This window comes from Salinimicrobium aquimaris (assembly GCF_035607535.1).
Lineage (GTDB): Bacteria > Bacteroidota > Bacteroidia > Flavobacteriales > Flavobacteriaceae > Salinimicrobium.
Genome location: NZ_JAYDZX010000003.1, coordinates 1 through 115,343, shown reverse-complemented (window position 1 = coordinate 115,343; position 115,343 = coordinate 1). Strand labels below are relative to the sequence as shown.

The 115,343-nt window shown below is 41.7% G+C and carries 99 protein-coding genes and 2 tRNA genes; 54 read left to right on the top strand and 47 right to left on the bottom strand.

The window, feature by feature from the left end:
- The first annotated feature begins 48 nt into the window (after window positions 1-48).
- Window positions 49-405 (top strand): four helix bundle protein, encoded by a 357-nt coding sequence (locus tag VR862_RS06670; RefSeq protein ID WP_324720175.1) that lies wholly within the window; start codon window positions 49-51, stop codon window positions 403-405.
- 117 nt (window positions 406-522) lie between these two features.
- Here VR862_RS06670 and lepA read toward each other — a convergent pair whose 3' ends face one another.
- Window positions 523-2,319, bottom strand: coding sequence for a translation elongation factor 4 (gene lepA, locus VR862_RS06665; protein ID WP_324720174.1), 1,797 nt, complete (start codon window positions 2,317-2,319; stop codon window positions 523-525).
- Window positions 2,320-2,573: 254 nt separating this feature from the next.
- Between lepA and VR862_RS06660 the strand changes: the two genes are divergently transcribed.
- The 6 genes from VR862_RS06660 (at window position 2,574) to VR862_RS06635 (ending at window position 10,407) form a co-directional block, all read left to right on the top strand.
- Window positions 2,574-3,836, top strand: coding sequence for a sugar MFS transporter (locus tag VR862_RS06660; RefSeq protein WP_324720173.1), 1,263 nt, complete (start codon window positions 2,574-2,576; stop codon window positions 3,834-3,836).
- Between the two features lie 2 nt (window positions 3,837-3,838).
- On the top strand, window positions 3,839-4,663 hold the full coding sequence (gene murQ / locus VR862_RS06655; RefSeq protein ID WP_324720172.1) for an N-acetylmuramic acid 6-phosphate etherase: 825 nt from the start codon (window positions 3,839-3,841) through the stop codon (window positions 4,661-4,663).
- A gap of 73 nt (window positions 4,664-4,736) precedes the next feature.
- Complete coding sequence (locus tag VR862_RS06650) at window positions 4,737-6,389, top strand: glycoside hydrolase family 10-like protein (protein ID WP_324720171.1); 1,653 nt, start codon at window positions 4,737-4,739, stop codon at window positions 6,387-6,389.
- A 59-nt stretch (window positions 6,390-6,448) separates the two neighbouring features.
- The gene (locus VR862_RS06645; protein ID WP_324720170.1) at window positions 6,449-7,669 is read left to right on the top strand and encodes a C40 family peptidase; all 1,221 of its coding nucleotides are present in this window, start codon (window positions 6,449-6,451) and stop codon (window positions 7,667-7,669) included.
- Window positions 7,670-7,956: 287 nt separating this feature from the next.
- Complete coding sequence (locus tag VR862_RS06640; protein ID WP_324720169.1) at window positions 7,957-8,718, top strand: creatininase family protein; 762 nt, start codon at window positions 7,957-7,959, stop codon at window positions 8,716-8,718.
- A gap of 57 nt (window positions 8,719-8,775) precedes the next feature.
- Window positions 8,776-10,407 (top strand): beta-N-acetylhexosaminidase, encoded by a 1,632-nt coding sequence (locus VR862_RS06635; protein WP_324720168.1) that lies wholly within the window; start codon window positions 8,776-8,778, stop codon window positions 10,405-10,407.
- Window positions 10,408-10,541: 134 nt separating this feature from the next.
- Here the strand turns inward: VR862_RS06635 and nagB are convergent, their stop codons facing one another.
- On the bottom strand, window positions 10,542-12,470 hold the full coding sequence (gene nagB, locus VR862_RS06630) for a glucosamine-6-phosphate deaminase (RefSeq protein WP_324720167.1): 1,929 nt from the start codon (window positions 12,468-12,470) through the stop codon (window positions 10,542-10,544).
- Window positions 12,471-12,519: 49 nt separating this feature from the next.
- Window positions 12,520-13,779: an ROK family protein gene (locus tag VR862_RS06625; RefSeq protein WP_324720166.1), complete on the bottom strand. Its 1,260-nt coding sequence runs from the start codon at window positions 13,777-13,779 to the stop codon at window positions 12,520-12,522.
- Between the two features lie 201 nt (window positions 13,780-13,980).
- On the opposite strand from VR862_RS06625, the gene VR862_RS06620 reads away from it, so the two are divergent.
- From VR862_RS06620 to dusB, 4 genes are all read left to right on the top strand, one after another.
- A complete protein-coding gene (locus VR862_RS06620; protein ID WP_324720165.1) occupies window positions 13,981-15,150 on the top strand; it encodes an acyltransferase family protein in 1,170 nt (389 codons plus the stop codon).
- Between the two features lie 30 nt (window positions 15,151-15,180).
- Complete coding sequence (locus VR862_RS06615) at window positions 15,181-18,144, top strand: serine hydrolase domain-containing protein (RefSeq protein ID WP_324720164.1); 2,964 nt, start codon at window positions 15,181-15,183, stop codon at window positions 18,142-18,144.
- Window positions 18,145-18,251: 107 nt separating this feature from the next.
- Window positions 18,252-20,666 (top strand): outer membrane beta-barrel protein, encoded by a 2,415-nt coding sequence (locus VR862_RS06610; protein WP_324720163.1) that lies wholly within the window; start codon window positions 18,252-18,254, stop codon window positions 20,664-20,666.
- Window positions 20,667-21,068: 402 nt separating this feature from the next.
- Window positions 21,069-22,061, top strand: a complete 993-nt coding sequence (gene dusB, locus VR862_RS06605) for a tRNA dihydrouridine synthase DusB (protein ID WP_324720162.1) — start codon at window positions 21,069-21,071, stop codon at window positions 22,059-22,061.
- 155 nt (window positions 22,062-22,216) lie between these two features.
- Here dusB and VR862_RS06600 read toward each other — a convergent pair whose 3' ends face one another.
- Both VR862_RS06600 and rbfA read right to left on the bottom strand, forming a co-directional pair.
- On the bottom strand, window positions 22,217-23,413 hold the full coding sequence (locus VR862_RS06600; RefSeq protein ID WP_324720161.1) for an ABC transporter permease: 1,197 nt from the start codon (window positions 23,411-23,413) through the stop codon (window positions 22,217-22,219).
- A gap of 3 nt (window positions 23,414-23,416) precedes the next feature.
- Entirely contained in the window at window positions 23,417-23,812 is a 396-nt protein-coding gene (gene rbfA, locus VR862_RS06595; protein WP_324720160.1) for a 30S ribosome-binding factor RbfA, read from the bottom strand.
- A gap of 154 nt (window positions 23,813-23,966) precedes the next feature.
- On the opposite strand from rbfA, the gene mce reads away from it, so the two are divergent.
- From mce to VR862_RS06580, 3 genes are all read left to right on the top strand, one after another.
- Window positions 23,967-24,413, top strand: coding sequence for a methylmalonyl-CoA epimerase (gene mce / locus VR862_RS06590; protein WP_324720159.1), 447 nt, complete (start codon window positions 23,967-23,969; stop codon window positions 24,411-24,413).
- Window positions 24,414-24,499: 86 nt separating this feature from the next.
- A tRNA-Ile gene (locus VR862_RS06585) sits at window positions 24,500-24,573 on the top strand.
- A 298-nt stretch (window positions 24,574-24,871) separates the two neighbouring features.
- Window positions 24,872-25,201, top strand: a complete 330-nt coding sequence (locus VR862_RS06580) for a YegP family protein (protein ID WP_324720158.1) — start codon at window positions 24,872-24,874, stop codon at window positions 25,199-25,201.
- Window positions 25,202-25,444: 243 nt separating this feature from the next.
- Here VR862_RS06580 and VR862_RS06575 read toward each other — a convergent pair whose 3' ends face one another.
- From VR862_RS06575 to VR862_RS06500, 16 genes are all read right to left on the bottom strand, one after another.
- Window positions 25,445-26,599, bottom strand: coding sequence for a DUF6371 domain-containing protein (locus tag VR862_RS06575; protein ID WP_143544418.1), 1,155 nt, complete (start codon window positions 26,597-26,599; stop codon window positions 25,445-25,447).
- Window positions 26,583-28,169 carry a DNA primase family protein gene (locus VR862_RS06570; RefSeq protein WP_218839722.1) on the bottom strand — a complete coding sequence of 529 codons (1,587 nt, stop codon included), beginning with the start codon at window positions 28,167-28,169 and terminating at the stop codon, window positions 26,583-26,585. Before VR862_RS06570 ends, VR862_RS06575 begins: the two co-directional genes overlap by 17 nt.
- A 4-nt stretch (window positions 28,170-28,173) precedes the next feature.
- Window positions 28,174-28,455, bottom strand: a complete 282-nt coding sequence (locus VR862_RS06565; protein ID WP_097055097.1) for a helix-turn-helix domain-containing protein — start codon at window positions 28,453-28,455, stop codon at window positions 28,174-28,176.
- 97 nt (window positions 28,456-28,552) lie between these two features.
- Entirely contained in the window at window positions 28,553-29,230 is a 678-nt protein-coding gene (locus tag VR862_RS06560; RefSeq protein WP_143544416.1) for a hypothetical protein, read from the bottom strand.
- Between the two features lie 703 nt (window positions 29,231-29,933).
- Window positions 29,934-30,950 carry a sodium:calcium antiporter gene (locus VR862_RS06555; protein WP_097055095.1) on the bottom strand — a complete coding sequence of 339 codons (1,017 nt, stop codon included), beginning with the start codon at window positions 30,948-30,950 and terminating at the stop codon, window positions 29,934-29,936.
- Between the two features lie 12 nt (window positions 30,951-30,962).
- Complete coding sequence (locus VR862_RS06550; RefSeq protein ID WP_097055094.1) at window positions 30,963-31,700, bottom strand: ZIP family metal transporter; 738 nt, start codon at window positions 31,698-31,700, stop codon at window positions 30,963-30,965.
- A gap of 101 nt (window positions 31,701-31,801) precedes the next feature.
- Entirely contained in the window at window positions 31,802-32,593 is a 792-nt protein-coding gene (locus tag VR862_RS06545) for a cation efflux transmembrane domain-containing protein (RefSeq protein WP_097055093.1), read from the bottom strand.
- A 28-nt stretch (window positions 32,594-32,621) separates the two neighbouring features.
- Entirely contained in the window at window positions 32,622-33,509 is an 888-nt protein-coding gene (locus VR862_RS06540; protein WP_097055092.1) for a cation diffusion facilitator family transporter, read from the bottom strand.
- Between the two features lie 29 nt (window positions 33,510-33,538).
- Window positions 33,539-34,711 (bottom strand): efflux RND transporter periplasmic adaptor subunit, encoded by a 1,173-nt coding sequence (locus VR862_RS06535; RefSeq protein ID WP_097055091.1) that lies wholly within the window; start codon window positions 34,709-34,711, stop codon window positions 33,539-33,541.
- A 4-nt stretch (window positions 34,712-34,715) separates the two neighbouring features.
- Entirely contained in the window at window positions 34,716-39,062 is a 4,347-nt protein-coding gene (locus VR862_RS06530) for a CusA/CzcA family heavy metal efflux RND transporter (protein ID WP_097055090.1), read from the bottom strand.
- 80 nt (window positions 39,063-39,142) lie between these two features.
- Window positions 39,143-39,463 carry a DUF6660 family protein gene (locus VR862_RS06525; RefSeq protein ID WP_097055089.1) on the bottom strand — a complete coding sequence of 107 codons (321 nt, stop codon included), beginning with the start codon at window positions 39,461-39,463 and terminating at the stop codon, window positions 39,143-39,145.
- A gap of 61 nt (window positions 39,464-39,524) precedes the next feature.
- Window positions 39,525-39,737: a GDCCVxC domain-containing (seleno)protein gene (locus VR862_RS06520; protein WP_097055088.1), complete on the bottom strand. Its 213-nt coding sequence runs from the start codon at window positions 39,735-39,737 to the stop codon at window positions 39,525-39,527.
- Window positions 39,738-39,747: 10 nt separating this feature from the next.
- Window positions 39,748-41,094: a dihydrolipoyl dehydrogenase family protein gene (locus tag VR862_RS06515; RefSeq protein ID WP_097055781.1), complete on the bottom strand. Its 1,347-nt coding sequence runs from the start codon at window positions 41,092-41,094 to the stop codon at window positions 39,748-39,750.
- Window positions 41,094-41,687: a mercuric transport protein MerTP gene (gene merTP, locus VR862_RS06510; protein WP_097055087.1), complete on the bottom strand. Its 594-nt coding sequence runs from the start codon at window positions 41,685-41,687 to the stop codon at window positions 41,094-41,096. Before merTP ends, VR862_RS06515 begins: the two co-directional genes overlap by 1 nt.
- A complete protein-coding gene (locus VR862_RS06505; protein WP_097055086.1) occupies window positions 41,684-42,052 on the bottom strand; it encodes an ArsR/SmtB family transcription factor in 369 nt (122 codons plus the stop codon). The genes merTP and VR862_RS06505 overlap by 4 nt, the downstream gene beginning before the upstream one ends.
- A 173-nt stretch (window positions 42,053-42,225) precedes the next feature.
- Window positions 42,226-45,489 (bottom strand): type ISP restriction/modification enzyme, encoded by a 3,264-nt coding sequence (locus VR862_RS06500; RefSeq protein ID WP_097055085.1) that lies wholly within the window; start codon window positions 45,487-45,489, stop codon window positions 42,226-42,228.
- An 85-nt stretch (window positions 45,490-45,574) separates the two neighbouring features.
- Here VR862_RS06500 and VR862_RS06495 point away from each other — a divergent pair, with 85 nt between their 5' ends.
- Together VR862_RS06495 and VR862_RS15605 are read left to right on the top strand one after the other, a co-directional pair.
- Window positions 45,575-45,733: a hypothetical protein gene (locus VR862_RS06495; RefSeq protein ID WP_179670484.1), complete on the top strand. Its 159-nt coding sequence runs from the start codon at window positions 45,575-45,577 to the stop codon at window positions 45,731-45,733.
- Entirely contained in the window at window positions 45,700-45,876 is a 177-nt protein-coding gene (locus VR862_RS15605; RefSeq protein ID WP_097055084.1) for a helix-turn-helix domain-containing protein, read from the top strand. The genes VR862_RS06495 and VR862_RS15605 overlap by 34 nt, the downstream gene beginning before the upstream one ends.
- A gap of 496 nt (window positions 45,877-46,372) precedes the next feature.
- On the opposite strand, the gene VR862_RS06490 is transcribed toward VR862_RS15605, so the two are convergent.
- Window positions 46,373-47,500, bottom strand: coding sequence for an MBL fold metallo-hydrolase (locus tag VR862_RS06490; protein ID WP_097055083.1), 1,128 nt, complete (start codon window positions 47,498-47,500; stop codon window positions 46,373-46,375).
- Window positions 47,501-47,808: 308 nt separating this feature from the next.
- Between VR862_RS06490 and VR862_RS06485 the strand changes: the two genes are divergently transcribed.
- The 6 genes from VR862_RS06485 (at window position 47,809) to VR862_RS06460 (ending at window position 56,022) form a co-directional block, all read left to right on the top strand.
- Entirely contained in the window at window positions 47,809-48,633 is an 825-nt protein-coding gene (locus VR862_RS06485) for a universal stress protein (RefSeq protein ID WP_097055082.1), read from the top strand.
- Window positions 48,634-49,456: 823 nt separating this feature from the next.
- Complete coding sequence (locus VR862_RS06480) at window positions 49,457-50,797, top strand: TolC family protein (protein WP_097055780.1); 1,341 nt, start codon at window positions 49,457-49,459, stop codon at window positions 50,795-50,797.
- A gap of 1 nt (window position 50,798) precedes the next feature.
- Window positions 50,799-51,854 (top strand): efflux RND transporter periplasmic adaptor subunit, encoded by a 1,056-nt coding sequence (locus VR862_RS06475; protein WP_097055081.1) that lies wholly within the window; start codon window positions 50,799-50,801, stop codon window positions 51,852-51,854.
- A gap of 6 nt (window positions 51,855-51,860) precedes the next feature.
- Window positions 51,861-55,022: an efflux RND transporter permease subunit gene (locus VR862_RS06470; RefSeq protein WP_097055080.1), complete on the top strand. Its 3,162-nt coding sequence runs from the start codon at window positions 51,861-51,863 to the stop codon at window positions 55,020-55,022.
- 88 nt (window positions 55,023-55,110) lie between these two features.
- The gene (locus tag VR862_RS06465) at window positions 55,111-55,713 is read left to right on the top strand and encodes a TetR/AcrR family transcriptional regulator (protein WP_097055079.1); all 603 of its coding nucleotides are present in this window, start codon (window positions 55,111-55,113) and stop codon (window positions 55,711-55,713) included.
- Window positions 55,714-55,746: 33 nt separating this feature from the next.
- Window positions 55,747-56,022 (top strand): hypothetical protein, encoded by a 276-nt coding sequence (locus VR862_RS06460; RefSeq protein ID WP_097055078.1) that lies wholly within the window; start codon window positions 55,747-55,749, stop codon window positions 56,020-56,022.
- A gap of 124 nt (window positions 56,023-56,146) precedes the next feature.
- Here VR862_RS06460 and VR862_RS06455 read toward each other — a convergent pair whose 3' ends face one another.
- Window positions 56,147-57,439, bottom strand: coding sequence for a site-specific integrase (locus VR862_RS06455; protein ID WP_097055077.1), 1,293 nt, complete (start codon window positions 57,437-57,439; stop codon window positions 56,147-56,149).
- A 375-nt stretch (window positions 57,440-57,814) separates the two neighbouring features.
- Here VR862_RS06455 and VR862_RS06450 point away from each other — a divergent pair, with 375 nt between their 5' ends.
- Window positions 57,815-58,339: a hypothetical protein gene (locus VR862_RS06450; RefSeq protein ID WP_324720157.1), complete on the top strand. Its 525-nt coding sequence runs from the start codon at window positions 57,815-57,817 to the stop codon at window positions 58,337-58,339.
- A 75-nt stretch (window positions 58,340-58,414) separates the two neighbouring features.
- Complete coding sequence (locus tag VR862_RS06445; protein ID WP_324720156.1) at window positions 58,415-59,128, top strand: DUF2971 domain-containing protein; 714 nt, start codon at window positions 58,415-58,417, stop codon at window positions 59,126-59,128.
- 120 nt (window positions 59,129-59,248) lie between these two features.
- On the opposite strand, the gene VR862_RS06440 is transcribed toward VR862_RS06445, so the two are convergent.
- The 4 genes from VR862_RS06440 to VR862_RS06425 form a co-directional block, all read right to left on the bottom strand.
- Window positions 59,249-59,725: a rolling circle replication-associated protein gene (locus VR862_RS06440; protein ID WP_442777766.1), complete on the bottom strand. Its 477-nt coding sequence runs from the start codon at window positions 59,723-59,725 to the stop codon at window positions 59,249-59,251.
- 105 nt (window positions 59,726-59,830) lie between these two features.
- Complete coding sequence (locus VR862_RS06435; RefSeq protein ID WP_324720154.1) at window positions 59,831-60,454, bottom strand: thioredoxin family protein; 624 nt, start codon at window positions 60,452-60,454, stop codon at window positions 59,831-59,833.
- A 207-nt stretch (window positions 60,455-60,661) separates the two neighbouring features.
- Window positions 60,662-62,404 (bottom strand): alpha/beta hydrolase, encoded by a 1,743-nt coding sequence (locus tag VR862_RS06430; RefSeq protein WP_324720153.1) that lies wholly within the window; start codon window positions 62,402-62,404, stop codon window positions 60,662-60,664.
- Window positions 62,405-62,432: 28 nt separating this feature from the next.
- Window positions 62,433-63,560 (bottom strand): helix-turn-helix domain-containing protein, encoded by a 1,128-nt coding sequence (locus tag VR862_RS06425; RefSeq protein WP_324720152.1) that lies wholly within the window; start codon window positions 63,558-63,560, stop codon window positions 62,433-62,435.
- A 340-nt stretch (window positions 63,561-63,900) separates the two neighbouring features.
- On the opposite strand from VR862_RS06425, the gene VR862_RS06420 reads away from it, so the two are divergent.
- Window positions 63,901-64,314 carry a BLUF domain-containing protein gene (locus VR862_RS06420; protein ID WP_324720151.1) on the top strand — a complete coding sequence of 138 codons (414 nt, stop codon included), beginning with the start codon at window positions 63,901-63,903 and terminating at the stop codon, window positions 64,312-64,314.
- A gap of 10 nt (window positions 64,315-64,324) precedes the next feature.
- Entirely contained in the window at window positions 64,325-64,708 is a 384-nt protein-coding gene (locus VR862_RS06415; RefSeq protein ID WP_324720150.1) for a ribosomal maturation YjgA family protein, read from the top strand.
- A 64-nt stretch (window positions 64,709-64,772) separates the two neighbouring features.
- Here VR862_RS06415 and VR862_RS06410 read toward each other — a convergent pair whose 3' ends face one another.
- Together VR862_RS06410 and VR862_RS06405 are read right to left on the bottom strand one after the other, a co-directional pair.
- Window positions 64,773-67,649 carry a M16 family metallopeptidase gene (locus tag VR862_RS06410; RefSeq protein WP_324720149.1) on the bottom strand — a complete coding sequence of 959 codons (2,877 nt, stop codon included), beginning with the start codon at window positions 67,647-67,649 and terminating at the stop codon, window positions 64,773-64,775.
- Window positions 67,650-67,793: 144 nt separating this feature from the next.
- A complete protein-coding gene (locus tag VR862_RS06405; RefSeq protein ID WP_324720148.1) occupies window positions 67,794-68,855 on the bottom strand; it encodes a transporter substrate-binding domain-containing protein in 1,062 nt (353 codons plus the stop codon).
- Between the two features lie 253 nt (window positions 68,856-69,108).
- Between VR862_RS06405 and VR862_RS06400 the strand changes: the two genes are divergently transcribed.
- The gene (locus tag VR862_RS06400) at window positions 69,109-69,408 is read left to right on the top strand and encodes a hypothetical protein (RefSeq protein WP_324720147.1); all 300 of its coding nucleotides are present in this window, start codon (window positions 69,109-69,111) and stop codon (window positions 69,406-69,408) included.
- Window positions 69,409-69,765: 357 nt separating this feature from the next.
- On the opposite strand, the gene VR862_RS06395 is transcribed toward VR862_RS06400, so the two are convergent.
- Entirely contained in the window at window positions 69,766-70,353 is a 588-nt protein-coding gene (locus tag VR862_RS06395) for a riboflavin synthase (RefSeq protein WP_324720146.1), read from the bottom strand.
- Between the two features lie 58 nt (window positions 70,354-70,411).
- On the opposite strand from VR862_RS06395, the gene pdxA reads away from it, so the two are divergent.
- The 9 genes from pdxA to VR862_RS06350 all read left to right on the top strand — a co-directional run bounded on the left by pdxA (window position 70,412) and on the right by VR862_RS06350 (window position 77,753).
- Window positions 70,412-71,458, top strand: coding sequence for a 4-hydroxythreonine-4-phosphate dehydrogenase PdxA (gene pdxA / locus VR862_RS06390; RefSeq protein WP_324720386.1), 1,047 nt, complete (start codon window positions 70,412-70,414; stop codon window positions 71,456-71,458).
- 96 nt (window positions 71,459-71,554) lie between these two features.
- Complete coding sequence (locus tag VR862_RS06385) at window positions 71,555-72,091, top strand: YceD family protein (protein ID WP_324720145.1); 537 nt, start codon at window positions 71,555-71,557, stop codon at window positions 72,089-72,091.
- A gap of 9 nt (window positions 72,092-72,100) precedes the next feature.
- Window positions 72,101-72,298 carry a 50S ribosomal protein L32 gene (gene rpmF, locus VR862_RS06380; protein ID WP_324720144.1) on the top strand — a complete coding sequence of 66 codons (198 nt, stop codon included), beginning with the start codon at window positions 72,101-72,103 and terminating at the stop codon, window positions 72,296-72,298.
- 169 nt (window positions 72,299-72,467) lie between these two features.
- On the top strand, window positions 72,468-73,463 hold the full coding sequence (locus VR862_RS06375; protein ID WP_324720143.1) for a beta-ketoacyl-ACP synthase III: 996 nt from the start codon (window positions 72,468-72,470) through the stop codon (window positions 73,461-73,463).
- 20 nt (window positions 73,464-73,483) lie between these two features.
- Complete coding sequence (gene accB / locus VR862_RS06370) at window positions 73,484-73,981, top strand: acetyl-CoA carboxylase biotin carboxyl carrier protein (protein ID WP_324720142.1); 498 nt, start codon at window positions 73,484-73,486, stop codon at window positions 73,979-73,981.
- Window positions 73,982-74,022: 41 nt separating this feature from the next.
- On the top strand, window positions 74,023-75,369 hold the full coding sequence (gene accC, locus VR862_RS06365; RefSeq protein WP_324720141.1) for an acetyl-CoA carboxylase biotin carboxylase subunit: 1,347 nt from the start codon (window positions 74,023-74,025) through the stop codon (window positions 75,367-75,369).
- A 142-nt stretch (window positions 75,370-75,511) separates the two neighbouring features.
- Entirely contained in the window at window positions 75,512-76,627 is a 1,116-nt protein-coding gene (locus VR862_RS06360) for an NAD(P)/FAD-dependent oxidoreductase (protein WP_324720140.1), read from the top strand.
- Window positions 76,628-76,629: 2 nt separating this feature from the next.
- Complete coding sequence (mtgA, locus tag VR862_RS06355; protein WP_324720139.1) at window positions 76,630-77,298, top strand: monofunctional biosynthetic peptidoglycan transglycosylase; 669 nt, start codon at window positions 76,630-76,632, stop codon at window positions 77,296-77,298.
- Window positions 77,298-77,753, top strand: coding sequence for a hypothetical protein (locus VR862_RS06350; protein WP_324720138.1), 456 nt, complete (start codon window positions 77,298-77,300; stop codon window positions 77,751-77,753). Before mtgA ends, VR862_RS06350 begins: the two co-directional genes overlap by 1 nt.
- Before the next feature lies 1 nt (window position 77,754).
- On the opposite strand, the gene VR862_RS06345 is transcribed toward VR862_RS06350, so the two are convergent.
- The 7 genes from VR862_RS06345 to VR862_RS06315 all read right to left on the bottom strand — a co-directional run bounded on the left by VR862_RS06345 (window position 77,755) and on the right by VR862_RS06315 (window position 84,823).
- On the bottom strand, window positions 77,755-78,723 hold the full coding sequence (locus VR862_RS06345; protein ID WP_324720137.1) for an ABC transporter ATP-binding protein: 969 nt from the start codon (window positions 78,721-78,723) through the stop codon (window positions 77,755-77,757).
- Between the two features lie 92 nt (window positions 78,724-78,815).
- On the bottom strand, window positions 78,816-80,987 hold the full coding sequence (locus tag VR862_RS06340; protein ID WP_324720136.1) for a prolyl oligopeptidase family serine peptidase: 2,172 nt from the start codon (window positions 80,985-80,987) through the stop codon (window positions 78,816-78,818).
- A 119-nt stretch (window positions 80,988-81,106) separates the two neighbouring features.
- Window positions 81,107-82,096 carry an aspartate-semialdehyde dehydrogenase gene (locus tag VR862_RS06335; RefSeq protein WP_324720135.1) on the bottom strand — a complete coding sequence of 330 codons (990 nt, stop codon included), beginning with the start codon at window positions 82,094-82,096 and terminating at the stop codon, window positions 81,107-81,109.
- Window positions 82,097-82,369: 273 nt separating this feature from the next.
- A complete protein-coding gene (locus tag VR862_RS06330; protein ID WP_324720134.1) occupies window positions 82,370-82,615 on the bottom strand; it encodes a hypothetical protein in 246 nt (81 codons plus the stop codon).
- Window positions 82,612-83,040 carry a large conductance mechanosensitive channel protein MscL gene (gene mscL / locus VR862_RS06325; RefSeq protein WP_324720133.1) on the bottom strand — a complete coding sequence of 143 codons (429 nt, stop codon included), beginning with the start codon at window positions 83,038-83,040 and terminating at the stop codon, window positions 82,612-82,614. Before mscL ends, VR862_RS06330 begins: the two co-directional genes overlap by 4 nt.
- Before the next feature lie 33 nt (window positions 83,041-83,073).
- On the bottom strand, window positions 83,074-84,183 hold the full coding sequence (alr, locus tag VR862_RS06320; protein WP_324720132.1) for an alanine racemase: 1,110 nt from the start codon (window positions 84,181-84,183) through the stop codon (window positions 83,074-83,076).
- Window positions 84,155-84,823: a thymidine kinase gene (locus VR862_RS06315; RefSeq protein WP_324720131.1), complete on the bottom strand. Its 669-nt coding sequence runs from the start codon at window positions 84,821-84,823 to the stop codon at window positions 84,155-84,157. Before VR862_RS06315 ends, alr begins: the two co-directional genes overlap by 29 nt.
- Window positions 84,824-84,922: 99 nt before the next feature.
- On the opposite strand from VR862_RS06315, the gene VR862_RS06310 reads away from it, so the two are divergent.
- Window positions 84,923-85,714 (top strand): DUF8457 domain-containing protein, encoded by a 792-nt coding sequence (locus tag VR862_RS06310; RefSeq protein WP_324720130.1) that lies wholly within the window; start codon window positions 84,923-84,925, stop codon window positions 85,712-85,714.
- A 9-nt stretch (window positions 85,715-85,723) separates the two neighbouring features.
- A complete protein-coding gene (rsmI, locus tag VR862_RS06305; protein ID WP_324720129.1) occupies window positions 85,724-86,392 on the top strand; it encodes a 16S rRNA (cytidine(1402)-2'-O)-methyltransferase in 669 nt (222 codons plus the stop codon).
- Window positions 86,393-86,394: 2 nt separating this feature from the next.
- On the opposite strand, the gene VR862_RS06300 is transcribed toward rsmI, so the two are convergent.
- The gene (locus VR862_RS06300) at window positions 86,395-86,745 is read right to left on the bottom strand and encodes a hypothetical protein (RefSeq protein WP_324720128.1); all 351 of its coding nucleotides are present in this window, start codon (window positions 86,743-86,745) and stop codon (window positions 86,395-86,397) included.
- A 157-nt stretch (window positions 86,746-86,902) separates the two neighbouring features.
- On the opposite strand from VR862_RS06300, the gene recJ reads away from it, so the two are divergent.
- On the top strand, window positions 86,903-88,600 hold the full coding sequence (gene recJ / locus VR862_RS06295) for a single-stranded-DNA-specific exonuclease RecJ (protein WP_324720127.1): 1,698 nt from the start codon (window positions 86,903-86,905) through the stop codon (window positions 88,598-88,600).
- Window positions 88,601-88,876: 276 nt separating this feature from the next.
- Here recJ and VR862_RS06290 read toward each other — a convergent pair whose 3' ends face one another.
- The gene (locus VR862_RS06290; RefSeq protein ID WP_324720126.1) at window positions 88,877-89,485 is read right to left on the bottom strand and encodes a superoxide dismutase; all 609 of its coding nucleotides are present in this window, start codon (window positions 89,483-89,485) and stop codon (window positions 88,877-88,879) included.
- Window positions 89,486-89,715: 230 nt separating this feature from the next.
- Here VR862_RS06290 and VR862_RS06285 point away from each other — a divergent pair, with 230 nt between their 5' ends.
- From VR862_RS06285 to VR862_RS06265, 5 genes are all read left to right on the top strand, one after another.
- Complete coding sequence (locus VR862_RS06285) at window positions 89,716-92,856, top strand: UvrD-helicase domain-containing protein (protein WP_324720125.1); 3,141 nt, start codon at window positions 89,716-89,718, stop codon at window positions 92,854-92,856.
- Window positions 92,857-92,887: 31 nt separating this feature from the next.
- Window positions 92,888-94,084: a glycine C-acetyltransferase gene (gene kbl / locus VR862_RS06280; RefSeq protein ID WP_324720124.1), complete on the top strand. Its 1,197-nt coding sequence runs from the start codon at window positions 92,888-92,890 to the stop codon at window positions 94,082-94,084.
- Window positions 94,085-94,391: 307 nt separating this feature from the next.
- A complete protein-coding gene (locus VR862_RS06275; protein WP_324720123.1) occupies window positions 94,392-95,798 on the top strand; it encodes an OmpA family protein in 1,407 nt (468 codons plus the stop codon).
- A gap of 63 nt (window positions 95,799-95,861) precedes the next feature.
- Complete coding sequence (locus tag VR862_RS06270; protein WP_324720122.1) at window positions 95,862-98,621, top strand: PD-(D/E)XK nuclease family protein; 2,760 nt, start codon at window positions 95,862-95,864, stop codon at window positions 98,619-98,621.
- The gene (locus VR862_RS06265) at window positions 98,615-99,466 is read left to right on the top strand and encodes an alpha/beta hydrolase family protein (RefSeq protein ID WP_324720121.1); all 852 of its coding nucleotides are present in this window, start codon (window positions 98,615-98,617) and stop codon (window positions 99,464-99,466) included. The genes VR862_RS06270 and VR862_RS06265 overlap by 7 nt, the downstream gene beginning before the upstream one ends.
- A gap of 398 nt (window positions 99,467-99,864) precedes the next feature.
- Here VR862_RS06265 and VR862_RS06260 read toward each other — a convergent pair.
- Window positions 99,865-99,938 (bottom strand) — tRNA-Ala (locus tag VR862_RS06260).
- A 107-nt stretch (window positions 99,939-100,045) separates the two neighbouring features.
- On the opposite strand from VR862_RS06260, the gene VR862_RS06255 reads away from it, so the two are divergent.
- Window positions 100,046-100,552 carry a GNAT family N-acetyltransferase gene (locus VR862_RS06255; RefSeq protein WP_324720120.1) on the top strand — a complete coding sequence of 169 codons (507 nt, stop codon included), beginning with the start codon at window positions 100,046-100,048 and terminating at the stop codon, window positions 100,550-100,552.
- A gap of 171 nt (window positions 100,553-100,723) precedes the next feature.
- Here VR862_RS06255 and VR862_RS06250 read toward each other — a convergent pair whose 3' ends face one another.
- On the bottom strand, window positions 100,724-102,463 hold the full coding sequence (locus tag VR862_RS06250) for a M14 family metallopeptidase (RefSeq protein ID WP_324720119.1): 1,740 nt from the start codon (window positions 102,461-102,463) through the stop codon (window positions 100,724-100,726).
- Between the two features lie 12 nt (window positions 102,464-102,475).
- Window positions 102,476-104,101, bottom strand: coding sequence for a M14 family metallopeptidase (locus VR862_RS06245; RefSeq protein ID WP_324720118.1), 1,626 nt, complete (start codon window positions 104,099-104,101; stop codon window positions 102,476-102,478).
- 151 nt (window positions 104,102-104,252) lie between these two features.
- Here VR862_RS06245 and VR862_RS06240 point away from each other — a divergent pair, with 151 nt between their 5' ends.
- From VR862_RS06240 to VR862_RS06220, 5 genes are read left to right on the top strand one after another with little or no spacing between them, the layout of a single operon-like run.
- Window positions 104,253-105,581: an MATE family efflux transporter gene (locus VR862_RS06240; protein WP_324720117.1), complete on the top strand. Its 1,329-nt coding sequence runs from the start codon at window positions 104,253-104,255 to the stop codon at window positions 105,579-105,581.
- A 51-nt stretch (window positions 105,582-105,632) separates the two neighbouring features.
- Window positions 105,633-106,400, top strand: a complete 768-nt coding sequence (locus VR862_RS06235) for an enoyl-CoA hydratase/isomerase family protein (RefSeq protein WP_324720116.1) — start codon at window positions 105,633-105,635, stop codon at window positions 106,398-106,400.
- A 1-nt stretch (window position 106,401) separates the two neighbouring features.
- A complete protein-coding gene (locus tag VR862_RS06230) occupies window positions 106,402-106,584 on the top strand; it encodes a hypothetical protein (protein ID WP_324720115.1) in 183 nt (60 codons plus the stop codon).
- Window positions 106,585-106,618: 34 nt separating this feature from the next.
- On the top strand, window positions 106,619-106,795 hold the full coding sequence (locus VR862_RS06225; protein ID WP_324720114.1) for a hypothetical protein: 177 nt from the start codon (window positions 106,619-106,621) through the stop codon (window positions 106,793-106,795).
- Window positions 106,795-106,923, top strand: coding sequence for a hypothetical protein (locus VR862_RS06220; RefSeq protein ID WP_324720113.1), 129 nt, complete (start codon window positions 106,795-106,797; stop codon window positions 106,921-106,923). The genes VR862_RS06225 and VR862_RS06220 overlap by 1 nt, the downstream gene beginning before the upstream one ends.
- On the opposite strand, the gene VR862_RS06215 is transcribed toward VR862_RS06220, so the two are convergent.
- A complete protein-coding gene (locus VR862_RS06215; protein ID WP_324720112.1) occupies window positions 106,924-107,544 on the bottom strand; it encodes a 2OG-Fe(II) oxygenase in 621 nt (206 codons plus the stop codon).
- A 118-nt stretch (window positions 107,545-107,662) separates the two neighbouring features.
- On the opposite strand from VR862_RS06215, the gene VR862_RS06210 reads away from it, so the two are divergent.
- A complete protein-coding gene (locus VR862_RS06210) occupies window positions 107,663-108,115 on the top strand; it encodes a 6-pyruvoyl trahydropterin synthase family protein (RefSeq protein WP_324720111.1) in 453 nt (150 codons plus the stop codon).
- On the opposite strand, the gene VR862_RS06205 is transcribed toward VR862_RS06210, so the two are convergent.
- Together VR862_RS06205 and VR862_RS06200 are read right to left on the bottom strand one after the other, a co-directional pair.
- Window positions 108,112-108,759, bottom strand: a complete 648-nt coding sequence (locus VR862_RS06205; RefSeq protein WP_324720110.1) for an alpha/beta hydrolase — start codon at window positions 108,757-108,759, stop codon at window positions 108,112-108,114. The two genes, VR862_RS06210 and VR862_RS06205, sit on opposite strands and share 4 nt — an antisense overlap.
- Window positions 108,759-109,712, bottom strand: coding sequence for a ring-cleaving dioxygenase (locus VR862_RS06200; RefSeq protein ID WP_324720109.1), 954 nt, complete (start codon window positions 109,710-109,712; stop codon window positions 108,759-108,761). Before VR862_RS06200 ends, VR862_RS06205 begins: the two co-directional genes overlap by 1 nt.
- A 129-nt stretch (window positions 109,713-109,841) precedes the next feature.
- Here VR862_RS06200 and VR862_RS06195 point away from each other — a divergent pair, with 129 nt between their 5' ends.
- From VR862_RS06195 to pckA, 3 genes are all read left to right on the top strand, one after another.
- Complete coding sequence (locus VR862_RS06195) at window positions 109,842-110,594, top strand: UDP-2,3-diacylglucosamine diphosphatase (protein WP_324720108.1); 753 nt, start codon at window positions 109,842-109,844, stop codon at window positions 110,592-110,594.
- A 339-nt stretch (window positions 110,595-110,933) separates the two neighbouring features.
- Window positions 110,934-111,713, top strand: coding sequence for a universal stress protein (locus tag VR862_RS06190; protein WP_324720107.1), 780 nt, complete (start codon window positions 110,934-110,936; stop codon window positions 111,711-111,713).
- 104 nt (window positions 111,714-111,817) lie between these two features.
- Window positions 111,818-113,452 (top strand): phosphoenolpyruvate carboxykinase (ATP), encoded by a 1,635-nt coding sequence (gene pckA, locus VR862_RS06185; protein WP_324720106.1) that lies wholly within the window; start codon window positions 111,818-111,820, stop codon window positions 113,450-113,452.
- 211 nt (window positions 113,453-113,663) lie between these two features.
- Here the strand turns inward: pckA and VR862_RS06180 are convergent, their stop codons facing one another.
- On the bottom strand, window positions 113,664-114,941 hold the full coding sequence (locus tag VR862_RS06180; RefSeq protein WP_324720105.1) for an acetyl-CoA hydrolase/transferase family protein: 1,278 nt from the start codon (window positions 114,939-114,941) through the stop codon (window positions 113,664-113,666).
- 39 nt (window positions 114,942-114,980) lie between these two features.
- A partial coding sequence (locus VR862_RS06175) for a cobalamin-dependent protein (protein WP_324720104.1) occupies window positions 114,981-115,343 on the bottom strand: 363 nt, incomplete at its 5' end.

Sequence of the window (115,343 nt, the reverse complement as noted above, 5' to 3'; positions counted from 1 at the left end):
ATTTAATAATCAGTAATTTAAAAAGCTACTTTTGACACAAAATAGAAGATGAAATTCAACTTTGAAGATTTGCAGGTTTACCAGAAATCACTTGATCTGGTGGATATAGTTTATGAAGTTTCCAAACAATTTCCAAAAGAGGAAATTTATGGACTCACCTCTCAGTTCAGACGGGCTGCAGTGTCGATTTCTCTCAATATTGCTGAAGGCTCAGGAGGCACAAAAAAGGAATTCCTAAAGTTTCTTCGAACAGCTTCTAACTCTTTGAAAGAATGTATTGTCTGCATCACGGTGGCGCAACGACAGAATTTTATCTCTACTAAAGATCATGACGATCTAAGAAAAAAGTTAATCGAAATTTCGAAGATGATTTCCGGGTTAAGGAATTACCTATTGAAGGAGTAATTTTGAATTTATTATTACTCAAATGGGATTAGTGGAATTCTCCAAACTCTCAACTCAGCACTGAAATAAATTTCTCCAAACTCCGTACTCTCGACTATGAACTAAAGCTGAACGTCCCTAGTCGTTCAACTTCAAAACGGCCATAAAAGCTTCCTGCGGAATCTCTACGTTTCCTACCTGGCGCATTCTCTTCTTACCTTTTTTCTGCTTTTCAAGAAGTTTACGCTTTCGGGAGATATCTCCACCATAACATTTTGCAGTTACATCTTTTCGAAGAGCTTTTACGGTCTCACGAGCGATGATCTTGGCACCAATTGCTGCCTGGATTGGAATATCGAATTGCTGTCTGGGTATAAGTTCCTTCAGTTTTTCACACATTTTCTTTCCAATGTCATAGGCGTTGTCAACGTGCAGAAGTGCAGATAAAGCATCAACAGTACTTCCGTTAAGCAATACGTCAACTTTTACAAGTTTGGATTGGCGCATTCCAATAGGGGAGTAGTCAAAAGAAGCATAGCCTTTAGACACTGTTTTAAGCCTGTCGTAGAAGTCAAAGACAATTTCCGCTAATGGCATATCAAAGCTCAGCTCTACCCGTTCAGGAGTCAGGTAAGTTTGGTTGGTTATCTGTCCGCGTTTCTCGATACATAGAGACATAACAGGACCTACAAAATCAGCCTTTGTGATAATAGTAGCCTTAATATACGGTTCTTCAACCCTGTCGAGACTTGATGGCTCCGGAAGGTCGGAAGGGTTGTTGACCAGGATCACCTGGTCCTTGTTCTTGTGAGTATAGGCGTGATAGGAAACGTTGGGCACTGTTGTGATCACAGTCATATCGAATTCCCTTTCAAGGCGCTCCTGAATGATCTCCAGGTGCAGCATTCCTAAAAATCCACAGCGGAATCCAAATCCAAGTGCTGCCGAACTTTCAGGTGTAAAAACAAGAGAAGCATCGTTGAGCTGCAGTTTCTCCATGGAAGCTCGCAGATCTTCGTAATCTTCGGTATCTACGGGGTAGATTCCGGCGAAAACCATTGGTTTTACATCCTCGAATCCGGGAACAGCTTCGGTAGTTGGATTCTTAGCATCGGTAATGGTATCCCCAACTTTCACTTCCTTGGCTTCTTTGATCCCCGTGATGAGGTAACCCACATCTCCGGTCTTGATCTCCTGCCTTGGAAGTTGTTTCAGCTTTAAAGTTCCAACTTCATCGGCGTAATAATCCTTATCTGTCGCAACAAATTTTATATGCTGACCTTTTTTGATCGAGCCATTGATCACCCGAAAATAAGTTTCAACTCCCCGAAACGGATTGTAAACCGAGTCAAAGATAAGTGCTCTCAGCGGGGCATCCACTTTTCCCGTTGGAGGCGGAATCCTTTCAATGATTGCAGCCAGGATCTCATCAATTCCAATTCCTGTCTTTGCACTCGCAGGTATAACATCTGATGCATCACAACCTAAAAGATCTACAATGTCATCGGTCACTTCTTCAGGATTGGCACTTGGCAGATCCACTTTATTTAGTACTGGAATGATCTCCAGGTCATTTTCAAGGGCCAGATAAAGGTTGGATATGGTTTGTGCCTGTATACTTTGTGCAGCATCAACAACAAGTAAGGCTCCCTCACAGGCAGCAATAGAACGTGAAACCTCATAAGAAAAATCCACGTGTCCCGGAGTGTCAATAAGGTTGAGAATATACTGTTCCCCCTTATAGACATAATCCATCTGGATCGCATGGCTCTTGATGGTAATCCCTCTTTCTCTTTCCAGGTCCATGCTATCCAAAAGCTGCTCCTGCTTTTCGCGATCGGTCACAGATCCTGTGGAGTCCAATAAGCGATCGGCCAGAGTGCTTTTTCCGTGGTCTATATGGGCTATAATGCAAAAGTTGCGAATGTTCTTCATGTGTCAATTTCAGGATTAATTTTCCGCTGCGGGAAACCTCCGTTTAAAGCCTACAAATATAGTCTTTTTTAAAGCCCTTTAAAGAAAACTTCAATTTTCACTTTACCTCTCAAAAGTGGCTTTTAAAGGCTAAACTTCAGCACCTTCCATAAATTAATGAATGCTGAAATTATTCTTTCTCCATTTAAGCTTTATTTAAGAAATGCATATCTTGGTAGCATTAAATTTAACCCTTAATCCTATCCCCGGGACACATGGAAAAATCTTCTTCTACAAGTACCAATAAATCAATTGTCATCATTGGTGCATTGTTCTTCATTTTTGGATTCGTTACCTGGCTTAATTCTGTTTTAATCCCTTATCTCAAGATCGCCTGTGAACTCAACAACTTCCAGTCTTATTTTGTAGTGACTGCATTTTATATTTCCTACCTGGTAATGGCTTTGCCCTCAGCCTGGGTTTTACAGAGAACAGGATATAAAAAAGGAATGTCATTAGGATTGCTGGTCATGGCAGTAGGAGCGGTGATCTTTATTCCCGCAGCTTACGCCAGGGCCTATGAGCTGTTTTTGCTCGGCTTGTTCGTACAAGGTACTGGACTGGCTCTTTTGCAAACTGCGGCCAATCCTTATGTGGTAGTATTGGGTCCTGCGGAAAGTGCTGCAAAACGCATAAGCATCATGGGAATTTGTAATAAGGTCGCCGGAGTATTGGCGCCTATTGTGCTTGGGGCAATTCTTTTCAGTTCATCAGACAATCTTACTGAAACTGTTGAAACTTTAACCGGAGTGGAGAAAGCAGAGGCTCTTGATACTTTGGCCGAAAGAGTGATTAACCCTTACCTGGTGATGATGGGAATTCTTATCCTGCTAGCGGCATTGGTTTATTTCTCTTCCCTTCCTGAAGTTGACGCCGACGCCGAAGACGAAGAACTTGCTAAGTCTAATCTTTCCAAAAAGAGTATTTTTCAGTTCCCTCATGTTTTCCTTGGAACCTTAGCTCTGTTCCTTTATGTAGGTGTTGAGGTGATCGCAGGAGATACTATAATAAATTACGCCAATGAAGCTCACGGTATTCCGCTAACAGATGCAAAATTCTTTGCCAGTTTCACACTGGGAGCGATGATAGTGGGTTATGTCATCGGGATATTTACTATTCCGAAATATATAAGTCAGGAGAATGCTTTAAAAGTATCAGCTATTCTTGGGATCGTGTTTGGAGTGGTGGCCATCTTTAGTCCCGGGATTATTTCGGTTACTGCCATTGCTCTTCTTGGAATTGCCAATGCCCTTGTATGGCCGGCAATCTGGCCTATGGCGCTTGCAGGGCTGGGTCGTTTCACAAAAATCGGATCTTCATTTTTGATCATGGCCATCGCCGGGGGAGCGGTCATCCCGCCCATCTACGGTTTACTTGCCGATTCATGGGATCCACAGCAGGCATACTGGATCCTTATTCCTTGTTACCTTTACATCCTTTATTTTGCAACAAAAGGTTATAAAGTAAAATCTCTTTAGACATGAGCACCCGCACGACAGAACAGGCTTCCAATTACGATCATCTCGAAAAGATGTCTACGGAAGAAATTCTGAAAAACATAAACAATGAAGACAAAAAAGTGCCCCTGGCCGTTGAAAAAGCAATTCCGCAGATAGAAATTCTTGTGGATAAAGTGGTAGAGAAGATTGCCAATCACAACGGCCGACTCTTCTACATTGGTGCGGGAACCAGCGGGAGACTGGGTGTACTGGATGCATCAGAATGTCCGCCAACTTTCGGGGTTTCTCACAATGTGGTTATTGGGTTGATCGCCGGGGGAGACGGTGCGCTTCGAAAAGCAGTTGAAAATGCCGAAGATGACTCCGGGCTGGCTTGGAAAGACTTGCAGGAATTCAGCATTTCTAAAAATGATGTTCTGGTGGGGATAGCTGCTTCAGGCACTACACCTTATGTAATTGGTGGGATCAAAGAAGCCCGTGAGAATGGCCTTCTTACAGCATGTATTACTAATAACGCGGGTTCGCCTCTTAGTCAGGCGTCCGAGATTCCTATTGAAGTTGTGGTAGGGCCCGAATTTGTTACCGGTAGTACCCGCATGAAATCGGGTACAGCCCAAAAACTGGTGCTAAATATGCTTTCCACGGCTGTGATGATAAAGCTCGGACGGGTAAAAGGGAACAAAATGGTGGATATGCAGCTTTCAAATAAAAAACTTGTTAGCCGTGGAGAGCTTATGTTGATGGAGGAACTCAATATTTCCCAGCACCTGGCATCAACCTTACTCGAAGAATACAGGAGCGTACGAAAAGTGCTTGAAATTTTTAAGAATAAACCTGAAAAATAACATTTTCCAATACACTATTTTTACCGGCTTGAGGGTTATATAACCTGAATAACTTAACCTGCTTTAAAGATCTATGCTGAAGAAAAAGCTGTTCATTACCGGCCTGTTGGCCTTTACCCTTGGTCTTAACGGATGTTCTACCTCCAAACCTGTGGCTCGCTCGAAGAAACCTGCTTCGGAAAGAGTGGTAAAAAAACCTGCTGAAGTGACGGAAGAAATTCCCGTAGTCACTCGCGAAGAAGTGACCGAAGAATTACCGGTTACTCCCGAAACAGTCAAAGAAACACCTGCCGATAAGCCCTTTCGCAGCTCACCCTATGTGATGCGGGAATTCCGTGCGGCATGGATCGCGACTGTGGCCAATATTAACTGGCCCAGCAAATCTGGACTCTCTACTGCCGAGCAGCAGAGAGAAGCACTGGCTTTATTGGACTTTCTGAAAGATCATAATTATAACGCAGTTATATTCCAGGCGAGACCACAGGCTGATGCGCTTTATCCAAGTGAACTTGAACCTTGGTCTTTTTTCCTAACCGGAGTACAGGGGCAGGCACCTGAGCCTTATTACGATCCCCTTCAGTTCTGGCTGGATGCCGCACATGAACGCGGACTCGAATTCCACGTGTGGCTAAACCCCTATCGTGCACATCATTCTACCGGAGGTGAGGTAACTGCAGCTTCAGCAGTGAAAAAGTATCCCAGCTTTATGGTGAAGCTCAAGAACGGCATGTGGTGGATGGATCCTGCTAAAAAGGAAACCCAGGATCATACTTCTAAGGTCGTCATGGATATTGTGAAGCGTTATGATATTGACGGAGTGCATTTTGATGATTACTTCTATCCTTATGCTTCTTACAACAAAGGCGAAGATTTTCCCGATGCCGAGAACTATTCCGCCTACAAACAAAAAGGCGGCAGCCTCTCAAAAGCCGATTGGCGAAGGGAGAATGTAAACGAGTTTGTAAAGCGGATCTATAAAGAGATCAAAGCCGAAAAGCCAAAAGTGAAATTCGGGATAAGTCCCTTTGGGATTTACCGTCCCGGTTACCCAAAGACCATCACCGGAATGGATCAATACAGCGAACTCTATGCCGATGCCCGGCTGTGGCTTAATGAGGGCTGGATAGATTATTATTCGCCACAACTGTACTGGAAGATAAGTCAAACGGCGCAGAGTTTTCCCGTGCTGTTGGGCTGGTGGGAAAAAGAGAACCTTCAAAAAAGGCATTTATGGCCGGGGATCAACATTGATTTTGGGGGAGACGATCCAAACCTCATCGAAACTGTGAGCCAGATCATGATTACCCGCGGCATGTTGCCTGAAAGTAAGGGCAGCATTCACTGGAGTATCGGCCCACTATTGAAGTATCCTAATCTTTCCGCCGGAATATTAGAGAACGCCTACAAGAAAAAGGCCCTGGTGCCGGCTTCGCCCTGGTTAGATGGAGAAGCACCGGCCATGCCATCTGTAGAGGTAGTAAGTATTGGTAAGCAGGTGAGGGTAGAATGGGAACATCCTTCTCAAAATGATATTTTTCAATGGGTAGTTCACTATAAGTTTAATGGCGCCTGGGATTACAAGATCCTAAGCAAGAATGAAAGGTCATTGCTCTTGCCGCGTGAGGTCAACGGGCATCAGCTATCGCAGGTTGGGGTAACCGCAGTGGATAGAACAGGCAACCAAAGCGAATTTGTAGAGAAGAAAGTAATGGTTACTTTGCCTTAGTTATTTTGAATAATCAGTATTTTCCGAAGAAAGGAAGATGAAAAAATAAAGCCTTAAAAATGACATTTTTGAAACCTTATAGTTTAGCTCTTTTATTGGCGACACTTTTCGTTGCCTGTAATGACGCTAAGCAGGAACCAATTACTTCTGAAGAAAACCCAACAGATGCATATATCAAAGATGTGCAGACAGAATTTGTGCCCGACAGGCGTGTGGCGCGGTTTGATGTAACAGGGGAAGAATACGAAGGAAAATTTGTATTGCGAGGAGAAACTACAAACCCTGAAGCTTTGGCAAGGCTAAAGCAAAAGCTGGATTCTGCTGCCATTGAATATGTAGACAGCATACAGGTTTACCCTGCACAGGACTTGGAAGGAAAGACAAATGCGCTGGTGAGAATTTCAGTAGCAAATATCAGGTCTAATCCTAAACACTCTGCAGAACTGGCTACGCAGGCAACTTTGGGAACTCCGCTAAAGGTTCTGAAAAAAGAAGGGGAGTGGTATCTGGTGCAAACACCCGATAAATATCTTTCCTGGGTAGATCACGGCGGCGTCAGCCTTTATTCTGACCAAGAACTGGAAGAATGGAAAGCATCAGAAAAAGTGATTTTCATGCAACCTTTTGGTCAGGTCTATGAAACTGCTTCTGAAGACTCCGGAGTGGTTTCGGATGCTGTGGCAGGTAATATCTTTGAATTAAGAGGTGTCAAAAATGGCTTTTTTGAAGTAGAATATCCCGATGATCGCACTGGTTTCATCAAAACTTCTGAAGCAAAAAAATATTACGATTGGCTGGCAAACCTCGATGCTTCAGAAGAAAACCTGGTGGAAACTTCAAAAAAGCTGATGGGCCTTCCATATCTGTGGGGCGGCACATCGGCAAAAGGTGTGGATTGCAGTGGTTACACCAAAACCGTTTTTTTCATGAACGGAATGATCATTCCAAGGGATGCTTCTCAGCAGGTTCATGCAGGAAAATTGGTTGATGAAGACAAGAATTTCGGGAAACTACAAAAAGGAGATCTGCTTTTCTTTGGAACTCCTGCAACCGATACTACCAAAGAAAAGGTAGTGCACGTGGGCATGTGGATAGGTGATGATCAATTCATACACTCCTCGGGCCGGGTGCACGTGAGCAGCATGGATTCAACAGCTGCAAACTTTGACGAATTCAACTACAATCGATACCTGCGTACAAAAAGAATTTTAGGGCAGGAGGACCAGGCAATAGTCCACTTGAACAACAGTAAATTATTTTCTCAAGAACGATCGAATTAGGACAGGCAAAAAACTTTTCCAAACTATATAAATGGATCCAACAGAAACTTCTGTAAAAATTTCACAGAAGTAATTAAAGGATCCTGAAAAGTTCTTAACTTGTAGGAAGAATAAGAATACCTTTTAAGCCACTCTACAAGCTGTTCCTAACTCACTTTCACTTCTCCTTTTATTGAAGTAATCTTGAAGGGATCAGAGGAACTGTGGAATGGGTAGTAATCAGGGGAAAAAGGAAATTTCCTTTTAAAGACGAAAAAAGGTACCTCTTATAAGAATTCTCTCAAAGTATGAGGCCGTACATTCTTGCTGAAACTAATTGGAAAGATCTAAAGAACCGCGAGGTTGAATTGGCAGTTCTACCATGGGGCGCTACCGAAGCTCATAATTATCATTTGCCTTACGCTACAGATAATTATCAAATCGAGGCCATTACTGCAGAAGCAGGAAGATTGGCATGGGAGAAAAAAGCAAAGCTCGTGATACTGCCAAATATTCCATTTGGTGTTAATACGGGACAGGCGGATATTAAATTGAATATTAACCTTAATCCCAGCACACAGTTTCAAATCCTTTCTGATATTATTCAAGTTTTAAACCGTCAGGGAATTTTTAAGCTCATCTTGTTGAATGGACATGGCGGGAATGATTTCAAACCATTGCTAAGAGAATTGGGTTTAAAATATCCCGATATTCTTTTGGTGACTACAAACTTTTACAGCATTTTGGATAAAAGCCAATTCTTCCAAGAAGCAGGTGATCATGCCGACGAAATGGAGACCAGCCTTATGCTTTATTTAAGATCAGATCTGGTTATGCCTCTTGAAGAAGCCGGAAAAGGAGAAGAGAAAAAATCGAAAATAAAGGGAATAAGAGAAGGCTGGGTCTGGTCTGAAAGAAAATGGTCAATGGTCACCGCCGATACAGGAATAGGAAATCCTAAGAAAGCAACAGAGAAAAAAGGCAAAGAATTTTTTAATGCTGTTACCGCAAAAATTTCGGAATTATTTATAGACGTCGATAAAGTGGAAATAAACAACCGCTACGGATAATTAATTTAATCGTGACCCGGAAGCAAATCTTTATTTATTAAAACTAATTTTCCAAATATGAACTCAGGCTTAATTAAAACCTCCATTGGTTTACTGCTGGGATTTGCAGTATTTTCATCCTGTTCAGGACTAAAGTCCCCAGAAATCATTAGCGCTGAAGGTGCGCCACCCAGTATTGTTCCCATGCCACAGTCGGTAGAGTGGAAGGAAAACATGTACCTGATCCCAACTCAAAACAAGATCTGTTTTAGTGAAGGTGGTGAAAAAACAGCTCAATGGCTGCGGCATCTTTTAAAGGCGGCAAACATAGAAGCCGAAAGCACTTCAGGAAGATCCTGCGGAAACTGGAATATTGTTGTAGATACTGCTTTGGAAGAGGAATTAGGGGAAGAAGGCTATACTCTTGATATTAATGACGCGGGTGTTACTATCACAAGCGCAACAGAAGCTGGTTCTTTTTATGGGATTCAATCCTTACGACAATTTTTTCCACCTGAAATTGAGAAGGAACAGCTTAAAAATAAAGAGATTTTGTTGAGACAGGCATTTATTGAAGATAATCCCTCCTATAGCTGGCGGGGAACTATGGTGGATGTTGCCCGAAGTTTCTTTTGCCTGGAATATTTAAAGCAGCATGTTGACAGAATGGCCTTATATAAATTGAACCGCCTGCACCTGCATTTGACCGATGATCAGGGCTGGCGTATCGAAATAAAGAGCAAGCCTCTGTTAACAGAGATAAGTTCAAAGGGTTCTGTTGAAGGAGGACGTTCGGGATATTTAAGTCAGGAGGAATATATTGAACTTCAAAAATATGCAGCCGACAGGAATATAGTGGTGATTCCAGAAGTCGATATGCCCGGTCACATTTATTCTGCACTGGTAGCTTATCCGGAACTGAGTTGTTCTGAATATTCCAACATTGAACCAAAAAGAGCCACTCCTCCAGAACTTTATTCTGGTTATGAAGTGGGGTGGAGTAAATTTTGTCTTGAAAAGCCTGAGATCTATGATTTTGTTACCGATGTTATCGGGGAATTATCGTCCATAACTCGTGGTCCATGGATCCACATAGGAGGAGATGAGATCGAAGATCCAAGGTATGAAGAGTTTGTTGTAAAAGCTGATTCTATTGTGCAAAGCTTCGGAAAAACCACTGTAGGCTGGCAGGAGATTGCCAAGGCTAAGGTTAGCCCCAACGCGATTAGCCAAAAGTGGTGGGCGGGTGATAGCGAACCTGTGGTTAACCTGAGAACCATCCAATCTTTCTGTTCTCATTTTTACCTGGATCATGCAAATGTGCCGGGCCAGGAAAATACCCTTAACTGGTGTAAAGAAAGCGGAGTCTCTATTGAAGATGTTTATAGTTTTAGTTCAGACGATCCAATGGTTATAGGTGTGGAATCTCCGGTTTGGAGTGAGCATGTTCTAAGCGATGAAATGATGGATGACAGGTTCTGGCCGCGCGTTCTTGCTGTTGCTGAAGTAGGTTGGACGCCCGAACCTCAAAGAGATTTTCAGGATTTTCTTGAAAGGGTAGCAGCTCAGGGAGAACGTCTTGACGAAATGGGAATCCATTATTTTATAACTCCAAATGTAAAATGGCGCAAGAGAGGTAAAGCCCAAAGGCCGGGAAGCGTATTCTCCAATTTTGAGACAGGCAAGGAATTGACTCAAAAAGAACTTTAATTCTTTCTGCTGGAAATACAGGAGCCTTCCCTGGAATTTTGTCACTGAGCCATGAAGGAGCTATAGAAAACTGGAGCCGGGGAAAAAAGTACTAAAATTGGTACTGCCAAGTAGAAAGTTATTCGAGTGGCTTTTTAGACTGCTTCGAATTTCCATTTTACAAAAGCCTCCATAGCTTCATAATTGGCTAATCCCAATTTATCGTAGTTTATAGCTGTTTCACGATTGCGTTCTTGTGCACGCACCCAAAATTCCCTCTCATCATCGCCGGGAAATACCGGCCTGTCCTTTTGAGACTGGTGTTGAAAAATGGCATTTCTTTTTCTCGTTACTTCCTGCGGGGATAGAGGTACTGCCATTTCTATCTCATGGGTTTGGAATTCATGCCAGGCCCCCCGGTACATCCATAACCAGGTATTTTGTGCCCATTCTTCCATTTTTCGTAACTGTTCCATAGCTTTTATCACAATGTTGAAACAAACCAGGTGAGTACCATGTGGATCGGCAAAATCACCTGCTGCAAAAATTTGGTGGGGCCTAATCTTTTGAAGTAGATCTACAGTCATTTTCACATCTACATCTGTAACCGGATTTTTAACTGTTTTACCCGTTTCATAAAAAGGTAGGGCCATGAAGTGGATATTTTCATCAATGACGCCTGCATATCTTGCAGCCGCGTGGGCTTCTGTTTTTCTAATAAAGGCCTTTACATCTCTCACTTCAGGTATGTCAATTTCATTGGCCTGCTTTCTCTTTATAAAATCCCGCATTTTTTCATAGGTCTCTTCCAGTTTGTTTACATTTTCTCCCAGACTCTTATTAAAGTCTATTGCAAACTCAATATATCTAAGAACGTCTATGTCCCACACCGCCGTATTACCGGACGTTTGGTAGGCGACATGTACATCATGCCCCTGATCTACCAGCCTTATAAGCGTTCCTCCCATGGAAATTACATCATCATCCGGATGAGGTGAAAAGATAAGAGATCTCTTTTGTGCAGGCTTTGCACGTTCCGGTCGCTGAGAATCATCGGCATTGGGTTTGCCTCCCGGCCATCCGGTTATACTGTGTTGAAGCTGATTAAAGATCTTTATATTTATGTCGTAAGCCGGTCCTTTTTCGGTAACGAGCTGTGCCATACCGTGACTGTTATAGTCCTCTTCGGTCAACTTTAAGATAGGTTTGTTCACCTCTGTCGATAACCAGATGACTGCTTTTTTTATAAGATTATCATCCCACAGGCAATCTTTTACCAACCATGGGGTATCAAAACGAGTAAGTTCAGATGCCGCGTCATGGTCTAAAATAAACTCGGTATTATCCGATAATTGAAGGTAAGTAGCCGGAACATCTGCCGAAATTTCTCCCTCCACAGCCTTCTTTATAATAGAGGCTTTCTTGGTATGCCAGGCCATAAGGATGATCTCTCTGGCCTTGAAGATAGTTCCAATCCCCATGGTGATGGCTTTTGTTGGTACATTCTCTTTTCCTCCAAAATCCCTTGAGGCATCGCGCCTGGTAAGATCGTCTAATGTTACCAACCGGGTACCGGAATTGGGTGCAGAACCGGGTTCGTTAAATCCAATATGGCCGGTGCGGCCTATACCAAGTATCTGTAAGTCCAAACCTCCTAAAGCACCAATTTTGTTCTCATAGGCTATACAGTATTCTGCGATGTCTTCTTTTTTCAGTGTTCCGTCGGGTATATGTATGTTCTGCTCTAGAATATCGACATGATCAAAAAGGTGTTCATGCATGAACTTGACATAGCTTTGCTTGGAAGTAGGTTCCATAGGATAGTACTCATCCAGGTTAAATGTAACTACATTACGAAAGCTTAGGCCTTCCTCCTTATGATACCTTACGAGCTCGGCATAAACCTCAATAGGAGTAGCACCGGTAGCCAATCCCAGGACAGCTTTTTCGCCTTTTATTTGTTTTTTTTTAATGAGGTCCGCTATTCTTTTTGCTACTATTTTTGAAGCTATATGTTGATCCTTAACAACGGTAACAGGTACTTTTTCAAAACGGGTTTCTTCAAGTAAGTTTAATCTAGCCATGATATTAAAGTATTGTGGGTCCTATAAAAAGCAATGCTCATAAATTTCTTCAGTTACTCACCATCGCTATTTGTTCTTCAAAAATGCTTTCCATAACCTTCGCAACAGATCCGAGTAAAACCGAATCTTTTCCCAGGCTGGAAAGCTCTATTTTAGTTTTTTCCCGTAGCTGTGCCATGCAGTAGGTGTTCATCGATTGCTGTATGGGGGTGGTAATGAACTGTTTAGCATCGGCAAATTTCCCTTCTAGTATGATAAGCTCGGGGTTGAGCAACTGTATGAGAATAGCAATTCCCTTTCCCAGGTCAATTCCTACTTTAGAAAGGGTGTTTATAGCGAATTGATCGCCCTGGTTGGCAGCTTCAATGATGGTCTCCGGCTGTAGCCCCTCCAGTTCTTCCGGAGAAAGTTTATTCAGAATGGAGCTTTCACCTGCCCTTATTCCTTCCTGAACCATTCGGGTTAAAGCCATTCCGGAAGCTACAGTCTCCAGGCATCCGCGTTTTCCACAGTGACAAAGCCGACCATCGTCTACAAGCGGGATATGTCCAAATTCTCCTGCAAAGCCCGAGGTACCCTGGTGCATCTTACCATCTACAATAATTCCAAGACCTATTCCCCAATCCATGGAAATCACAAGAACATTTTTCCTGTTCTTCGCAAGCCCAAACTTTGATTCGGCTAAACAAGCACTTTTTGCATCATTTAAAAAATGTACAGGTTTCTCCAATCTTTCCTGAAGTACCCGCTGAAGGGATTCCGACTGTTCCTCTGAAGAGAAATAAGTGAAATTTTTACCTTCCTGTGAAGAAACCAATCCCGGCATGCTTACTCCAATTCCCATTAATTTGTCGGAAGGTAAATTTGATCCTTTGATCAAACTCTTGATTAATCTGTACAAGTGATCAACTACATTCTTTTCCTTCTCAATATTAAAAGGTGTTTCTTCTAATTCCAGGATCTTACTACTGTGGTTGTCAAAAATGGCAGTCCTTATTCTAAACCTGTTCAGCTGTACGCCTACAACATAAAAACTATTTTCTTCAAGATGGTAAAGGTCCGGTTTTCTTCCACCGACCGACTTACCTGTACCATCTTTCTTTACCCACCTTTCCTTTCTCAACTGATTGAGAATTTTAACTGAGGTAGGCGAGCTAATGTTGAAGTGGTCGCAGATCTGTGAATTGGTCTTAGCTCCTTCAAAATAAAAATATTGAAGGATCTTTAATTTTAGAAGATGTTTTTTACGCTCTACATTGCTGGAATCTTCTAAAGATTCAGCCCTACCTAAGATTTCAGGTTTAATCATGCTTTACAATATGGAACAGAAGTCTTGAGTGCGTCCTGAACTAAAATTAGAACAAACATTTTTCTTCTCCAAGACTTATATAAAAATTTTATTAAAGTATATTCATTTCCTGAAATTTTATATATTTAAATCAGTAGAAAGTAATACTTTAATTAATCATTTTCTTCAATGTTTTAAGCCTTCACCCATTAATCTTCAATCATGGAAAAAGCTCAATCCTTTCAGGTACACAGCGAAATAGCGCCTGCAGGGAAGTTAAAACAGCGATATCCGGCTCTTGATGTTTTAAGAGGAATGACCATTGCCCTAATGATCCTCGTAAACACACCTGGTAGTTGGAGTACAATTTATGCTCCTTTCAAGCATGCTGCCTGGCATGGATTTACCATTACCGATCTGGTTTTTCCAACTTTTCTTTTTGTAGTGGGAAATGCTATGAGTTTTAGCATGAAGAAGTTTAAGAACCAGACTGATGCTATTTTTCTGAAGAAGGTGCTTAAGAGGAGCTTCCTGATCTTTGTAATTGGTTTGTTTTTGAATGCTTTTCCATTTTTGCACTACTCAGAAGGTGAATATATCTGGAATGATCTCTCCTCTCTTCGTATCATGGGAGTATTGCAGCGTATTGCCATTTGCTACCTGCTTGCGTCTCTCATAGTGCGTTACCTCGGAATAAAGGGTTCAACTTATACAGGGGTGGTTATCCTATTAGCCTATTGGGGATTGATGTGGTTCTTTGGGGATCCTGGCAATCCCTATGGATTGGAAGGAAATGCCGCTTTGAAATTCGACCTGCTTCTTATACCGCCTGAAAACCTTTACCATGGCTTCGGAATTCCTTTTGATCCGGAAGGGTTATTGAGCACCTTACCGGCCATTGTAAGTGTATTGGCAGGATACCTCGCCGGAATTTTTATTCAAAGATCCGGAAATAGTTATCCCACCATTGTTAAACTTACTGTTACCGGAATCATTTTTCTGATCCTTGCGAACCTCTGGGATCTCACTTTTCCTATAAATAAACCCATTTGGACCAGCTCTTATGTGCTGCTGACCATTGGCTGGGATCTTGTTCTGATTGCAGGTCTCATTTGGATCATAGAAATTCTTAAGGTTAAAAAATGGACCTATTTTTTTGAAGCTTTTGGCAGAAATCCACTATTTATTTACGCTTTGTCGGGAATGATAATAGGTCTCATGAGCATTATATTTATAAATGGCAGCAGTGTCAAAGCATTCATCTATAAAAATTTCTTTCTAACCTGGCTCAATGACTACAATGCATCCCTACTGTTTGCCGTTAGTTATGTACTTCTGTTATGGGTAATAGGCTATTGGATGGATAAAAAGAAGATCTACATCAAAGTTTAATCTTATATTTCGGATTTCAATTTTTTTAAGATGCGACTTAACCCTATATGTTTCTTTATTTTAGTTACTCTTATAACTATAGGGTCCGCCCCGGCTCAAATCTCTTCTGAAGGTGCTCCACCATTTCTTGAGTACCAGAACAGCAAATGGGTAGACTCCACGCTCAACAGCCTTACTCTTGAAGAGAAAATTGGGCAGTTGATCATGGTAGCTGCTTATTCAAATCGTGGGGAAAAACACAAAAAGGACATCCTGAAGCTCATTGAGGAGCAGAAGATCGGGGGGCTTATTTTTTTTCAGGGAGATGCGGTGAGTCAGGTGGAACTAATGAACGACTACCAGGAGGTGTCAAAAGTGCCGTTATTAGGGGCTATTGATGCAGAATGGGGCCTGGGAATGCGCCTGGACAATACTATCAGCTATCCGTTTCAAATGGCACTTGGAGCGATTCAGGATGATGAATTGCTTTATGAGTTGGGGAGGGAGATGGCCCGGCAGATTAGACTGAGTGGTTTGCACGTCAATTTCGCCCCGGTAGTGGACGTAAATAATAATCCGGCTAATCCTGTGATCAACTTCAGGAGTTTTGGCGAGGACAAAATTAATGTGTCCGACAAATCTATCGCCTACATGAAGGGTATGCAGGACCACAAGCTGTTCACCACTGCAAAACATTTTCCCGGCCACGGGGACACAGATACAGATTCACATTATGCCCTGCCACAAATCAACCATCCGCTGGAAAGACTCGATTCCTTGGAGCTTTATCCCTTCCGCAGACTTATTGAAGCCGGTGTTGGGGGAGTAATGGTTGCCCATTTGAATATTCCGGCATTGGATGCTTCAGGTTTACCTTCCACTTTATCCCGTCCCATCATTACCGAACTCTTAAAGGAAAAGCTAAATTTCCAGGGGCTTATCGTGACCGATGCCATGAACATGAAAGGGGTGACCAAGGGTAACCTTCCCGGGGTGGTGGATAAAGATGCCATTCTAGCCGGAAATGACCTGCTGGAATTTACCGAAGATGTTCCAAAGACCATTGAGGAGGTGAAAAAAGCAGTTGACCTAGGGCTGATCACTGAAGCTGAGATCGAGGAGAAAGTTCGTAAGGTGCTTTCGGTCAAACAATGGGTTGGGCTGAACCAGTACGAACCGGTAAAGAAAAAAGGCCTTCAAAAAAAGCTGAACTCTCCTGCAGCAAAACTGCTACATGAACAATTGGTAGAGGCTTCACTTACAGTCCTCAAAAATGACAAAAGTCTCATGCCTTTACGGGAACTGGAAGTGTTCAAGATCGCTTCCGTGTCTATTGGTGCAAAAAAGAAAACTGAATTTCAAAAAGCTCTGCAACTGTATGCCGATGTGGAAGATTTTCAGCTTCCGGCAGATGCTGACGCTTCAGAAATAGCAGAACTTAAGGAGAAACTTCAGGAGTATAACCTGGTCATTCTGGGAATTCACGATGACAGCAGGTTTCCGCGCAATACCATGAAATTTTCTGATCCTGTCGTAGATCTTATTGCTGAAGCTTCAGGTAATGATAATACGATCATCAGCTTTTTTAAAAACCCTTATGTGATCGATAAGCTGAAGAATATCGAAAAAGCACCGGCGCTGCTGTTGACTTACCAGGATTCAGAAATGACACAAAAGAAAGCTGCAGAGGTCATTTTTGGAGGGATAGGAGCAACGGGAAAACTTCCTGTGAGTATCGGTGATAAATTTAGGGCAGGAGAGGGGCTTGATCTTCTGGAAAAGATCCGCTTGAGTTACTCCATGCCCGAAGCTGTGGGAATGAATTCGGATGTACTTGAAAGAGGAATTGATTCCCTTATGCAGCAGGCGATGCAAATGAAAGCCACTCCGGGTGGACAAGTGCTGGTGGCAAAGGACCAAAAAGTTGTCTTTTACAAAGCTTATGGGGAGCATAAATACTCTGACACAATTCCCGTGGAGAGGACTGATCTTTATGACCTGGCTTCGGTGACAAAAATAGCAGCCACCATGCCCGCCATCATGAAGCTATACGAGGAAGGGCAGTTTCAGCTCGACCAGACCCTTGCTGATCATCTGAGAGATTTTAGAAGATCCAACAAGAAAGATATTCCTTATCGTGATATCCTGGCGCACCAGGCTGGTTTTCAGCCATGGATCCCTTTCTGGAAAAAAATGTATCGCAAAAATGGCAGTTTTAGATGGTGGACTGTTCAGCAGGATTCTTCTAGGAGATATCCTATAAAAATTGCCGATGATATGTACCTGCACCGCAATTACCACAAGAAGATAAGGAAGGCAATAAGAAAATCAGAGATAAGCGATGAAAAGAAGTATGTCTATTCTGACTTCTTCTTTATTTTGGCTCCCTGGATCGTGCAGAACATTTCAGAAGAAGCTTTTGACAGGTATCTACGGGAGGAGTTCTATGATCCTCTTGGCGCCACAAGCCTCATGTTCAATCCTTCAGAATCATTTTCTCCCGCCGATATAGTGCCTACAGAAAATGATTTTTTTTTCAGGAAAAAATTGATCCACGGTGATGTTCATGATGAAGGTGCTATATTATTGGGTGGAATATCGGGTCATGCAGGTCTTTTTTCCAATGCCAATGATCTCGCCAAGCTCCTGCAAATGTATCTCAATGGCGGGGAATATGGTGGCCGGCGATATTTGCAGGAAGAGACCTTATCGGAATTCACCCGTAGCCAGTTTCCGCAAAACGACAACCGTAGAGCCCTGGGGTTTGACAAACCTAATCTTGAATACAGGGGAGTAAGTAACAATACGGCAAAGGATGCTTCTAAGGAAAGTTTTGGGCATACAGGTTTTACAGGCACAATGGCCTGGGTTGATCCAAAGCACAACCTCATATACATTTTTCTCTCCAACCGCGTTCTTCCAACGCGGGAAAATAATAGGCTGTCCCAGCTCAACACCCGCACACAAGTACAGCAGGTACTCTATGACGCTCTAAAAGCAGCTCCCGTAAAATAGGCTTGCGTCTTCTGCAGCAGGAGGGTTAAAATCTTTTGTTATCATACTATTAATGCTATATTTGTTTGATTTCGTTAACATTATCCAGCACTAACCAACCATTTTGCATGATTAAATATTACAGCCCCCCACTGTGCCTGCTTTTGTTTTTGTGTTCTTTTTCAGGTTTTAGCCAGCATTCGGTCGAAGGCCGTGTACTGGATCCATCCTGGCAGCCGATAGCTTTTGCCAATGTTATATTGCTGGATGCACAGGATTCCACAAGTGTTTATAAAGGAGCCGTTTCTTCAGAAAATGGCGAATTTGTTCTCAATGCAGTTGAGGAGAACGATTACCTGCTTAAGATAAGTTTTGTCGGATTCCAGGATCTACTTCGGAAAATAGAGGTTTCAAAAAAGCTGAATTTGGGAGATCTTGTTCTTCAAAATGATACTGCTACACTAAATGAGGTTTCCATCAACTACAAAAATCCTTCAGTAAAAAGAGAGGTAGACCGGCTTGTGTTTAACGTAGAGAACACCACCCTTTCTACAGGAAACTCTTGGGATATTCTCAAAAAGACTCCGGGAGTTATTCTTTCGGGAAATTCCCTGATGGTTCGAAACCAGGGAGTGCAGGTTTATATCAATGACCGCAAAGTGCAGCTTTCTGCTTCCGAATTACAGACCCTTCTTGAGAATTATTCCGCAGAAAATATTAAGTCCATTGAAGTGATAACCACACCACCGGCTCGCTATGATGCCGAAGGTGGTGCGATACTCAATATTGTAACGACCAAGGGCATAGCTCCCGGTTACAAAGGAAATATTAATGGAGCATGGACACAAGCTGTCTTTCCGAAGTACCAGCTTGGAACAAGTCATTACTACAAGACGAAAAAACTAAATCTCTTTACAAACTATAATTATTCCCCGCGAAAGGAATTTAAAGAGGATGACAGTTACATCAATTTCATGGATGGGAATGGTGATATTACTACACGATGGGAAACAGATTTTGAGCGCATTACCCGTTCCAATGCTCATAGTGCTAATGTGCTGCTCGATTATAATTTTGATGATAATAATATCCTGAACTTCTCTTCCAATTTTACAATTTCCCCAAATAAGACCTTCGATAATGATGTCTTCACAAGAGTCATCAACGGCGGGGTTGAATCTGCTAATCTCATTACCGATAGCGAACTGGAAGAAGATCTTTCTAACGTTGCCCTTGATCTTGAATACAAGCACCTTTTTAACAAGCCCGGTGCACAGATCTCAGCACGGGGACATTACACGAGATTTGATCAGGACAGGGGACAGCTGGTAGCCACTACTATTGACGAATTAACATTGCCAGACCAGGAGAGGCTTTTTTCTACCGATGCCCGGCAGGGAATAGATATTTACACAGGCCAGATCGATTATATGACCCCTCTTGGAAGTACCAGCTTTGAACTTGGTGCAAAAGCTTCTTTTATTGATTCTGAAAGCGGAATTGATTATTATCAAATTGATACCGCTACAGGGGAAAGATCCTACGATCAACAACAATCAGACAATTTTCTATACGATGAAACGATCTATGCCGCCTATTTTTCCCTCGCAAAGGATTGGGAGAAATGGAGTGTCAAGGGGGGATTAAGAGGTGAGTATACAGACCGGTGGGGTGATTCCCGCTCCCTGCAACAGATAGATTCACGGAATTATTTTGAACTATTTCCTACCTTTTATCTGCTCCACAGTTTCAATGATAATCACAGCCTTACCTTCGACTACAGCCGAAGGATACAACGACCGCGTTATGAAAGTCTGAATCCTTTCAGGTATTACCTTACCGAGTTTGATTTTAATGCCGGAAATCCTGCCTTGAGAGCGGCCATTGCTAATAGCTACTCTCTTAGTTACGCATTAAAAAATGAATATTTTATTGATCTTTTCTATACCGACAGCGGGAATACCCCTCAAAGCCTGAGTTTTCAGGATAATGAAGCCCGGATTATTAGGAGAGCTTATGTGAATTTAGAGGAGAGTACAACTTATGGGATCCAGTTTAGTCACGGTAGATCGCTATTTAGCTGGTGGTATTCATATTTGTATCTAAATGCCTTTAATGAAAAGAGAAGTTTCATAGCTCTTGAAAGCGGTGATGTGCCGGTAACATTAGAAATTGATGGGTTTTACGGAAGCTTCTATAACAACTTCACAATCTCAAAAGATGGAACCTTTACAGGAGAGACCAGTTTAACCTATGTCTCGAATTTCCTTAGCGGTTCTTATATTATGGATCCCTTTACTACCCTTTCGATAGGACTTCGAAAGACTTTGTGGAACAATCGCGCAGAGGTTAGTCTTAATGTTGAAGACGTACTTAACGAGACGAATACCTGGCTCAGATCGAACTATCTCAACCAGGACAATGGTTATTTTGCCCGGCCAGAAACCCGCTACGTTCGTGTGGGATTCAAGTACAATTTTGGTAATTTCAGGCTAAGCGATAACCAGAGGTCGATTGAAGCAGCTGAGAGGGAGAGACTGTAAGTTAGTAGGCAGTGCGCAGTTGGGAGTAGGCAGTTTAAGTGTTCAGTGATCAGTGATCAGTGATCAGAAATTTTTGTGCATCAAATTTCAGGTATCAAAAATTCCAAGCACCAAATTCCAAATTTCATTACATTGAAAAGCAGTTTGATAACTCTGCGCAGATCTGCGGGATCAGCGGGAAATTTTTAAAGGATTAAGGAATAAGGTTTACGGATTAATACACTCTTATACCACTGTCACCTCTGCGCTCTTTGCGCCTTCTTTGCGAACTTTGCGTGAAATAAAAAAGATGTCAACTTCCCTCGACCAGACAAAAAATAATTCGTGAATTCGTGGCAAAAAAACCACAGCATTTTGAACTGAATTAATTTCATTATTTTTGCAGCCTGAAAAACAGATAGTTTGGCAAAAATAGGAAACATAGATGTAGGAGAATTTCCGTTGTTGTTAGCACCAATGGAAGATGTAAGTGATCCGCCGTTCCGGGCTTTGTGTAAGGAGCAGGGTGCCGATGTGGTCTATACCGAATTCATTTCTTCAGAAGGACTTATTCGCGATGCGGCTAAGAGCGTGATGAAGCTGGATATCTACGAAAAAGAAAGACCTGTCGGAATTCAGATCTTTGGAGCCAATCTTGATTCCATGCTTCAGTCGGTCGAGATCGTGGAGAAGTCAGGCCCAGACATTATTGATATTAACTTTGGATGCCCCGTAAAGAAAGTGGTCTCCAAAGGAGCCGGTGCCGGGATCTTAAAAGATATTCCACTTATGGTTTCCCTTACCGAAGCCATGGTAAAACATACGAAACTTCCTGTTACAGTAAAGACCCGCCTGGGGTGGGACGCCGATTCAATTAAGATCGTTGAGGTAGCCGAAAGACTTCAGGACGTGGGCGCCAGTGCAATTTCAATTCACGGCCGCACAAGAGTGCAGATGTATAAGGGAGAAGCAAATTGGGCACCAATTGCCGAAGTTAAGAACAATCCACGAATGCATATCCCAATCTTTGGGAACGGCGACGTAGACACGCCCGAAAGAGCTATGGAGATGCGTGACAAATTCGGACTCGATGGTGCAATGATTGGAAGAGCCAGTATAGGTTATCCGTGGTTCTTTAAAGAAGTGAAGCATTATTTCAAGACCGGAGAACATCTTGCCCCTCCTACCATGGAAGAACGCCTTGACGCTGCCCGGCGTCACCTTCAAATGGCGATTGACTGGAAAGGGGAGAAGCTGGGAGTTTTTGAGACCCGAAGACATTATACCAACTACTTCAAGGGAATTCCGCACTTTAAGGAATACCGGCAAAAGATGGTCACCAGCGATGATGCAGTAGATGTGTTCGCGGCCTTTGATGAGGTGGAACGCGATTTCGCAGGATACCAATTTGCTTAAGACTCCCTGAGGCACAACCTTCCGAACATTCGGTTCCCCACGACTTGAAGCAAAGGAAAATTAAGATTTTTTAGGCAGCTTCCTTTGGAGCTATGAACATTCTTTATTCAGAAAAATATTCGAATTTCTAAAGTCTACTGTCTAAAGACTACCGACTAAACAATTGCTTTTTTACTTCGGCTTGCCGCGATATATGAGGCGATGGTGCCCAAAGCGGTTATGGTAATCAATACTATAGCGATATTCTGTCCTGTGATTGCAACAGGATAGGCTAAGGTTGGGGTGATCATCACCAGGTCGTACTGCAGCTGCAAAAAGACTACAAAAATAGAGAATAGCAGCCCTATACTACCTCCTAGCAGGGTCATAAAAACTCCCTGTGCAAAAAAGATATTTTTTATTTGTCCAGGCGTGGCTCCTAGGCTGTGAAGGGTCTTAATATTTTCCCTCTTATCGAGAATAACCATAATTATGGAACCTACTACGTTGAAGAGGGCAATGATCAATACCAGCGTGAAAATTAAATATACTGCAAGATTTTCGGTGTTGAGCATCTTGTAAAGCGCGTCATTCAACTGTGCTCTGTTCTTTATTTCTACCTCATTATTTAAAGCCGTATGTACTTCTTTTTTTACCCGTTCGTAGTCTGCACCGGGTTTGAGCTTTAATTCCAGGCCGGTGATCTCATTAGAATTGAGGTTTAGCAGGTCCCGGGCGAAGCCTATTGAAGTAAAGACAAATTTATCGTCAAGTTCTTCATTTATGCTGTAGATCCCTGAAACTACTGCTCTTTTTGAATTAAAAGCCCGTGTAGGATCCAAAATCTGCCCGGTTCCTGGCCGTGGCACGAGGATCTCCAAAAAGTTCATGTAGTTGAAGGTGCCAAGATTGAGTTCGTGGGAAATGGTATTTCCAATCACCACCTGAGCTTCTTCGGGATGGAACCAGCCGCCCATTCCTATGGCACTGTCCAGCTTATTGACCTTCAGGAAATTTTCATCGACACCTTTGATATAGGCTGTTTTGTTTTTAGACCTGAAATCCAGGAATACCCGCTCTTCTATTACCGCTGAAAAGGTCGAAATTCCCTCAATATTTTTGAGTTTTGTCTTCTCTTCCGAAGTAAAGCTGAAGGTTTTCCCCGTTGCCGGAAGCACCTTGAGATCGGGATCATATTCATTTGAAAAGGAAAGGCTGAAGTCTTTAAGGCCGGTAAAACCTGAAAGTACTATAAAAAGGGCGAAAGCCCCCGCGAAGACCCCAATAGCCGCAATAATAGTTATGATGTTGATGGCATTGTTGCTGCTTTTTGAGAACAAATACCTACGGGCTATGTAAAAGGGGAAATTCAAGGCTTAAGATTTTTTCCGCTTCGAAAGCAGATCGGGCTGTTCGATGGGATTGTCTTCACCTTTAATAGATTTTTCAATGTTTTCGATATAATCGAGAGAGTCGTCAATGAAAAATTCCAGATTGGGCATTCTCCGCAACTGGTTCCTGGTGCGCTGTGCCACTTCGTGTTTTATCTTCGGCTTAAGCTCGTTGAGTTCGGCAAGTATATCTTTTGCATTCTTGGCCGGGAAAATGCTCAGATAAGCCTTTGCCTGCGAAAGATCTGTTGTCACCTTCACTTTTGAAACAGAAATTAAAATTCCTGTTCTTCCTGCATCTCTCAAGTGGGACTGGAGGATATCGGCCAGATCCCGCTGTATAACCCCACCTATTTTTTTCTGTCTGTTCGTTTCTTCCATGCTACAAAAATAGAACATTTACAGCTCAAATCTTAAAATCTTAGTTAATAGCTTTCTCTTTTGCTTTCAAACCCGTCCGACTTTTTATCTTTAAACTAAAAAACCAGGTTACAGGGGAGATACTCATGCAACCAGCTGACCAAATCAATAACCAATGAGAAAGATCGAACATATTGGAATAGCCGTAGAGGACCTTGAAGCGGCGAATGAAATTTATTCAAAGCTTTTAAATACGCAGAGCTATAAGACTGAAAAGGTAAAAAGCGAGGGTGTAGATACTTCCTTTTTTAAAGTAGGGGAAAGCAAGATCGAACTACTTGCCGCGACGAATGAGGATAGTGCTATTGCAAAATTCATTGCCAAAAGGGGAGAAGGCATACATCATATCGCATTTGATGTTGAAGACATTGAAGCTGAAATGCAGCGCCTGCAGGAGGAAGGTTTTCAATTGATTAGCAAGAAACCTAAGAAGGGAGCCGATAACAAGCTGGTCGCCTTCCTGCACCCAAAATCTTCGAATGGGGTGCTGGTGGAGCTGTGCCAGGAGATCAAGAAAGAGCCCGAGCCTTTACCTGAAGGGGAAGAAGTGTGGGATTCCTAAAATGGAATTTGCGAAATATATTTTTGAAATGCTTGTTAGGTAATGCACAAATCTCTAAATTTGCGGCCTCTCAAGTAGATTGAGCCGGTCCTATAGCTCAGTTGGTTAGAGCACCTGACTCATAATCAGGTGGTCCCTGGTTCGAGCCCAGGTGGGACCACAGAAAGAAACCGTAATGCTGCTGATAATTAGTAGTTTACGGTTTTTTTGTTGCCTGTATTGTACGATAATTGTATGGTAAATATATTCTAAAGGACTTGTAGTAGGCTTAAATCTGCATTTTTTTTCCAAAGAAAAACGGATGACTATATCTAATAGGTTTTGCGAAATGAACTTTTTAGCTTTGAAAAACTCCTCATTGCTTTTAGGATTACCTATTACAACTGAATAGAGAAGTTTATCTACTTTTCCTCCTTTCCTACAATTTTCTTACATTTAAAGAAACAAATTCTAATACAATGGCAAAATTTGAAATTAAAAAAGATAAGTCTGGTCAGTTCATATTTAATCTTAAAGCACGTAATGGTCAAATTATTTTAAGTAGTGAAGCATACAAGACCAAAGCTTCATGTTTAAATGGTATTGCTTCTGTTCAAAAGAATTCTCAGGTTAATGAGAGATTCGAAATTAAAGAAGTTCCTTCTGGTCACAGGTTCAATTTAAAATCGACCAATGGACAAGTAGTAGGTTCAAGTGAGACTTACTCTTCTAAAGCTGCATTAGAAAAAGGTATTGCTTCTGTGAAGAAGAATTCTCCAGATGCTACCATAGATGATTTAAGTGATTAGTTTTTGGTTGTTACTGATGTGGAAAAGGAGACATAATGTCTCCTTTTTTTATTAAAATCCTACCAGAAAACTTAAACCATCCCATTTCGAATCTATAAAGAATATTTGATACGCCAGATAAAGAAGAATTACTACAACAAGAAAAAAGAAGAAATATAAAGGTAGTCGTTGAGAAATACTGGGAGATACAGATACTTCATTGCCATTGTAAAATTGCAATTCCTTTATCACAAATAATTTATATTAAGAATGTGCATTTCCTGCATTTCCTGCATTTTCCCGTAAGCTGGATATATAATAATCCACCAGATCCGCACCCGGTTTTAATGGCAATTCCTCAAGAAAATCGCTGACTTCGACCTTTAATCCGTTTTTCTTTATTACTTCAGCTTTGCTTCTCCAATTCTCATATTCACCCTTGTCTGGATATAGTACTATTTTTCGACCAGCCAATGGCTCCAGTAGTCGAGTCTTCAGATTTTGCTTGCTTCCGGTTGCCAACCAAAGAACATCGGGAACAATAATGCTCATGATTATAGCTGTTTTTTCGCTTTCTACAATGGCTATTGATTTACTGTAGTCTTCTTTGATCCTGTGTAGCCCAAACAGGCATTGATTTAGGTTGAAATCCGGTTCTTTTAGGGCTTTATGAACCCAATTGATGTGATTGTATGATTTCTTAATTCTCTTGCCGGTAGAAGAATCGTATAGCATTATTTTTCCTGCATGTACTTTTTCGTTCTGATCTATCTGCCAAAAAATAGTGGCTTTATTCCAAAACATGGTAGTGCCGGTTAAGAGATAGTTCTGCTTAGCTTTGAAAACCTGCTTTTCTGTAAATAGGGTGTTCAAATAAACCTCTAAGTTTTCCGTTACTGGTTCTTCGTTATACAACTGGTCCAATAGTTTCAAGCTATGAAAACTGGCCTTATCTGGTTCACTTAATGCAGTTGCACCCGCGGCAACGGGTGATGCGGTTGCTATCGTTGCAACCGCACTACCACCTACTTTATTAGATACAATATTCTTGCTCTGATGCCCCAGATAAGCAATACCATTAGTCTTTAGCCACCATTCTGTTATCCAGAAACTATTACCATTTTTGTCGAGAACTTGAGAGGTCGGAATAAAGTGCAAGTGGCCGTTGCTTTCGGTTGCTCGGTACGCTTTATCCGATATACTTTCTACGAATAGAAATGTTATCAAATAGTATTTATTCTCTTTTGGAGGAGCATGGTAATAGCCACATTTGCTCTCCCTGTCACAACGCCCAAAACTGTCCTTCAAATAATATCCGGTTTCAATATCAACATATTTCACAAATGTTTTTTTATTACAAGCAGGGCAAGGATATTTTTTGCTGCTATTATCGAGTGAATACTTAGAATTCGAGATCATCTTCCTCTGTATTTGATTTGATGTCAGCATAAACTATGTACCCTTCAGTAGCCTTTTTTACGTAAAAGCCGTGGTGGCTTAATCTTTTTCTGAAATTCAATTTTTTCAGGGGCTGGGCTCCTTCATCAATACAGAAAGAAACGTACTGTTGATATAGATTTTTGATTAGAGTGTAGGTTTCAGCACTTCGCTCATAGCCCATTTCGTCCATAAATAGTTTAGCACTGTCACTTTCATTTTTATATGTATGTATAGCTTCTTCTATTGCTTTACAACTAGTAAATCTTTTCTGACTCAGTAAGCGATCTAAGCCCTTCAGAATCCAATTAAAGACCCCGGACAGTTCATTTTGGATTATTCTGGTTGAGAGTTCCTTATCTTGTTTTTCTTCTGGTATGGTAACATCAAATTCTATAATTAAAAACCTTCTGAAGAAGGCCGCAGTATGCTCTACATCTTTAGGAAGTTCATTACAGTTAAAAATAAGCTTTGCATACTCGTGCAAAGTGAAAGGATCTCTGTGTGGTAATCGAGCTTCTAAAGGTTCACCAGAAGCCATTTGCTTAAATGTGGCAGATTCGAGTCTGCCGTTGATTTCACTGGCGTAATTTACCAGCTTGTCTCCTATCTTGGCCCTATAGTATCCGTTTTCATTGGTCAGGCTCTGGAGAGAATAGTTGCAGACATTCTCGGGTCCTAAAAGAGCACTGATTATTTCAAAAAATACACTTTTTCCGTTCGCGCCGGTTCCGAACAGAATCAGCATTTTTTCTAATTTAAGTATAGATGGTTTTACAAACAGATACCCTATATATTCAGCTAATACCTTCTGCTTATCTGGATCGGGTATTACCTCATTTAGGTAGTTCTCAAAAAGAGGTGCTGTAGCTTGTGGTATATATTCAAATGGCAATTGATGCGTTAAGAAATCTTTAGGGTCAAAATCTCTCAATTTCCTGCTCTTAGGGCTTATTTCAAAGGTGCCATTTTGCAGATTAATCAGAACCTTGCCACTTTTAGCTTGTGGAGTAGGTAGATACGCGTCTGACATGAATTGTTTGAAAAGCTCTTCTTTGAAGGTGTGTATCTTACCCCTAAATTTTTCCACTCCCAGTTTTAGTGCAACATCCCCTAAAAAGGATTCAAAACGCTCCTTTTCAATTTCCGTCCAGAAACAACCATTGTACAAATAAATAAAACCGTGTTTTTTGCACAACCCCCAATTATTTTTTTTCGCTATTTTAAGGAGTTGCTCTATGCACAAGATTAGGTAGTGGTTCTTGGTAAGTTTTAGGGCTTTCAGCTCTTTTAAAAGCTTTCGATACTCCTTTTCCTCCTGTTTTTTATCTTCATTTAAGATGCCATCGATATAGACTTCTGCCTCCAGTCTTTTTATTTCTTCTCTTAATTCAACTATTTTGGGAAATGCCAGCACCCAAAAATCTATTTTTTTGATATGCTCAATGAGGTTGTCTAAGATTTCATCTGGAGTAGACTGAGGAATAACCATTTTGCTGATTTGATAATCAAGATCAGCTGTTACGAGATTTTGGATTGTTGATGAATTCATAGCCTTACTTTTTAAGTACGGTTAAACATTCCATCAATTCACTCCTTTTGTAGTACCGGCGGTTAGCAATGCCATAGGCTTTTACTTTGCCTTTGTTGGTCCACGCCCACAGCGTCGAAGAGTTGATTTTTAGGAATTGACATGCTTCCTCCCGGGTAAGAAGCTCATCATTTGCCTGCTCGTTAGTTAATTCCTTTTTAAACGCTTCAAGTTGGCGCTTTACATCTTGAGAAATAAGGTCCACCAACTTATCTGTAGTGGTGCCCTGTAAAAAAATGTTTTCCATTTGACTTTTGATTTAATTGATAAGCCAAATGTGCTGCAGTAAGTTTGGTACTCATTGCCGTACCAGTACGGTTTCAGTACGGTTTATTGAAAGGGATTTAAATGGATTCGATTTGAGCTATAAAATCATGACATACTTCAATATTCTTTACCTGACAATAGGCGTATATGGTTTTAAGCTTATCCGGGCTGGAGTAGAGGTTCTTATTACCAATAGTACTGTTATTGATGGTCTCGGAAAAATAAGGACGATCAGTTTCTTTAAAACCTAATTTTATAGCCATTTTCGTGAAGTGACCTTTCTCCTGCTTGTATTTTTCATAAAGTTCCTGAGCTTGACCAGTGGCAAAAGTTATCCCTATTTTAAACCAGGTGGTACGGGTAATTTTTTCATCTAAATCGATCTCTGGTTTTGGCAAAGGCTTTGTTTCTCCCATTAAGATGTTCATTAATCTTTTTTGAAGGTACTGCCGGTAGAATTCCACTCTCTTCCTTCCGTCAAAGTCTACAGTTTCTAAAGGAATTCTATTTAACTTATAAATTTCCTGGTTAATAAAATCAATTTCTGTGATTTCTATTCCGTCTTTGGTCACTCCCGAATAATATAATTTACTGCTCCCTGAAGAATCCTCTATTTTGCTTCGCTCATGACTATAATTGTAAAGGTAATTCTCAAATCTTCGAGTAAAAAATTCCTCTACGTGATTGATATCTTTCCAGAATAAAAAATAGGAGTGAAAAATTATACCATTTGGGATATTAAGTTTTAAACTCATAGTAGTGGTTTTATTTACTGTTGCGGATGTATGGTCCTTTTTGATATACTCGCAGATGCTACTGCAGTTGCTTCGCCGTTGCAAAAAAAATTATCCTGAAGTAATTAGCAAACGAAACAGTTCATTATTAGCAAGATTAGTGCTGGTTAAGCCGTTGCTATAACAGTTGCTACTCTTTGGCAAAAATAGATATTCTGCGGAAAAAAGCAGCCTGGTAAGATTATATTCAAAAAGCCTTTCACATGATTGCTTTTCCTCATTCAGTTTCTGAATTTTCAGATAAATACCTGCCGTTGCAACCGCTGCAACCGGTGCGGTTGACTCACGGTTGCAACCGCTACCAATGTCACGGTTGATTTACGGTTGAATTTACGGTTGCTACGGGTGATTCGGCGGAGCTATGTTTTTATAAAGTACTGAAAATCAACAGTTGTATCTTTTTTCATTACCGTTGCAAGCGTTGTTTGATTGAAACTGCTTTTTTCCTTAAAATCGAAGGTCTTTTTTAAACAGGAGGGAAAAAGGAAGTGAAATAAATACATAGATCGCGAAAACGCTTCCTAAGGGTAAGTTTATATTGGATCCTAAACAACTATAGAATGCCAGGAACAGAACCATGTCCAACTACCTATATTCCTTCGGAACTCGAATTCAGGATCCGGTATTAAAGTGACGGTTCATGATGTGTGTATTGCATACATGATCAATTATTCATGATATTTAGTACCCCAAAAAGAACAACTGCTATGTAAACGAGCAACACACCTCCAAGGGTAACGACCTGCCACCGTTTAAAACCATGTCCGCTTTTCTTGCTGCCCATATGAATAAAAGCGGCATAAAGAATACCTACTAATCCTACAAAGCTCAAAACCGTCACAAATAAGGTAAAGTTGCTTACCGGCAGGCCCACCAAGGCCAGAGGAAAAAAGGCTACGGTAAGCGTAACGGCATGATCTCCTATGACGCTGGTGACACCCGAAGTTATCTGACCACTTTTAGCTACACTCCAGGTAGCAAAAACTTCGGGCAATGCAGCCATTGGAGCTGTAATAAATAAACCACCCACTATTTGTGCTAATCCAAAGGAGGAAACCAGGTTTTCTGTAGCACGAACTGTGAAAAAGGCGCCTAAACCTAAAGCAACCAGGCCTGCTACCGCTAACCAGATCTCCTTTTTCTTCCATTCCACTTTTTCCCTTTCTTTTTTTCCTCTAAGGAGAGCCTGAGCAAGAAAAGCGATATACATTCCCAACATTATCCAGCCATCCACGGGCTGTAATCCTCTCCAGGCAGAAGGAACAGTTAGTATAGCTACTACTGCTACAATTACCAAGTATGGTAAAGCCTGGACTGTTACGGCCGTGGGATCTACTTTTAGGAGGTGCTCCTTCTTGTGCTCCTGGTGTCCTTCATCTTTGTTCTTATTTTTTAGATGCCTGGTCGCAATGTAAGCGGTTATGACCATTAAAGGAATAGCAATAACATTAGAGCCAAACATGGTCCCCAGACCAATATCTCCCACGCCGGTTACTGCACTGGTGATATTAATTCCTATTTCAGGACTTGCTGCTGCCAAACCAATTAAGGCCCCGCCGGCAGCTACCGAAAAGCCCCATTGTTTTCTTAACTTTTTCAAAGGTTTTGACAAGTGCTCCGCACCCCAGTGCGCTGCCCAGACAGCTGCAATCAGAACTAAAGCCCATAACCAGATATTCATAGTCTATTTTTTTTAGCCTTCTAAATAAACCGTTAGCAATGCGAACAGGGAAAAACCTGAAGTCAAAAGAACAGAAGCATAGACAGGATCGGGTTTACCATGAGCTTCTGTTAAAATTTCTTCGATGGCGACGCTGAGCAGGATACCGGCAGTAAATGCCAGCAGACTGAATTTAACTAAATCACCACTGTTGCGCATTGTCCAAAAACCAATTGTAGCGCCGAGGAGAATAGGAATTGTAAAACCGGCTGCAAGTAAGTAGCGCATTTTCTTAGGTACTCCCTTGCTCTTGAAAGTGGCAATTGTGGCAAAACCTTCCGGGATATCTGCAGGTACCTGCCCCAGGGCGAGAAGGAGCCCCAGAGACACTGATACAGTAGATCCTGTACCTATCATGATGCCATCGCTAAAAAGATCAATGGCAACTCCCAAATAGATCCCCCAGGCAGATCCCGTTGCCTTGCCTTCACCTCCGAACCGGTCTTTAATGAAATGAACCGCTTTTTCCAGAAGAAGAAAAGTGAAGCCTCCTCCCATAAAAGCTGCAATGGGAATCCATGGTTGCTCTACTTCAAGTGCAGTAGGCATTAATTCTAAACCTACAACAGCGAGTATTATACCTGCAGCGAAGTGAAGCGCCAAATTCAAGGTTTTTTCGGAAACATTGATCCACTCTGCCAGCAAACCGCCTGAAAAATTCCCCACGGCAGGCATAGCGGCAAGTAATAAAACCATTAAGAATTCGCTCATTTCCGGTAAAAAAGAGGGTTTTGTACTCTAAATTAACCATTTACATCCTGCTCCTTCTTAAACTTCTGTTATAAAGTCGCGGCTTTCCAAGTCAACCCGCTCTACTTTGATAATTTCAAAATTCGAAGAGCGCCTCGCATGACAAATGAAAAAACAATGCCTCCAATAATTAAATCGGGCCACTTACTGTCGAGGAAATACACGAGAACTCCGGCCAGTATTACTCCACCGTTTACAATGATATCGTTGGAAGTGAAAATAGCACTGGCTTGCATGTGAGCCTCATCGCTTTTAGCTTTGTTAATGAGCCAAAGAGAGATCAGATTTCCGGCGAGGGCAAAAATGGAAACAAATATCATCCACTCGAACAGAGGCATATCGGTACTTGAAAAAAATCTTCTCAAGACCTCTGCAAATCCCACCAAAGCCAGTCCCATTTGTAGATAACCACTTATTCCTGCTATTCTCTTTTTTCTTCCTATAGATGTTCCCACAGCGAACAGACTTAGCGCATAAACAAAGGCGTCTGCAAGCATGTCCAGAGAATCGGCAATAAGACCCATTGAGTTTGAAATTAATCCGGTGGTCATTTCCAGAAGAAAGAACCCGAAGTTGATTCCGAGTACCCACCACAAAATTTTCTTTTGATGGGAATCATCTGAGGGCAAAGGCAAGACAGCTTCAGTTGTTTCCTCAAGTCTGTCATTTAAACCCAACTGGCTAATGGCGCGGTGGATTTCATTCCCATTCCCTGTATGATATACTTCGAGTTTTCTCCGATTAATATCGAATTCCAGATGCTTTACCTGGTCAACCGGTTCAAGTTTCATTCTTATCATCTGTTCCTCGGAAGGACAGTCCATCTTTTGGATAGTGAAAATGCTTTTATTCATACTTACGTCAAGCTTTAGTAAATTAGTTTTAGTGACTCTTCAGCATCGGGCATTTTTCCTTATCGAGTTCTAACTGAAACGTATGATGGCTAAAATCCCACTCTTCCACAGACTCTATAGCCTTCTGCCGCACGTCATCTATTTGATCGAAGTGGCTGATCTTTTCCAGGACCAGGTGAGCGGTTAGCACATGGTGTTCCCCATCCAGGGACCAAACATGCATGTGATGAATAGAATTGACGTGATCAACCTGCTGTAGCTGCTTTTTGACTTCCTGCATATCCAATCCTTCCGGAACCCCCTGCAGAAGCAGATGAAGGGTGTCTTTAAGTCTTCTGCCGACACCCCATAAGATGTAAAGCGTAATACCCAGCGAGAGGATTGGGTCCAGAATGTACCAGTCTTTAAACTGCAGAATAATAGCCACAATAAGAACAGCGACCCATCCCAATACATCTTCCAGGAGGTGCCAGCTTACAACCTTGTCATTTAAAGATTTTCCTCCACTTACCTTCCAGGCAGCATAACCGTTTGCCAACACTCCGAGGATAGCGAAACCGATCATGTACTTTGAGTCAACAGCCTCCGGATTCTGGAGTCGGGAAATTGCTTCGTAAATAATATAAATAGAACCCGCTACAAGAACAACAGAATTAATTAAAGCACCCAAAAGCCTGAAGCGGGCATACCCGAAGCTAAATTCGTCTGTAGCCCCCTTTTTATTAGCCTTACCCTCTATATACCACGCAAGCCCGAGTGACAAACTATCTCCCAGGTCATGCAAGGCATCAGAAATGATTGCGACGCTATTGGTAAGAAATCCTCCAATGATCTCGATAATGGTAAACCCAACATTTATGAAAAATGCCAGCTTAAGATTCTTTCCAGAACTTTCGTGAGAATGATCGTGACCCATATCTGTTGTTTTTTCTAAATTACTTAAAATTAATGGCTGTGTCCACCTTCTCCCTTTTGCATCTCCGCCATAAGATAGTAGGCATTGTTATAGGCAAATCTCATGTTCTCTGGAAGATCTTTTATTAGCTTTACTTCAACCCATTCACCTTCATCAGTCCCGGTAATAACTTCCACAGGTCGAAAGCTCCACGCATCTCCTTCCTCTTCTGCAGTAAAAGCATAAAATTTACCACCTTCTCTAACTATGGCAGATTCGGGTAAGGCTGTTGTTTGTTGATTGTCAACCGCAATTCGCCCTCTTACATACATTCCCGGAACAAGATTTTCAGGCCTGTCGATGATTTCCGCATGAACATGAACTGCTTTGGGATCCTGCTCAAAGTTCTTGCTTACAGAAATTATTTCCGCGGTCAATTCAGTTCCTGGTAATGATTCGATAGTGAAAAATACTTTCTGTCCTTTCTCCACTTTTGCCACATCTTTTTCAAAGACCATAAAGTCTACATGAACATCTTTCGTATTGATAAGCTCAAACATTTCAGACTGCGCCTGTACAAATTGGCCTGTTTTAATGTTAACCGATTGAACAGCTCCATCTATAGGGCTTCTAACCGCAATCCTCTGCTGGATATTTCCATTTTGGATAGTTTCAGGATTGATGTTCAATTGTTGCAACTGAGCCTTAAGCCCTGCCACCTGTCCCTTTAGGCTTTCCAGTTCTGCCTCGGCACGCTGAAAGATTTGCCCTGAACCCACTCCGGCTTCGTACAATTTCTTTTGCCTTTGGAACTCTTTTTCCTGATAATTCAGACTGTTTAAGGCATTCAAAAATTGCGTTTGTATCTCGATGATCTCCGGGTGCTCGATATAGGCTAATACATCTCCACGCTGAACTTCATCTCCTTCGATCACTGTTATTGATGATACATTACCTCCAATAACTGGAGTGACTGCAGCCTGGCTTTGAGGAGGGACTTCCAGCTCTCCATTTGCCTGTACATATCCGCTCATTAACCTGGTTGTAAGGCTGTCAATCTTCATGTCAAGCACATCGAACTGCTGTTGTGACAGCATAGCTTCCTTGACCGTTTCTGTTTTTGCAGGTTCAGCTTCTTTTTTCTGTGTCACCTCTTTTTCAGTATTTTCCCCGCAAGACAGTAGGAGGAGAAACGGAAGTATATATATTGTTTGAAATCTCATTTTTTTAGTTTTTTCCTGTTAGGTAAAATTGTAATTCTGCAAGGGCTATTTGATAATTTTCAAAAGCTTTGAGCGCCTTAATTTCTGACTCCATTGCATTGTCTAAATTCTGAATAAAAGCCACATATTCAATGGCACCTTCATTAAAGGCGAGTAATGATCCCTCCCGTTGTTCCTTCAGCAAGGGAAGGACTTCATCCCTGTAAAACAACCAGGAAGATTTCCATCGCTTATAGTTTCTCAAGGCAATTTCAAAATCAGATTTTATCTGGTCTTTCTTAAAACCGGCAGCTCTTTGTGCAATTTCCTTTTCTATTTTTGCCGTTTTAACTTCCCCGTGTGCAGCTCCTGAAAGGATTGGAATAGATATTCCGGCCTGATAGTTATAAAAACCGGTTGCTCCATTTACTTTTTGAAGTCCGTACTGAACACTGAAATCAGGTAGAAAATTAGCCTTTTCTGCAGCATAAGCAGCTTCTGCCACCGCAACCTTCTTTTCTGAAACTTCCAGAAGAGGGTGATCCTCAGGTAGATCTCCGTAAAGGAAAATTTCATCGTCCAAAATACCTTGAAAATCATCCGGGACATCAAAGACTTCTTCATCTCCCAACCATAGATTGAGCTTTTGCAAGGCTGTTAGGTAGTCCATTTCGGCCTGTTGCAAATCAACCGAAATTTGGCTGACTTTATTTTTGGCTGTCAGCATTTCTAATCTTGAGATGGCCTCTACATCGTACCGAAGATTTACGGCCTGTTCTAATTTTTGGTACAGGGAATCCAGTTCCTGAAATAACAGATACTGTTGTTTTGCCGAAAAGGTACGACTCCAGGCTATTTTCACCTCCTGTGCCACCTGAAGTTGAGACAGTTCATAGGCTTCTTCGGCAAGGGCAATTCTTTTGTTGTAAAGCTTAGTTTTAGAAGGTATCCCTAATAAATCAATCCCTTTCTGTTGAACGCCAATAGTCGTATATATTCCACCGGCATCTCCAAGCTCTTCTCCACCCGTAAATACTTCAGTTTCCCCAAAATCCCAGGCAGATTTTTTCAGAGCTTGCTCCTGGTCAATTTGGGACTTCTCATTTTTCAGAAGTGGATAATTCCGGAGGGCTAACGATACTGCTTGCTCCTGAGTAATCTCTTGAGACAATTCCATTGTTTGACCGCTTAAACCAGCAGGTAAAAGGAACAGGACAAGAATTAAAGCAAAAGATCCACCCATTGAAGGTTTAAATTTTAATTTGCCAGACCTTGATTCAACCCATCTATAAAGAATAGGCAAAATGAATAAAGTGAGCAGGGTAGAGGTAATTAAACCTCCTATAACCACAGTTGCCAGTGGCCGTTGCACTTCTGCTCCTGCCGAGCTCGAAATGGCCATAGGCAGGAACCCAAGCACATCGGTAAGAGCTGTTAGCAAAATGGGACGGATTCTGCTTCTTGTTCCAAGACTGATCCTTTCATTTAGATTTTTCACACCTTCTTCTTTTAATTCATTGAAACTGCTAATAAGTACAAGGCCGTTTAAAACCGCCACTCCAAACAATACAATAAAGCCAACCCCGGCAGAAATGCTAAAGGGCATGTCCCGCAGCCATAAGGAGAATATCCCGCCAATAGCTGCAAGTGGAATGGCTATGTAGATCATGGTGGTTTGCTTAAAGGATTTGAGAGCAAAAAAGATCAGGATGAAGATGAGGAGCAGGGCGATGGGAACTACAATTTGCAGTCTCTTGCTTGCTCTTTCAAAATTTTCAAAAGCCCCACCGTAGCGAATGTAATAGCCGGGCGGTAGTTCAAACTCAGCGTCCAGTTTGGTCTGTATATCTTCCACCACAGACTTCACATCACGATTCCTGATATTTACTCCCACGTATGTACGGCGGTTGGTATTATCCCTACTAATCTGCATCGGGCCGGGCTGATAACTTATTTCAGCCACTTCTTTCAGTGGTATCTGACTACCTGAAGGTAAGGTTACATACAAATTCCTGATATTCTCAATACTTGTTCTTTCTTCTTCCTGTAATCGCACTACCAGGTCAAATCGTCTTTCTCCTTCAAAAATAACTCCCGCATCTCCGCCTGCAAAAGCCGATTGGATAAGGGAATTTAACTCCTTGATCTGTAAACCGTATTGCGCAGTTTTATTCCTGTTATAGTTGACCGTGATCTGCGGTAATCCGGCCGTGGCCTCTACTTTCATATCGGCAACTCCTTCTACAGTAGAAATAATGTTGCCCATCTCCTGCGCCTTACTTGCCAGAACCTCCAGATCTTCACCATAAAGTTTGACTGCAACATCTTCCCTCACCCCGGTAAGAAGTTCGTTGAACCGCATTTCTACTGGCTGGGTAAATTCATAGCTAACGCCGGGAATAATACCGATGGTTTCTTTGATCTTTGCAATAAGTTCATCCTTAGAATCGGCAGAAGTCCATTCATCTTTATCCTTTAGAATGATAAAGCTGTCTCCAATATCCATAGGCATAGGATCTGTTGGGACATCAGAAACTCCAAAACGAGTGACGATCTGTTCTATTTCCGGAAACTCGTCCAGAAGAAGCTGTTCAATTCTTGTGGAGGTCGCGATTCCTTCGTCAAGAGAACTTCCCGGTTTAAGGATAATGTGGAAAGCGATGTCCCCTTCATCGAGCTGCGGAATAAATTCCCCTCCCATTTTGGTGAACATGAACGCTGCCAAAGCGAATAGAGTTATAGCGGAGCCGAGTACAATTTTCCCTCTTTTTAAAGATTTGTTTAATAAAGGCTCATATTTATTCTGAACCCAACCTACAAATTTATCGCCATAGGATCTCTTCCGTTTTTTACTTTCCTTGAGAAAGAGAGCAGAGATCATTGGAACGTATGTCAAACACAAGATCATGGCGCCCAGCATGGCGAAAATAAAGGTAAGTGCCATTGGCTTGAACATCTTGCCTTCAACCCCTTCCAGAGCAAGAATGGGAAGAAAAACGATGAGAATAATAAGCTGCCCAAAAAAGGCAGAATTCATCATCTTTTTGGCTGAAGATGCGGCTATATTATTTCTCTCAGCCTTGTTTAATTCGCCTCGTTTCTTCATGCGCTGATGAATTGTAAAAACAGTACTTTCTACAATGATCACCGCTCCATCAACTATAATCCCAAAGTCTATTGCCCCCAGACTCATCAGGTTTGCCCAGACGTCGAAAAGGTTCATAAGAATGAAAGCAAACAGGAGGGAGAGGGGAATTGTTGAGGCAACTATTAAACCTCCCCGCCAGTTCCCCAGGAGCAGCACCAGAACAAAAATGACGATTAATCCTCCTTCGAGCAGGTTTTTTGTAACTGTGGAAGTGGTGTCACTAATAAGTTCACTTCTATCCAAAAATGGCTTTATGGAAACACCTTCAGGAAGGGATTTCTGAATCTGTTCGATCCTGTCTTTTACATTGTCGATTACTTCATTGGAATTGGCTCCTTTCAGCATCATGACCATTCCACCAACGGCTTCTCCCTGTCCATTTTTTGTTAGTGCTCCATAACGTACGGCACTTCCTATTCGAACATCAGCAACATCTGCAACTGTTATAGGTACTCCTCCGGAAGTGGTGACGACAATCTTTTCCAGATCCTCCACACTTCGTGCAAGTCCTTCGCCCCGTATGAAGTTTGCCTGATGGTTCTTTTCGATATAAGCCCCACCGGTATTCTGATTGTTATTTTCAAGGGCGGTAAAAACATCAGAAATGGAAAGTCCAATAGCTTTTAGTTCGTCCGGATCTACAGCAACTTCATATTGCTTTATCATTCCGCCAACACCGTTCACTTCTACAACTCCCGGCACCATAGCCATTTGTCGGCGTACAATCCAATCCTGAATTGTTCTCAGCTCAGTGGGGGAGTAGTCATCCTTGAATTCTTCTTCTACTTCCAGGGTATATTGGTAAATTTCACCAAGTCCCGTAGAAATAGGTCCCATGGAAGGTTGTCCAAAACCTTCGGGAATTTCATCTTTTACGGCATTCAGTTTTTCACCTACTAATTGCCTGGGGAGATAAGTGCCCATGTCGTCTTCAAAGACAATGGTTACAACGGAGAGTCCGAACCTGGAAACTGAGCGAATCTCTGTTACACCCGGCAAATTACTCATAGCAATTTCAACGGGGTAGGTGACGAACTGCTCGATGTCTTCAGTTCCTAAATTGGGTGCCTGGGTAATCACCTGCACCTGATTATTTGTGATGTCTGGTTGGGCATCTACGGGAACCTGGAAAACGCTCCAGATCCCTGCACCAATTAACACCACTGTGAGTAGACCAATAATAAATTTATTATTGATCGAAAAATCAATGATCTTATTAATCATACATGATAATTTAATTCAGTTTGTAATAAATTCTCTGGCCGGGGCCAGTGACAAAAGGATATAGCTATCCTAAAACTGAATTAAATACGGGGAGGCTGGAAGTGAGAAAAGGCAATTTCCTTGCCTGCACTCTCTCCAAACAAGGGTGTCAAAAAGGGCATTTTTGGCTCAAATACTTCGAAGCTACTTGTTTCGAATCTCACCACATGCACATGGCAGCAGTGACATTGGCAAAAAGGAGGACAGTCATCTGAAGTACCATGCTGGTCGCCTTGCTGATCCTGGTCTACTTCCAAACTCACGAAGATAGTATCCTGACTTTCGGATACAGCTGTGTCATCACAGGGTATAAAGTTTAGCCCCAGGAAATAAACAGATAGTATGACTGCGATAAATTTCACAATGCAAAGGTAAAAAAAGAACTTAGAAGCAAAGCTTATAAAATTCTTAATTGATTAAGTTTCATTTGCTACAACAAGAACGAGACTCCTGGATTGGTGGACATTGTACAGAACCGTAACTGCAAAAAACACAGCAATCACCTTCCAATGGCTTTACTACGGTTCCACAGCTGGCGCATTCGTGAAAGAATTGGCATGCATCTGTAGGCATGGTTTCTTCCTTGGATACATTGCAGTTCGGGCAAGTGAGAATAGACTTTAAAATTGTCTCCATATCGGATTTTTTATAACATTGATGTGATATCCGAACCCATTGTGGGGTACGCATAAATCATTTTCTTTAAATCTTGTACTGGTATCGATTTGTAAATAGCAAGAGAGAAAAAATTAATTGTTTCCTCAACTCCCGGACCAATTAAATGTGCACCTACTAAAGTTCCACTCTCGGTGTCTATGATGGTCTTGAAGGCATATTCTTCGGTGTTTAATCGCTTCGCATTAAACCATTCCGGGACCGCTTTGCTATTTACTTTTACATTAATTCCGGCCTTTTTGGCTTCCTCTTCTGTTAAACCTACTGAAGCCATTGGCGGTAGGGTAAAGACCACTGAGGGCATGGGTGGATACTCTGCCTTTCTGCTATTTCCTTTTATAATATTGGAAGCAATAATATGACCTTCATAAACGGCTACTGGTGTTAACGGTAGTCCATTGCTGTCGGCAGCGTCTCCGGCAGCATACACGTTGGGATTTGCAGTGCTCTGTAAAAACTCATTGACCTCAATCCCCCTTTTGTTTGAAGCAACAGATCCAGCCTTAAGATCTAGGTCATTGATATGAGGCACTCTTCCTGCACTGTTAAAAACTGCTTCAGCCATAAATTCTACTTCAGAACCATTTTTTTCACCAACAACAGTAAAACCTTTTGTTTCTTTTTTGATTCCGGTAACGTTTGTTTCAAGCACTAATTTTATGCCCATCTTCTGTGTTGCTTCAGACAAATGCTGAACTATATCCCTATCAAAATTTTCCAGAGGTCGTGGTCCCCGGTGTACTATGGTAACTTCGGCCCCACATCGCCTGGCGATATGTGCAAATTCAAAGGCAATATAACCGCCGCCTATAAATATCATGGACTTTGGCAGCTCCTTCAGGTTGAGAAAATCTGTACTGGTCAAAGCGTAGTTACCGCCTTCAAAAGTTAGTGTACGTGATCTGGCTCCTGTGGCAATAACAATTTTATCTCCTTTTAAAACTTGCGATTCAATTTCAACTGAATCATTGCTTAAAAAGCGAGCAGCACCGTGATAGGTGTCTATATCATTGTGTTTGTATCCTTTTTCGATTTTCCCGGGCATGGCATTTACGAATTCCTGCTTAAAAGCCATGACGTCTTTCCAGTTAACTTCAGGAACAGTATCAATACCTTTTCCCGCCAATCGTTGAGCGAAGTCTCTCACTTCGGTAGCACCAATGATTATTTTTTTTGGGTCACATCCTCGAAGCGCACAAGTTCCTCCATAGGGTAGTTCATCAGTTACAGCGACTTTTAAACCTTTGGATGCACATTTATTGGCAACTGTCATACCCGACATGCCCGAACCTATTACTATTACATCATATTGCTTCATCATCTTTCTATTTTTGTGACTTTGTCTCCAGTTCGTTCAATAGCTGCTTTTACTTCTTCAACGTTCGTGAGTGAACTATCGAATTCAACAACCGTATTACTTTCTTCGTAAGAAACTTTGCAGGTGACAATCCCGTTTAGCTTGTTAACTTCAGATTTTACATGACCCTCACAGCCTGTGCAGGTCATACCACTCACAGAGAATTCTACCGTTTGAATATTTTTTTCCTGAACAAAAACCACTTCTTTTTCATCAGAAGGATAAAAAGCTTCAGCATAATAAGGAAAAGCCAGGCTCAGAATAACAAAAACAGTCACTCCAGTCAAGAATTTACGGGACTGGAAAAAGGAAGATCGGGAATTGCTTTCACAGCCGCAGTCATCGTCTGTAGACTTCAGGTTCAAATACCAGGCGAATCCCAAAGCAACTATTGAAATTGCTACAAGTGGCCATCTAAAAGGCTCCAGCCATGCAAAAGCACCTGCCATGCTTCCTGTTCCTGCTGCTATAGCAAGTATGGGAGCAATACAACAAAGAGAACTGGCAATACCAGTTAAAATACCTACTCCAATAAAGCCGTTTTTTGTCTTCATATAGCTTCAGGTTGATGTGTTATTAAATTGAAAAAGGGAGCAAGGAGTTCCCGATGGTCATTCCGAAGAGAATAAAATATGGTCTGACCTTCTTTTTCCGCTTTTACAAAATCCCTATCCTTCAATTTTCGCAAGTGTTGCGAAACTGCCGGAATGGTCATGTTCAGGATGTCACTTAGATCACACACACATAATCTTTCTTCTGTTTGCAGGACATAAAGAATCTTTAGCCTTACACTGTTACTCACCAGGGAAAGCTTATCTGTTAGGGCACTCACAGCCTCTTCGGCTTCGGAAAGTTGCTCCTGACAACGTTTGATCTGGTCAAAATCGGCTTCTTTACGTATGCAGTTGATATCTTTCATTTCACAAAAGTAATAAATTATTTAAGCAAGTTCTTAAATAAGCTCCAAAATTGAAGATCAAAGCGAACCGGAAATTAGGTCAGGTTGAAAAGACATCCTCTCAGATGCATGATATGCCGTGGCAGCATCTATGTTAAAAGTAATACTGCCGTTTACCTATCTCTATGATTTACCTATTGTTCCACACTCATTTCTTCGACAATCACTCCAACTTCATCAATCTCCTTCATCAGCCTATCAGTCTCGGTTAGCGCAACGATCATTTTCTGATAGTGCAGGATATCTTCAAAGCTTAATTCCCGGCCTTTGCGATCTTTTAACCACTTTTGTGCCGGTTGGTAGCCGCCGATGTAGAATTCCCAGGCAATCAGGGGCACATTGTCAAAATATTGCTGGTCATTGATCCAAACTTTTCCATGTGTTTCCGAATCCGGTTCGTAGCCGGGGCTGTTTTTGGTGATCTTACGGGTGATGATATTATCACCATCTTCAGGATAACCGGTAATTCGCTTCTCCAAAAGCGGACTTTCCAACAAATGCAGCTCACGTATTTGCCCTCCCAACTCTACAAGCTTCCAGAATTGATCAGCATCCTTTGGATAAGGGACCCTCGGAAAATCTATTTTTAGAAACTCCTTGTATTTCTCCCGGTATTCCGGGGAATGTAGAACTGCATATATGTAATCAAGAATATCTATAGGGGAAAAAGTACCATCCAAACCAGCTTCTAAATCGCAGACAAGGTTTTCCTCTGGAAGGAAAGCATGATTTATTCGTTCAGCTACTTTTCCAATAATTTCCTCATTAAGATTGGGAACCCGATTTTCCTGTTTGTCGTCTATTGTTTGTTGATTAGAAGTTTCTGAATAGAGGTATAATGGAAAGAGCATTCCTCCACCTCTATAATACAGATTAAAGTCGGTTATTGAGTTTGTTACAAATGATAAGTTCCACGGCATTGAACCTACAGCTTGGCCCTGACGACCTATTACAAGACCATAATTTTGTTTTCCTTTTAAAAAATGTCTCATTATTTGATTAACAGGCCACCCGATGAACCCCTTAGACTTACCAGTAAAATAGGTCCACCTCTTATCAAATGGCCGATATTCACATTGTACGAAGTGTTGATCGTCAAGCCCAAATTCAAGTACATTCTGTTTTACGAACTCCACCTTTCCATCACGACTTTTCCAGCTCACATTGTTGTATTTGCTCACGATTTCTTTGTTGTCGAGGGTGTAGACATCGTTTATCACGTGCTGTATATCTTCTTTAGTCGGCTGAAAGGCCATAGCATCTCTTTTACTGACTATGCCATTTCCGCTCAGGGTGAAAATTTCATTCATTGAGAAACCGCTTACATATTCTTCCTCAGTTTTAAAATCCTTCTGCATCATGAAATACATTGGAGATTTATTTACGAGGTCTACGAATGGAATTGAACCCAAATCTTCTTTAAGTAGAAAATCGTACTTAAACTCACGTTTTCCGTATAAATCGTAATGATAAACTTGACCTAAAGTGTCATTTTCTTTTTTTCCTGTTTTCACAAATATGTTGATGGAAACACCCTGCATAATATCAAAAATGTTTTCATCAACAGAACCGTCAGGAGCTGTTTCTTTTTTCTTGGAGTTTCCATGGAGATCGATTACATATAGCTGATCGTACGTCCTTAAAAGGTTGTACCGCATTCCACGAAAGGTGGGGTTGTCTAAATATCCATGAGGATTAATAAAAGCTAATACTCCTTCACCATTCCGTTCTATAAAGTATTGACCGAAACGAAGAAACTTTACGTAATCATCATTAATCCATTTAGAATTTTTTTCTTTTAGTCGTTCTTTTCCTCCTGGCTCTTTTTTATAATCCTCCATTAAATCTAAAATCCATTCCCCTTGATTTGAGCTTTCACCACTATAGGGTGGATTTCCAATGACGCACATCACTGGAGTGTCTCTTTTGATTGCATTAGCCTGATCAGCTTCATCGGAAAGCCAGGAGCTGAAAAGGGTTCCCGTGTCCGGGTGCGCTTCTTCAAGGGAATTAGTCAGAAAGATCCTGAAGCGTTGATCATCTGTGGGTTTGTAGCCGGTTTCAGTCAGCAACATATCCATTTTGAGATGGGCCATAGCGTAACTTGCCATCAGCAATTCAAAGCCGTTTAGGCGGGGAATCAAATGTTCCGTAGCATAACGCGTCCAGATGCCTTGTTGGCCTTCAAATTTCTTGTGGATCTGCCGTACAACTTCAGCCAGGAAAGTTCCGGTTCCGGTGGCGGGATCGAGTATCTGCACTTTATGGACTTCCTGCTCATAATCACGCATTCCGCCGGCATACCGCTTGTCATGAGTGGGAACTTTAACGGTGATCTTTGTTTTACTGGTATCTGCTAAACCTTGAGGGAGATTGAATTCGTCTTTTAGAATATCATCAACTGCTCGCACAATGAAGTTTACCACCGGTTGTGGTGTATACCACACTCCTCGGGTTTTTCTAAGGGCAGGATTGTATTCACCTAAAAAAGTTTCGTAGAAATGGACTACCGGATCATCTTGCTTAGTGCTTTTTCCGAAGTTCTTCATGATCTTTGAGACATCTGAAGCAAGAAAAATGCTTACCAACTCCTCTACAATCCACACAAGTCTATCATCCAGGTCAAAACCGGCAATGTCCTGGAATAGTTTCCGGAGGAACGGGTTACTCTTGGGTATAAGCTGTGCTGCTTCCATGCGTGAAAAAGTTGGCAGAGTAGGATCGTGGTACCGCGCTGCAAACATTCCGTAGGCAATGGTTTGCGAATAGATATCGGCAAAGGACCTGTTGGTGATATCGTGAATAAGCATTTGCTTGAAGGAGATCATTTGGGACTTTAGATTTGACCTTTTTTCCTTCTCATCATCATTATCTAAAGACTTTTCAATGACATCGGCCATTAATCTCGCTTTTCCAGCCATCATTTTAGCAAGACGGGTAGGGGACTTAATGCTTTGACTAACAACTAAAGCAAAATCGGAAATGAGGTGCGTAAAATGCTCGAAATTACCCGGTAAAGGTTTTATCTCACCAGCTTCCAAACTGCCAAGGGATATTTCAGTTACAAATTCACCTTCCCTGTAAAACCTGAAGTTGAGATAGTCGGTAATTATAAGATTGGTAAGACCTGCTTTGTACCTTTCGAATTGCTCCTTTAGACCTTTAGAATCTAAATCCACCCCTATATCCTTTGCTTCAACATAACCTACAGGCACACCTTTGCGTGAAAGCATATAATCTGGAGCACCACAACTCACCCTGGCTGGTTCATTTGTCACAAGGATACCTGGTAAAAGAGTAGATAACAAGGTTTGAAGATCTCCGCGGTAGGAGTGTTCTCTTGCGTGGCCGGTAATGTAAAGTCTATTGAGGTGGGAGAGGTATTCGGCTATGGTCATTCTGGAGTTGGTTTGGTCTTAACTGTAAATCTATTAATATTCTGTTAAAGAGAAGGACGGGAAACCGTAAATTGGATGCTAAAAAATGAAAAAACAAGCCATTCAATTCTATGAAGTAGACCCGGAGGAATTTAAAAAAGAAATTCTGGAAGGGGTAGAGAAGCTTCTTGTAGAATTTTCAAAAAAGTGTACCCCTAAAGAGCCTGAAGTATGGTTAAGCCGAAAGATGTATCGGAGCTTTTAGGGATTTCCCTAGTAACTCTTTATCAATGGGGAAAGTTGGGGGTTTTGAAGCCTTACAAGATCGGAACCAGGGTGCGATACAGGCAATCGGATATTGAAGAAACACTATTGAACTCGAATAGATCTGCCCGGGATAGTAAATAGTCTCTAAAGATCAGAGTATGCAAGAAATGCAGGAAATGCAGGTTTATAAAAGTTTGATATTTTTTTCAGGACGGGAATAAATAGAGACAAATTTCCTAAATTGCCACAACTTCTTGATGCACACTTGGCGTGCCGGAGGGCTGAGACATATTTAAGGTGGCAGTGGGTAATTTTATTTTCAGTTTTGCAGAACACTTATAGGCTTTGGATTTTCGAACGAATCTTGAGGTGCAGCTGTGAATAGTCTACAACCTGAAACCTGCCCGTAAATCCCTATACAGAATAAAGCTATATCTATATTGTGAATTGAGTACAGAGTATAAAAATCTTCAAAAGCTGCAATAACAAATTCTTTTACTTTATTTTTTACTTTCCGAAGAAGGCTTCCACAGAAATGTGATTATTCCTTTTATCATATAAGACTTAAGGCAGTTATCTAAAACTAAATCACCAACAATCCAACTACTTCCTGCAATTACTACTTCATTTTTGGTGTTTATTTTAATTCTTTCCACCACTCCGTAAATTTCTGGTTACTATCGTTAAGATTAACAAGTTCACCTATCACCGGTGTTACCAATGGTATTCCTATGCTTTGATTAAGCCTGGACATTTCATTTAAGGGCTCATCCCAATCGTGCAGCGCCAGATCAAATTTTGATGAATGAACGGGCATCAATCTTTGGGCTTTTAGATCCAGGGCTGCCTGCAGGTTTTCCCCGGGAAGAAAATGGATTTCTTGCCAGGCTTCATTGTACTGCCCGTTTTCTAAAATTGCCAGATCTATAGGGCCATGTAACTTTCCAATTTCTTCAAAATGTTTGTCGTAACCACCATCCCCACCAATGAAAATTTTATGGGTTGGGGTTTCGAGCAAGTAAGACATCCAAAGAGAGGCATCCCTCTTAAATCCCCTTCCGGAAAAATGCCGGGCCGTGAGTCCGTAGATTTGTATTCCTTTCTGCGGTTCAAGTTTAGTATCCCAATCCATCTCCATTATTTTCTCCGGCTCGTATCCCCATTTCTCTAAGTGAGCTCCTACACCCAGACCACAAATTACATATTTGACTCTGCCCTTCAGCTTTTTCATGGTTTCGTAATCCAGATGGTCGTAATGATCATGGCTAATGAAAAGATAATCGATTTCCGGAAGGTCTTCCGCAGTGTAAACATTTGTTCCCTTGAATGCTTTCGTGGAACCCGGAATAGGTGAAGCATTTGCACTAAACACGGGATCTACCAAAATTTTTATGCCATCAGTTTGAATGAAGTAAGATGAATGCCCGAACCAAACCAGCCAGTCGCCATTAGGAAGATTTTTGAGATTTGTTTGGACAGAAGGTATAGTGCTTTTAGGTGTGGATTTGGAACTCTTTCTAAAAAGAAAATCAAACATTACTTTACCCATTGAATGGCCTTCTGTAAGTGATGGTGTATAAGAACGGTTCTTAAAAGAACCATCTTTATAATTAGGAGATTTTTTTATCATTTCAAGCCTTTTTCCTGTGGGCGTTGCTCCAAACTTAGGATGCTGCATATATAGTCCTACGATTAATGCAAGGACAACTACAATAGATAAGAGTGCGATCATAACACGGCTAAACAGTTTTAAGGCTTTTTTCATTAATATCTTCTTTTTCCGTAAAAACAAAACAGACTAATTTTTTGACGGGCAAAGTTAGGTATTCTACACCTTTTGGAGTAGGCAAATTACCCCCGTCCCGATTCCTTTCAGTTCAGGTTTAATCTGCGTTATTTTAAAATCCTGAAATAAGCAGCCAGCCGGTTCCTTAGATTAAAGTTGTGCAACTCTGAACGGAAGGGGCGAAAACGGTAAGGAATAAATAGTGAACCATGGTGATCAGCTTTTTTAAGGAGATAATCCTTATTTTTATAGTGCATGTTATATATCAATGTCTAAACTCCCTTAATATGGAATCAATCATAGTATCTACAGATTTTTCTAAGGAAGCAGAAAATGCTATGGAATATGCCGGTGCGTTGGCACAGAAGACCGGGATGAAGCTTGTTTTATTCAACTCCTTCAGACTTCCACTTCATACTGCTAATTCTCTGCTTCCTGCCACAGGGATCCTCAAGCTGGAGGAAGGCAACCGCAGGTTGCTAAAACAAAAAGCAGAAATACTTAATGATCGATACGGGGTGGAAGTAGCAATTGAAACAGATTTTCTTTCAGAAGTTGAAGATAAGCTGGAAAACCTTTTTGTGAAAAATAAGGCTGCACTGGTCGTCATGGGAATGGCCCCGAAATCTGTAGAACAGGATATTTTTGGCAATACAACTACCTCTGCCATTTTTAAATTGAAGTACCCTGTTCTTGCCGTGCCTGCTTCTGCTTCTTTTGGAAAGATGGACAATATTCTCTTTGCCTGTGACGATATACAAAAGGTTGAGAAGGGAATTATTGAAAAAATAAAGTACCTGAACCGGCTCATGGAGGCAAGACTGGAGGTATTCCATGTTGAGGATAACCCTGGGGAGGAAGGAGGTAAAGCTGTGCTGGAGGAAATTCCTGAACTCGAGGATGTGAATTACTCGGTTAAGAACCTGAATTCAGAAAATGTAATTAGGGCCATTAAAAAAGAAATAGAGCATCTGGATGCAAAACTTCTTATAATGGTCCCACGGCGCTATGGTTTTTGGGAATCGGTGATCCACAGAAGCAAAACCAGGGTAATGGCGTCGGGGCTTTCAATTCCGTTATTGACCATTCCCCAGTTAAAAGAGAACGTATAGCTATACCTAAATCAGGAAATAAATTTAGCCCTTAATTCATAAGAACGTAATCTTGCGATAGGGTCTGTCATCCTAACTTAATCATGATTTCTTCGAGTGAGAAATCTTTGCAAAGGTCTCTAACTGTTGCTGTACCATTTCTGGTGTACCTGCAATAAATATGGGAGGGTTTTTGATCCGGAGGAGTATTTTTCCAATTCCGGAAGTCTCCATTCACCCCCCTTAGCAATTTCTTTTTAAACCCTCGATTTTTAATAGAAATGATCCTGCTGTATTTTAGCAATTGGGCAAATTTAAAGCAGGAGTTGAACTATTATAGATCGATAATCTCATTGCGAGGGTGTTTGTAAACCCGCAGGGAGAGGTGGATAATTACTCTCATTAAATGCACACAACATATTCAACACGTGAACTCTCTAATTTAATAAGTTTAATTTAGAGGATAGAACCATTCAGCATGAACCGGTAATTCATCCAGGATTTCAATCAAGGTCGAAGTTTGTATTAGCTGCACATTCTTGAGTAAAATTATACTATATCCAGTCCAAATATGTCTTTCTTTTATCCACTATGAGTCAAAATCCCGCTTTTAATCAGTAAAGCAACAATTCAAACAGAGTTAAGTCTACACCCTCTGTTATTCCCAAACATACTTCTCCTCATATTCAATATTCATCAAAAATGACACTACCTCTAGCTAATTCGCAGTGAAATCTTAAAGATGGATCCCCTTGAAATTTTCTTTGAAAAACTTGGAAACTTTATTTGTCTTTTAGTGTTTTTTGGCCTTATCTTTGCATCCGCATTAAAAAAAATAAGTGAAATGAAAAAGTTATTAATAGGTTTGCTTTTTACTACCAGCTTTGCCTTTGCCCAGGATCCCGTGGAGCTGGATCTAAATGAGGCGGTGGCTTATGCGCTGGAGCATAAAGCAGAAGCCGAAAAAGCTCGGTTAGACATCAGGAAAGCAGATGCACAGATCGCCGAAATAAGGGCGAGAGCGTTGCCTAACCTTTCAGGAAGTGCAAACACAACATATAATCCTCTTTTACAGGAGAATGTTTTGCCTGGCGAAATTTTTGGATTACCGGGGCAGGATATATCTGTGGCTTTTGGGCAGGAGTGGACTTCTAGTGCGAATGCCCAATTAACCCAGGCCGTGTTTAATCAACAGGTGTTCACCGGACTTAAAGCTGCAAAATCCACCAGGGAGTTTTATCAGCTTAACGCTCAACTCACCAATGAAGAGATCATTGAAAGAGTAGCTACTGCTTATTACCAGGTGTACCAGGCACAGGAAATGTTGGAGAATATCCAATCCAATCTGGAACTTACCGAACAAACGGTAAACATCGTGAAAGGGCTATTTGACAACGGCCTTGCCAAGAAGATCGACTATGACCGCAGCACTGTAGTACTTAATAATTTACGAGCTAACAGGCAGCAGGTGGTCAATACGGTTGAGCTTAGCGAAAATGCACTCAAGTTCATGATTGGAATGCCTATAGTTCAGGAAATAAGGCTTCCGGAGCAAACTTTTGCACCTACTATTTTACCTGAAACCAATATTGGTTCAGATGAAAGAACAGAATTGCAGCTGTTGAACAAGCAGATAGAGCTGCTAAACTGGCAGAAAAAAGCTACCCAAGCTGAATATTACCCTTCCCTTTCACTTTTTGCCAACTACGGCTGGCTTGGTCAGGGAGATACTTTTCCGGTAGGTAATGGAGAAGATAAAGGTGTTTACTGGTCTGATCTTGCAGCGGTAGGTGTGAACATAAATATTCCCATTTTTAACGGAGGGGCCACCCAAGCCAGGGTGCAGCAAAACCAGATCGATATCGAAAAAGCTCAGCAGGACCTTCAGGAAACTCAGCTGGCACTGGACCTGGCTTATGCCAACGCGGTTGCACAGCTTGAAAATAATTTGCTAACCATCCAGGCCCAACAGGAAAACGTGGCATTGGCCAGAGAAGTGCTGGAAGACACCCAGAACAACTATGGACTTGGACTTGCAAGCCTCAACGATTTACTGGACGCAGAGCGGGACCTTTCCGCAGCAATGAACAACCTTACCAACGCCCAACTTGACTATAAACTTGCCGAAGTGCAACTCTTAAGGTCACAGGGAAAATTAGAAACGCTTACTAATAATACATTATAAAATGAAAAAGAAATCTATAATAACAATCGTTGCTTTAATAGCTGTTGCTGCTATCTTTTTTCTGATCCTTCAGAATAACAAAAGCAACAACGAAGCAGAACTTAGCATTGTGGCTCAAGAGAATACAGAAGTCTCCGTAAGGACAGCTTCTGCCCAAAGAGAAAGCATCAGTGGTAAATTTACGGTTAACGGAACCTTTCAACCCGAAACCCGTGCAAATATTTCAGCAGAAATGGGTGGTCAGGTAGTGGGGATTTACGTGCAAGAAGGTGATGAAGTAAAAGCCGGCCAGGTGATTGCGAAACTCTCAGGAGATAAAATAAATGTGAATTTAAATAATGCAAAAGCAAATCTTGACAACGCAATTTCTACTCTTGAAAGGTATGAAGCAGCTTTTAAAACCGGAGGTGTTACCGCTGTACAGCTCGACCAGGCTCGCTTGCAGGTTCAAAATGCCAGAGCTCAATTTGACTCTGCCAATCTTAGTTCGGGTGATACCAATGTGCGTTCAAAAGTAAGCGGCATTGTGAACGAAAAAATGGTGGAACTGGGAATGGTTGTAGGCCCTGGTACACCTATTATTGAAGTTGTGGATATCTCCTCTCTAAAGTTGAGGGTTGAAGTAGATGAGGCAGTGGTAAGTCGCATTCGGGTAGGGGACACTGTTCAGGTAGTGCCCAGCGTCACCAAAGATACCATTAGCGGAAAAATAACTTTTATAGCTCCAGCCTCTAACGGAGCATTAAAATTCCCGGTGGAGATCATTGTAGAGAATTCTGAAAGAACCAGAAGAGCCGGAATGTATGCAACTGCTGTGTTCAATGAATCGGGATTGGATAATGTTCTAACTATCCCCAGAGAAGCTTTTGTGGGTAGTGTAAGTGACAATCGTGTGTTCGTTTTAGAAAACGGAATAGCGAAGTTAAAAGAGATTCAGACAGGGATTAACTACGGTAATAAAGTAGAAGTAACTGCAGGGCTAAATGAGGGTGATATAGTCGTGAGTAGTGGACAGATTAACCTTACCGACAATACTGCGGTAAAAATTCTAAAGTAAGAAAAAATGAAATTAGCAGAAATATCAATTAAGAGGCCCAGCGTCGTGATCGTAATGCTTGCATTATTGATCATCGGGGGACTTTTCAGCTATAGTCAGCTCAATTATGAGCTTATACCAAAAATGGAAATTAAGGTAGTGACCATAATGACCATTTATCCCGGGGCATCACCTGCCGAGGTAGAGAACACCGTCTCCCGTAAGGTGGAGGATGCCGTTTCTTCCCTGGAAAATATCAAGAAGATCCAGACCAAATCTTTCGAGAGCTTATCTGTAGTGACTATAGAGTTCACTAGTGACGCAGATGTTGATTTCCTGTTGAACGAAGCCCAGCGTAAGATCAACTCCATTCGTTCAGACTTACCTGAAGATATCGAAGAGCCATCGCTCTCCCAGTTCTCCCTTTCAGATTTACCTGTGGTAAGTTTAGGGGTGACTGCCAATCTTTCAGAAAATGAACTTTACGACCTTATCGATCAAAAGATTCAACCTGAGTTCTCGCGACTTTCGGGAGTAGCCCAGGTAACCCTGGTGGGTGGACAGGAAAGGGAAATAAGGGTAAACCTAGACCCCAATAAATTAGAAGGTTACGGACTAACTGTGCCAATGGTGCAGCAGATCGTTAGTGCTTCTAATCTCGACTTTCCAACAGGAAACCTTACTACAAGGGAAAATACCACGCTTATTCGACTTTCTGGAAAGCTCCAGTCGGTTGATGAGCTAAGGAACCTGGTAATCGCTTCCCAGGATGGTCAAAACATTCGTTTAACCGATGTTGCTGAAGTTCAGGATACTCAAAAGGAGACCGAAAAGATTGCAAGAATTGACCGTCAAAGCACCATTTTACTCCAGGTTCAGAAACAAACCGATGCGAATGCGGTAACTGTGAGTGAGCTTGTTCAGGAAAAAATGGCCGAAATAGAAGAGCGGTATGCGGAGCAGGGCGTGGAGCTTACAATGGCTAATGACACCTCGACCTTTACCCTTGCTGCGGCAGATTCTGTGATCAAAGATCTTCTAATCGCGGTAGGGCTCGTGGCCTTTGTGATGCTTTTCTTCCTGCATAGTTATAGAAACGCCCTTATCGTGATGGTGGCCATTCCTACCTCGCTTATCGCTACTTTTATTGGAATGTTGCTACTTGGTTACAGTTTGAACCTAATGAGCTTACTGGCACTTTCATTAGTGGTTGGTATTCTAGTGGATGATGCTATTGTGGTGATTGAGAACATCCACCGGCACATGGAGATGGGGAAAAACAAAGTGCGTGCTGCTTATGACGGTGCGAGTGAAATTGGATTTACTGTTACCGCAATCACCCTGGTGATCGTGGTGGTATTCCTTCCTATCGCCTTGAGTACAGGACTTGTGGCCAATATTATCGCCCAGTTCTGTGTGACCGTGATCATTGCAACCTTATTGTCATTACTGGTTTCCTTTACTGTGGTGCCGTGGCTTTTCTCAAGATACGGAAAGCTGGAATTGATTAGGGAGGACTCTTTCTTCGGAAAGATCATCCATAAATTTGAAGCCGGGCTTAACTGGTTTACTGTAGAAGTTACAAAGATCCTTAATTGGTCATTGGACAACAAGGTGAAAACTTTTCTTGTGGTTTTTGTCCTCTTTGCAAGTTCCATCGCGCTTGTAGCTATGGGCTATATAGGATCTGATTTCTTCCCAAGAACCGATAGGGGAGAATTCCTGGTGCAACTTGAAATAGATAAAGATGCTTCTATTGAGGAGACCAACTTCATCACCCAGCAAACTGAAAATTACCTTTCTCAGCTACCCGAAGTGGAGCGTATGATAACCACTGTAGGCCAGTCCAGTAGTGGAGGATTTGGAGGCGCACAGGCTACAAATAATAAGTCTGAGATCAGTGTCACCCTTGTAGATAAATCTGAAAGAGATGAAAAGACGAATGTTTTTGCAGCTAAACTTAAGCGCGACCTGGAGCAGGAATTGGTAGGTGCTAAAGTAACCACTGTACCCGTAGGAATTATTGGTGCAGAGCAGGCACCGTTACAAATGACCGTAATTGGCGACAGCTTTGAAGATGCACTGGCTTATGCCGAAACTGCTGAAAGCATTTTGAGAGACATCGATGGAGCTACCGAGATCGACCTGAGTGTTGAAGAAGGGAACCCGGAAATTTCGATCAATGTGGACCGCGACAAAATGGCTTCTTTAGGGCTTAATGTTGCTTTGGTAGGACAAACTTTACGTACTGCCTTCAGTGGAAATAACGACAATAAATTCCGTACCGGAAGCACAGAATATGATATCAATATCATTTTTGATGAAGCTTCCAGGAACAACATTGAGGATGTAAGGAATATACAGTTCATGAATAACCGGGGAGAGCGTATTAATCTGGCTCAATTTGCCGATATCAGCTATGAATCCGGTCCTTCTTTGCTCGAGCGTTTTGACCGTTCTCCTTCTGTGACCATCATGGCGCAAACTGTAGGTAGGACAACAGGTGCTGTAGCTCAGGAGTGGGAAGAAAAGTTAGAGAATGTTGAGAAGCCAAAAGGCGTAGCATGGACCTGGGGTGGAAACATGGAGAACCAGAGCGAAGGTTTTGGAACCCTCGGGATAGCACTATTAGCGGCTATTATGCTTGTGTACATGATCATGGTGGTGCTGTACGATGATTTTGTGAAACCGTTTATTGTGCTGTTCTCCATTCCGCTTTCGTTTATCGGAGCGCTTTGGGCACTGGCACTTACAAATAACAGTTTGAACATCTTCACTATTCTGGGGGTCATTATGCTTATTGGACTGGTAGCCAAAAATGCCATTTTACTGGTAGATTTTGCCAACCACAGGCTCGCACATGGGGAGAAGATCCGGGATGCCTTGATTCAGGCAAACCATGCGCGTTTGCGCCCTATCCTTATGACCACTATTGCTATGGTGTTTGGAATGTTGCCAATTGCACTGGCCTCGGGAGCAGCTGCCGAAATGAGTAATGGCCTTGCTATTGTTATCATTGGTGGACTATTGTCTTCCCTGTTCCTTACATTAGTCATCGTGCCGGTTGTGTTTATGATCTTTGTACGTCTTGAAGAAAAATTTACCAAAAAGGAAAAGAACAACTATGAAGAATTAATGGTGGCTGAATATGACCACATTCATCCTGAAATGGAAGTAGAATTTGATTAAAAAAAAGCCTGGCTAGTTCAGCTGGCCAGGTTTAAAAACTAATTCAAAAAAGAATAAAAACTTTTAGAATGTGAAAAAGATATATAAAATGGAAAAGGATATTTTTTTAAAAAAGGTTTCAGAGCTATTTCTCCAAAACGGAGCCAAAAGTTTGACGATGGATGACATAGCAAAAGAGTTGAGGGTTTCTAAGAAGACACTTTACAAAGTGTACGAGAGCAAGGAAAATCTTCTAGAGGAAATTTTGGAATTTAACATCGAAAAGGTTCTTTTTAAGATGCAACACCTTGATGAAAATGTAGATAATGCAGTAGAACGGATGTTTAAAAGAGATGAAGATATAGAAAAAGCATCTAGGACTAATGATTCAATTATGCTAAGACAACTCGTTAAGTACTATCCCCAAATTTTCAAAAAGCATATGCTGTTCTTTTCTGAAAAATTTTCCGAATTACTTATTCATAATATTGAAAGAGGAAGAACACAAGGACTTTACCGTGAAGATTTTGATGCACAACTATATTCAAAGTTGTTTTTTCAAATGACCATGAGCTATGATAATTCTCCTTTTCTGGATACTTCTCAATTGTGCCGCTCTGAATATCAGCAGGAATTACTGCTTTTTTATATGAATGCCATAACTACAGAAGAAGGTAAGAGGTATATGAAAGACTTATTAAAACACTCATAAAATTCTTTTCAAAAAGATTAATATTTAAGTGACATGGTAAACAGTGATTTTGAAAAAGAAAAGTTTTACGATCTGTTGGAAAAGGAACTAAATATTAACCTTGATCTCCCTTTTATGAAATTCATGACACTTCAAGAACTTAATATTACAAAACCGGAAATTAATTTGTTCCTTAATACCCTTGAATCTATTTACGATGTCTATATTAAAGAACAGAATTTAAATTTGGACATTACCTCTAAGGAGTTTATAGAAAGAATCGAATCGCACTTAAATGCTTTGCATAAAAAAACCAGCAAAAACTTATAACCCGCACCATTGAAGAAAAAGATGATATCGAGCTTTGTCCGGATCTTCTGGTAATCTTTTAATTACCTCTTTCCATGGGGATCTTTTAATTAATAGAATATATAATGATCTTAGAACGAGTGAATCAGTCGAAGTATTTTAAAGCATCAATAGCCTTTTCTTCATCTCCTTTCCCTAAGTAGGCCATGAAATTTCTCTCTGTGTGGTGGCCGGTAATAGTTTTTAAGTGTGATAATGGAACTTCTCCGTAATAGTTGGTTGCAAAGCTCCTTCTGCCGATATGACTTGTCACCAGCTTCCACTTTTCATAAAAATCTGATTTCTTCCTAAACTGTTTTTCGGCAACTTCTATTTTTTTGCTCCCCCAAACTTCTTCCTTTAACCCCGCTTTCTTACATACCACTTTAATATATTCGTTATACTTTGGATCAGGAAGAGGTTTGGGAAATTCCCCATTCCTTTTATCGAGGATCTCCCTGACCTGTTTGAGCAAAGGGATGGTCATAATTTTACCCGTTTTCTTCTGAGTGAATTCGAGCAAAAACTTATCATCTTTCTTCCTAATCATATCTTTATTAAACCGCATAAAGTCGGAAATTCTTTGCCCGGTAAAGCACGAAATTATTAACCAGTCCCTGGCAGTCTCCAGGTGCTCTTTCGTAAAGCTCTTCTTCTTAATTTTTTCCAACTCCTCAAGAGTGAGGAATATTTTCTCTGATTCCTTAGTTTTTGTTTTGATGCTGTCTAATTGCCGACTTGTTTCCAAACCTTGGCTATAGGCGTGTCTTGCTACTGTTTTAGTAAACTTAATGGCTCTTGCAATGGTATTGTAAGCATAGCCTTTTTCAAGCATAAAATTTTCAAAATCCCTTTTGAAATCAAGATTGATATCCTTCAGTAGAATAGGGTGGTTTAAGCTATCCTGGAATTTTACCAGCATTTGCTTAATTACGTTTGACTTTTTTACAGTAGCCGGGCTCACATGCTCTTTTCTTTCCTCAATATAGACTTCCACGTAAGAGATAAGGTCATCTGGCTTCTCCTTTACTTTTTTTGGATTATAGTAATCATTAATTGTTTTCTGAAGCCATTCTTTAGAGATCTTTTCAGGATCGGTAGAATTAAAGGATTGCAAAATATGAGCTTCAATTTTAGTCAGCTCCTGGTTAATAGAATTCTGTTTTTCCTTGAGCTCCTGGATCCTGTTTAGTTCATCAATATCATTGGTCCTTTTGAATCGTATTTGCAGATGTTCTTTTTCCCAATATTGCCTCGATATCTCCAGCTTTGTTTTTCCTCCAAGGGAAAAATCATTATAACCCTTAGGAAATTTTTCATCAGTAATTCGGTAGAGTAATCTCAGGTTTAGAAAAGCTTTAGGTTTAGTAGAACGGTAGAGGAAATTTACGCTTGCCATGTCAGATATTTTGTACAGTCAAATGTAGATAATTTGTACGATAGTTGTACGGTTAGGCGCAAATAAATGCAAACGGCCTCAATCTAAATCGAAAATGACATTAGGCAGAAATGCTGTTATACCGCGTTTTTACTGATTTTATAGCCGTGTTTGGGGATTTTTTTAGATTTTCATTTTTGTGGTTGTGTGGTTCAGGTGGGACCACTTTTAATGCTTGTAAAGCCCTACGAACAGTACGTTTGTGGGGCTTTTTTTATTACAGGGGACGAATGAGGGGACGAATAAAACTAAATAAAAGTGTGGTTTTCAGTTATGACATAAGATTTATATACTTTATTTTAGTTAATATTTTGAACAATGCCTAAAATCCCTCTAATGAAGAAGTTTTCCTATCTACTACTATTCTTTTTTGGTCTTTTTTCTTGTAATAGTTTTGAAGAGGATCATCTTGTAAAGGAAGAAATACGTGAGCATTTGAATAGAACGTTACATAATCCCGACAGTTTCGAGGAAATAGAGTGGAACATAATAAGAGATTATCAGTATACTGAAGTAGACACCACTAATCCTGACAGTCCCTTAAAAATAGACCATATGGCTACTATTGAATATGATGAGGAGCACGGGGAAAGAAAGTTTATTGAATTGGTCTACAGGGCTGAAAATGGTTTTGGAGCTTTACGAAAGGGAAGTTTATACGCAATATATTTTGAAGCTGATAAATCAATTCAATTTGAGGATGGAGCTTATTCCATAGAATTGGAGACTTACTTGCCCAACCCTGAAAACGCCTTTAGAATAGATCCTAGAGAACTTTATTTAAGGGAACGATACTATATGATTAATGATGGTAGTGGTACATACGAGGGATTTTTAGAACAATATCCAGAATTTGATTAGTTTAACTTATTTCGATCGAAGTAATACTTTAAAAGCGTCTTGTCGTTTATACTTTTATTTGTCTAGCTGTATCTAATGGAAAAAGAAACAACTTTTAGTAAAAATGATATTTTCAAATATGGAACCTTAAAACATTTAAAAGACACGCTCATACATAACAAGCTTGGGTTTAGTAAAGCGGGTAATCTAAATGATCCTTTTGAAATTGCACATCATTTTTATGATTCACAATCGTACGGACAACTTAATAGACGGGATATTTTAGACGAAGTAAAAATTAGTTGTTTTAGCAGAAATCCTCAGGAACCATTGATGTGGAGCCATTATGCAGACAAACATCGAGGCGTATGTTACATTTTTGATGAAATGGAATTAACATTATATGGTCTGTGTTCTGATTTTGGTGATATAATTTATTCAACTCATATACCTCATATCCATTTTCGTTATCCAGAAAACTCGGAACGCTTAGAAACAGAGCTTAAATTTCAGTTGAAACCAGTAATTTTCACTAAGTCTTTAGTGTGGGAGTATGAAAAAGAGTATCGCATAATTCTTAAAAAAGGAGTTGATCCAATCTTTAGACGGAAAAGTTTAAAGGGGATAATTTTAGGTTACAGAACTAATCTTTATTATAAGAGACAAGTACTTAAGGCAGTAAGTCTGGCTAATCAAAACAGGGATGAAGATATCAAAGTCTACTATGCAAACTTGAGTACGGAAAAATATGAAATGTTCATTACTGAAGAACCAACAGGAACGGTAGCCGAGAACATAACTTATGTTTAGCTAAAAGACGGCTTTATTTTTTTCATCCAGTCTCCAATAGAACGGCAAAGTATTTCTATTTAAATCTATCATTTTAATTTTTAAAAAAGGTCGTTCTATGTGATCCTTTACTTCAAATTCTTATAAGACTGCATTTAAACGTTTGAACTGATTTGTGAACTCTGTTGTTGTATAAAAGTCTGTGTAAAGCTCTGAAACGCGCTTTAACCAGTTCCAAACCTGACGTTTAAACTTTGCATCATTCTTTGTTATGTACTTAGTATCATAAGAAGCAATAGATCTAATATTACTCGAATTTAGTTGCTTCACATCAAAGGCTGAAGAGGGTTTAAAATCTTTCTTTCTTGGTTTAATTCCGTTTTTTATCTGCAGTTCTATCCAATAATTCCACCACTTTTCAACTTTCCAATATTTATTGGTAATCATATGAAAGTGAACATTCCCTTTGAAAGCATCATTTTTAGTCTGTCGTTCTGCTATCCAAACGTATTCAAAATCTTTATTTCTCTTTTTGGCGTTATCAAGGAATTTTCTAAGAATATTTACCGCTTCTTCATCTGAAACTTTATTCAAGAAAGCTAGAGTAACAAAACTCAGACGCTTATAACATCTGGCAAAGCAGGTAATTTTCTTTCTGATCTTTTGTCACCTATTTTTTAATAAGCTCAAGGTTGTACTGCGTGGAATTGGAGTTGCGTTAGATTAATCCTGCAGTAAAAGCCTTTCCTGCTCTTCGGCTTTGCTTATTACCTCTGTAAGCTCCTTAACGATACTCGCGCCTTTATCCTTATTGTACCACATTTGCAGCTGAGTTTTAAATTCAGCATCGATCTTTCCAAACTTCTCCTTGTAATCGGTCACCAACTTAGTAGCTGCAGCTGTTCTTGGTCCCCAGGAGGCCATAACGTCCAGATCTGTATTCAGGATGATAAGTTTTGGAATAGATCTGGTGCCGTTGGTAAGAAAATGATCCATTAAGTCGGGATATTCGTCTCTCAAGATGACCCTGAAGTTGATATTTTCTGAAGTCTCTGCAAGCTTATGTAGAACCGGCAAGGTCTGGGCAGCGTCTCCACACCAGGATTCCGTGATCACCAACCATGTTTGCTGCACTCTGAGGTCCTTAAAAAAGGCGGCCTCAGGTTCTGAGAGTTGAAATTTTTTATTCAGACGTTGGGAACGTGCAAAATTTAAAGCGGTGAAATCTACCCGGGTTTGATCAATTTCTCCTGTTGTGCTCTTTGTAAGCACAAGATCTTTTAAAAGATCCATGTATTCCCGGTAACTCATGGAATTTTTCAGACTGTCAACCAAATGTTCTCTCATAAAAGGGGAAATTTATAGTGCAATTCTAATCTTTTCTCTTTCAAAAAGGAATGACCATCCTCAGGTTAAGCTTATTTTTAGGTAAAGCTGAATCTAAATGAAATCCCAACTATTTTTAGTAGAATCTACGCCTAATTGTATCGTTGAATCTTTTTCTTATTAAGCACACTAAAAAATCTTTTTTGCCCCTTGGTTTTTATTTAAATACTACCAGTTAAGTTCTGAAAGAAAATTTTCCTTCGGCTCCTCCATCTGTCTTGAGAAATAGGGAATTCTCCAGATCATGTGTGGAGCCCCTTCTAATTCCATAAGCGTCACCTGGTTACCGCTTTTTTTCGACAGAGAAGCGAATTTTCTAATCGACTCAATATCAACAGAATTGTCTTTAGTGCCGTGAAAGATCAGCATTGGAGGTAGATCCTTATCGGCATTATTTAGTGGGGAAATATTTTCAATGAATTCCTCTGTGTAATCTTCCTGCCACCAATGACCTGCTTCTCTAAGGTCGGCAAGTCCCGCATTGACTATAACAGCATTCGGCCGGGAGCTTATTTGCCGGTTTTCGTTCTTTTCGTCCAGGATCTCCCCGGTTGTGGCTAAAGCAAGGGCAATAGTGGCGCCGGAAGAATTTCCTGAAATCAGGATCTTGTTCGGATCAAGCTGAAACTTTTCGGCATTGGTGCGAAGAAAACGCACGAGAGATTTCCCGTCTGAAATAGCTTCAGGCAAGGTATTTCCATGCCGGTCTGCCACGCGGTATTCAACGGCAACGGTTACCCAACCTTTCTTTGCATAAGCTTTTGCCGAAGTGAAGAACCAATCGGGTTTACCTTCAAAAAAGCTTCCGCCATGAAACATAGCTATAACAGGATATATCTTTCCCTTCTGAAGCGAAACCGGCTGAAATATATGTGCATCCAGACTGTAGCCATTAATCTGCTTGTAAGGAACAATAAGATGTCCTTTCCGATCCCTTTCATTCCTTTCGTACAAGCTCCTTATCTCTTCTTTGTAGTCAGGATTGGATACTTTAGTCATGAAAACTTCATAGTTGTCCTGCGTGTTTTTTATCCCCAGATTCTCAATGTGATTCCGGAAGAACCCGAACAGCACCCTGTCAAACATTTCGGGATCAGAGAAATTTTCAGCAATTACTCTAAAACCCGCATCCAATCGCCGATTGTCACTGGCTGAGTACTTTCCCGTTTCCAGCTCCCGGTTTATTGCGAGATATAGATAATTTTGAAGCAGTCTTTTAAAACCGTCAAAACGGTAAAGTTGAAGGTCGGTTATATCTATATTGTCTATCCGGTTTCTGCTTTCTTCACTTAAACTAATTTTTTCTCCTGTGGTTTTGTAATGCAGCAACGGATAATCGGCCAGAAGCGAAAGGAAAAAAAGCTCCAGGTCTTTTCGATAATTGTTGACAAATGCCGGATTGAGATTTGGCTCCTTTTTTTCCAGGTCATCAAGAGGATCCAAAAATGTCATTTTTAAGGAGTCTGTTTTCTGAACAAATTCTGCTTCAGGTAATCTCGCGAGCACCCGATTGATATTCCTGTTGAAATAAGCATTAAAACTTTTGCTGACCTGCTGTTGATCGAAAAGAAAAGCCTGGATTGAAGCATTTTTTCCGCCGAAATCCACAGTCTTTGCCGGGTTGTGGGCATTAAAATAGATTTGGATGCTATCCCCCGGTTCTGCAAACAGGCCTAGTTTAAAATCCCGATAATAAAAACTAAGATTCTCGTTTTCTTCAACAGGAACTTCAAGCGAAAATCTTCCTTCTTCATCTAGGACAGCATCCAGTAGGTTTACTGAAATTTCCTCTTCTGAGTGTTGATCAATTTTACCTGATACTGTGACGAAATTCTGGAAAGCGGAAGCTTTAAAAATGAAACAGAGGGAAAGTATAAAACAGGCAGTAAAATTCTTTTGAGTTGTAGTCATTTTAAAATTTTGCTGCAATTCTAAGATTTTATGGGGCTTCGGGAGTTTCAATTACCGAATCTGGCACTCTTTTTTCCGAAGCTTTGTACTGCAAAGGAGTTTTACCGGTGGATTTTTTGAATGCTCTGTAAAAAGAAGTTTTAGATTTGAAACCAGATTCATAGGCCATGCCTTCTATGGAAAGCTCATCATTCTGCAGCAGGTTTATAAAATAATTAATGCGAAACTCGTTCAGGAAATCATTAAAATTCTGTTGCCCTTCAGTGTTGATTATATAAGACAGTTCCCGTGGAGAAATTTCCAGCTTTTCAGAAAGCCTATTCAGGTTGAGATCGGGATCTGTAAAATATCCGTTCTCTTTGATCTTCTTTTTAAGTTCTTCAAAAACGGCTTTTTCTGAAGGTTCTTTGTTGGAATGGACTTTTGGGGTTTTTGGAGTGATCAATTCAACTTCAGGAAAAATATATACGGTATAGGAGAGGAAATAAATATAGAAGGTAATTACAAGGTAGTTAAAATAATAACTCTGGAATCCGCCAATACTATAGTTCTGGTTGTAAAGAGTGAGTACAATAAAAACAAGAGCAGAAAGACTTGCGAAAAGATCTACAGCCAGAATTCTTTTCAGATGAAAAACGATTCGATTATCTTTTAGCTGAAAGTTCCCTTTTCTCTCTTTTCTATACTTCAGCAAAAGTTGAACTGCCAGCAACCAGTAGACAAGGTTGTAGAGCAAGCTGCCAATATTGAGCCCGAAGAAGTTAAAGATTTGTATCGCTGCATCGCTGTTCTTAAAACCGAAAAGCGGCAAACTAACCCTAAAGAAAACATCAAATATCAGTGAAGGCACGAAATGCGGAAATATTGCTGAAAAGCTTCCGGCGCTCTTAAAAAGCAGCTCTCTAACGAACAGATAGAGTAGTGGGCCGAAAGCGAATTTATACAGTAAAGGAAAATGGAAATTGTCCAGAAATTGCGGAATGGTTTCCTGCAGAATGATCTTTGCACTTGCGAGCGACAACAAAAGCAGGAATATTCCGAAATAATAATTGTACAACTTTTGCTGCCGTTTAACAAGAATAAGCACGCTCAGAATAAATCCCTGGATCGCTCCGAGGGAAAAGAACAGGAGAAAAATGTTGAAGGTAATATTCAAGCAACTTTACTTTTAAGCAACAGGTTCAAATCTATGGATTCCTTTTAAAAAGAAGAGGTAGAAGGGGGCCTAAAGCTCACAAACCTTTCTTATTCTCTCAAGATTTTAATCCTGACATTATATTTGTGCTACTGCCTCAAAAATGGAACTCTTAGTTTTGGTTGTCGCTTGGAAATAAAATTATAGTGGGAATAGTCCCGGGTTTTGACTGGTGTACATTTTTTGATTTACCTCTTATGTTGTTCTTTATAAACAGCTATGCATATTTATTATAATAACTTTTACATTGCCTAAACATTACTTCCCTACATTGTAGGGCAAAATTAAGTTCTAAAATGCCATGAAACATGTCATTTGCTATATAAGTACTGCTACAAAACATCTTGATGACAAAGAAGTTGAGGCTCTAATGAAAGAATGGCAGGAACAAAACAGCAAACAGAATATAAAAGGTATTCTGCTGTACTCCGAAGGTCACTTCTTTCAGGTGCTGGAGGGTGAAAAGGAAAGTGTTTTAAGTCTGTTCCAGGAAATTCAGCAGGATTCAAGGCATACGAGTGTGATCCAGGTACTTGGGAAGGATGTTAACAGAGGTTCCCTGGATGGTTATGTTGTGGAGCATTTAAAAAGTGCCCGCTATTCAAAACCTGAAGTCATTGGGATGTACTGTGGATCTGTAAAAGGAATGGACCCGAAGATTCAGGAACAAATTAAGGTCATCCTGGGATCTTTTATTGATACTCAGGTGCTCTAATTATCTTGTAATGCTGGATTTTAATCTGAAGTACTTCATGGCGTCCTTACTGCTTTTTTTTACACTTTTCTTAATCGCAGTTTTCGTTCGTGATTCTATTTTGCGGCCTTACGGCGGAGATTTTCTGGTGGTAATATTTCTTTACTGCCTGCTGAAAAGCTTTTTTAGAATATCTGTCAAAAATGCCATTTTTGGAGTGCTCCTTTTTTCATTCTTAATTGAGGCTTTGCAGTATGTACGCGCAATTAATTTCCTGGGGCTCCAGGAGAACAAGATAGCTTCGGCAGTTTTAGGAAGTCACTTCGATTGGCTGGACATGTTGCTTTATACGCTTGGAGGGATCAGCGTCTATTTTGCGGAAAAATTAATAGATGCTCATTTCCGAAGCAAATAAAATCGTCAACATAAAAAAAGCTCCCGCAGTTAACGGGAGCTTCAGAATTGATATCAGGATGAATTTATGGTTTGAGGTTTGTTAGCTCTACTTCTTCACCTTCTTTATTGATGAGCTTAACTTCATCAAAGCCCATGTTTTTGAATTGTTCAAACTGAGTAGCGGCATCTCCGACTACCAGGTAAGCCATCCTGGATTCATCAAGATATTTTTGGGCAAGTTCTTTGTGTTGCTCAAGGGTCATGTTGCGAACCACTTCCTCCTCCTTTTCGATATAATCGGCAGGAAGATCGTAGGCGCTCATCTCCTGAAGCATCCCCAATAGGGAACCTTGAGTTTCAAAACGTCGGGCATTGGATTTAATGAGCGCGTTTTTAGTGAACTCCAGATCTTCGGGAGTTATTCCTTCCCTGTATTTGGCGATCTCATCTTTGAAGATCCCCACAGACTCTCCAGTGGCATTGGTGCGTACACTGGAAGATGCAGTAAAAGTACCAGGAATTTTTGTTCCGCTAAAGCCGGTTCGGGCACCGTAGGTATAACCCTTTTCCTCCCTTAATACAAGATTAACGTTACCGGAGAAGGAACCTCCTAGCTTATAGTTCATCACTTCGGCAGGGAAAAAGTCTTCGCTGGTGCGTGGCAAAGCCAGATAACCAATATTGATCACAGATTGTTTTGCTCCGGGGACATCCACAAAGTATAAGGAGGCTTTGTCCCGGTTGCTTACCACCTCAAATTCCGGAATAGTCACTTCCTTAGGCTCCCAATTGTCCTCAATGTCATCGAGGGCCTCTACTGCCCGAGCCTGTGAAACATCACCCACTATATGAAAACGACTTACAGTTGGAGAGAAATTTTTATTGTAGTAATTCTTAAGGTCCTGCATTGTAATTGCCTCTACAGACTCTACAGTGCCGGAAGTTGGGTGCGCCAAAGGATGGTTCTCCCCGTACAGAAGTTTGTCATAAACCTGACTTGCTATGACATTTGGATTAGCCGCATTCCTCTCGATGGAATTAATAGTACTGGTTTTAATACGAGCCAGTTCTTCCTCATCCCATCTTGGCTCAAGAAGGATCTCCTCAACCAGTTCCATTGTTTTTTCGAAGTTCCTGGCAAGGGTATTTCCTCTTACCACAATTGATTCATTTGTTGTGTACATATTGATATTTGCACCCAAAAGATCAATGGCTTCTTCAAGTTCTGCCGGAGTTTTGTTGGCAGTACCTTCCATTAAAATATCGCTCATTAGATTGGCTACTCCGTTCTTGTTGAGGTCGTCAAGTAAATGTCCCCCTTCAATAACAAGGCTAAAGTTCACCAGGGGTAATTCGGTTTGTTCGATACCATGTACTTCCAATTCGTTTTCAAGTTCCACCGTCCAGGATTCCGGCACATTTAAGGCAGGAGCTTCACCAAGAGGAGGTTGTTGAGAACGGTCTATCTTAGAAGGTGTCTTCTGAACCTCCTGAGCCTCAGTTTCAGTTACTGTCTGTTCCACGTTTTCTGTGATTTCCTCTTCTACCACCTGTGCTTTTTCAGAATTCTCGGCGATGAGCTCAAGCTGTCCTTTGGGCACGAAGCTGGTCATGACATAAGGTTTACCTTTAATGTATGTGTTATAAACCCGCATTACATCTTCCTTAGTCACCTTTTTGATATTCTTGATATCTTCTTCAATATAGCCCGGGTCGCCGGTGAAAACATCATACTGGGCCAGTTGGAAGGATTTTCCAAGCACGCTGCTTATTCCGTTATAGAAGCTTGTCTCAAGCCCTGCTTTGATCCTTTCAATATCTTTTTCGGTCACTCCTTCTTTTTCAAATCGGCTGAGAGCTTCATTAATTCCCGCTTCAACGCTGTCAAGATCAACTCCTGCATTGGCTGTAACCATTATTCTAAATTTCCCTGCAATCTGTTCAGAACTGTTATAAGAACGGGGATTTGAAGCCAGTTCTCTTTTTTTAACCAGTACCTCATACAGCGGTGCTTCTTTTCCGTCGGAAAGGATCTCGCCAAGAAAATTTAGAGCATAGGCATCGGCAGTATATTGCTCGACTGTTGGCCACACCATGTTTAGTTGAGGTGCTGTTGCAAAATTGTCTTCGTGGTAAAGCCTTTTTGTTTCTGAAAGTTTTACATTCTGAACCTCAAGCGGTGCAACTTCCTCGCGTTTCTTGATCTCGCCGAAATATTTTTCGATAAGTTCCTTAGCCTCTTCTGTTTCAAAATCTCCCGCAATGACAAGAGTCGCATTGTTAGGGCCGTAAAATTTATCGTAGAACTCCTTGACATCCTCTACTGTGGCATTCTGAAGATCTTCAAGCTCTCCAATCACCTGCCAGCTGTATGGGTGGCCATCGGGAAAAAGATTTTTATCAATAACCCAGCTGGTATGGCCGTAAGGATTGTTGTCAACCCGCTGGCGTTTTTCATTTTGTACTACCTCTTGCTGGTTGGCAAATGCAGATTCTGTCACAGTATTGATGAAGTACCCCATCCTGTCAGATTCCAGCCAAAGCACCATCTCAAGTGCATTTTGAGGTACTACCTCGTAATATATTGTTCCATCTTGCCAGGTTCCCCCATTTAAAGTTCCTCCAACATCCTGAATCTTTTTAAAGAACTGGTCCTGCGGAACATTTTCAGACTCCTGAAATAACATGTGCTCAAAAAGGTGAGCAAAACCGGTGCGACCTTTTTTCTCCCTGTTTGATCCCACTCCGTACTGTATGGCTACTGAAACAATAGGATCAGATTTATCCTGGTGGAGTACAACGTTTAATCCGTTGTCCAATTCATACTTCTCGTAATCTATGGATAAGCCCTCTTCCTGGCTTACCCCCGTTTCACTTCCCTGCAATTTGTCACAGGAAACGAAGCTCACAGCCAACAATGACATAAAAAACGCCACTGCCATAAACCTCAATTTTTTCATACTTTACTTGTTTTAGTTAAAAGGTTGTTCAATATAGAATTATTATTGGTAATAAGTCTGATTTTCAGGAGACCTGTTACAGGTAGAGGCTGTTCCCGTGAGAACGCAGTCTACGGGTGTTCAAAAAAGAAAAAAAGTCAATCCTTATTTGTATTCCGAAATCAGGCTGGACCACTCCATGGTTTTCAATGTTCCCACCAGGATTGGATTAATTTTTTTTAGAAGATCAGAGTCTTTTGGAAAGCTATAGCTGTAATAATCTTTCTTAAGGTTGTTTTCCAGAACAACAAGCTCATCTTCCAGACCTTTTTCTTCTATACGATGGCTTAAGATGGGTTTGTCATAAACGAACAGGTTGTTGTCACCTTCCATTAGTGCTTCAAGACCTTCATCTGCATTAGATACCATTGAGGAACCTACACCATATTGTTCCAGAAGTTCCTGAGCGCTGGAGCTTCTAACTGTATAAACATCGAACCTTTCGAGATCCTGAACCGAAGAAATGTCCTCCTGGATATTATGGACAGTAAGAGAAGAGGCAATACCGGCAGTTAGTGTCGAGATCATTATTATGGCCATGAACATCCAGATGAATCCCACAAAACGACCTCCAAAAGTGCGGGGAGATTTATCTCCGTAACCCACAGTGGTCATGGTAACTGCACTCCACCAGAATCCCTGCAACACCCCTCTAAGACCTGAACCGAACTCTTCTTTATTCTTCTTCCTTTCAAACAGCCAGACAAGAAATCCAAAAATAAAAATGACACTGACCAAAACAAGAATAGCCGAGAGGAAGTTCCAGCTAAAAATATTGGAAAGATATCTCCAGAAGGTCGATCCACTTTTACGGGCAATACCGGTGTAGGAAATGAAATAAGGTTGTGAAAAATCCATCCGACTCATACGTTGATCGGTAACCGTGATAGGATTAATGCAAAAATCGACTTCCCCATTTTCTACCGCGGAAAGAAGTGCTTCCAGATTTGCAAATTCCCTGAAGTCATAATCGTAGTTGAGTTTGCGGTTGACTAATTTCCAGGACTCGATGCTAAGACCTGAAAAATTACCGTTTTGTTCCATAACAAAAGGAGGGGCCTGGGTAAGGCCGATAATAATGGGAGCTTTTTCAGAGGCTAAAGTATCCTGAGCACTGACAGAAAAACTGAATAAAAATAAAGTAAGGAATAATATTAATCTTTTCATAAAGTAAATTGTGGGGATCAAGTTATAAATTTCTACAGAAATTGTTTCTACTGTTGGTTATCAGCTGTTTATAAACAGGGTAGCCAGTAATTTTTTTGTAAGTAGTTTCTTATTTTTGAAAAGAGTCATCAAAAAGAGTTATTTTATTTTATATTTTTGATTTTAAGAGAAGTAGGGGAATGTAAAAAATATTGCATCTTGGTTGTTTGGAATAATTTTCCTTTTTTAGAAGTATTGGCAAATGGGTAAATGGGTGAAATACTGGGTTTTGATCTTTGCTGTAGCCGGTATGAGCTTTGGAATTGCAGCCCAGGTACGGCAAAACAATCCTCCTCCTCCAATGGCTTCCAATCATGGAAATGGAAATGGACGTGGACCATGTGGACAACTACCTGAAAATGCAAATGGTGGAGGTCCCAGAATTCCCCCTCCTGTAGGTCTTTGCCTTCCTATTAATGACTATCTCTTACCGTTCTTGCTCGTTGGGATTGCTTTTGGAGGATATAAAATCTGGAAGTTGGAGAAATTTTCCGAAGCCAAAAAGGGTATTTAACGACGAACGGTGTTAAAATAACGATAAAATACCATCATTAGATTGTCGGGGAAGTTTTACTGCATTATTTTTCTTGCATGGGAAGAAAATGGAGGTGTCTTCTTATTGTATTTATCGTTGGTATGAGTTGGAGCGGATTATGTCAAACCTCAGGAGAGAATCCGCCTCCTCCAATAATGGCCACACAGGAAGAAAGCACTCTTTCTCCGTGCGGAAGCGGAGATGGAGGGCAGACCGGAGGTATACCGCCACCAAAAGGTCTATGCTTACCTATAAATGCATATTTATACCCGTTGTTCCTTTCCGGCGTTTGCCTTGGAGCGTTCTCACTGTATAATTTTCAGAAGAAAAAGGAAGTTACTGTAACTCAGTAAGCCGCTTTACGTATTTTCCAATCACATCAAATTCAAGGTTGACCCTTGTGCCTTTCTTGATGTTCTTGAAGTTAGTATGTTCAAAAGTATAGGGAATTATGGCAACGCTGAAGCTGTTCTTTTTAGAATTTACTACTGTAAGGCTTACTCCATTAATTGTAATTGAACCCTTTTCAATAGTTATGTTCTGCATATCTGGATCGTATTCAAAAGAAAATTCCCAGCTTCCTTTTTTTTCTGTTACCGCAGTGCACAGCGCAGTTTGATCGACATGACCCTGGACAATGTGCCCATCCAGGCGTGCTCCCATTTGCATACCCCGCTCAAGATTTATAATATCTCCTTTCTTGATTTCCCCCAGGTTTGTTTTGGAAAGAGTTTCATCTATAGCTGTAACGGTGTATTCTTCCCCATCAATATTAACAACTGTAAGACACACTCCATTGTGTGCAACGCTCTGGTCAATTTTGAGCTGTGAAGTGAAGTTTGCTTTTATAGTAAGATGTAGGTTTTTCTGTTCCCTTTCCAGCTTTGTAACAACTCCAAGCTCTTCAATTATACCTGTAAACATTCTGTTATTATTAATTACCTTTGTGAGTATAAAAATAGGACAAATACAGGGAATCACTATGAAATCTGGAGATAAAATAAAGGTGGGAATAAGTATTGGAGATCTCAATGGTATTGGGAGCGAGATCGTGCTAAAGACCTTTGAAGATATCCGGATGATGGAGCTTTGTACTCCTGTAGTTTTTGCTTCGGCAAAGACCATTACCTTCATTAAAAAGAAATTAAAGATAGATATTGCTTTTCAGGGGATCGAGGAAGCTTCACAAGCCATTGATAATAAGTTCAATGTTGTGAACGTATGGAAGGAGAATGTAAACATCCATTTTGGAGAGGAAACTCCAGAAGCAGGTAAGTATGCCTTCCTTTCCCTTCAGGCAGCGACAGGTGCCTTAAAAAAAGGATACATTGATGTTCTGGTTACAGCACCTATTAATAAGCACAATATTCAAAGTGAGGAATTTCAGTTTCCGGGACATACAGATTATCTGGCCAAGGAGCTTGGTGGAAACAGTTTGATGTTTATGATCACCGACACTTTAAAGGTAGGGTTGTTGACAGATCATGTGGCGGTAAAAGACGTTGCTGCTAACATTACGCCACAGCTCATCGAGAAAAAGATCGGAATTATATCCAAGACCCTACAGCAGGATTTCAGGATAGATCAGCCTAAAATAGCGGTTCTGGGAATAAATCCTCATAGCGGCGACAACGGTGTTATCGGAAAAGAGGATGAGGAAATAATGAAACCAACTCTTGAAAAAATAAGAAACTCAGGAAAACTCGTTTTTGGACCTTATTCGGCCGATAGTTTCTTCGGAAGTGGAAACTACAAGAACTTCGACGCTATTGTAGCAGCATATCATGACCAGGGCCTTATCCCTTTTAAAACCCTTTCTTTTGGAAATGGCGTGAATTTTACAGCCGGATTAAGCAAGGTGAGAACTTCTCCCGATCATGGCACAGCGTACGAGATTGCGGGAAAAGACCTGGCAGATCATCATTCCTTTAAAGAAGCTGTTTTTAGAGGAATAGACATCTTTCGCAGTCGGGAGGAATATGAGGAACTCACTCAAAATGTACTTAAGAAACAGGGGAAAAAGATATAAACAAAAATTTGTTTATAAAGAATAGGCAATTCATTAATTTTTATATCTTTGCACCCGCCTTATCCTAAGGGGTAGGCACTTGAAACTGATGATGAAATGAGGAAACTAAAGGAGTTTACGATCCCTTTTGTGGGTCTTAAACAAGGAAAACACCAGTTCGAGTACAACATTGACAATAAGTTCTTTGAACATTTTGACTACGATGAATTTAATAGCGCCAATATAGAGGTCGATCTCCTTCTGGAGAAAAAATCTACTATGCTGGAGCTTACTTTTAAAGCATCGGGAACGGTAAACATTAACTGTGACCTTACCAATGAGCCTTATGACCAGCCAATTGAATGCGAATTGTTTTTGGTGATAAAGTTTGGTCATGAATATAATGATGATAATGAAGACATTTTGATCTTGCCACACGGTGAGTATGAAGTCAACATACAACAGTATATTTATGAAATGCTGGTTTTGGCCGTTCCGTCAAAAAGAGTTCATCCGGGAGTGCTTGACGGCACTTTAAAGTCAGATGTACTTGAAAAGCTGGACGAATTAAGTCCGCGGGAAAAAGAAGTTAAGGCAGAGGAGGATATTGATCCCCGCTGGAACAAATTAAAAAATTTATTAAACGATAAATAATACGCAGCCATGGCACATCCTAAAAGAAAAACCTCAAAAACGAGGAGAGATAAAAGAAGAACGCACTATAAGGCCTCTGTACCACAAATAGCTACAGATCCAACTACAGGTGAGGCTCATTTATACCACAGAGCTCACTGGCACGAAGGTAAACTTTATTACCGCGGCCAGGTTCTAATTGATAATAACGAAGAAGTAGAGGCTTAGTAATAAGGAGCTTTGAACATCATACAAACTCTCACATTGTGAGAGTTTTTTGTTTTAAGTTGATAATGTGCTAAAAAGACCTTAATTTGCACCGCTGTATTTTGAAGAATTAGTAATTTACTGTTTATCAGCATGCTAACCATCATACAGAGGCATAAAATGCATTTTTATGAATAAAAGAACAGCAGCGATTACAGCTGTAGGCGCTTACGTACCAGAGTTTGTATTATCCAACAAGATCCTGGAGACCATGGTGGATACAAATGATGAATGGATCACTTCCAGGACCGGAATCAAAGAGCGCCGCATCCTAAAAGATGCTGATAAGGGAACTTCTTACCTGGCAATAAAAGCAGCTGAGAATCTTATTGAAAAATCTGGCATTGACCCTGCTGAGATCGACCTTTTAATTATGGCGACTGCAACGCCCGATCTTCCCGTTGCAGCAACAGGAGTTTACGTGGCCACTCAGATTGGCGCTGTGAATGCCTTTTCATACGACTTGCAGGCAGCCTGTTCCAGCTTCCTTTATGGAATGTCTACGGCAGCAGCTTATATCGAGTCTGGCCGGTACAAAAAAGTACTGGTGATTGGGGCCGATAAAATGTCTTCTATTATAGATTATACAGATAGAACTACCTGCATCATATTTGGTGACGGGGCAGGGGCAGCTCTTTTTGAGCCCAATGAAGAAGGTCTCGGCTTGCAGGATGAGATTCTGAGAAGCGATGGTACGGGAAGAGAATTCCTGAAAATTTCAGCCGGAGGTTCTTTAATACCCGCAACCGCACAAACTGTGGCCGATAAGCAGCACTACGTCTTTCAGGATGGAAAGACGGTCTTTAAATTTGCTGTGACCAATATGGCCGATGTAAGTGCGAAGATCATGGAACGTAATAATCTTACGAATGAGGATGTTGACTGGCTGGTACCACACCAGGCTAACCGTCGGATAATAGATGCCACGTCGGGACGCATGGGATTGGATGATTCTAAAGTGCTTATGAACATTCATCGTTATGGAAATACCACTTCGGCCACTTTGCCGTTGTTACTCAGTGACTTTGAAAAGCAATTAAAAAAAGGAGATAATCTTATTTTTGCTTCCTTTGGAGGAGGTTTCACCTGGGGTTCCGTATACCTTAAGTGGGCTTATAATTCTTAAAACACCCAACACTAAATATTATGGATTTAAAAGAAATTCAGAATCTAATTAAATTCGTGGCCAAATCTGGAGCCAGTGAAGTAAAGCTGGAAATGGATGATGTAAAGATCACCATCAAAACCGGATCTGACGAAAGAGAAACTACAATCCTGCAACAAATGCCTATGCAGGCAGCACCGCAAATGCAACAACCTGTGCAGCAGCAACCTCAGGCACCTCAGCAGGAATCACAGCCAACTGGAGGCGAAGAAAAAGCAGCGGGTAAGGAGGATGAAGGATACATCACTATAAAATCTCCAATTATTGGAACGTTCTATAGAAAACCATCTCCAGACAAAGATGCTTTTGTAGAAGTAGGAGATTCTGTTAAAGTGGGAGATGTGCTTTGCGTTATTGAAGCCATGAAACTATTTAACGAGATCGAAAGTGAAGTTTCCGGTAAGATCGTAAAAGTACTGGTTGATGATTCATCACCGGTAGAGTTCGACCAACCATTGTTCCTGGTAGATCCGTCTTAACAGCTGATAGCAGTTAACCCTACAGTTAAAACATTACAGGTATGTTCAAAAAAATATTAATTGCCAACAGGGGTGAGATCGCTTTACGCGTTATTCGCACCTGTAGGGAAATGGGCATAAAGACCGTGGCGGTCTATTCTACCGCCGATGCAGAGAGTCTTCATGTACGCTTTGCCGACGAAGCCGTGTGTATTGGCCCACCTCCCAGCAACCTTTCCTATTTAAAGATCTCAAATATTATTGCAGCTGCCGAGATCACCAATGCAGATGCCATTCATCCCGGATACGGATTCCTTTCTGAAAACGCTAAGTTTTCGAAGATCTGCGCAGAGCATGATATTAAGTTCATTGGAGCCAGCCCCGAAATGATCGAAAAGATGGGAGACAAAGCCACTGCAAAAGCTACTATGAGAGCTGCGGGAGTGCCTTGTGTGCCGGGTTCTGAAGGAATTCTTGAATCTTATGAGCAGGCCGAAAAGATCGCTGCCGATATGGGATATCCCGTCATGCTGAAGGCTACTGCCGGTGGTGGTGGTAAAGGAATGCGTGCCGTTTGGAAAAAGGAAGATCTGAAGAAGGCCTGGGAATCTGCCCGGCAGGAAGCCGGTGCCGCCTTTGGAAACGATGGAATGTATATGGAAAAACTTATAGAGGAGCCACGCCATATTGAGATTCAGATCGTAGGAGACAGCTCGGGTAAGGCATGCCACCTTTCCGAAAGGGATTGCTCGGTACAACGTCGTCACCAGAAGCTCACAGAAGAAACTCCGTCGCCATTTATGACCGATAAGCTGAGAAAGCAAATGGGAGATGCTGCCGTTAAAGCAGCCGAATTCATTAAGTATGAAGGCGCCGGAACTGTTGAATTCCTGGTAGATAAGCATAGGAATTTCTACTTTATGGAAATGAACACCCGCATCCAGGTAGAGCATCCAATTACTGAACAGGTAATAGATTACGACCTTATTAGAGAGCAAATTCTCGTTGCGGCAGGAGTGCCTATTTCCGGTAAGAACTATGAACCACAGCTCCATTCTATAGAATGTCGTATCAATGCCGAAGATCCATATAACAACTTTAGACCTTCTCCGGGGAAGATCACCAATCTTCATGCGCCGGGCGGCCACGGAGTGAGAATTGACACTCATGTGTATAGTGGTTACGTGATTCCGCCAAACTACGATTCTATGATTGCCAAATTGATCACCACGGCACAAACCCGGGAAGAAGCGATTAGTAAAATGAAGCGGGCATTGGACGAGTTTGTAATTGAAGGTATTAAGACCACAATACCTTTCCACAGGCAGTTAATGGATGAACCCGATTATGTTGCGGGTAACTACACCACTAAATTTATGGAGAGCTTTACAATGAATCCGAAAGAATAATTTTGTAGATAGGAACCTTTCAATAAGCTCAAACCTCACAAGTTTTCAAAGACTTGTGAGGTTTTTTGTTGATACCAATCTTTTTATACCTTTAGATGCTTCTAAAACAGGTGTTTTCAGGAGGTCTTAAAAATGACATTTCATGAGCTTTTCTTATTGGGAACACGATTCCTGGTTCTCAAATATTGACTTCACTATAGTTGGCAGCGGTATTACCGGCCTCAATTGTGCACTGCACCTAAAGGCCAGATTTCCCCAATCAAAAGTAGTTGTTCTGGAAAGAGGTCTGTTGCCCAATGGTGCCAGTACCAAAAATGCAGGATTTGCCTGCTTCGGAAGTCTGAGTGAAATCCTGGATGACCTGGCGCACCACTCTGAAGAAGATGTGGTTGAATTGGTGAAAAAACGCACGCAAGGCCTGGAGCTGCTAAAGCAAAATTTAGGAAAGGAAAACATCGCGCTGCAGGTTAACGGGGGTTATGAGCTTTTCACGTCGGCAGAGGTAGATTTGTACAATACCTGTGTCTCAAAAATGGCAAAAGTAAACAGTCTTTTAAAACCCATTTTTGGAGAGGATGTTTTTAGTACTTCCGGCAATATTTTCAACTTCGGAAAGGTGCAGGAGAATTTGATCTATAACAAGTTTGAAGGTCAGTTAGATACCGGTAAGATGATGTCTGCCTTACTTCAAAAAGTGCAGGCGGCAGGGGTGAAGATCCTGAATTCCGTTACTGTAAATGGCTTTTCGGAAAGAACTGATTCTGTTGAGGTGGAAACAGAGCATTTTAGCTTTTATACCAACAAGTTGATCTTAGCCACCAATGGCTTTGCCTCCCAACTCGGCATTCCCGAAGTAAAGCCTGCGAGGGCACAGGTGCTGGTGACAGGACCCATACCAGATCTGCATATCAAAGGAACCTTCCACATGGATAAAGGTTTCTACTATTTCAGGAATATCAACAACAGAATTCTTTTGGGTGGCGGCCGAAATCTCAACCTAAAAGGCGAAGAAACGACTGAATTGGCTCTTACTGCTCTTATTCAGCAGCGATTGGAAAAGCTCCTCAAAAATGTCATTTTACCCGACACTCCTTTCAAGATTGAAAGACGCTGGAGCGGAATAATGGGGGTAGGGGAACAGAAGAAGCCTGTGATCAAGAAGGTATCCAAAAATGTATACTGCGGAGTGCGTCTCGGCGGGATGGGTGTGGCCATTGGCAGCCTGGTTGGTAAAGAACTGGCCGATCTAATAGATTAACTATGAAAAGATTCTTTGGATTTTTACTAAAGCTTATCCTGGGCTTATTCCTTTTTAGCCTTTTCATGGTGGTTGTTTATAAGTGGCTTCCGGTACCTTTTACACCGCTCATGGCAATTAGATACTTTGAACAACCTGAAGAGGAAATTCGCCATGACTGGGTTCCAATGGAAGAAATTTCAAACAATCTCAAGGTGGCTGTAATAGCTAGTGAAGATCAAAACTTCCCGAATCATAATGGTTTTGATTACGAAGCTATAAAGAAGGCCATGGAAGAGAACAAGAAAGGAAAAAGAGTAAGAGGGGCAAGTACCATTTCCCAGCAAACTGCAAAAAATGTATTTCTCTGGCCTCAGCGTAGCTGGTTTAGAAAAGGACTGGAAGTCTACTTTACTTTTTTGATCGAATTATTTTGGAGCAAGGAACGAATTCTTGAAGTTTACCTTAATAGCATTGAAATGGGGAAAGGAATCTATGGAGCAGAGGCAGCAGCCCGGGCATGGTTCGGAAAATCGGCAGAGAATCTCACCGCTTATGAAGCGGCAGCTATTGCTGCTATTCTTCCCAATCCCAGGCAGTACAGGGCTAAACCAGCCAGTAGTTATATCCAGGGGAGGCAGGGATGGATCGTAAGACAAATGAGGAATCTGGGGCCAATAAAACTCGACTGATGAGTGCGGGGACAAAACAAAAACTTATAGACGCCTGTGAGGTTTATGTAGAGAAAAAGCTTCAAACCTTTCAGGCTGCCATAGATGATCTGCAAGCGGCCTTAAAGTTGGAAACCAAATGTTCCATGGGTGACAAATATGAAACGGGAAGGGCAATGCTTCATTTGGAGTTTGAGAAGCTGGCTGTACAGCATGAGGAATTTCAAAAGCTGCGAAAAACACTGCGTAAGATCCCGCCCAGCCGTAAGGATACTACTGCCACTTTTGGCAGCGGAGTTCGCACCTCAATGGCAAACTATTTTATTGGTATTCCTGCAGGGGAAATCCTTATAGAAGGTGAAAAATTCTATAGTGTTGGAGCAACGGCGCCAATAGCCAAAATTCTCACAGGTAGATCTACCGGCGATAGAATCCACTTTAATAACAGAGAAATTGAAATATTGGAGGTGTTTTAAATTATTTAATCCTTTTCTGGAGTAATTCAGGGTTAATGGAAAGACTAACAGGCTCCCCCTTTATCCAGCTTCTTGGATCTTCTATGAAGATTACCTGCCCTTCCATTTCCACTTCGACTAAGAAGTGACTTCCTCTGAAAAAATGGTTTTTGACAACTGCCTTATATCTGCCTGTATTAGTAATTTCAATCTCATGAGGATATAAAATCACCTTTTTTCTTGTTGGCAGATTTTTTATGAAGAGCGCAGCCGGTAATTCATTGACCTCCCCGAAAAGTGAAGCTACATAGGCATTTTTAGGATTGCTGTAAAGCTCCTGGGGAGAACCAAGTGCAATTAACCTGCCGGCTTTCATCACAATAGTTTTATCGGCATAAGAAAGTGCATCAGTACTATCATGGGTTGCAATGAGTACAGTAACTCCGTTTCTCTTGAGGTGGCTAAAAAGGTTTCTTCTTAGCTTATTTTTCCTAAAGTGGTCAATATGGCTAAAGGGTTCATCCAGAAGCAGGACTTCGGGAGGTTTGGCCAAGGTCCTCGCGAGAGCGACACGCTGTTGCTGGCCTCCACTAAGGAATTTCGCTTTTACTTTCGCAAGCTCCCTCATTTCTACCAGGTCGAGCAGTTCATTCACCCTTTTCTGTTTTTTGCGGGGAAAAGCATTGGACAGGTATTTGCCAACGTTCTCGGCCACACTCAAAGGTGGCATGAGATCAAAGTCCTGTGTGAGGTACTTCATGAATTCTTCTCCTGGAACAATATTGAAATTGGGACCCAGGAGTTGTTTTTCATTCCAGAAGATCTTTCCGTCCACATGGTGAAGTCCATAAACAGACTGAAGGAGAGTGCTCTTTCCACAGCCGCTTGCACCAATAATAGAAACAATTTCCCCTTTCTCAATGCTAAAGCTAAGGTTCTTTATGACCGGCTTTTCTCCATAAGCGAAAGAAAGATTTTTTACCTTTAACATGGGGACTTCTTGAAGTGTAAATTTACAGTTTTAAAAGAGAAAAAGCCTTCGTGAGAAGGCTTTTAAAAAGGTGAAAAATTTTTAGGGTTCTGCTAATCTACATTTTTGGGAAGACTATCGAATCCCATGTTGTAAAGTGTAAAACCAAAGATGTCTGCATATTGTTCGATTGTTTTACTCACGGGAGTACCGGCACCATGCCCTGCATTAGTTTCGATCCTTATTAACACCGGCTTATCTCCTGCCTGCTTTTCCTGAAGTTCGGCAGCAAACTTGAAGGAATGAGCAGGAACTACGCGATCGTCGTGATCTCCCGTAGTAATCAAGGTCGCAGGATATTCCACTCCGCTTTTTACATTGTGAACAGGAGAATAACCTTTAAGGTAGTTGAACATAGCTTCACTCTGTTCAGCAGTTCCATAGTCATAAGCCCAACCTGCACCCGCGGTAAAGGTGTGGTAGCGAAGCATATCCAGAACACCAACAGCCGGTAATGCAACTTTCATGAGGTCTGGGCGCTGAGTCATAGTAGCTCCAACCAGAAGGCCTCCATTTGATCCGCCCCGAATGGCCAGGTAATCTCTTGATGTATAGTTGTTGTCAATAAGGTACTCTGCAGCTGCAATGAAATCGTCAAAAACGTTCTGTTTTTGCATTTGAGTACCTGCATCGTGCCACTCCTTACCGTACTCTCCACCACCGCGAAGATTTGGAACCGCATAGATTCCGCCTTGCTCCATCCATACTGCATTTGCAATACTGAAGGAAGGGGTAAGACTCACATTGAATCCGCCATATCCATAAAGAATTGTCGGATTTTTCCCGTTCATCTGGGTTCCTTTTTTATAGGTAATGATCATTGGCACCTTTGTCCCATCTTTTGAAGTATAGAAAACTTGTTCGCTGGTGTAGTTATCGGGATCAAAGTTCACATCTGGACGATTGTATAATTCTGAAGTTCCGCTTTCTACATTGTACTTGTAGATACTTCCGGGGGTAACATAGTTAGTATAACTGTAATATAGATCCTTCTCATCTTTTTCTCCGCCAAAGCCTCCTACAGTTCCAATTCCCGGTAGTTCGACTTCTCTTACCAGTTTACCTTCGTAATCGAACTGTTTCACATTAGAGACAGCATCCTGCATGTATTCAGCAAAGATATATCCACCTCCTGTAGAAGGGCTAAGCACGTTTTCGGTTTCCGGAATGAGATCAACCCAATTCTCAGGTGTAGGATTGGCAGCATCAACGGTGACAATCTTCCTGTTTGGAGCGTCCATGTTTGTTACTATGAACAATTTGCTGCCGCGGTTATCTATTACATAACTTTCGTTTTCTTCATGTCCTACTATGGTGTCTAGAGTTGGATTATCTTTGGTAAGGTCCATCATGAACAGCTTACCACCAGATGTTGAAGTCCTTGCGGAAATAAACAGGTAACGGTTGTCTTCAGAAACATTCCCGCCTACATAGCGGTGCTTTTGCTCAGGACTGGCTCCAAAGACCACCTTGTCCTGGCTCTGTGGAGTACCTAACTTGTGGTAATAGAGTTTATGCTGGTCTGTCTTGGCCGAGAGCTCACTTCCTTCAGGTTTGTCATAGCTTGAATAGTAAAAACCTTCGTTGCCTTTCCACGAAATTCCGCTGAACTTGACATCAATTAAAGTATCTTCTTTTATCTCCCTGGTTTCAGCATCCATAATGATAACTTTTCTCCAGTCGCTTCCGCCTTCAGAAATGCTATAGGCAAGAGTCTTTCCATCTTCTGAAAAACTCATTCCGGCGAGAGAAGTAGTACCATCTTCACTGAATTTATTTGGATCAAGGAAGACTTCGGGCGTTGCGTCTTCAGATTTCTTGCGATAGATCACACTTTGATTCTGAAGTCCGTCATTTTTACTGAAGTAGATCCATCCGCCTTCTTCATTGGGAGCACTCAACTTTTCATAGTTCCAAAGCTCAGTCAGTCTCTCTTTCAGTTCATCTCTAAAAGGGATCTGGTTGAGATACGCAAATGTTACTGCGTTCTGAGCCTTTACCCATGCTTCGGTCTCGGCGCTTCGATCATCTTCCAGCCATCGATAAGGATCTTTGACTTCAGTTCCAAAATAGGTGTCTACGGTATTACCTTTACGGGTTTCGGGATATTCCAAAGCTGTAGATGGAGTTTGTGGGGTTGGGGGAACGGGTGTTTCCTGTTGTTGTGTACCACCGCAAGAAGCCAGTGCTCCGGCAGCCAGTACAGTAAATATTGTTTTTTTCATATTTCAGGTTTTAAGAACGGTCCTAAAATTAAAGAAATTCCTGACAACTTTAAGAAGAAAGGCTGCACTCGAAGGTGCAGCCTCAAAAAAGCTTCTAAAAAATGGCCTTTTCGGCCGGATTACACCAGTTTGTTTTCTACCAGATATTCGGCTATTTGCACAGCATTAGTGGCTGCCCCTTTTCTAAGGTTGTCGGCTACAATCCACATGTTCAGGGAATTTTCCTGGGATAGATCCCTCCTTATTCTTCCAACAAAGACATCATCCTTTCCTTCGGCATAAATAGGCATGGGATAAGTTTTGACATCGGTATTATCCTGTACGGTCACCCCGGGAAAATCATTCAAAAGATTCCTTACATCACTAATCTCAAAATCTTTTTCAAAAGTGACATTCACAGATTCGCTATGCCCACCAACGACCGGAATTCTTATTGCCGTAGCAGTGACGTGAACAGAATCATCTTTAAGGATCTTCTTTGTCTCATTGGTGAGTTTCATTTCTTCCTTTGTGTAACCGTTCTCTTCGAAAACATCACACTGGGGGATCGCATTACGGTGAATAGGGTAAGGATAAGCCATTTCTCCCTGTTCGCCTTTATATTCGTTTTCCAGCTGCTGTACCGCCTTTACACCTGTACCGGTAATGGATTGATAGGTTGAAACCACTACTCTCTTTACGCCGTACGTCTTATGTAAAGGTGCAAGGGCCATCACCATCTGAATTGTGGAACAGTTTGGGTTTGCAATGATCTTGTCTTCCTTTGTTAATTCTGAAGCATTTATCTCCGGTACCACGAGCTTTTTATCAGGATGCATTCTCCAGGCCGAAGAGTTGTCGATCACTGTTGTTCCTGCTTCGGCAAACTTTGGCGCCCATTCAAGTGAAGTTTCACCTCCAGCTGAAAAAAGTGCAATGTCCGGGCGTCGAGCCACGGCCTCTTCCAAACCAATTACTTCATATTCTTTATCATTAAAGCTGATCTTATTTCCCACAGATCTTTCTGAAGCTACCGGGAGTAATTCGGTCACAGGAAAATTTCTTTCCGCGAGTACTTTTAACATCACCTGTCCCACCATTCCGGTGGCTCCTACAACTGCTACTTTCATATTTTATGTTCTTTAAAATTTATGCCTCCTTAAAAAGACCTTTTTGAAAGGAAATTTTTAAAGGGTTTTAGATCTTCATGAATTTGAGTGCAAAGGTATTGTACTCCTTGAAAACTAAGTCTATGGCCGGAAGAAAATTGTGGAATGACAACATTTTTATAACCACTTTGAACAGATTGTTAAATATAGAATGTTCAGCAAAAAATACCCCCACTTGTGGCGGGGGTTTAGGATTAGGATATGTAGCGTAGCGGTTACTACGTGTCTTTTAATCTATTTCTGCAAATATAAAGCTTTTAAATAAGTGATTCGGGAGCCGTTATAGGCTATTTTCCAAATATCTTCTTTTGAGATCAGGCCTTTGAGGTGTAACCTGTTTCCATCCAGCCATGTGCGGTAAACAAGAGCATAGACCATCAAAAGCGTCAGACTTATTTCCGGTATTATTGACTCCCAGAAAGCCATTAATAAAATGGCAGGAATGAAAGTGTCGAGGTGATGCAGGATCAGGTTTTTCACGAATTCCTTTTTCTCAGCTCATCCCGTATTTCGGTTAGCAGCTGTTCTTGTGAAGCTCCTTTTGGTTCCGTCACTTTTGGAGCTTCTTTTTTCGTCTTGGTTTTTTCATAGGCTCGTAGCACCAGGAAAATAAAGAAAGCTACGATAATAAAGTAGATGATGGCCTGTATAACATTTCCGTAGGTGAGAACTGCCGCTTCGGCTTCTTTTGCTGCGTCCAGGGTTTCGTAATTGTTTCCATCCAGGGATATGAACTTCTGAGAAAAATCGACTCCGCCGGTGATCACTCCTATGAGCGGCATGATAATATCGGCCACTACAGAAGAAACGATCTTATTAAAAGCAGCTCCTACCACTACGGCTGTAGCCAGAGCGATGATGTCGCCTTTCATTAGAAAGGCTTTAAAATCTTTAAAAAATGCCATAATTAGTGAGTTGGTTTGAAGTAAAAGTAAAAATTAATTTTCTATTAATATCCTTTTTACTCTTTGTGAGATCCCTGTGATCAGTTCGTAGGAGATGGTATTTCCTTTTGCAGCGAATTCCGTGGCATGTTGCGGTCCTCCAAAAACAATGACTTCATCTCCCTCCTCACATTCAATTCCGGTAATGTTTACCATGATCATGTCCATACACACGTTCCCAATAATGGGCGCATACTCTCCATTGATAATTACACCTGCACGACCGTTGCCATACTGCCTGTTGATTCCGTCGGCATGACCTATGGGCAGGGTGGCGGTTTTGGTGGTTTTTTCAGCGGTAAAAGCACGGTTATAACCCAAAGTCTCACCTTTTTGCATGGTGTGGATTTGAGAGATTATTGTTTTTAACGTACCAATTGGTTTTAGCTTTTGGTCTTCGGGCTCATCATTTCCAAAACCATAAAGACCAATTCCCGATCTCACCATGTCAAAATGTGCTTTGGGATAATTTATTATTCCAGAGGTATTGCAAATGTGCAGCATAGGCCGGTATCCCAGTTCGTCATAAAGCTTCAATGCTATTTTCCTGAAAGTATAGATCTGCTCGAGGGTAAATTCTCTTTCTCTCCAGTCTTCACTTGCGGCAAGGTGCGAAAAGAAGGATTTTGCTTTTACTGCTGTTGTGCCCTTCAGCAGATCTCTAACTACCGGAGTTTCCTTTTGTGAAAAGCCAAGCCGGTTCAAACCCGTATTGAACTTCAGGTGCACCGGATAATTCTGAAGTTTCTGCTTTTCCGCAGTTTTAATAAACTCTTCCAGGACAAACTTGCTGTAAAGACTGGGCTCCAGGCAGTATTTGATAATATCATCAAAGTTTGCCGACTGTGGGTGAAGTACCAGAATGAGAGTTTCAATACCCGCGTGTCGAAGAGCGATCCCTTCCGAGGTGTAGGCTACCGCAAAATAATCAGCACCCAGTTCCACCAATTTTCTTGCTATTCCTGTAACATCACTTCCATAGCCAAAAGCCTTGACTACAGCCATGAACTTGACGTCTTTATCTATTTTGGATCTTATATAATTATAGTTGTGCGCTAAGGCATTGAGGTCAATCTCAAGTACGGTCTCCCTGGCTTTCGGCATGTTCACTTCTTTTTGTATCTCTTAATTCTTCAGGGTCTTTTACCTCGAAATTTCTAAGTTTTTCTTTTAACCGGGCTTTGTAGAAAGCTCCCCTGCTAAGAGGCTCATACTCCTCGGTCTCGCCCAGCATTACTAGATCTTCATTTGATGTCTTACGGTAACTGTATTGGGCGAGATTTCCCGTGCGGGTACAAACGGCATGTACTTTTGTTACGTACTCCGCAGTTGCCATAAGATTTGGCATAGGTCCAAAGGGATTTCCCTTAAAATCCATGTCAAGACCGGCAACTATAACTCTCACACCTCTGTTCGCAAGATCGTTACATACGGAGACTATTTCCTGATCAAAGAATTGAGCTTCGTCGATGCCCACCACATCACAGTCATCTGCCAACAACCTAATATTGGCAGCAGCAGGTACCGGTGTAGACCTAATCTCATTGGAGTCGTGGGAAACTACCATTTCCTCATTATATCGCGTGTCTATGGCCGGTTTGAAAATCTCGACCTTTTGTTTGGCAAATTTGGCACGCTTGAGCCTGCGTATAAGCTCTTCGGTCTTTCCCGAGAACATCGAACCGCATATAACTTCAATCCACCCAAATTGCTCCTTATGATTTACTGTATTTTCGAGAAACATTTTGTATTTTTCAAGACCAAAAAGCAGATGTCGCTTTTGATAAAGGTGACACAAATTTATTAAAAATACAACCGCATTTAGTTTGCAAGTATGAAAGTTATGAAAAAGCAGTTGAAAGAAGATTTAGTGGCTTTAGCCGAAAAAATTACTCTTTTAAAAGATGAAGAACGGGTTTCCACAGGAGAGTTGAAGGAGTTGGCAAAAAGGTTGTACGAAAAACTTACCATTTATAACTTCACAGAATCCAATCTTTATTCTGCCGCGGAAAAAAGGGAACAGGAAGTGGTGAAAACCGCTCAAACAGTTGAAGCTCCAAAAGAAAAGAAGCAGGAGGAGAAAGCATCTGCCAAAAAGCCTGAACCTGTAAAACAGAAAACAGCTGCTCCCGAACCGGATGAATATAATCCTACCGGTCTAGAGTATAATGACTCCGAAGAAATTACCGAACCTAATACCGAAAAAATTAAGGATATTGTGGCCCAGATGCCTCCGGAAACTCAGCAGATAGACGATCTTTTTGCTCATATAGAATCTGGCAACTACAAGAAGAATGACATGAAGGATATAGGAGGCGTTCACTACGACAACCTCCCTCAATTCGAACCTGTGAACCGTTCGGGCTCATCTCAGGACAAACCCCGTTCTCTCAACGACCGACTCAAAAAAGGTATTAACGTTGGTCTTAATGATCGAATGGCCTTTGTAAAGCACCTTTTTGACGGGAGTACATCAGACTACAACCGGGTGCTATCGCAGCTCAACACTATAAAATCAAAGGAAGAAGCTTTTAACTTTGTCTCCAATATAGTAAAGCCCGACTATAACAACTGGGAAGGAAAGGAAGAGTACGAAAGCAGGTTTCTCGCAATTGTTGAGAAGAAATTCGATTAGAAAATATTCATGGCAAAACTTTATCTGGTGCCAACTCCTATAGGCAATCTGGAAGATATGACCTTTCGGGCTATTCGGGTTCTAAAGGAGGTGGATCTTATACTGGCTGAAGATACCCGCAACAGCGGGAAACTTTTGAAGCATTTTGAGATCGATACCCACATGCAGAGTCACCACATGCACAACGAGCATAAAACGGTGGAAGGTATTGTGAGGCAAATTCAAAATGGAAAGAACGTAGCTTTAATCAGTGATGCCGGAACTCCCGCCATAAGCGATCCGGGGTTTTTACTTACCCGGGCCTGTGTAGAAGCCGGATTAGAAGTAGATTGTCTTCCCGGAGCAACAGCTTTTGTACCTGCACTTGTCAATAGCGGATTACCAAATGACAAGTTCGTTTTTGAAGGTTTCCTCCCGGTAAAGAAGGGGAGACAGACTCGTTTCGAATTTTTGGCGCAGGAAACCCGTACCATCATTCTTTATGAATCGCCACACAAACTCCTGAAGACCTTGGCCCAGATTGCTGAATTTTTTGGAGAAGATCGGCAGGTTTCAGTGTCGAGGGAGATCACCAAGCTTCATGAAGAAACAGTGAGAGGAACTGCAGCTGAAGTCCTTGCCCATTACGAAAAAAAACCTCCAAAAGGGGAAATAGTAGTTATAGTTGCCGGGAAATAAAACTATTCCGTTACGTTAATTTTGATAGTGGTAATGGTCTGAGCGTAGATCTCAGCTCCGTTTGAATCCTCTCTTTTTATCTTTACAATATCTGTACCTGTAAATCCTGCTTCCGGAGTGTACAAATAGACCACACCTTTGTCTTTGATCTGTATTTCACTTACTTCAAAATGTTCTGCTTGCTCGTAAATGCTAAATCCGCCTTCAATAGGAATGCCGGGTGATAAGAGGAACTCCAGATTTTCAGAATTCGATATTGTAAAGCTTTCCTCAGCCTTTTCGGTTTTTATAGCGTCGGAGTTACAAGCAAGACTGAATGTACAAAGCAGTAGAAGAATCCATTTTAGTTTCATGCTGAAGTTGTTTCAGCCAATTTACATAAAAAACAAGGAGGTTGGAAAAATATCATTTTTGGCTCATTAGATAGAAAGAATTTTCTTCAATTCCTCAATCAGGAATAACTGTAGGAGGAAAATTTCTGGTAACAATATGTATTTTTGAAAAAAAATTATGCGCTGGACCTTAAAACCTAAACCCGATTCTCAAGCTGTAGACCATCTTATTGCAGTGCTGGGTGTAGATAAACCCATAGCCTCCCTTTTGGCCCAGCGCGGGATCACTACCTTCGAAGCGGCAAAAAAATTCTTCAGGCCGAGCCTGGAGGATCTACATGATCCATATCTCATGAAAGATATGGACCTAGCAATAGACCGTATTGAACTGGCGTTTCAAAAAGAGGAAAATATAATGGTCTTCGGGGATTATGATGTTGATGGAACTACCAGTGTAGCACTTGTCTCATCCTATCTAAAGAAGATCTATCCCAATGTAGCTACTTACATTCCAGACAGGTATGAAGAAGGGTATGGGGTCTCGTATAAAGGAATTGACTTTGCTGCAGATAATGACATTAGCCTGATCATTGCCCTTGACTGCGGAATTAAAGCCATAGACAAAGTGGCCTATGCTTCAGAAAAAGGCATTGACTTTATTATATGTGACCACCACAGGCCGGGTGCCGAAATTCCTTCGGCAGTTGCCGTACTCGACCCAAAGAGGCAGGATTGCGAGTATCCTTACAAGGAACTTTGCGGTTGTGGAGTGGGGTTTAAGTTGCTTCAGGCTTTAAATCAAAAACGGGGAGAGTCCTTTGATTTGCTCATTCCGTACCTGGACCTCGTAGCTACTGCTATTGGTGCAGATATCGTTCCCGTCACAGGCGAAAACCGGATTTTGGCATATCACGGGCTTCAGGTAATTAATGCAGCCCCAAGGGCTGGTTTTTCTGCAATCCTCGAACAGGTAAAAAAGGATCAGCTAACATTGACCGATGTTGTCTTTATTATCGCACCGCGAATCAATGCCGCCGGCAGGATGAAGCACGGTCTGCATGCAGTTAACCTCCTAACGGAGGAAGATATGGCACAGGCGAGAATCTTTGCTGCCGAAATAGAAGAATATAACAAGGATCGCAGGGATACAGATAAAGTAATTACCGAAGAGGCGCTGGCGCAAATTGAAGAGCTCAATGAGCAGGAAAGAAAAACGACGGTGGTTTACAGGGAGACATGGCATAAAGGTGTTATAGGTATTGTGGCGTCAAGACTAACCGAAACCTACTACCGGCCAACCCTTGTTTTTACCCGAAGCGGTGAAAAACTTGCGGCTTCTGCACGCTCTGTTCGGGGCTTTGATGTATACGATGCCCTCGAAGGTTGCAGTGAATTCATTGAGCAGTTTGGAGGTCATAAATATGCTGCAGGATTGACCTTGCTTTCAGAACAATATGAGAACTTTAAAAGAAAATTCGAAGAGGTGGTTTCTTCGACCATAGATCCACACCTGCTAATTCCCGAAGTGCAAATAGATGCTGAAATTGACCTAAAGGACATTACTCCTAAATTCCACAGGATCCTTAAACAATTTGCTCCTTTTGGGCCGGGGAACATGTCTCCGGTCTTTATGACCACAAATCTCAAAGATACGGGCTATGCCCGTTGTGTAGGTGGGAATGACAGGCATCTGAAAGCCCGGCTTTTCCAGAAAGAGACCAACCGAAGTTTTGATGCCATTGGTTTTGATCTTGGTAAGAAGTGCGACCTGGTGGCTAAAGGTAAAACCGTTAAGGCTGCATATTGTATTGAGGAAAACGAATTTCAGGGAAATATCAGCCTTCAGTTAAAGCTGAAAGACCTGGAGGTGAATTGATTGAGAATTGATCTTGTTACAGAATTCTTACAGTCACCATTGCTCACTTGCTCTTCAACAACTTTCCCTGTAGTTGGTCTAAAAAACTTTCTGATAATGAGATGTTTATCTACTTTAGTAAAGCCATAACATAAGTAGGTTAAGTTCATGGTAGATTTGGGGCAAAAAAAGGTGGAGCTTTCCACCTTTTTTTATGCGCATTTTTTTCAGATCATAAAAAAAGCTGCCGGGATTACCGGCAGCTCTGGACACAATCAAAAACCTTTGCAGGTCTTTTTATTTATGCTGTGCGTATCTTTTTGATACTTCTTCCCAATTGATCACATTAAAGAAAGCTTCAATGTAGGCAGGACGTTGGTTTTGATATTTCAGGTAGTACGCATGTTCCCAAACATCCATTCCAAGAATAGGATATCCGCCGCACCCAATTCCGGGCATTAACGGGTTATCTTGATTTGCAGAAGAACAAACTTCAAGCTTTCCGCCTTCCTGCACACACAACCAGGCCCATCCCGAACCGAATTGTGTCGCACCTGCTTTAGAGAATTCATCTTTAAAAGCATCAAATGAACCAAAATCTCTGTCTATTGCAGCAGCAAGATCTCCTTGTGGTTTCCCACCACTGTTTGGTCCCATGATCTCCCAGAAAAGGTTGTGATTAAAGTATCCGCCACCGTTGTTACGAACAGCTTTATTCTCCATATCCAGGTTAGTAAGTATGTTTTCAATATTCTTACCTTCCATGTCTGTTCCTTTAACAGCATCATTCAATTTGCTGGTATAGCCTGCATGATGCTTGTCGTGGTGGATCTCCATTGTTCTGGCGTCAATGTGAGGCTCCAGTGCATCAAATGCGTATTTTAGTTTTGGTAACTCAAAAGCCATAATTTTATCTTTTTTACGTTATTATTCAGTCAACCTCAAAATTATGGATAAACGCATTTAATTGAAATTATAAAATGTTATAAAATCCTTAAACCTTTGGCTGAAAAACAAATAATAATAAGGAATCGCAATCGGAAATCCCAACTCCTTGAAAATAATTTAATTAAAAAGGTCCTTCCTGCAGGATCTCTGGAGATTTGCGGTGTATTTCTTACATTAGAGGAAAAAATTTGAAGCAGCACAACTCCTTTAAAATTTATGACGCTTCTGCAGGTTCGGGAAAGACTTATACTCTTGTTAAAGAATACCTTATACTGTTATTAGGTTCTCCACGCCGGGATGCATATAAAAATATTCTGGCCATTACTTTTACCAACAAAGCTGTAGGGGAACTTAAGTCGCGAATTATTGATAATCTTTATTCTCTGTCAAAAGCAGATATGTCTTTTAAGGAAAAGGCTTTGTTAAAGGATCTTTCTGAAAGTTTAAATATTCCTGAGGTTTCAATCCAGGCAAAAAGTCGGGATATTTTAAAAAATATCATCCATGACTACGCGTCCTTTGAAGTTTCTACCATTGATGGCTTTACTCACAGAGTGTTGCGAACCTTCGCCAGGGATCTCGGCCTTCCTCTCAATTTTGAAGTGGAGTTGCGAACAGATGAGGTGTTGAATGAGGCTGTTGACAGGTTGATCAGCAAAGCTGGCAAGGATAAGGCGCTTACGAAAGTACTGGTGAGTTTCGTGCTGTCGAAGACAGATGATGACAAGAGCTGGGATATAGCCCGGGATCTTTTTGCTATTGCAAAACTGCTGACCCAGGAAACCAGTCAGGAATTCTTAGAAATACTCAAGTCCAGTGAAATGAGTGATTTCAAAAAGCTGGCAGAGGAGATTAGGATTCAGAAGCAGGATCTTGAAAAGGAGATCATTGAACTGACGAACGAATTCTTCTGTTTGCTCGAGAAAAACGACCTCGATAATAGCTGTTTCAGTGGAGCTTACTGTCCAAAATTTTTCCTGAAGCTTCAAAAAGGGGAATTCAATGTCAAATTCTCTGCAGGTTGGCAGATAAATCTGGCAGACAGACCTCTTTATTCAAAATCTGTAGCCCCCGAAAAAAAAGCTATTCTGGATCAACTGCAGCCGCAAATAGTAGCGCTTTATGAGCAGGCAAAAAAAGGGATCATCAAATTGCAATTTTTGGAGGCAGTAGAAAAGAACCTGGTTCCGCTTTCACTGTTAAGTGCCATTCAATCTGAGGTGGAGGAAATAAAAGCTGAAAATTCCATGGTCCTTATCTCTGAATTTAATGCGACTATTGGAAAAGCAGTAAAAGACCAGCCGGCGCCATTCATTTATGAGAGGCTGGGAGACCGTTACCGCCATTATTTTATTGATGAATTTCAGGATACCTCTAAGCTACAGTGGGAAAATTTGATCCCGCTGGTCGATAACACCTTAGCGGGAAATCCCGACGGGGAATCCGGAAGCCTTACCCTGGTGGGAGATGCTAAACAATCGATATACAGGTGGAGAGGTGGTAAGGCAGAACAATTTATGGAGCTTTGTCAAAAAAGACATCCCTTTAGCATTGAAGAAGTAGAAATGCTCGTGCTGCCGAAAAATTACCGTAGCGCTAAAAACATAGTCAATTTCAATAATTCCTTTTTTAAGTTCGCTTCAGGTGTCTTTTTAAATGAAACCCATCAGGATCTCTTCCTAAAGAGTAGTCAGCAACCGGTAAGTGACAAGGAGGGATATGTCAACATCTCTTTTATAGAAGCCGAAAATGCTTCCGAAGAAATGGAAGTATATCCGCAAAGAGTCCTGGAGATCATCCAAGAGGTGCAGGGGAAAGGTCTGCCGCTTTCGGGTATTTGCATTCTAACCCGCACCCGTAAAGAGAGTATTGCCGTAGCCAACCATCTTAGTGAGAACGGTGTCGCGGTGATTTCTGCTGAAAGTTTACTGCTGTCCCGATCTCCCAAAATTTTATTCATAAATGCGGTTTTACAGTACTGTCTTGATCCCGGGGACAAGGCGCTGAGGTTTGAAATTCTTGATCACCTGTTGAACAGCAGTTTGCAGGTTCAAGAGGAATTTGAATTCTTAATGAAAACAATTGAGCTTGAAGGACGGGAATTCTTTCAGGCTCTGGAGGATCATGGAATAGATTTTTCTCCCGAAAAAGCAACCTCAGTTTCAGTATATGAAGCTGTAGAATATATCATCAGGGCCTTTTCCCTGGAAGCAAGCTCGGATGCCTACCTGCAATTCTATTTGGATTTTGTTTATGAAGTTTCAAATAAAGAAGGATCAGGATTTTTTGCATTCTTGGAACAGTGGGAGAGAAAGAAGGATGAGCTGAGTATAGTGGTGCCTCAGGGGGAAGAGGCGGTGCAGATCATGACGATACATAAAGCAAAAGGACTCGAATTTCCTGTAGTGATCTATCCTTTCGCCAATAGTTTGCTGAATGATACTGCACGTGAAAATCTATGGATAGATCTACCCGAAGATCTCGATACGAACATTGGAATAGCTTATTTACGTGCAGCCGAAAAAATGAGGGAGTGGGAAGGTGAGGCTCCGGAGCTTTACCACGAATTGTGCTGTAATAGCCAACTCGATGCCCTAAACGTTCTATATGTTGCCATGACCCGCCCGGAACAGCAATTGTATGTAGTTTCAAAAATGGAGCTTGATAAAAAAGGCAATGAGAACACCGGTCGCTTTTCGGGATTATTGATCTCTTATCTGCGTTCTATAGAGAAGTGGGACGGCAGCAAGGAATACCATTTTGGTGATCCACAGGAAAAGTGGGAGGTAGAGAAAGCTGCAACAAACTCTCTCCTGCAGGAAAACTTCTTTTCTTCCCCTACAGAAAGCAATGGAATTTCCTTTATTACCAGGTCTGGCCTTCTGTGGAATTCCAAACAAAAAGAAGCCATTGAAAAAGGCCAGTTGATCCACGACCTGTTCGCTAAGATCGATTCTGAAGCCGATGTGGAGGGAGTGCTTCAAAGTGCTGAAAATGAAGGACTCTTTACTTCCGAAGAAAAGGAGGAACTAAATGATTCAATAGTGAAAGTGACGGGACATCCCGATTTAAGACAATACTTCAAGGTGGGAGTAGTGAATTACAATGAAAGGGAGATGATCTCTGAAGATGGTTTTCTGTTGCGGCCAGACCGGCTGAACTTTAAAGGGACTACTGTTAGTGTCATCGACTACAAAACTGGTGCTTCGAGCCATACCCACCATGAGCAAATAAGCGAGTATGGTAGGCAGCTCAAAAAAATGGGCTATCATGTAGAAAAAATGATCCTGGTTTACATAAACGAAGACATTCAGGTAAATTATGTTTAAAACAATGTAATTTTGTAAAAAATCACACATTATGTACGGAGAAATGAAAGAATACCTGGAAAAGGAAATTCAAAACATTAAAGAAGAAGGCTTATACAAAAAAGAGCGTATTATCACTTCCCCACAGGGAGCAGAGATAAGTCTTGAGGGCGGAAAAAAGGTCTTAAATTTTTGTGCGAACAATTACCTCGGTCTTTCGTCTCATCCCGATGTTATTCAGGCAGCAAAAGATACTTTAGATTCACACGGTTTTGGAATGTCCAGCGTGAGATTCATTTGCGGAACGCAGGACATCCACAAAGAACTGGAGCGTAAGATCGCCGATTTTTATGGCATGGAAGACACCATCCTTTATGCAGCTGCTTTTGATGCAAATGGTGGCGTTTTCGAACCCCTGTTAACTGCTGAAGATGCTATCATTTCAGATTCTCTCAATCACGCCTCTATCATTGACGGAGTAAGGTTGTGTAAGGCAGCACGCTACCGCTATGAAAACGGGAACATGGAAGACCTGGAGCAACAGCTTAAAGCAGCAAATGAAAAAGGAGCACGTTTTAAGATCATAGTGACAGATGGAGTTTTTTCTATGGATGGACTGGTAGCACCGCTGGATAAGATCTGCGACCTGGCAGACAAATATGATGCTCTTGTGATGATCGATGAATGCCATGCCACAGGATTTATTGGCCAGGACGGTATCGGTACTCTGGAAGAAAAAGGAGTATTGGGTCGTATAGATATCATTACCGGAACCCTTGGAAAAGCGCTTGGTGGAGCAATGGGTGGCTATACAGTGGCCAAAAAGGAGATCATTGATATACTTCGTCAAAGATCCCGTCCTTATTTGTTCTCTAATTCCTTAGCTCCCGCTATTGTTGGAGCTTCTATCAAGGTATTTGATATGTTGGCCAATGATGATACACTGCGAAATAAAGTAAAGGAGAATACCAGGTACTTTAAAAAGGGAATAAAAGATGCTGGTTTTGAGATCATTGATGGAGAAGCCGCCATTGTTCCAGTGATGCTGTATGATGCAAAACTTTCCCAGGATATGGCAGACAGGCTTTTGGAAGAGGGGATCTATGTTATTGGATTCTTCTATCCGGTAGTGCCGAAAGGTAAGGCCCGAATTAGAGTTCAGCTTTCTGCAGCACATACAAAAGAACATCTTAAAAAGGCTATTGCAGCCTTTACGAAGGTCGGAAAAGAACTTAAGGTGATAGAATAAGAAAAAAATCTTAATAGAAGTAAAGCCTTTCCTACAAGAAGGGCTTCTTTTTTTCCTTTTTTTGTAAGGCAAACAAAAGCGGACCTTTGGCTCCTGTAATTACTTCCTAATCAGAAATATGCAAAATCATAAACCTTAAAGAATTATTAATATTTTGACATATTTTCAAAAAAATGTGCCCTAGAAACCCTTTAAAGCACCGCTATGCACGGTCCAATTAAGAAAACTTTATTAAATTAAGCTTTGTTAATATTGATTATCAGTCTACTTTTGTTTCTACTAACTAATTAAAATTAAACTCTTCAATATGAAACAACTAAGCACTTTTTTATTGGCTTCACTTTTCATCCTGAGCTTTAGCAGCGTGCAGGCGCAGGACGACAATAATCCCTGGGCCGTAGGCATAGGAATTAATGCAGTGGACTTTTACCCTACAGGAGAAGATGCTCCCTTAGGTGGATATTTTGATGAATTTTTTAATACCGGTGATCACTGGAATGTACTTGCAGGTCTTTCCAGAATATCAGTTGCGCGCAACATTGGAGCCGGATTCTATTTTGAAGGAGCTGGTTCTATTAACCAGATCAACAAATTTGGAGATGAAGGTCGTGATGACCTAATGTATTACGGTTTAGACGGTACTTTTAACTACAGCTTCCGTAATGATGCTAACGCAGGCTGGCTGGACCCGATCATTGGTGTCGGGGGTGGATATACCTGGCTTGACGATCAAGGTTTTGCAACTTTAGACGGAACAGTAGGTTTAAATTTCTGGTTCTCAGATAACATTGCCTTTTCAGTTCAAACCATATACAAGCACGGGTTTGAAGATGATATGATGAATTCACATTTTCAACATGCTGCAGGAATTAAGTTCGCTTTTGGTGGAAAAGACACAGATGGTGACGGTATTTACGACAAAGATGACGAATGTCCTGAAGTAGCCGGTCTTGAGCAATTCAATGGTTGTCCTGATTCAGACGGCGACGGAATTGAAGATAGAATGGATGATTGTCCTAATGAGGCTGGTCTTGCTCAGTACAATGGTTGTCCAGATACAGACGGGGACGGCATTAGAGATATCGATGACGAATGTCCTACAGTAGCCGGTCTTCGTGAAATGAACGGATGTCCAGATGCAGATGGTGATGGTATTAGAGACAGCGAGGACGAATGTCCAAACGAAGCTGGTCCTGCAGAGAACAATGGTTGCCCATGGCAGGATATGGACAATGACGGTGTCCTTGACAAGGATGATGAATGTCCTGAAGTAGCAGGAACTGCTGCAAACAACGGATGTCCAGAGCCAACAGTTGAGGTGATCGAAGAATTGAATGAGTATTCAAGAACCATACTCTTTGATCTTAATAAAGCCACAATTCGTCAGGAATCAATGGAAACCCTTGATGCTATTGCACAAATCATGGAGGAATATCCACAGACGATCTTTCACCTTGGAGGTCATACAGACAGTACAGGTAGTGAATCTTATAACATGAAGCTTTCGAGAGAAAGAGCAGAATCTGTAAGAGAAGCTCTTGTGGAAAGAGGTATTTCCCAAACCCGTCTAACTGCAGAAGGTTATGGAGAAAACAACCCAATCGCCACAAACCAGACTGCCAAGGGTAGACAGGAAAACAGAAGAGTGGAGATCTCTCTTGATAAAGAAAGAGAAATGAAGCCATCGGCTGTTGAGGATACTACAGATATGTAACCCAGAATAAATAAAGTAATAAAAACGCCTCGGATTGACCGGGGCGTTTTTTATTTTTAGGGCATGACTACATTCATTGAACAGGTGCTTAGGGAGATAATGGCCCGTGAAGAGGATATTTCTAAAGCCACCTTTATTTTACCAAGCAAGAGAGCAGGAGCCTTTTTGCTTCACCAGCTTTCTCAACTCTCTTCTTCCCCGATCTTTGCTCCACGAATCTTGAGCATCGAAAATTTTTCTGAAGAGGTGGCGGGATTGAAGTCAATTGATAACGTGACTTCCCTGTTTGAATTCTATTCAGCTTACCTAACCTGTACTCCAAAGGAAAATCAGGAGAATTTTGAAACTTTCTCGACCTGGGCACAAACCCTTTTATACGATTTCAATGAAATTGACCGGTACTTAATTGATTATAAATCCTTCTTTGGTTACCTGGGAGACATTCAGGAAATGAACCATTGGTATCTTCAGGAAGAGAGGACACCGCTCATGGAGAACTATCTGCTCTTCTGGAACAAGCTGCCCGAATACTATGAAGAACTGCACAAGCAACTCGAGAAGAAAGATCTGGCTTACCAGGGGATGGTCTATAGAAGAGCTTCTGAAAAAATTGATGAATTCGCCGATGTTGCCCCGGGGCTGTTTTACTTTATTGGCTTCAATGCTCTTAATAATGCCGAACAGAATATTTTCCAGACGTTGCTCGCATCAGGAAAGGCTGAAGTTTTCTGGGACGTAGACGAAAGCTTCTTAAATGATGAGCAGCACGATGTATCCCTCTTTCTCCGGAACTATCTAAAAACTTGGCCTCATTACCAAAAGAATGACTTCAGGCTAATTTCCATTTCCTACAAGAGTTCTAAAGATATTAAAGCAGTAGGAGTGCCAAAGAACATTGGTCAGGCAAAATATGTAGGTGAATTGTTATCCAAATTATCTCCCGAAGAATTAAAACAAACCGCTGTAGTCCTTGGAGATGAAAGTCTTTTGCTTCCTGTTTTGAATTCCCTGCCGCCTAATGTGGATGAGGTGAATGTTACGATGGGTTTTGCACTGCAAAATGCGCCTGTAGTATTCCTTTTTGAGCACCTTCTCAAAATTCACAGTACACCGGCAGAAGACAGCAGGTACTATAAGGATATCATGCTCGTCCTTAGTCATCCCTTAATGCAGCAGGTAACCGGGGGATACTCCCGCAGGTTACTGGAACAAATACGCAGGGAAAACCTTGTCTATTTATCGCGGGAGGAAATATTTTCTTCCCTACCCGAAGAGTTTCAGGAGTTGTTTGAGATCTGTTTTGGAAGCTGGAACAATGACCCTCAAAAAGCTTTAAAAGTCCTTAAGCAACTAGTGATGCTTTTAAAGGAAAGACTGGACGCCGGGAAGGACAAGCTTACCCTGGAATTCCTTTATCAGCTGAATTTGCTTCTCAATCAGCTTAACAATCTGCTGGAGAAGTATCCGTACATCAGTTCGATCAAGATCCTGGCCTCTATTTTTAAGGATCTTTTGTCTTCAAAGACCGTTGATTTCCGCGGAAAACCATTCTCGGGACTACAGCTTATGGGGATGCTCGAATCCCGGGTGTTGGATTTCAAAAATGTCATTTTGACCTCTGTTAATGAAGGAGTATTGCCCGCAGGGAAAAGCAGTAATTCCTTTATTCCCTTTGACCTTAAGTGCGCCTATAAATTACCCACTTACAAGGAAAAAGATGCCGTCTATACCTATCACTTCTACCATTTACTTCAGCGGGCAGAACAGGTGCACTTGCTCTATAATACTGAAAGTGATGGTCTCAATGCCGGTGAGAAGAGCCGCTTTATACTTCAGCTGGAAATGGAAGCAAACCCAAATCATCATCTTCAGAAGTTTAATATAAGTCCGGTTGTACCCGCCATTCCTTCACAATTAAAGAGCATTTTGAAATCTTCCGGAGTAATGGAAAAGATCAAACAGAGAGCAGCCGAAGGGTTTTCACCGTCGGCCCTGTCCACTTATATGAGAAATCCGCTGGATTTTTATAAGCAGTACGTGCTGGGATTAAAAGAACGGGAAGAAGTGGAAGAAACCGTGGCTTATAATACCCTTGGAAGTGTGGTGCATGATACGCTGGAGACCTTTTATAAGGTGTGGTTACAGGAAAAAGTGACAGTAGAGAAACTGGAACAGGCTTTAAAGGCGACAAATGCCGAAATAGAAAAGCAGTTTAGGGAACATTATACAAAAGCTCCGTTGAATAGCGGAAAGAACCTGCTCATTTTTGAGGTGGCAAGGCGGTATGTGCGGAATTTCCTAAAGTCAGAAATTGAAGAGATCAAGGCCGGAAATGAACTTAAAATCCTGAAAATAGAAGAAAAGCTGAAGACTCTTTTTTCTGTTGATGAACTTGATTTCCCGGTATACCTCAAAGGTACTGTAGACCGGGTGGATGAATTTAATGGGAAAATGCGCATCATAGATTACAAGACCGGCAGAGTAGAGCAGTCCAAGGTTGAGGTGGTGGACTGGGAAGAGATCACCTCCGACTATGACAGGTACAGCAAACCCTTTCAGATCCTGACATATGCTTTGATGATGAATGAACAGGAAACACTGCCCGAAACCGCTGAAGCAGGAATTATTTCTTTCAAAAACCTGAAAGAAGGATTTCTAAAATTCTGTAAGAAAGACAAATCCGGGCGGGGTGCTAACAAGGATACAGATATTACTACTGAAACACTGGAGGAATTCAAAATGCAACTCAAAAATCTTATTTTAGAGATCTGTGATCCCAACACTCCTTTTGTAGAGAAGGAGATTAAACAAAGTACATGGTAGTTAAAAAAGAAAAGAATATAAGCCTTCCCGGGCTCCACGGTCGACCCATCCCAACAGATGTCTTCTATACTGCAGAAGGTGAAAATAAGCCGGTATTGCTGTTTTGTCACGGCTATAAAGGCTTTAAGGATTGGGGCGCGTGGAACCTGATGGCGGAAGAATTTGCCAGAAATGGCTTCTTATTCATAAAATTTAATTTCGCCTTCAACGGCGGAACTCTCGAGGACCCTATAGATTTTCCAGATCTGGATGCCTTTGGAGAGAATACCTATACTAAGGAACTTGACGATCTCAAGGTTTTAATTGACTGGATAAGCAGCGAAGAATTTCCTTATGCCAAATTAACCGATCTCTCCCGCTTCACACTCGTGGGGCACTCGCGAGGTGGCGGAATTGTTGTCATAAAAGCTGCTGAAGACGAGCGAATTCAAAAGTTGATCACTTTGGCTGCTGTTAGTGATTTTGGAGATCGCTTTCCGAAAGGGGAGGAGCTGGAAGCCTGGAAGCAAAAAGGGATTGCCTACATCGAAAATGCACGTACCAAGCAGCAAATGCCGCATCTGTTTGATTTCTATGAAGATTTCATTCTCAATGAAGAACGGCTTACCATTTCCAGGTCGGCTCAAAAATTGAACATTCCTTATCTAATTGTTCACGGCACCGATGATCCCACGGTTGATGTTGAAAATGCTCATCAGCTTAAGGAATGGGCAAAACAATCGGAGTTATTTTTGCTTAAAGGCAGTAATCATGTCTTTGAAGCTTCTCATCCCTGGGAACGGGAGGAACTTCCTCCTGCTTTAGAGAAGATCATCAAAAAAGCTACAGAATTCATCAAGAAATAGTTTTCCTAAAAAGGCATTTTTGACACCTGATTTTTAGACAAACCTGCAAGGTCTTTTTTAGACCTTGTAGGTTTTTAAAAAGGAAGGATATAATAAACAGACCTACAGGGTTTTGGAAACCTTGCAGGTCCAAAAAAAAGTCCGTTTTCGCGATGCCTTTTGGTGGAGAATATCGCGCCGAAGCTTCAGGGAAACTGCTGATCTTTTAGCATTTGAAAAAGGCATTTTGGAAGAAGTTTTTCCGCTAACTATTTCTTTACACCCAAATCTCAAACCTGCAAGGTCTTTTTTGACCTTGTAGGTTTTTAAAAGGAAAGATATTAAAAACAGACCAAGAAGGTTTTGGAAACCTTGCAGGTCTAAAATAAAAAAACCACCGCTTTCGCAGTGGTTTTTCGTGGAGAATATCGGAGTCGAACCGATGACCTTTTGGCTGCCAGCCAAACGCTCTAGCCAGCTGAGCTAATCCCCCATTGTGCTGAACGAATTCAACGAGGCAAATGTATTAAATTTATTTAAATAGGTAAAGGTTTAAATTCGTTCTATAAAAATTATTTTTGTCCTTGAATAACCTCTCCTATGATCCGAAAAGCTGAACTAAAGGACTTAACCTCAATAAAAAATCTCACCGAAGCCTGCGCTAAAAGCATGCAGGAAAAAGGCGTTTTTCAATGGAATGAACATTATCCCTCTCTTGAAAAACTGCAACAAGATATTGAGAAGGAAGAACTGTTTCTTTTGGAGGAAAATGACGAGTTAAAGGGGATTATTGTGCTTACTCCCCACATGGATGAAGAGTACATACCCATAGAATGGCTCACTCCAAAAGACAGCAGAAACCTTTATATTCATCGCCTGGCAACAAAGCCTCAGCAATGGGGTAGCGGGAACGGCCGCAAGCTCATGGATTTTGCCGAAGCCTTTGCGCGAGAAAATGCATATGATTCGGTGCGACTCGATACCTTTAGTCAGAACCAACGGAACCTGAGATTTTATGAAGCAAGGGGCTATAAAAAACTCGGGGATATCTTCTTTCCGAAGCAGAGCGAGCATCCTTTTCATTGTTATGAACTGGTTTTGGATTAGAATCCACTTGCGCAAAAAAAGGGACTGTTTAAAAAGCTAAAAAACGTCATCCTGAATTTATTTCAGGATCTAAATTGACTGAAAATCACTATTACTAGAAGCTGAAACAAGTTCAGCTAGACGAACTGTGAGCTTTTTAAACAGATCCAAAAATGTCATTTTCGAGTGGAATTATTTACGCCACTCTGCCGTTCCGCCTTTGGCTGAATCAACCTTTATGCGATAATTCCCATTTCCGGAAACAATCCAGCGGACTTTCACAGCTTCCATTCCGGGAATATTCCTGACCTTAATTTTCTCCGGATTGTGCTTTTGCTCTTCCACCTTATTAAAATCCTCGTCGTTGACCACCATCCCGGTAATAACATTGGCTCCCGATATACTCACGTAATCCGGTCTCTCAATATTATGCTTTAGATCCTGACTAGAATGTGTAGGCATTAGCCTTTCGTTGTAGATGGTAGCAGTGATCTGTTTTAATCCGCCGCCCAGGTTCTTCTCTTTTACTTCGGTAATGCTAAGCTTTGGAGTATGGTAAGCGTGGTAGATGGTGAAAGCCATATTTCTGTGAGCATCCTGCTCGAGTAGAAATCCGGGATGGGCCCTTCCGAAGTTCTTTTTAAAGCCGCCGATCTGGATCTTTCCATACTGCGGATGATCATATTCCTCCCATGGCACAAATGCGTCGCCGAAAGTGAGGAATTTGTCGACCTTTAATTGTTCTTCCTGGTTTCCTCTGCCCTCATTCTTGTGGAAATACTGGTAGGAATTCATAAGTTCATTGGTGTAGGTATAAATTCCTCTTCCGCCATAGAACCAATCAAGTTCGCCGCCAAAAACCGAATAAAGATCCTTGTAAACTACCAGGTAGCGATAACCCGGGATCATTTCTTCACCTTTTTTCCCTATAGCATCGTAGATCTTAACATCTTCGGCATTATAGGTGTCTTTATCCTCTTCTGCACCGGGGCCGCGCAAGATCATTCCGCCATAGTTGTGGTAGCTTTGGGCGCCTGCAATGTTTGGATGATCCATTACGAAATTCATGACGCTTCTCGACTCAGGCAGGCTAAAGGGATATTTATAAGCACCGCGCTGGATGTAATCGGGCTGCCAGTTCCAGCCCCAGTCACGGTTTGGATCATAATATCCAATGCCGTCTTCGTTCACTTCTCCATCGCCATCTGTGTCCTTACCTTCATAACCAAGCATCTCATATTCGCCTTTTTCTTCAGCTTCAACTCTTATTAGCCTTCTTGGATCCTGTGGATCTTTAATGTAGCGCCCTGTTGGAGATTTCCTTATCATCATGGTGATATCGTTATCTCCATTAAGGTCATCAAAGCCGTCTTCTCCTGCCTGCCCGTCCCGGTCATTATCCAGCACGATCATTCCGGATCTTGGGGAGTGCGGGGTATTCGGTTTGTTCATGTAGTTGTTCCGCGCATCGGGATTGATTGTGGGATTGATATAAAAGGTCTTATCCTGAAGTAATTCCTTGATAAAATCCAGCTCATCAAACATTTCCGTCAGGTACCATGCGGTATAAAGAGAAAATTCTGCTCCCTGGATTTCGTTGGAATGGATATTTCCGTCAATATACATGGCAGGTTTTTTATCCGGATCTCCTGTTTTAAAATCGGAAATGGTCAACAGGTAAATATCTTTTCCTTCAAAGGATTTTCCAATGCTTTCCATTTTTGCCAGATTGGGATGTGCTTTGGCGATCTTTTCCATGATCTCCACTATTCCCTCATAGGTGTAATACCTGTTCCAGCTCACCTGGACCTCAGGTTTGTGCGGTGTTCCTATCGCACGAAAAAACTTTTCCTGTGCCTGAAGTGAAGGGATATTCAAAAGAAAACTTAGAATTCCCAGAATGACTACGGTGTGTATCTTATTTAGTTTCATCTCTTCTAAAAATTAAAGTTTTACTTTCATTGTAGCATATCCTGTGTGCGGGGCACCGGCCTTTACTGTGACTGTACCATTCCCTTTTACTATCCAGGAGATGGTTTCTTTTTCATAAGCCCCAAGTTTTCCTGAAAGCTTGATCGTATTTCCTGCCAGGATATCCTCTTTTTCCTTGTCTACTGTAATCTGTAACTTCTGAAGCCATCGCGACCTTTCGCCCATTTCCGAATGGGTGGGTAATGGTGAATTATTGAAAAGATCTACAGTAATTCTGGTCAATCCTCCACTTAACTTCTCTGTTTCCAGGTTATGGAATTCGAGCTTCGGCTTCATTTCAGCCAGTTTTACGACAAAATCTGTGTGCTGCTCGGCGATGCTGTCAACCATCCTGTAAGGCGGGTTCATCATCGCAAAAGGACGAATTCCTCCCACCTCAACTTTTCGATTAGGGAAATCGGGATGCTCAACTTCTGTCCAGTTGACGAATATATTATCAAGTCCTTCCTTTTCTGCCCAGGCCAGGAAATTAGTTTCAGGTGTGATTTTACCTTTCTTAGGATTTAAACTATCCTTCTCTTCCTGTTTCACTTCCGGAATCCACCATCCTGGGGTACTAAAGCTTAGCCTGCCAAAATGAAAATAAGCCCACTGGAAAAAATCTCCGCCTTTTCCCTGATTCTCCTGATTGTACGCTTTTAAAGGCACTGTTTCATTGTAGATGTCCGATATTATTTTATTTAATTCTGCATCCTTCTCCAGTATTGAAGTAACAATTCTCTTCTCGGCGCCTTGTTTGTTGTACTTGAGGGGAGTTGACAGATTATTTTCGGGAGCAAAGGTTACAAAAGCGAAAATGTTCCACCTCTCAAAAAGGTAATCCAGAAGAGCCCGTGTTTCTTTTTGGGAGACCGGATAATCCCCGGCTAAAGCTTCAAAGACCGGAAATTGATAGGTGAGACTTTTATTGAATGCTATTCCTTCAGAAAGATCTTCGTTGAACTTTTCGTCCTTATCGTTATCAATACCTTCAGAAAGTTTGAGATATCGGATTTTTCCGGCAGCATTTGCTCCTTCAGCTTCGACCAGGATCTGCGGATAATCTTCATGAGCAATGTATTTTCCAAGAGGGCTTTCTACCCTCATATCCGTGATCATTCCATCGCGGTTTAGATCTTCATAGCCATCTTCTGAAATTTCTCCGTCTCTGTCATGGTCCACCTTAACAGCATTGCCTCTGCGCTCGTACTTAAGTTTGTTGTGGTACTGACTATATGCGTCTGGCGACATATTGGGAAACACATAGAAAGTGGTGGTTTCCAGAAGCTGACTGTGATCCTTTACGATTTTTTCTGCTACTTGTAAGGCAAGTTCTGCGCTCAGGACGTGGTGACCTTCAACACCACTGGTTATTGCGATGGCAGGTTTGTTTTCAAGGTCGCCTCTTCCTATTTGCAGTGCCCAAATGTCCTCTCCGCCCTCGGTTTTAACAAGGGAAATGAGCTTTGCATCACGGGAGGAACCTATTTGCTGCAATCTTTGAGCGACTTCTTTGTTGGTAGGATAATCATCCTGAGCCGCAGCCGGAAGAAACCCCAGACATACAGCTGCAAGAAGAAATAAGAATTTGTTTTTCATTTGTTTAAGAAGGTTTTTAAAGCATATTCAAGAATGCCGAAAGTCGGCAATTTCTCAAAAATAGAATTTTAATCCTGATGTAAGGGATTTCCTAAACATTTTCCCGGGCAACTCTCCTGCTTATCTTAACTTTGCTTTTTTGCATTCTCGAGTGAATTCTGCAGTAAACTTTAAAAATATCAACCGTCTTGCCATTCCCGCTATTATTGCAGGAATAGCAGAACCCTTGATCTCCTTAACAGATATAGCCATCATTGGGAATGTGGAGCAGGATCCTGTAGAAGCATTGGCGGCAGCAGGTATAGTTGGATCTTTTCTTTCGGCAATTATCTGGATCGTGGCGCAGACAAAAACCGCAATCTCGGCTTTGGTTTCACAGCATTTAGGTGCCCGAAGAATACATGCCGTAAAAACTTTAGTGCCCCAGGCGATCTTTTTTAATTTTTTACTCAGCCTTCTAATCTATGCCGTAACAGCCTATTTTGCCGCAGCCATTTTTAGCGCTTACAATGCGGAAGGAAAAGTGCTGAATTATGCTGCCGATTATTACCAGATTCGTGCTTTGGGTTATCCTTTAACCCTGGTCACTTTTGCTATTTTTGGAGTCTTTCGGGGATTGCAGAACACCCTGTGGGCAATGAAATGCAGCTTAACCGGCGCTTTTTTAAACGTGGGGCTGGATTTTTTGCTGGTGTATGGAGTGGAAGGATGGATACCTGCCATGCATTTGGAAGGAGCTGCCTACGCAAGTGTGATCGCGCAGCTGGTAATGCTCCTGATGGCGTTGCACTTCTTCTTTAAAAAGACTCCCTTTAAACTATGGCTCAGCCGAAGCATTAATCCCCAGATGAAGATCCTGCTGTTTATGAGTGGAAATCTGTTTGTTCGTACAGCCGCTCTCAATTTTGCCATTTATCTCGCAAATGCTTACGCTACAGACTACGGTAAGAACTATATAGCTGCACAAAGTATACTCATGAACATTTGGCTGTTCTTCAGCTTCTTTATCGACGGTTACGCCAATGCCGGAAATGCCATGGGTGGCAGGTTGCTTGGTGCCAAAGATTACAGCGGTTTATGGACGCTGAGTAAAAAGATCAGCAAGTACTCTGTGACCATTGCAATCCTGCTCATCGGGATCTGTGCCTTGTTTTATCATGAGATCGGGCTCATTTTTAGCAAAGAAACTCAGGTGCTTGTGCTGTTCTCTTCTGTCTTCTGGATGGTGCTTTTCATGCAGCCGGTGAATGCAATTGCCTTTATGTTCGACGGGATCTTTAAAGGGCTGGGAGAAGCAAAATATCTTCGGAATGTCTTACTCGCGGCAACCTTCCTCGGATTCACTCCGGCATTGCTCATCGGTGACTATTTCGATCTGGAACTATATGCCGTCTGGATCGCATTTTTTGTGTGGATGTTAATTCGCAGCAGCGCCCTGGTGATAAAATTCCGCAGGAAATATCTGCATAGAGAGGTCTAAATTCCCGAAGACGTCAAATAAAATGTAACTTTACGGAAAAGAGATCTTACAATGACCACGAACAGGGAAAACGGAAGCCTTTTTACCAAAATCACAAGCGGAATTGCCACTCTGGAGTTTGGTCATCCTGCCAGTAATTCCTTTCCGGGAGTGCTTCTTGAACGACTGACAAAAGAGCTGAACAAACTTTCTGAAGATGAAGCGGTGAAGGTCATTATCCTGAGATCTGAAGGTGAAAAAGCTTTTTGTGCAGGGGCTTCTTTTGACGAACTGTTGGCAGTAGAAAATATGCAACAGGGGAAAGTCTTCTTTTCAGGCTTTGCCAGTGTGATCAATGCTATGCGAAGCTGTAAAAAGCTGATTATAGGCCGAATTCATGGAAAGACCGTGGGCGGCGGAGTAGGATTGGCTGCAGCCTGCGACTACTGTTTCGCTACAGAACAGGCAGCCATTAAACTTTCAGAATTGAGCATTGGCATTGGACCATTTGTAATTGCTCCGGCCATTGAACGAAAAATAGGCGTGGCAGCATTAGCTGAACTTACTTTGGCAGCACAGGACTGGAAGAATGCCTACTGGGCGCAGGAAAAAGGCCTTTATGCAAGGGTTTTTGACTCTTTAGGTGAAATGGACAAAGAGTTGGAATTCTTTTCCGAAAAACTGGCTTCTTATAATCCGGCTGCACTTTATGAGATGAAGAAGGTGTTGTGGGAAGGAACCGAACACTGGAATTCCCTGCTCGAAGAAAGAGCGGCAATTTCGGGAGAATTGGTACTTTCAGATTTTACGAGGAATGCTTTATCGAAATTCAGGAAATGATATGAAAGCACTTTTGATTTTTGCTTTTCAGGAAATGGAGAACTCAAAAGCCTTTCAATTAGGATACGAAGTTGGCTATTTCATGGGTTCAAACTTTTGGGAGGTAGTAAGCGCAGCCGTAATTGTATTGGCTGCCATACTTTACCTGGCCTTCTTCAGAAAGAGAAAAAATAACATCGGCTAAAAATGTCATTTTTGACACCTAATATTTCAGTAGTATGAGTTTTCAACAGGAACATTTACCCAAGGACAGGCCGGCGACGGAGAGAGAAGGATATGGTTTTTCATTAGAAGATTTTTGGGAAGACCAATGGATCTATCTGGTTGCAATTATTGTAGTCCTGGCAGTATTTTTCTATGCCCGCTATTCGTGGCGAAAAAGAAATAAACGCTAATGCAGGAGGATCTACAGGTTAACGAGGAAACCTTTGATCTTTTAAGGTTTTTGAGCGGCTATGGCTGGTGGCTCCTTATTGCACTCCTTCTAATCGTGGTGGTGCTTTACAAGAAATTCCGGAAGTAATTACCTGGTCTTTAACCATCCGGTAATACTAAGTCTCTCAGTCTTCACAGGTTTTACTTCGTGCTCCAGGATCTGGCTCTCAAAAATTACCATTCGACCCGGGAAAGGATAAATCGTCTTTGGAACTTCCACTCCGTCTTCCTCGGTATAGATCACCAGCTCCCCACCGTATTCCGGCTGCCAGTCCTGTTCGTTGAGGTAGCAAACCATAGAAAGTTTCCTCCGGTCGTCATTCTGAAAGGTATCCAGGTGGCGCTTGTAAAATGTTCCTTCAGGATAAAGAGCATAATGAAATTCCTTATAAAGTATGCCCATAAAACATGTCCTGTTGAGGTACTGGACGAAAGCGTTGATCTTTCTGAAGAAGGCTTTTTCTGCTTCTGCTGCTTCTGCTTCGTTAAGCCATAGGATAAAATCTCCCCGAATGGATTTTGCAATGATCTCATTAGTGCGATTTCCTATTGCTGCTTTCTTGAAATTGTCTTCTTCATACTTGTGTAAAAGAGAATTTCTGAGCTCTTCTACTTCTGCCAGGCTGAAGAAATTTTCAACTATAGAATATTGCCGCTCAATAAGATCTGAAATGATCTTCTCGTAAACCGGATTTGTAACGATCTCCACACTATAAATTTAAGGCTGCAAATGTATTCTCAAAATCTTAATTACAAGTCTTTTATTTTCAGGGTCAAAAGTTAAAATCACCGCAGCCAAAAACATTATCTTTGCAGAAATTTTTGATATGGCATTGATACGCATCACCAAACAATTTTCTTTTGAGACAGGTCACGCCCTTTTTGGCTATGATGGTAAGTGCAGAAATGTGCATGGTCACAGCTATAAATTGGGCGTAACTGTGATAGGTAAACCTATAGAAGATGAAGACAACGTAAAGCTGGGGATGGTGATCGATTTTGGGGATCTCAAGAAGATCGTAAAGCAGGAGATCGTGGATAAGTTTGATCATGCCACTGTTTTCAACAAGAACACCCCTCACGTAGAACTGGCCGAAGAACTACAAAAGAGAGGACATAGCGTGATCCTGGTGGATTATCAACCTACAAGCGAGAATATGATCCAGGATTTTGCTGAAAGAATTAAGAAGCGTCTACCCGGACATATCCAGTTATTCTCACTTAAACTTCAGGAAACGGAAACTTCGTATGCCGAGTGGTTTGCTTCAGATAATGCCTAAGGCTTCTCATTTTCCATTCCCGAATACCCAAAGATGAAATTGTTGGCACGTCCCAACTCCTCCGGAATGATCGCATGACCGGCATCTTTATGGATCTGCAATTCTACCCTCGCATTCTTATTTTCAAGTATTTCGGCGGTTTGTTTTACCCGGTCTGCCGGCACATGTGCATCGGGATCGCTGGTGCCCAGATATACCGGTGTACCTTCAAAGTCTGTCAGGTAATTTCCGGTGTTGATATTCTTGCCGATTAAGCCTCCAATAATGGCAATTACACCGCCATATCTTTTCGCATTCCTGGTCACATATTCAAGCGTGAGGCAGGCACCCTGGGAAAACCCGAAAAAGTAAATATCTTTTGAAGCGATTCCCTTCTCGTTAAGCTCTGCCTCGAGTAACTGCAGCATTTCAATTGCTGAATCGAGCCACGGCTGGTTTTGCTGTTCCGGAGCCATAAAGGACAAGGGATACCAGCTGTTGTTGTATGCCTGGGGTGCAACCAGAGCAAAATCTTCGATTTTAAGATGATCGGCTACGGCAAGGATATCTTCGGCAAATCCGCCGCGGCCGTGGACCATGATCAGCGCCTTTTTAGCTTGTTCTATAGGAGTACCGTTGTATTTGAAATCTTTCTTATGTAGCATTACTTAAATTTTGTGAGATTTATTTTTACGGGGGTGACCGCTTTTTCAATCAGGTCGCGCCGGGATTCATATTGCGGTGGAAGTTTTAATTCCTCTCCCAGTTTATCCTGAGGTTCGTCAATAGCAAAACCGGGTTCGGCAGTGGCTACCTCAAATAAAACTCCGCCGGGTTCCCTGAAGTAGATGGATTCAAAATACTGCCGGTCCAGCACCGGAGTAGGGTTGTGCCCTAAACCGGCCAACTTCTGCCTTACCTCTAGCTGACTCTCCTTGTTTGCTGTAGAAAAAGCCAGGTGGTGAACGGTGCCGCCACCTCCAAGGCCACGAAGAGCATCGGGCCTGCAAAGTATATCAATGTAATTACCGGGAGCATCGGTTGCTGCGAAGCGGAAGCGGTTTCCTTTTTCGGCTATTAGTTTGTGGTCCAGTCCTTCTATAAGTAAACCGGCGGTTCTTTCATAGCCTTCCTGCCATATCTCCAGGCTGTAGAATCCTTTAATTGAATGCTCCGGCGGAATGTTGCCGTAGGTCCAGCCCTTCCTGTTGTCCCTGTCATTGAATACAAGTTCAAGGCCCAGTCCATCCGGATCCTCAAAATAGATAACAGCTTCTGCGTCAAACCTGTCCTGGGCAGGACGATAATCAATATCAAATTTTTGAAGTCTTTCTTCCCAGTACAGGAGGGATTTAGAAGGAACAGAAAAAGTAGTGATATTGAGCATCCCTTTCCCGTGGCGGCCTTTCTGGATCCCGTCATAAGGGAAGAAGGTCATGATAGAACCGGGTGTGCCTGCTTCATCACCATAATAGAAATGGTAAACATCGGGAGCATCGAAATTCACAGTTTTCTTTACCATCCGCAGCCCGAGGATCCCGGTGTAAAAATCCAGATTCTTTTGTGGATTGCCGGCAAGAGCAGTGACATGATGAATTCCCGTGATCAATTTTTCCATTTAATACAGTTTCTTTTAAAGATAGCCTTATTTAAGAAAATCCCCAAAGAGGCTGATGGAGGAAGCCATTTTTTCTGAAGATTTTAACTTCGGAAATTTTCAGCCTATCTTTACCCACAAATCCCGGCAATGCAGATACCTGAAGGTAAAAAGATCTACTTTTCCAGCGACAACCACCTTGGAGCTCCTACAGCCGAAGAAAGTCGGCCGCGGGAAGAAAAGTTTGTAGCCTGGCTCGATCACGTTAGTGAAGACGCCGCAGCAATTTTCCTGCTGGGGGATCTTTTTGACTTTTGGTTTGAGTATAAGCACGTAGTCCCCAAAGGATTTGTAAGGGTGCTGGGCAAACTTGCGCAGCTGCGGGACCGTGGGATTCCCATTTACTTCTTTGTGGGGAATCACGATCTCTGGATGAATGACTATTTCCAAAAGGAACTTGATATCCCTGTATACCACAAGCCAAAAGAGTTTCTTTTCAATGACAGGAAATTTCTTATTGGACATGGCGACGGTCTCGGGCCCGGGGACAAGGGCTTTAAACGAATGAAAAAAGTTTTTACCAACCCTATTGCAAAATGGCTTTACCGTTGGCTTCATCCCGACCTGGGAGTGCCACTGGCACAATATTTCTCGGTCAAGAACAAAGCTATTTCAGGAGAGGAGGATGTGAAATTCCTGGGAGAGGAAAAGGAATGGTTAATTCAATATTGCCGCCGAAAACTGGAGACCGCAGACTATGACTACTTCATCTTTGGTCACCGGCATCTACCGCTGGACATTCAGCTTCGGGAGGATTCAAAATACATGAACCTGGGAGACTGGATCAATTTCTACACCTACGGGGTCTTTGATGGTGAAAACCTTCAGCTTAAAGAATGGTGATTTTAGCAAAACGTAGGAGACGGGAAACTAAATTATAAAGTAGGCAGTGCTCAGTGTTCAGTAGGCAACTTAGTCTCTATTCCTAAATTAGTCTGGGAAACTGAAATAATTAATTTTAGGCAAAGCAGCCTCCAAAATGAGGTCTCAAAAATGACATTTTTGACACCGCATATTTTGCGGCAAATTTGTCCTGAATCCTGCAATCGTTTTCGGGGCTAAAATGTTGATTTCTTTCAGTCTGCAAATGATATTTGTCATGATAACAGCCCTTTTTGGGAGGTATCTTTAGGTGATAATAATCAGGAAATATGTACAGCAATTTCCGTAACCAATAAAGCCATGAAAAATATCCTCATCCCTTTCGATTTTTCTGAAGTATCTAAGAACGCTTTGGAATATGCTGTAAGATTTGCAGATAAAGATCCTTTGATCAATTTATTTCTGCTCAATATTGCCGACGGAAGTACTGATGTGAATTCTACTGAAGAGAAATTCAGAAAGATCACCAAAAAGTACAACAAACCTTTATTTCCTGAGATCCACACTTTAATCCGCAGCGGAGAGTTAGTACCTTCTATAATTCAGCTTCAAAAAGAGCTAAAAATAGACCTTATTATAATGGGTACGAGAGGTGCCAAACCCGGGGAAGAAAATATTGTGACCACTACTTCACGCCTGGTGGAGGAAGCCGATCTCCCTGTGTTGGTGATCCCCGAACGCTATAGGAAATTCAGGCTCAACACCATTATTCTTTCTCTTGGCAATGAGAAGATAGCCGATAGGTCACCCCTTTACGTGCTGCTCGATGTCTCCAGAAAACATAAAGCCCAGGTACATGTTCTAACTATCCAACAGCATGAAATGGCCATGGGATACAGTGAGGATGATGAAAGCAATGAGACCACTCTCAACTATTTCCTTGAAATGTTCTATTCACACCACACCTTCCATGAAAATGAAGACATAGAAAAAGGTCTTTTGGAATACATCGAAAGGAATGATATGGATATGCTGGCTATTATGCCAAAGAACCACTTACCCGGCGAAGATGCTTCCCCCGGCCGCCTTACCAGGTTACTTACCCTACACTCAAACGTTCCCCTACTGGTACTGGACTAGAAACTAGAACAGGAGCGCAGTGACTCCTCAATTTTTCCTGCACAATTTTTTTTCTGCTATCATTTGGTGAGGCAGGCCAACAATAACCACTCAATATTTAGATCATGAAAGATGTTTTAGAAAGACCCCAAACTGACAATCTCAACAAGTACGGATTAAAAAACTGCAGGATCCACTGGAATCTTCCCGGCGAAGAACTACAGGAGATCACAGTGCGAAAAGGAATGGGCACCGAAACTGAAAATGGTACCCTTACTGTGAATACCGGAACCTTTACAGGAAGATCGCCGCAAGACCGTTTTCTTGTAAAAGATGATTATACCCGCGACAAAGTTTGGTGGGGAAATATCAATAAACCTTTGACTTCAGAGAACTTCGGAAAGCTTTACGAAAAGGTGACAGAATATCTTTCGGGTAAGGAAGTCTATGTTCACGATGGTTATGTATGCTCCCACCCCGATTACCGGATGAACGTGCGAACCATTGCTGAATATCCCTGGTCTGCTTTCTTTGTTAAGAATATGTTCCTACGCCTGAAGCCTGAAGAACTCGAAGATTTTTCTGAAGAATGGCTGGTAGTTTGCGCCCCGGGTTATGTGGAAGCCGAACCTGCAAAATATGGATTGCGTCAGGGGAATTTCAGCATCCTTGACTTTACCCGCAAAGTTGCCCTGGTAGGAGGCTCTGCCTATACCGGGGAGATGAAAAAAGGTATTTTCTCTGCCCTTAACCTTATACTTCCGGTAGAAAAAGAGGTGCTGCCAATGCACTGTTCTGCCAACGTTGGGGAAGATGAAGATACAGCTATTTTCTTCGGACTTTCGGGAACCGGAAAAACTACCCTTTCCGCAGATCCCGATAGAAGATTGATTGGAGATGACGAACATGGATGGACAGCAGAAAATGTGATCTTTAACTTTGAAGGTGGTTGCTACGCAAAAGTGATCGGCCTTACCGAAGAATCTGAACCCGATATTTATCGCGCTATAAAACCGGGAGCTCTTCTGGAAAATGTGATCTTCAAAAAAGGCACTAAAGAGGTAGATTTTTTCGATGCTGCTATTACGCAGAATACCAGAGTAAGTTATCCCATTGATCATATAGAAAATATCCAGGTGCCTTCTTATGCTAAGAACCCAAAAAATATTTTCTTCCTCACTTGTGATGCCTTCGGGGTGCTGCCACCTGTTTCCAAGTTGACACCCGGGCAGGCTGCCTATCACTTCATCTCTGGTTACACAGCCAAGGTGGCAGGTACCGAAGCGGGCATCAATGAGCCGGTACCATCCTTCTCAGCTTGTTTTGGAGCTCCATTTATGCCGCTACACCCAACAGTGTATGCAGAAATGCTGAGTTCAAAAATGAAAGAAGCGGGAGTTAATGTTTGGCTTATCAACACCGGTTGGAGCGGCGGACCTTTTGGAGTAGGATCCAGAATAAAACTGAAATATACCCGCGCCATGATCACCTCCATCCTTAAAGGTGAGCTTGAAAATGTGGACTACGAAATGCACCCCATCTTTGGATTATTCATGCCAAAGTATTGTCACAATGTGCCAACAGAAATGCTGAACCCAATGAATACCTGGCTGCAAAAAGGAGCTTATATTCAGAAGTCAATTCAGCTGGCCCATAGTTTCCACCTCAACTTCGAGAAATTCTCTACAGAGGCATCGGAACAAATAATAAATGGAGGTCCGTTAATTGACGAACACCACCATATGGATGCAGAATACTAACTAAATACAACCAACCTCCGAAGCCGCCCGGGAAGAGATTTCCGGGCGGTTTTATTTTTTAGCAATCAAAATACTACAGGGAATTTACACTTAATAAGTATCGAAAAGAAAAGGCTGCCCTAAAGGCTCGATTACTGTCAACCTGAAATAAATTCAGAATGACTGCCTACCGGCTTTTAATGCAGCCTTTTGCAACGAATTCAACTATTTTTTAATAAGCCATCTCAAAAAAAGCTCTTTCCAGCTCCTCTCTGTGTTGGGGGTGAGCAATTGAGATAAGGGCATGAGCTCTCTGCTTCAGGTTCTTTCCAAAGAGATTGACCACCCCAAATTCGGTAGCTACGTAATGCACGTGCGCTCTCGTGGTGGTGACGCCGGCACCTTCTTTTAAGGACGGCACAATTTTGGAAATTCCTTTATTGGTCACAGAAGGCATGGCAAAAATGGCCTTACCACCTTCAGAAAGGGAAGCTCCTCTTATGAAATCCATTTGTCCACCTACCCCTGAAAAATGGTATTTTCCAATGGTGTCGGCACAAACCTGACCCGTAAGATCAATTTCTATAGCCGAATTTATTGCCGTGACCTTTGGATTCTGCCTAATGATGGCTGAATCATTGGTATAAGCCGCTTCTTTGAAATGCACTACCGGATTGTCATGGATAAAATCATATAAATCGGGACTTCCTGCTGCAAAACAGGTCACAATTTTTCCGGTCTTTATCTTCTTTTCTTCCCCGGTGATCACCCCATTTTCGATTAGAGGCAGAACTCCGTCAGAAAATAATTCGGTATGAATTCCGAGCCGTTTATGGTTCATGAGCTTGGAAAGAACAACATTTGGTATCCCGCCAATTCCCATTTGCAGGGTTGCCCCGTCTTCTACCAGGCCGGCTACATATTCTCCTACTTTCTGTTCAAGTTCCGAAGGAGCGTTTGCCCTGGGGGAATGAATGGGACAATCCACCTCAATAGCTGCAGTGATTTGACTTACGTGAATAATTCCATCTCCATGGGTCCTTGGAACTCTAGGGTTGATCTGTGCAACAACCTTCTTTGCAGTTTGGACCGCCGGCAGAGTTATATCTACTGAAACTCCTAAAGAGCAATATCCATGTTCATCTGGCGGAGAAACCTGAATAAAGGCAACATCCAGCGGAAGTATATTTCTTCTGAAGAGCAGATGGATCTCGCTAAGGAAGATTGGGATATAAGCACCAATACTTGAATTCACTGCCTTTCTTACATTTCCTGCAACGAAACAACTGTTGGTTTTAAAGGATTCATTATAAGGAGGATCTGTATAGGGGGCAGGACCTTCGGTGTGAATGTGGATCAACTCCACATCCCTTATTTCCCGATAGCGTTCTGTAAGAGCATCTATTAAAACATTTGGAGTCATGGCGGCACCGTGAAGGAACACGCGATCTCCTGATTTTACATGCGAAACAGCTTCTTCTTTGGAAACGAACTTAAGAGAATTTTGCATAACACTGAATTTATGGTTTCAATTATCCTTTGGTTTAGGTTATTCCTCGATGAGAATATCCAAAAGTTTGATGGCAGTCTCGCTGATCCTTGTCCCCGGCCCAAATACCGCTACTGCTCCCGCATCGAAGAGGAACTGGTAGTCCTGGGACGGGATCACCCCACCCACGATCACCATGATATCCTCGCGGCCGTATTTTTTGAGCTCTTCGATCACCTGCGGGACCAGGGTCTTGTGGCCTGCAGCAAGGGAAGAAACGCCCAGGATGTGTACGTCGTTCTCAACTGCCTGTTTTGCAGCTTCTGCAGGGGTTTGGAATAATGGACCTATATCCACATCAAAACCAACATCGGCATAACCTGTGGCCACTACTTTGGCTCCACGATCATGGCCATCCTGTCC

Coding starts and splice junctions, on each gene's coding strand:
- VR862_RS06670 (WP_324720175.1), top strand. CDS start 49: ATGAAATTCAACTTTGAAGATTTGCAGGTTTACCAGAAATCACTTGAT.
- lepA (WP_324720174.1), bottom strand. CDS start 2,319: ATGAAGAACATTCGCAACTTTTGCATTATAGCCCATATAGACCACGGA.
- VR862_RS06660 (WP_324720173.1), top strand. CDS start 2,574: ATGGAAAAATCTTCTTCTACAAGTACCAATAAATCAATTGTCATCATT.
- murQ (WP_324720172.1), top strand. CDS start 3,839: ATGAGCACCCGCACGACAGAACAGGCTTCCAATTACGATCATCTCGAA.
- VR862_RS06650 (WP_324720171.1), top strand. CDS start 4,737: ATGCTGAAGAAAAAGCTGTTCATTACCGGCCTGTTGGCCTTTACCCTT.
- VR862_RS06645 (WP_324720170.1), top strand. CDS start 6,449: ATGACATTTTTGAAACCTTATAGTTTAGCTCTTTTATTGGCGACACTT.
- VR862_RS06640 (WP_324720169.1), top strand. CDS start 7,957: ATGAGGCCGTACATTCTTGCTGAAACTAATTGGAAAGATCTAAAGAAC.
- VR862_RS06635 (WP_324720168.1), top strand. CDS start 8,776: ATGAACTCAGGCTTAATTAAAACCTCCATTGGTTTACTGCTGGGATTT.
- nagB (WP_324720167.1), bottom strand. CDS start 12,470: ATGGCTAGATTAAACTTACTTGAAGAAACCCGTTTTGAAAAAGTACCT.
- VR862_RS06625 (WP_324720166.1), bottom strand. CDS start 13,779: ATGATTAAACCTGAAATCTTAGGTAGGGCTGAATCTTTAGAAGATTCC.
- VR862_RS06620 (WP_324720165.1), top strand. CDS start 13,981: ATGGAAAAAGCTCAATCCTTTCAGGTACACAGCGAAATAGCGCCTGCA.
- VR862_RS06615 (WP_324720164.1), top strand. CDS start 15,181: ATGCGACTTAACCCTATATGTTTCTTTATTTTAGTTACTCTTATAACT.
- VR862_RS06610 (WP_324720163.1), top strand. CDS start 18,252: ATGATTAAATATTACAGCCCCCCACTGTGCCTGCTTTTGTTTTTGTGT.
- rbfA (WP_324720160.1), bottom strand. CDS start 23,812: ATGGAAGAAACGAACAGACAGAAAAAAATAGGTGGGGTTATACAGCGG.
- mce (WP_324720159.1), top strand. CDS start 23,967: ATGAGAAAGATCGAACATATTGGAATAGCCGTAGAGGACCTTGAAGCG.
- VR862_RS06580 (WP_324720158.1), top strand. CDS start 24,872: ATGGCAAAATTTGAAATTAAAAAAGATAAGTCTGGTCAGTTCATATTT.
- VR862_RS06575 (WP_143544418.1), bottom strand. CDS start 26,599: ATGATCTCGAATTCTAAGTATTCACTCGATAATAGCAGCAAAAAATAT.
- VR862_RS06570 (WP_218839722.1), bottom strand. CDS start 28,169: ATGAATTCATCAACAATCCAAAATCTCGTAACAGCTGATCTTGATTAT.
- VR862_RS06565 (WP_097055097.1), bottom strand. CDS start 28,455: ATGGAAAACATTTTTTTACAGGGCACCACTACAGATAAGTTGGTGGAC.
- VR862_RS06560 (WP_143544416.1), bottom strand. CDS start 29,230: ATGAGTTTAAAACTTAATATCCCAAATGGTATAATTTTTCACTCCTAT.
- VR862_RS06555 (WP_097055095.1), bottom strand. CDS start 30,950: ATGAATATCTGGTTATGGGCTTTAGTTCTGATTGCAGCTGTCTGGGCA.
- VR862_RS06550 (WP_097055094.1), bottom strand. CDS start 31,700: ATGAGCGAATTCTTAATGGTTTTATTACTTGCCGCTATGCCTGCCGTG.
- VR862_RS06545 (WP_097055093.1), bottom strand. CDS start 32,593: ATGAATAAAAGCATTTTCACTATCCAAAAGATGGACTGTCCTTCCGAG.
- VR862_RS06540 (WP_097055092.1), bottom strand. CDS start 33,509: ATGGGTCACGATCATTCTCACGAAAGTTCTGGAAAGAATCTTAAGCTG.
- VR862_RS06535 (WP_097055091.1), bottom strand. CDS start 34,711: ATGAGATTTCAAACAATATATATACTTCCGTTTCTCCTCCTACTGTCT.
- VR862_RS06530 (WP_097055090.1), bottom strand. CDS start 39,062: ATGATTAATAAGATCATTGATTTTTCGATCAATAATAAATTTATTATT.
- VR862_RS06520 (WP_097055088.1), bottom strand. CDS start 39,737: ATGGAGACAATTTTAAAGTCTATTCTCACTTGCCCGAACTGCAATGTA.
- VR862_RS06515 (WP_097055781.1), bottom strand. CDS start 41,094: ATGAAGCAATATGATGTAATAGTAATAGGTTCGGGCATGTCGGGTATG.
- merTP (WP_097055087.1), bottom strand. CDS start 41,687: ATGAAGACAAAAAACGGCTTTATTGGAGTAGGTATTTTAACTGGTATT.
- VR862_RS06505 (WP_097055086.1), bottom strand. CDS start 42,052: ATGAAAGATATCAACTGCATACGTAAAGAAGCCGATTTTGACCAGATC.
- VR862_RS06500 (WP_097055085.1), bottom strand. CDS start 45,489: ATGACCATAGCCGAATACCTCTCCCACCTCAATAGACTTTACATTACC.
- VR862_RS06495 (WP_179670484.1), top strand. CDS start 45,575: ATGAAAAAACAAGCCATTCAATTCTATGAAGTAGACCCGGAGGAATTT.
- VR862_RS15605 (WP_097055084.1), top strand. CDS start 45,700: ATGGTTAAGCCGAAAGATGTATCGGAGCTTTTAGGGATTTCCCTAGTA.
- VR862_RS06490 (WP_097055083.1), bottom strand. CDS start 47,500: ATGAAAAAAGCCTTAAAACTGTTTAGCCGTGTTATGATCGCACTCTTA.
- VR862_RS06485 (WP_097055082.1), top strand. CDS start 47,809: ATGGAATCAATCATAGTATCTACAGATTTTTCTAAGGAAGCAGAAAAT.
- VR862_RS06480 (WP_097055780.1), top strand. CDS start 49,457: ATGAAAAAGTTATTAATAGGTTTGCTTTTTACTACCAGCTTTGCCTTT.
- VR862_RS06475 (WP_097055081.1), top strand. CDS start 50,799: ATGAAAAAGAAATCTATAATAACAATCGTTGCTTTAATAGCTGTTGCT.
- VR862_RS06470 (WP_097055080.1), top strand. CDS start 51,861: ATGAAATTAGCAGAAATATCAATTAAGAGGCCCAGCGTCGTGATCGTA.
- VR862_RS06465 (WP_097055079.1), top strand. CDS start 55,111: ATGGAAAAGGATATTTTTTTAAAAAAGGTTTCAGAGCTATTTCTCCAA.
- VR862_RS06460 (WP_097055078.1), top strand. CDS start 55,747: ATGGTAAACAGTGATTTTGAAAAAGAAAAGTTTTACGATCTGTTGGAA.
- VR862_RS06455 (WP_097055077.1), bottom strand. CDS start 57,439: ATGGCAAGCGTAAATTTCCTCTACCGTTCTACTAAACCTAAAGCTTTT.
- VR862_RS06450 (WP_324720157.1), top strand. CDS start 57,815: ATGAAGAAGTTTTCCTATCTACTACTATTCTTTTTTGGTCTTTTTTCT.
- VR862_RS06445 (WP_324720156.1), top strand. CDS start 58,415: ATGGAAAAAGAAACAACTTTTAGTAAAAATGATATTTTCAAATATGGA.
- VR862_RS06435 (WP_324720154.1), bottom strand. CDS start 60,454: ATGAGAGAACATTTGGTTGACAGTCTGAAAAATTCCATGAGTTACCGG.
- VR862_RS06430 (WP_324720153.1), bottom strand. CDS start 62,404: ATGACTACAACTCAAAAGAATTTTACTGCCTGTTTTATACTTTCCCTC.
- VR862_RS06420 (WP_324720151.1), top strand. CDS start 63,901: ATGAAACATGTCATTTGCTATATAAGTACTGCTACAAAACATCTTGAT.
- VR862_RS06415 (WP_324720150.1), top strand. CDS start 64,325: ATGCTGGATTTTAATCTGAAGTACTTCATGGCGTCCTTACTGCTTTTT.
- VR862_RS06410 (WP_324720149.1), bottom strand. CDS start 67,649: ATGAAAAAATTGAGGTTTATGGCAGTGGCGTTTTTTATGTCATTGTTG.
- VR862_RS06405 (WP_324720148.1), bottom strand. CDS start 68,855: ATGAAAAGATTAATATTATTCCTTACTTTATTTTTATTCAGTTTTTCT.
- VR862_RS06395 (WP_324720146.1), bottom strand. CDS start 70,353: ATGTTTACAGGTATAATTGAAGAGCTTGGAGTTGTTACAAAGCTGGAA.
- pdxA (WP_324720386.1), top strand. CDS start 70,412: ATGAAATCTGGAGATAAAATAAAGGTGGGAATAAGTATTGGAGATCTC.
- VR862_RS06385 (WP_324720145.1), top strand. CDS start 71,555: ATGAGGAAACTAAAGGAGTTTACGATCCCTTTTGTGGGTCTTAAACAA.
- rpmF (WP_324720144.1), top strand. CDS start 72,101: ATGGCACATCCTAAAAGAAAAACCTCAAAAACGAGGAGAGATAAAAGA.
- VR862_RS06375 (WP_324720143.1), top strand. CDS start 72,468: ATGAATAAAAGAACAGCAGCGATTACAGCTGTAGGCGCTTACGTACCA.
- accB (WP_324720142.1), top strand. CDS start 73,484: ATGGATTTAAAAGAAATTCAGAATCTAATTAAATTCGTGGCCAAATCT.
- accC (WP_324720141.1), top strand. CDS start 74,023: ATGTTCAAAAAAATATTAATTGCCAACAGGGGTGAGATCGCTTTACGC.
- VR862_RS06360 (WP_324720140.1), top strand. CDS start 75,512: ATGAGCTTTTCTTATTGGGAACACGATTCCTGGTTCTCAAATATTGAC.
- mtgA (WP_324720139.1), top strand. CDS start 76,630: ATGAAAAGATTCTTTGGATTTTTACTAAAGCTTATCCTGGGCTTATTC.
- VR862_RS06350 (WP_324720138.1), top strand. CDS start 77,298: ATGAGTGCGGGGACAAAACAAAAACTTATAGACGCCTGTGAGGTTTAT.
- VR862_RS06345 (WP_324720137.1), bottom strand. CDS start 78,723: ATGTTAAAGGTAAAAAATCTTTCTTTCGCTTATGGAGAAAAGCCGGTC.
- VR862_RS06340 (WP_324720136.1), bottom strand. CDS start 80,987: ATGAAAAAAACAATATTTACTGTACTGGCTGCCGGAGCACTGGCTTCT.
- VR862_RS06335 (WP_324720135.1), bottom strand. CDS start 82,096: ATGAAAGTAGCAGTTGTAGGAGCCACCGGAATGGTGGGACAGGTGATG.
- mscL (WP_324720133.1), bottom strand. CDS start 83,040: ATGGCATTTTTTAAAGATTTTAAAGCCTTTCTAATGAAAGGCGACATC.
- alr (WP_324720132.1), bottom strand. CDS start 84,183: ATGCCGAAAGCCAGGGAGACCGTACTTGAGATTGACCTCAATGCCTTA.
- VR862_RS06315 (WP_324720131.1), bottom strand. CDS start 84,823: ATGTTTCTCGAAAATACAGTAAATCATAAGGAGCAATTTGGGTGGATT.
- VR862_RS06310 (WP_324720130.1), top strand. CDS start 84,923: ATGAAAAAGCAGTTGAAAGAAGATTTAGTGGCTTTAGCCGAAAAAATT.
- rsmI (WP_324720129.1), top strand. CDS start 85,724: ATGGCAAAACTTTATCTGGTGCCAACTCCTATAGGCAATCTGGAAGAT.
- VR862_RS06300 (WP_324720128.1), bottom strand. CDS start 86,745: ATGAAACTAAAATGGATTCTTCTACTGCTTTGTACATTCAGTCTTGCT.
- recJ (WP_324720127.1), top strand. CDS start 86,903: ATGCGCTGGACCTTAAAACCTAAACCCGATTCTCAAGCTGTAGACCAT.
- VR862_RS06290 (WP_324720126.1), bottom strand. CDS start 89,485: ATGGCTTTTGAGTTACCAAAACTAAAATACGCATTTGATGCACTGGAG.
- kbl (WP_324720124.1), top strand. CDS start 92,888: ATGTACGGAGAAATGAAAGAATACCTGGAAAAGGAAATTCAAAACATT.
- VR862_RS06275 (WP_324720123.1), top strand. CDS start 94,392: ATGAAACAACTAAGCACTTTTTTATTGGCTTCACTTTTCATCCTGAGC.
- VR862_RS06270 (WP_324720122.1), top strand. CDS start 95,862: ATGACTACATTCATTGAACAGGTGCTTAGGGAGATAATGGCCCGTGAA.
- VR862_RS06265 (WP_324720121.1), top strand. CDS start 98,615: ATGGTAGTTAAAAAAGAAAAGAATATAAGCCTTCCCGGGCTCCACGGT.
- VR862_RS06255 (WP_324720120.1), top strand. CDS start 100,046: ATGATCCGAAAAGCTGAACTAAAGGACTTAACCTCAATAAAAAATCTC.
- VR862_RS06250 (WP_324720119.1), bottom strand. CDS start 102,463: ATGAAACTAAATAAGATACACACCGTAGTCATTCTGGGAATTCTAAGT.
- VR862_RS06245 (WP_324720118.1), bottom strand. CDS start 104,101: ATGAAAAACAAATTCTTATTTCTTCTTGCAGCTGTATGTCTGGGGTTT.
- VR862_RS06235 (WP_324720116.1), top strand. CDS start 105,633: ATGACCACGAACAGGGAAAACGGAAGCCTTTTTACCAAAATCACAAGC.
- VR862_RS06230 (WP_324720115.1), top strand. CDS start 106,402: ATGAAAGCACTTTTGATTTTTGCTTTTCAGGAAATGGAGAACTCAAAA.
- VR862_RS06225 (WP_324720114.1), top strand. CDS start 106,619: ATGAGTTTTCAACAGGAACATTTACCCAAGGACAGGCCGGCGACGGAG.
- VR862_RS06220 (WP_324720113.1), top strand. CDS start 106,795: ATGCAGGAGGATCTACAGGTTAACGAGGAAACCTTTGATCTTTTAAGG.
- VR862_RS06210 (WP_324720111.1), top strand. CDS start 107,663: ATGGCATTGATACGCATCACCAAACAATTTTCTTTTGAGACAGGTCAC.
- VR862_RS06205 (WP_324720110.1), bottom strand. CDS start 108,759: ATGCTACATAAGAAAGATTTCAAATACAACGGTACTCCTATAGAACAA.
- VR862_RS06200 (WP_324720109.1), bottom strand. CDS start 109,712: ATGGAAAAATTGATCACGGGAATTCATCATGTCACTGCTCTTGCCGGC.
- VR862_RS06195 (WP_324720108.1), top strand. CDS start 109,842: ATGCAGATACCTGAAGGTAAAAAGATCTACTTTTCCAGCGACAACCAC.
- VR862_RS06190 (WP_324720107.1), top strand. CDS start 110,934: ATGAAAAATATCCTCATCCCTTTCGATTTTTCTGAAGTATCTAAGAAC.
- pckA (WP_324720106.1), top strand. CDS start 111,818: ATGAAAGATGTTTTAGAAAGACCCCAAACTGACAATCTCAACAAGTAC.
- VR862_RS06180 (WP_324720105.1), bottom strand. CDS start 114,941: ATGCAAAATTCTCTTAAGTTCGTTTCCAAAGAAGAAGCTGTTTCGCAT.